General features: G+C 64.8%; 120 protein-coding genes and 2 tRNA genes (1 of these 122 cut by a window edge). 63 read left to right on the forward strand and 59 right to left on the reverse strand.

What is annotated here, in order from left to right; all coding sequences use genetic code 11:
• The 5 genes from ACTIF6_RS08740 to ACTIF6_RS08760 all read left to right on the forward strand — a co-directional run.
• On the forward strand, positions 1–515 hold the 3' end of the coding sequence (locus tag ACTIF6_RS08740) for an FAD-dependent oxidoreductase (RefSeq protein ID WP_439587581.1). It extends 865 nt beyond the left edge of the window; only the last 515 of its 1,380 coding nucleotides appear in the window; its start codon lies beyond the left edge, outside the window; it ends in the stop codon at positions 513–515.
• A 77-nt stretch (positions 516–592) separates the two neighbouring features.
• A complete protein-coding gene (locus tag ACTIF6_RS08745) occupies positions 593–1,585 on the forward strand; it encodes a Bug family tripartite tricarboxylate transporter substrate binding protein (RefSeq protein ID WP_439587582.1) in 993 nt (330 codons plus the stop codon).
• A 76-nt stretch (positions 1,586–1,661) separates the two neighbouring features.
• The gene (locus tag ACTIF6_RS08750; protein ID WP_439587583.1) at positions 1,662–2,603 is read left to right on the forward strand and encodes a bifunctional helix-turn-helix transcriptional regulator/GNAT family N-acetyltransferase; all 942 of its coding nucleotides are present in this window, start codon (positions 1,662–1,664) and stop codon (positions 2,601–2,603) included.
• Between the two features lie 41 nt (positions 2,604–2,644).
• Positions 2,645–3,262, forward strand: a complete 618-nt coding sequence (locus tag ACTIF6_RS08755; protein ID WP_439587584.1) for a chromate transporter — start codon at positions 2,645–2,647, stop codon at positions 3,260–3,262.
• Positions 3,259–3,852: a chromate transporter gene (locus tag ACTIF6_RS08760; RefSeq protein ID WP_439587585.1), complete on the forward strand. Its 594-nt coding sequence runs from the start codon at positions 3,259–3,261 to the stop codon at positions 3,850–3,852. The genes ACTIF6_RS08755 and ACTIF6_RS08760 overlap by 4 nt, the downstream gene beginning before the upstream one ends.
• 2 nt (positions 3,853–3,854) lie before the next feature.
• On the opposite strand, the gene ACTIF6_RS08765 is transcribed toward ACTIF6_RS08760, so the two are convergent.
• Genes ACTIF6_RS08765 through ACTIF6_RS08785 form a run of 5 tightly spaced genes read right to left on the reverse strand, consistent with a single transcriptional unit; the run spans position 3,855 to position 7,575 of the window.
• Positions 3,855–4,244: a nuclear transport factor 2 family protein gene (locus tag ACTIF6_RS08765; RefSeq protein ID WP_439587586.1), complete on the reverse strand. Its 390-nt coding sequence runs from the start codon at positions 4,242–4,244 to the stop codon at positions 3,855–3,857.
• A 42-nt stretch (positions 4,245–4,286) separates the two neighbouring features.
• On the reverse strand, positions 4,287–4,610 hold the full coding sequence (locus ACTIF6_RS08770) for a DMT family transporter (RefSeq protein WP_439587587.1): 324 nt from the start codon (positions 4,608–4,610) through the stop codon (positions 4,287–4,289).
• 52 nt (positions 4,611–4,662) lie between these two features.
• A complete protein-coding gene (locus ACTIF6_RS08775; protein ID WP_439587588.1) occupies positions 4,663–5,385 on the reverse strand; it encodes an SIR2 family NAD-dependent protein deacylase in 723 nt (240 codons plus the stop codon).
• Between the two features lie 4 nt (positions 5,386–5,389).
• Entirely contained in the window at positions 5,390–6,133 is a 744-nt protein-coding gene (gene rlmB, locus ACTIF6_RS08780) for a 23S rRNA (guanosine(2251)-2'-O)-methyltransferase RlmB (protein ID WP_439587589.1), read from the reverse strand.
• Between the two features lie 17 nt (positions 6,134–6,150).
• Complete coding sequence (locus tag ACTIF6_RS08785) at positions 6,151–7,575, reverse strand: PLP-dependent aminotransferase family protein (RefSeq protein ID WP_439587590.1); 1,425 nt, start codon at positions 7,573–7,575, stop codon at positions 6,151–6,153.
• Positions 7,576–7,650: 75 nt separating this feature from the next.
• Between ACTIF6_RS08785 and ACTIF6_RS08790 the strand changes: the two genes are divergently transcribed.
• From ACTIF6_RS08790 to ACTIF6_RS08800, 3 genes are read left to right on the forward strand one after another with little or no spacing between them, the layout of a single operon-like run.
• On the forward strand, positions 7,651–8,376 hold the full coding sequence (locus ACTIF6_RS08790; protein ID WP_439587591.1) for a c-type cytochrome: 726 nt from the start codon (positions 7,651–7,653) through the stop codon (positions 8,374–8,376).
• Positions 8,373–9,662, forward strand: coding sequence for a c-type cytochrome (locus ACTIF6_RS08795; RefSeq protein ID WP_439587592.1), 1,290 nt, complete (start codon positions 8,373–8,375; stop codon positions 9,660–9,662). Before ACTIF6_RS08790 ends, ACTIF6_RS08795 begins: the two co-directional genes overlap by 4 nt.
• On the forward strand, positions 9,652–9,993 hold the full coding sequence (locus ACTIF6_RS08800) for a thioredoxin family protein (RefSeq protein ID WP_439587593.1): 342 nt from the start codon (positions 9,652–9,654) through the stop codon (positions 9,991–9,993). The genes ACTIF6_RS08795 and ACTIF6_RS08800 overlap by 11 nt, the downstream gene beginning before the upstream one ends.
• An 8-nt stretch (positions 9,994–10,001) precedes the next feature.
• On the opposite strand, the gene ACTIF6_RS08805 is transcribed toward ACTIF6_RS08800, so the two are convergent.
• Complete coding sequence (locus tag ACTIF6_RS08805; RefSeq protein ID WP_439587594.1) at positions 10,002–10,685, reverse strand: ABC transporter ATP-binding protein; 684 nt, start codon at positions 10,683–10,685, stop codon at positions 10,002–10,004.
• Here ACTIF6_RS08805 and ACTIF6_RS08810 point away from each other — a divergent pair.
• Together ACTIF6_RS08810 and mnmH are read left to right on the forward strand one after the other, a co-directional pair.
• Positions 10,684–11,334: an arylesterase gene (locus ACTIF6_RS08810; RefSeq protein WP_439587595.1), complete on the forward strand. Its 651-nt coding sequence runs from the start codon at positions 10,684–10,686 to the stop codon at positions 11,332–11,334. The genes ACTIF6_RS08805 and ACTIF6_RS08810 overlap by 2 nt on opposite strands.
• A gap of 10 nt (positions 11,335–11,344) precedes the next feature.
• Positions 11,345–12,424 carry a tRNA 2-selenouridine(34) synthase MnmH gene (gene mnmH, locus ACTIF6_RS08815; protein ID WP_439587596.1) on the forward strand — a complete coding sequence of 360 codons (1,080 nt, stop codon included), beginning with the start codon at positions 11,345–11,347 and terminating at the stop codon, positions 12,422–12,424.
• 33 nt (positions 12,425–12,457) lie between these two features.
• On the opposite strand, the gene ACTIF6_RS08820 is transcribed toward mnmH, so the two are convergent.
• The 22 genes from ACTIF6_RS08820 to ACTIF6_RS08925 all read right to left on the reverse strand — a co-directional run bounded on the left by ACTIF6_RS08820 (position 12,458) and on the right by ACTIF6_RS08925 (position 33,937).
• Positions 12,458–12,655, reverse strand: coding sequence for a hypothetical protein (locus ACTIF6_RS08820; RefSeq protein WP_439587597.1), 198 nt, complete (start codon positions 12,653–12,655; stop codon positions 12,458–12,460).
• Positions 12,656–12,688: 33 nt separating this feature from the next.
• Positions 12,689–13,885, reverse strand: a complete 1,197-nt coding sequence (locus ACTIF6_RS08825) for a PLP-dependent transferase (protein ID WP_439587598.1) — start codon at positions 13,883–13,885, stop codon at positions 12,689–12,691.
• A gap of 91 nt (positions 13,886–13,976) precedes the next feature.
• Positions 13,977–14,501: a phosphoribosyltransferase gene (locus ACTIF6_RS08830; RefSeq protein ID WP_439587599.1), complete on the reverse strand. Its 525-nt coding sequence runs from the start codon at positions 14,499–14,501 to the stop codon at positions 13,977–13,979.
• A 69-nt stretch (positions 14,502–14,570) separates the two neighbouring features.
• Complete coding sequence (locus ACTIF6_RS08835) at positions 14,571–15,959, reverse strand: adenylosuccinate synthase (RefSeq protein WP_439587600.1); 1,389 nt, start codon at positions 15,957–15,959, stop codon at positions 14,571–14,573.
• Positions 15,956–17,149: an ATP phosphoribosyltransferase regulatory subunit gene (locus tag ACTIF6_RS08840; RefSeq protein WP_439587601.1), complete on the reverse strand. Its 1,194-nt coding sequence runs from the start codon at positions 17,147–17,149 to the stop codon at positions 15,956–15,958. The genes ACTIF6_RS08835 and ACTIF6_RS08840 overlap by 4 nt, the downstream gene beginning before the upstream one ends.
• A gap of 65 nt (positions 17,150–17,214) precedes the next feature.
• A complete protein-coding gene (locus ACTIF6_RS08845) occupies positions 17,215–17,400 on the reverse strand; it encodes a DUF2065 domain-containing protein (RefSeq protein WP_439587602.1) in 186 nt (61 codons plus the stop codon).
• 60 nt (positions 17,401–17,460) lie between these two features.
• Positions 17,461–18,357: a protease modulator HflC gene (hflC, locus tag ACTIF6_RS08850; protein WP_439587603.1), complete on the reverse strand. Its 897-nt coding sequence runs from the start codon at positions 18,355–18,357 to the stop codon at positions 17,461–17,463.
• A gap of 29 nt (positions 18,358–18,386) precedes the next feature.
• On the reverse strand, positions 18,387–19,706 hold the full coding sequence (gene hflK, locus ACTIF6_RS08855; protein ID WP_439587800.1) for an FtsH protease activity modulator HflK: 1,320 nt from the start codon (positions 19,704–19,706) through the stop codon (positions 18,387–18,389).
• Positions 19,707–19,845: 139 nt separating this feature from the next.
• Positions 19,846–21,030 carry a GTPase HflX gene (gene hflX, locus ACTIF6_RS08860; protein ID WP_439587604.1) on the reverse strand — a complete coding sequence of 395 codons (1,185 nt, stop codon included), beginning with the start codon at positions 21,028–21,030 and terminating at the stop codon, positions 19,846–19,848.
• A gap of 79 nt (positions 21,031–21,109) precedes the next feature.
• On the reverse strand, positions 21,110–21,358 hold the full coding sequence (gene hfq, locus ACTIF6_RS08865; protein WP_439587605.1) for an RNA chaperone Hfq: 249 nt from the start codon (positions 21,356–21,358) through the stop codon (positions 21,110–21,112).
• 83 nt (positions 21,359–21,441) lie between these two features.
• The gene (gene der / locus ACTIF6_RS08870) at positions 21,442–22,776 is read right to left on the reverse strand and encodes a ribosome biogenesis GTPase Der (protein ID WP_439587606.1); all 1,335 of its coding nucleotides are present in this window, start codon (positions 22,774–22,776) and stop codon (positions 21,442–21,444) included.
• Complete coding sequence (gene bamB / locus ACTIF6_RS08875) at positions 22,773–23,927, reverse strand: outer membrane protein assembly factor BamB (protein WP_439587607.1); 1,155 nt, start codon at positions 23,925–23,927, stop codon at positions 22,773–22,775. Before bamB ends, der begins: the two co-directional genes overlap by 4 nt.
• 5 nt (positions 23,928–23,932) lie before the next feature.
• On the reverse strand, positions 23,933–24,598 hold the full coding sequence (locus tag ACTIF6_RS08880) for a YfgM family protein (protein ID WP_439587608.1): 666 nt from the start codon (positions 24,596–24,598) through the stop codon (positions 23,933–23,935).
• A gap of 81 nt (positions 24,599–24,679) precedes the next feature.
• Positions 24,680–25,996 carry a histidine--tRNA ligase gene (gene hisS / locus ACTIF6_RS08885; RefSeq protein WP_439587609.1) on the reverse strand — a complete coding sequence of 439 codons (1,317 nt, stop codon included), beginning with the start codon at positions 25,994–25,996 and terminating at the stop codon, positions 24,680–24,682.
• 16 nt (positions 25,997–26,012) lie between these two features.
• Positions 26,013–27,293 carry a flavodoxin-dependent (E)-4-hydroxy-3-methylbut-2-enyl-diphosphate synthase gene (gene ispG / locus ACTIF6_RS08890; RefSeq protein ID WP_439587610.1) on the reverse strand — a complete coding sequence of 427 codons (1,281 nt, stop codon included), beginning with the start codon at positions 27,291–27,293 and terminating at the stop codon, positions 26,013–26,015.
• A gap of 2 nt (positions 27,294–27,295) precedes the next feature.
• On the reverse strand, positions 27,296–28,180 hold the full coding sequence (locus ACTIF6_RS08895; protein WP_439587611.1) for a helix-turn-helix domain-containing protein: 885 nt from the start codon (positions 28,178–28,180) through the stop codon (positions 27,296–27,298).
• Positions 28,173–29,024, reverse strand: coding sequence for a type IV pilus biogenesis/stability protein PilW (pilW, locus tag ACTIF6_RS08900; RefSeq protein WP_439587612.1), 852 nt, complete (start codon positions 29,022–29,024; stop codon positions 28,173–28,175). The genes ACTIF6_RS08895 and pilW overlap by 8 nt, the downstream gene beginning before the upstream one ends.
• The gene (gene rlmN / locus ACTIF6_RS08905) at positions 29,021–30,169 is read right to left on the reverse strand and encodes a 23S rRNA (adenine(2503)-C(2))-methyltransferase RlmN (RefSeq protein ID WP_439587613.1); all 1,149 of its coding nucleotides are present in this window, start codon (positions 30,167–30,169) and stop codon (positions 29,021–29,023) included. The genes pilW and rlmN overlap by 4 nt, the downstream gene beginning before the upstream one ends.
• Before the next feature lie 7 nt (positions 30,170–30,176).
• Entirely contained in the window at positions 30,177–30,602 is a 426-nt protein-coding gene (ndk, locus tag ACTIF6_RS08910; protein WP_086123506.1) for a nucleoside-diphosphate kinase, read from the reverse strand.
• Positions 30,603–30,705: 103 nt separating this feature from the next.
• Entirely contained in the window at positions 30,706–32,139 is a 1,434-nt protein-coding gene (locus ACTIF6_RS08915; RefSeq protein ID WP_439587614.1) for a pseudouridine synthase, read from the reverse strand.
• Positions 32,048–32,752, reverse strand: coding sequence for an SMC-Scp complex subunit ScpB (scpB, locus tag ACTIF6_RS08920; RefSeq protein ID WP_439587615.1), 705 nt, complete (start codon positions 32,750–32,752; stop codon positions 32,048–32,050). Before scpB ends, ACTIF6_RS08915 begins: the two co-directional genes overlap by 92 nt.
• 132 nt (positions 32,753–32,884) lie before the next feature.
• Positions 32,885–33,937 carry an RluA family pseudouridine synthase gene (locus ACTIF6_RS08925; protein WP_439587616.1) on the reverse strand — a complete coding sequence of 351 codons (1,053 nt, stop codon included), beginning with the start codon at positions 33,935–33,937 and terminating at the stop codon, positions 32,885–32,887.
• A 26-nt stretch (positions 33,938–33,963) separates the two neighbouring features.
• Here ACTIF6_RS08925 and ACTIF6_RS08930 point away from each other — a divergent pair, with 26 nt between their 5' ends.
• On the forward strand, positions 33,964–34,767 hold the full coding sequence (locus tag ACTIF6_RS08930) for an outer membrane protein assembly factor BamD (protein ID WP_439587617.1): 804 nt from the start codon (positions 33,964–33,966) through the stop codon (positions 34,765–34,767).
• Here ACTIF6_RS08930 and ACTIF6_RS08935 read toward each other — a convergent pair.
• Complete coding sequence (locus ACTIF6_RS08935) at positions 34,730–36,658, reverse strand: ATP-dependent DNA helicase (protein WP_439587618.1); 1,929 nt, start codon at positions 36,656–36,658, stop codon at positions 34,730–34,732. The genes ACTIF6_RS08930 and ACTIF6_RS08935 overlap by 38 nt on opposite strands.
• Before the next feature lie 275 nt (positions 36,659–36,933).
• Here ACTIF6_RS08935 and ACTIF6_RS08940 point away from each other — a divergent pair, with 275 nt between their 5' ends.
• On the forward strand, positions 36,934–37,692 hold the full coding sequence (locus tag ACTIF6_RS08940) for a PP2C family protein-serine/threonine phosphatase (RefSeq protein WP_439587801.1): 759 nt from the start codon (positions 36,934–36,936) through the stop codon (positions 37,690–37,692).
• Positions 37,693–37,778: 86 nt separating this feature from the next.
• Here the strand turns inward: ACTIF6_RS08940 and zapE are convergent, their stop codons facing one another.
• From zapE to ACTIF6_RS08975, 7 genes are all read right to left on the reverse strand, one after another.
• Positions 37,779–38,876: a cell division protein ZapE gene (zapE, locus tag ACTIF6_RS08945; protein WP_439587619.1), complete on the reverse strand. Its 1,098-nt coding sequence runs from the start codon at positions 38,874–38,876 to the stop codon at positions 37,779–37,781.
• Positions 38,877–38,886: 10 nt separating this feature from the next.
• Positions 38,887–40,314, reverse strand: coding sequence for a dihydrolipoyl dehydrogenase (gene lpdA, locus ACTIF6_RS08950; protein ID WP_439587620.1), 1,428 nt, complete (start codon positions 40,312–40,314; stop codon positions 38,887–38,889).
• A gap of 63 nt (positions 40,315–40,377) precedes the next feature.
• On the reverse strand, positions 40,378–41,658 hold the full coding sequence (gene odhB / locus ACTIF6_RS08955) for a 2-oxoglutarate dehydrogenase complex dihydrolipoyllysine-residue succinyltransferase (RefSeq protein WP_439587621.1): 1,281 nt from the start codon (positions 41,656–41,658) through the stop codon (positions 40,378–40,380).
• Between the two features lie 34 nt (positions 41,659–41,692).
• Positions 41,693–44,584 carry a 2-oxoglutarate dehydrogenase E1 component gene (locus ACTIF6_RS08960; protein WP_439587622.1) on the reverse strand — a complete coding sequence of 964 codons (2,892 nt, stop codon included), beginning with the start codon at positions 44,582–44,584 and terminating at the stop codon, positions 41,693–41,695.
• A 185-nt stretch (positions 44,585–44,769) separates the two neighbouring features.
• On the reverse strand, positions 44,770–45,144 hold the full coding sequence (locus tag ACTIF6_RS08965; RefSeq protein ID WP_439587623.1) for an ArsR/SmtB family transcription factor: 375 nt from the start codon (positions 45,142–45,144) through the stop codon (positions 44,770–44,772).
• A gap of 86 nt (positions 45,145–45,230) precedes the next feature.
• Entirely contained in the window at positions 45,231–47,171 is a 1,941-nt protein-coding gene (locus ACTIF6_RS08970) for a propionate--CoA ligase (RefSeq protein ID WP_439587802.1), read from the reverse strand.
• Positions 47,172–47,234: 63 nt separating this feature from the next.
• Positions 47,235–47,840 carry an isochorismatase family protein gene (locus ACTIF6_RS08975; RefSeq protein ID WP_439587624.1) on the reverse strand — a complete coding sequence of 202 codons (606 nt, stop codon included), beginning with the start codon at positions 47,838–47,840 and terminating at the stop codon, positions 47,235–47,237.
• 185 nt (positions 47,841–48,025) lie between these two features.
• Here ACTIF6_RS08975 and ACTIF6_RS08980 point away from each other — a divergent pair, with 185 nt between their 5' ends.
• A complete protein-coding gene (locus tag ACTIF6_RS08980; protein ID WP_439587803.1) occupies positions 48,026–48,577 on the forward strand; it encodes a C40 family peptidase in 552 nt (183 codons plus the stop codon).
• Positions 48,578–48,604: 27 nt separating this feature from the next.
• On the opposite strand, the gene ACTIF6_RS08985 is transcribed toward ACTIF6_RS08980, so the two are convergent.
• On the reverse strand, positions 48,605–49,576 hold the full coding sequence (locus ACTIF6_RS08985; RefSeq protein ID WP_439587625.1) for a Bug family tripartite tricarboxylate transporter substrate binding protein: 972 nt from the start codon (positions 49,574–49,576) through the stop codon (positions 48,605–48,607).
• A complete protein-coding gene (locus tag ACTIF6_RS08990) occupies positions 49,573–50,481 on the reverse strand; it encodes a LysR family transcriptional regulator (RefSeq protein ID WP_439587626.1) in 909 nt (302 codons plus the stop codon). Before ACTIF6_RS08990 ends, ACTIF6_RS08985 begins: the two co-directional genes overlap by 4 nt.
• Before the next feature lie 100 nt (positions 50,482–50,581).
• On the opposite strand from ACTIF6_RS08990, the gene ACTIF6_RS08995 reads away from it, so the two are divergent.
• Entirely contained in the window at positions 50,582–51,928 is a 1,347-nt protein-coding gene (locus ACTIF6_RS08995) for an alpha/beta hydrolase family protein (RefSeq protein ID WP_439587627.1), read from the forward strand.
• Positions 51,929–51,997: 69 nt separating this feature from the next.
• Here the strand turns inward: ACTIF6_RS08995 and lpdA (ACTIF6_RS09000) are convergent, their stop codons facing one another.
• From lpdA (ACTIF6_RS09000) to aceE, 3 genes are read right to left on the reverse strand one after another with little or no spacing between them, the layout of a single operon-like run.
• Entirely contained in the window at positions 51,998–53,821 is a 1,824-nt protein-coding gene (gene lpdA / locus ACTIF6_RS09000) for a dihydrolipoyl dehydrogenase (RefSeq protein ID WP_439587628.1), read from the reverse strand.
• 9 nt (positions 53,822–53,830) lie between these two features.
• Positions 53,831–55,471 (reverse strand): dihydrolipoyllysine-residue acetyltransferase, encoded by a 1,641-nt coding sequence (gene aceF, locus ACTIF6_RS09005; RefSeq protein WP_439587629.1) that lies wholly within the window; start codon positions 55,469–55,471, stop codon positions 53,831–53,833.
• A gap of 15 nt (positions 55,472–55,486) precedes the next feature.
• On the reverse strand, positions 55,487–58,198 hold the full coding sequence (aceE, locus tag ACTIF6_RS09010) for a pyruvate dehydrogenase (acetyl-transferring), homodimeric type (protein ID WP_439587630.1): 2,712 nt from the start codon (positions 58,196–58,198) through the stop codon (positions 55,487–55,489).
• Positions 58,199–58,369: 171 nt separating this feature from the next.
• On the opposite strand from aceE, the gene ACTIF6_RS09015 reads away from it, so the two are divergent.
• The 3 genes from ACTIF6_RS09015 to folD all read left to right on the forward strand — a co-directional run bounded on the left by ACTIF6_RS09015 (position 58,370) and on the right by folD (position 62,481).
• Positions 58,370–60,925 (forward strand): PAS domain-containing sensor histidine kinase, encoded by a 2,556-nt coding sequence (locus ACTIF6_RS09015; RefSeq protein WP_439587631.1) that lies wholly within the window; start codon positions 58,370–58,372, stop codon positions 60,923–60,925.
• Positions 60,922–61,548, forward strand: coding sequence for a response regulator transcription factor (locus tag ACTIF6_RS09020; RefSeq protein WP_086123488.1), 627 nt, complete (start codon positions 60,922–60,924; stop codon positions 61,546–61,548). Before ACTIF6_RS09015 ends, ACTIF6_RS09020 begins: the two co-directional genes overlap by 4 nt.
• 81 nt (positions 61,549–61,629) lie before the next feature.
• Positions 61,630–62,481, forward strand: coding sequence for a bifunctional methylenetetrahydrofolate dehydrogenase/methenyltetrahydrofolate cyclohydrolase FolD (folD, locus tag ACTIF6_RS09025; RefSeq protein WP_439587632.1), 852 nt, complete (start codon positions 61,630–61,632; stop codon positions 62,479–62,481).
• Between the two features lie 916 nt (positions 62,482–63,397).
• On the opposite strand, the gene ACTIF6_RS09030 is transcribed toward folD, so the two are convergent.
• From ACTIF6_RS09030 to ACTIF6_RS09045, 4 genes are all read right to left on the reverse strand, one after another.
• Complete coding sequence (locus ACTIF6_RS09030; RefSeq protein ID WP_439587633.1) at positions 63,398–64,195, reverse strand: DNA adenine methylase; 798 nt, start codon at positions 64,193–64,195, stop codon at positions 63,398–63,400.
• A complete protein-coding gene (locus tag ACTIF6_RS09035; RefSeq protein ID WP_439587634.1) occupies positions 64,128–64,358 on the reverse strand; it encodes a Com family DNA-binding transcriptional regulator in 231 nt (76 codons plus the stop codon). The genes ACTIF6_RS09030 and ACTIF6_RS09035 overlap by 68 nt, the downstream gene beginning before the upstream one ends.
• A 125-nt stretch (positions 64,359–64,483) precedes the next feature.
• Positions 64,484–65,518: a phage portal protein gene (locus ACTIF6_RS09040; protein ID WP_439587635.1), complete on the reverse strand. Its 1,035-nt coding sequence runs from the start codon at positions 65,516–65,518 to the stop codon at positions 64,484–64,486.
• Positions 65,515–67,302 carry a terminase large subunit domain-containing protein gene (locus ACTIF6_RS09045; RefSeq protein ID WP_439587636.1) on the reverse strand — a complete coding sequence of 596 codons (1,788 nt, stop codon included), beginning with the start codon at positions 67,300–67,302 and terminating at the stop codon, positions 65,515–65,517. Before ACTIF6_RS09045 ends, ACTIF6_RS09040 begins: the two co-directional genes overlap by 4 nt.
• A 159-nt stretch (positions 67,303–67,461) precedes the next feature.
• On the opposite strand from ACTIF6_RS09045, the gene ACTIF6_RS09050 reads away from it, so the two are divergent.
• The 15 genes from ACTIF6_RS09050 to ACTIF6_RS09120 all read left to right on the forward strand — a co-directional run bounded on the left by ACTIF6_RS09050 (position 67,462) and on the right by ACTIF6_RS09120 (position 76,352).
• The gene (locus tag ACTIF6_RS09050) at positions 67,462–68,316 is read left to right on the forward strand and encodes a GPO family capsid scaffolding protein (RefSeq protein WP_439587637.1); all 855 of its coding nucleotides are present in this window, start codon (positions 67,462–67,464) and stop codon (positions 68,314–68,316) included.
• 47 nt (positions 68,317–68,363) lie between these two features.
• A complete protein-coding gene (locus tag ACTIF6_RS09055; RefSeq protein ID WP_439587638.1) occupies positions 68,364–69,374 on the forward strand; it encodes a phage major capsid protein, P2 family in 1,011 nt (336 codons plus the stop codon).
• Positions 69,375–69,379: 5 nt separating this feature from the next.
• Entirely contained in the window at positions 69,380–70,087 is a 708-nt protein-coding gene (gene gpM, locus ACTIF6_RS09060) for a phage terminase small subunit (RefSeq protein WP_439587639.1), read from the forward strand.
• A 95-nt stretch (positions 70,088–70,182) separates the two neighbouring features.
• The gene (locus ACTIF6_RS09065) at positions 70,183–70,653 is read left to right on the forward strand and encodes a head completion/stabilization protein (RefSeq protein WP_439587640.1); all 471 of its coding nucleotides are present in this window, start codon (positions 70,183–70,185) and stop codon (positions 70,651–70,653) included.
• An 8-nt stretch (positions 70,654–70,661) separates the two neighbouring features.
• On the forward strand, positions 70,662–70,874 hold the full coding sequence (locus tag ACTIF6_RS09070; RefSeq protein WP_439587641.1) for a tail protein X: 213 nt from the start codon (positions 70,662–70,664) through the stop codon (positions 70,872–70,874).
• Positions 70,875–70,882: 8 nt separating this feature from the next.
• Complete coding sequence (locus tag ACTIF6_RS09075; RefSeq protein ID WP_439587642.1) at positions 70,883–71,329, forward strand: hypothetical protein; 447 nt, start codon at positions 70,883–70,885, stop codon at positions 71,327–71,329.
• A gap of 18 nt (positions 71,330–71,347) precedes the next feature.
• Complete coding sequence (locus ACTIF6_RS09080; RefSeq protein WP_439587643.1) at positions 71,348–71,764, forward strand: hypothetical protein; 417 nt, start codon at positions 71,348–71,350, stop codon at positions 71,762–71,764.
• A 5-nt stretch (positions 71,765–71,769) separates the two neighbouring features.
• The gene (locus tag ACTIF6_RS09085; protein ID WP_439587644.1) at positions 71,770–72,159 is read left to right on the forward strand and encodes a hypothetical protein; all 390 of its coding nucleotides are present in this window, start codon (positions 71,770–71,772) and stop codon (positions 72,157–72,159) included.
• A 3-nt stretch (positions 72,160–72,162) separates the two neighbouring features.
• Complete coding sequence (locus ACTIF6_RS09090) at positions 72,163–72,615, forward strand: hypothetical protein (protein ID WP_439587645.1); 453 nt, start codon at positions 72,163–72,165, stop codon at positions 72,613–72,615.
• Positions 72,616–72,624: 9 nt separating this feature from the next.
• A complete protein-coding gene (locus ACTIF6_RS09095; RefSeq protein ID WP_439587646.1) occupies positions 72,625–73,998 on the forward strand; it encodes a hypothetical protein in 1,374 nt (457 codons plus the stop codon).
• 15 nt (positions 73,999–74,013) lie between these two features.
• The gene (locus tag ACTIF6_RS09100; protein ID WP_439587647.1) at positions 74,014–74,313 is read left to right on the forward strand and encodes a phage fiber-tail adaptor protein; all 300 of its coding nucleotides are present in this window, start codon (positions 74,014–74,016) and stop codon (positions 74,311–74,313) included.
• A complete protein-coding gene (locus ACTIF6_RS09105) occupies positions 74,297–74,812 on the forward strand; it encodes a glycoside hydrolase family 24 protein (protein ID WP_439587648.1) in 516 nt (171 codons plus the stop codon). Before ACTIF6_RS09100 ends, ACTIF6_RS09105 begins: the two co-directional genes overlap by 17 nt.
• Entirely contained in the window at positions 74,809–75,366 is a 558-nt protein-coding gene (locus ACTIF6_RS09110; RefSeq protein WP_439587649.1) for a lysis system i-spanin subunit Rz, read from the forward strand. The genes ACTIF6_RS09105 and ACTIF6_RS09110 overlap by 4 nt, the downstream gene beginning before the upstream one ends.
• On the forward strand, positions 75,350–75,883 hold the full coding sequence (locus tag ACTIF6_RS09115) for a phage tail protein (RefSeq protein WP_439587650.1): 534 nt from the start codon (positions 75,350–75,352) through the stop codon (positions 75,881–75,883). Before ACTIF6_RS09110 ends, ACTIF6_RS09115 begins: the two co-directional genes overlap by 17 nt.
• 4 nt (positions 75,884–75,887) lie before the next feature.
• Complete coding sequence (locus ACTIF6_RS09120) at positions 75,888–76,352, forward strand: phage virion morphogenesis protein (protein WP_439587651.1); 465 nt, start codon at positions 75,888–75,890, stop codon at positions 76,350–76,352.
• Positions 76,353–76,388: 36 nt separating this feature from the next.
• Here ACTIF6_RS09120 and ACTIF6_RS09125 read toward each other — a convergent pair whose 3' ends face one another.
• The 4 genes from ACTIF6_RS09125 to ACTIF6_RS09140 all read right to left on the reverse strand — a co-directional run bounded on the left by ACTIF6_RS09125 (position 76,389) and on the right by ACTIF6_RS09140 (position 80,235).
• Positions 76,389–78,236: a hypothetical protein gene (locus ACTIF6_RS09125; RefSeq protein ID WP_439587652.1), complete on the reverse strand. Its 1,848-nt coding sequence runs from the start codon at positions 78,234–78,236 to the stop codon at positions 76,389–76,391.
• Between the two features lie 76 nt (positions 78,237–78,312).
• Positions 78,313–78,819 carry a RipA family octameric membrane protein gene (locus ACTIF6_RS09130; protein ID WP_439587653.1) on the reverse strand — a complete coding sequence of 169 codons (507 nt, stop codon included), beginning with the start codon at positions 78,817–78,819 and terminating at the stop codon, positions 78,313–78,315.
• Positions 78,820–78,881: 62 nt separating this feature from the next.
• Positions 78,882–79,709: a hypothetical protein gene (locus ACTIF6_RS09135; RefSeq protein WP_439587654.1), complete on the reverse strand. Its 828-nt coding sequence runs from the start codon at positions 79,707–79,709 to the stop codon at positions 78,882–78,884.
• 118 nt (positions 79,710–79,827) lie between these two features.
• Positions 79,828–80,235, reverse strand: a complete 408-nt coding sequence (locus ACTIF6_RS09140; protein ID WP_439587655.1) for a hypothetical protein — start codon at positions 80,233–80,235, stop codon at positions 79,828–79,830.
• 55 nt (positions 80,236–80,290) lie between these two features.
• Between ACTIF6_RS09140 and ACTIF6_RS09145 the strand changes: the two genes are divergently transcribed.
• From ACTIF6_RS09145 to ACTIF6_RS09245, 21 genes are all read left to right on the forward strand, one after another.
• Entirely contained in the window at positions 80,291–80,977 is a 687-nt protein-coding gene (locus ACTIF6_RS09145) for an SOS response-associated peptidase (protein ID WP_439587656.1), read from the forward strand.
• Between the two features lies 1 nt (position 80,978).
• A complete protein-coding gene (locus tag ACTIF6_RS09150) occupies positions 80,979–82,694 on the forward strand; it encodes a hypothetical protein (protein ID WP_439587657.1) in 1,716 nt (571 codons plus the stop codon).
• Positions 82,695–82,824: 130 nt separating this feature from the next.
• Positions 82,825–83,346 (forward strand): phage baseplate assembly protein V, encoded by a 522-nt coding sequence (locus ACTIF6_RS09155; RefSeq protein WP_439587658.1) that lies wholly within the window; start codon positions 82,825–82,827, stop codon positions 83,344–83,346.
• A 70-nt stretch (positions 83,347–83,416) separates the two neighbouring features.
• The gene (locus ACTIF6_RS09160) at positions 83,417–83,764 is read left to right on the forward strand and encodes a GPW/gp25 family protein (protein ID WP_439587659.1); all 348 of its coding nucleotides are present in this window, start codon (positions 83,417–83,419) and stop codon (positions 83,762–83,764) included.
• Entirely contained in the window at positions 83,761–84,645 is an 885-nt protein-coding gene (locus ACTIF6_RS09165; protein WP_439587660.1) for a baseplate assembly protein, read from the forward strand. Before ACTIF6_RS09160 ends, ACTIF6_RS09165 begins: the two co-directional genes overlap by 4 nt.
• On the forward strand, positions 84,638–85,213 hold the full coding sequence (locus ACTIF6_RS09170; RefSeq protein WP_439587661.1) for a phage tail protein I: 576 nt from the start codon (positions 84,638–84,640) through the stop codon (positions 85,211–85,213). The genes ACTIF6_RS09165 and ACTIF6_RS09170 overlap by 8 nt, the downstream gene beginning before the upstream one ends.
• Before the next feature lie 29 nt (positions 85,214–85,242).
• Positions 85,243–86,412 (forward strand): tail fiber protein, encoded by a 1,170-nt coding sequence (locus ACTIF6_RS09175; protein ID WP_439587662.1) that lies wholly within the window; start codon positions 85,243–85,245, stop codon positions 86,410–86,412.
• A gap of 8 nt (positions 86,413–86,420) precedes the next feature.
• Complete coding sequence (locus ACTIF6_RS09180) at positions 86,421–87,020, forward strand: hypothetical protein (RefSeq protein ID WP_439587663.1); 600 nt, start codon at positions 86,421–86,423, stop codon at positions 87,018–87,020.
• Entirely contained in the window at positions 87,017–87,463 is a 447-nt protein-coding gene (locus ACTIF6_RS09185) for a hypothetical protein (RefSeq protein ID WP_439587664.1), read from the forward strand. Before ACTIF6_RS09180 ends, ACTIF6_RS09185 begins: the two co-directional genes overlap by 4 nt.
• 40 nt (positions 87,464–87,503) lie before the next feature.
• The gene (locus tag ACTIF6_RS09190; protein WP_439587665.1) at positions 87,504–88,217 is read left to right on the forward strand and encodes a hypothetical protein; all 714 of its coding nucleotides are present in this window, start codon (positions 87,504–87,506) and stop codon (positions 88,215–88,217) included.
• 59 nt (positions 88,218–88,276) lie between these two features.
• Positions 88,277–88,738, forward strand: a complete 462-nt coding sequence (locus ACTIF6_RS09195) for a hypothetical protein (RefSeq protein WP_439587666.1) — start codon at positions 88,277–88,279, stop codon at positions 88,736–88,738.
• A gap of 56 nt (positions 88,739–88,794) precedes the next feature.
• On the forward strand, positions 88,795–89,247 hold the full coding sequence (locus tag ACTIF6_RS09200) for a hypothetical protein (RefSeq protein WP_439587667.1): 453 nt from the start codon (positions 88,795–88,797) through the stop codon (positions 89,245–89,247).
• A 53-nt stretch (positions 89,248–89,300) separates the two neighbouring features.
• Positions 89,301–89,837 carry a hypothetical protein gene (locus tag ACTIF6_RS09205; RefSeq protein WP_439587668.1) on the forward strand — a complete coding sequence of 179 codons (537 nt, stop codon included), beginning with the start codon at positions 89,301–89,303 and terminating at the stop codon, positions 89,835–89,837.
• A gap of 127 nt (positions 89,838–89,964) precedes the next feature.
• Entirely contained in the window at positions 89,965–91,143 is a 1,179-nt protein-coding gene (locus ACTIF6_RS09210) for a phage tail sheath protein (RefSeq protein ID WP_439587669.1), read from the forward strand.
• Between the two features lie 34 nt (positions 91,144–91,177).
• A complete protein-coding gene (locus ACTIF6_RS09215; protein WP_439587670.1) occupies positions 91,178–91,687 on the forward strand; it encodes a phage major tail tube protein in 510 nt (169 codons plus the stop codon).
• A gap of 21 nt (positions 91,688–91,708) precedes the next feature.
• A complete protein-coding gene (locus ACTIF6_RS09220) occupies positions 91,709–92,002 on the forward strand; it encodes a phage tail assembly protein (RefSeq protein ID WP_439587671.1) in 294 nt (97 codons plus the stop codon).
• Positions 92,003–92,010: 8 nt separating this feature from the next.
• Complete coding sequence (locus ACTIF6_RS09225) at positions 92,011–92,136, forward strand: GpE family phage tail protein (RefSeq protein WP_439587672.1); 126 nt, start codon at positions 92,011–92,013, stop codon at positions 92,134–92,136.
• Positions 92,137–92,193: 57 nt separating this feature from the next.
• On the forward strand, positions 92,194–92,361 hold the full coding sequence (locus tag ACTIF6_RS09230) for a hypothetical protein (RefSeq protein WP_439587673.1): 168 nt from the start codon (positions 92,194–92,196) through the stop codon (positions 92,359–92,361).
• 27 nt (positions 92,362–92,388) lie between these two features.
• Complete coding sequence (locus ACTIF6_RS09235; protein ID WP_439587674.1) at positions 92,389–94,824, forward strand: phage tail tape measure protein; 2,436 nt, start codon at positions 92,389–92,391, stop codon at positions 94,822–94,824.
• A gap of 13 nt (positions 94,825–94,837) precedes the next feature.
• The gene (locus ACTIF6_RS09240) at positions 94,838–95,245 is read left to right on the forward strand and encodes a phage tail protein (protein ID WP_439587675.1); all 408 of its coding nucleotides are present in this window, start codon (positions 94,838–94,840) and stop codon (positions 95,243–95,245) included.
• Between the two features lie 4 nt (positions 95,246–95,249).
• Positions 95,250–96,260, forward strand: a complete 1,011-nt coding sequence (locus tag ACTIF6_RS09245; protein WP_439587676.1) for a phage late control D family protein — start codon at positions 95,250–95,252, stop codon at positions 96,258–96,260.
• Positions 96,261–96,286: 26 nt separating this feature from the next.
• Here the strand turns inward: ACTIF6_RS09245 and ACTIF6_RS09250 are convergent, their stop codons facing one another.
• The 6 genes from ACTIF6_RS09250 to ACTIF6_RS09275 form a co-directional block, all read right to left on the reverse strand.
• Positions 96,287–97,141, reverse strand: coding sequence for a hypothetical protein (locus ACTIF6_RS09250; protein ID WP_439587677.1), 855 nt, complete (start codon positions 97,139–97,141; stop codon positions 96,287–96,289).
• 245 nt (positions 97,142–97,386) lie between these two features.
• Positions 97,387–97,950, reverse strand: coding sequence for a hypothetical protein (locus ACTIF6_RS09255; RefSeq protein WP_439587678.1), 564 nt, complete (start codon positions 97,948–97,950; stop codon positions 97,387–97,389).
• Between the two features lie 2 nt (positions 97,951–97,952).
• Entirely contained in the window at positions 97,953–98,444 is a 492-nt protein-coding gene (locus tag ACTIF6_RS09260; protein WP_439587679.1) for a hypothetical protein, read from the reverse strand.
• A 27-nt stretch (positions 98,445–98,471) separates the two neighbouring features.
• Complete coding sequence (locus tag ACTIF6_RS09265; RefSeq protein WP_439587680.1) at positions 98,472–99,098, reverse strand: BRCT domain-containing protein; 627 nt, start codon at positions 99,096–99,098, stop codon at positions 98,472–98,474.
• Positions 99,099–99,235: 137 nt separating this feature from the next.
• Entirely contained in the window at positions 99,236–99,436 is a 201-nt protein-coding gene (locus ACTIF6_RS09270; protein ID WP_439587681.1) for a hypothetical protein, read from the reverse strand.
• A gap of 227 nt (positions 99,437–99,663) precedes the next feature.
• Positions 99,664–100,146, reverse strand: coding sequence for a helix-turn-helix domain-containing protein (locus ACTIF6_RS09275; protein ID WP_439587682.1), 483 nt, complete (start codon positions 100,144–100,146; stop codon positions 99,664–99,666).
• A 67-nt stretch (positions 100,147–100,213) separates the two neighbouring features.
• On the opposite strand from ACTIF6_RS09275, the gene ACTIF6_RS09280 reads away from it, so the two are divergent.
• From ACTIF6_RS09280 to ACTIF6_RS09325, 10 genes are all read left to right on the forward strand, one after another.
• Complete coding sequence (locus ACTIF6_RS09280) at positions 100,214–100,411, forward strand: hypothetical protein (RefSeq protein WP_439587683.1); 198 nt, start codon at positions 100,214–100,216, stop codon at positions 100,409–100,411.
• Positions 100,408–100,737: an ogr/Delta-like zinc finger family protein gene (locus ACTIF6_RS09285; RefSeq protein ID WP_439587684.1), complete on the forward strand. Its 330-nt coding sequence runs from the start codon at positions 100,408–100,410 to the stop codon at positions 100,735–100,737. Before ACTIF6_RS09280 ends, ACTIF6_RS09285 begins: the two co-directional genes overlap by 4 nt.
• A 120-nt stretch (positions 100,738–100,857) precedes the next feature.
• Positions 100,858–101,202: a hypothetical protein gene (locus tag ACTIF6_RS09290; RefSeq protein ID WP_439587685.1), complete on the forward strand. Its 345-nt coding sequence runs from the start codon at positions 100,858–100,860 to the stop codon at positions 101,200–101,202.
• Positions 101,199–101,360, forward strand: coding sequence for a hypothetical protein (locus ACTIF6_RS09295; protein WP_439587686.1), 162 nt, complete (start codon positions 101,199–101,201; stop codon positions 101,358–101,360). The genes ACTIF6_RS09290 and ACTIF6_RS09295 overlap by 4 nt, the downstream gene beginning before the upstream one ends.
• A gap of 29 nt (positions 101,361–101,389) precedes the next feature.
• Positions 101,390–104,188 (forward strand): toprim domain-containing protein, encoded by a 2,799-nt coding sequence (locus ACTIF6_RS09300; RefSeq protein ID WP_439587687.1) that lies wholly within the window; start codon positions 101,390–101,392, stop codon positions 104,186–104,188.
• A gap of 15 nt (positions 104,189–104,203) precedes the next feature.
• On the forward strand, positions 104,204–104,413 hold the full coding sequence (locus ACTIF6_RS09305) for a hypothetical protein (RefSeq protein WP_439587688.1): 210 nt from the start codon (positions 104,204–104,206) through the stop codon (positions 104,411–104,413).
• On the forward strand, positions 104,410–104,694 hold the full coding sequence (locus ACTIF6_RS09310; RefSeq protein WP_439587689.1) for a hypothetical protein: 285 nt from the start codon (positions 104,410–104,412) through the stop codon (positions 104,692–104,694). Before ACTIF6_RS09305 ends, ACTIF6_RS09310 begins: the two co-directional genes overlap by 4 nt.
• Positions 104,695–104,731: 37 nt before the next feature.
• A complete protein-coding gene (locus ACTIF6_RS09315) occupies positions 104,732–105,364 on the forward strand; it encodes a hypothetical protein (protein WP_439587690.1) in 633 nt (210 codons plus the stop codon).
• Positions 105,357–106,310, forward strand: a complete 954-nt coding sequence (locus ACTIF6_RS09320; protein WP_439587691.1) for a DNA cytosine methyltransferase — start codon at positions 105,357–105,359, stop codon at positions 106,308–106,310. The genes ACTIF6_RS09315 and ACTIF6_RS09320 overlap by 8 nt, the downstream gene beginning before the upstream one ends.
• 63 nt (positions 106,311–106,373) lie before the next feature.
• Complete coding sequence (locus tag ACTIF6_RS09325; RefSeq protein ID WP_439587692.1) at positions 106,374–106,694, forward strand: helix-turn-helix domain-containing protein; 321 nt, start codon at positions 106,374–106,376, stop codon at positions 106,692–106,694.
• Here ACTIF6_RS09325 and ACTIF6_RS09330 read toward each other — a convergent pair.
• The 4 genes from ACTIF6_RS09330 to lon all read right to left on the reverse strand — a co-directional run bounded on the left by ACTIF6_RS09330 (position 106,653) and on the right by lon (position 110,721).
• Positions 106,653–107,804 carry a site-specific integrase gene (locus tag ACTIF6_RS09330; RefSeq protein WP_439587693.1) on the reverse strand — a complete coding sequence of 384 codons (1,152 nt, stop codon included), beginning with the start codon at positions 107,802–107,804 and terminating at the stop codon, positions 106,653–106,655. The genes ACTIF6_RS09325 and ACTIF6_RS09330 overlap by 42 nt on opposite strands.
• 163 nt (positions 107,805–107,967) lie before the next feature.
• Positions 107,968–108,041 (reverse strand) — tRNA-Cys (locus tag ACTIF6_RS09335).
• Positions 108,042–108,114: 73 nt separating this feature from the next.
• Positions 108,115–108,190: transfer RNA gene (locus ACTIF6_RS09340), tRNA-Gly, on the reverse strand.
• A 98-nt stretch (positions 108,191–108,288) separates the two neighbouring features.
• A complete protein-coding gene (gene lon, locus ACTIF6_RS09345; protein WP_439587694.1) occupies positions 108,289–110,721 on the reverse strand; it encodes an endopeptidase La in 2,433 nt (810 codons plus the stop codon).
• Positions 110,722–110,744: the final 23 nt, after the last annotated feature.

Below are 110,744 nucleotides of genomic sequence, written 5' to 3' on the forward strand. Positions count from 1 at the left end.
TCCGGGAGCGCGTGCCCGGCTTCGAGGCATCCATCCTGGGTGGCATCGCCGAACACGTGGGCGTGCGCGAGACCCGCCGCATCGTGGGCCGGCACACGCTGACCGAACAGGAAATCGTCAGCGGCACCCGCTTCAAGGACGCGGTGGCACTTGGCGCCGGCCCGATGGACCTGCACGAGCCCGGCGGCACCGGTGTGGATCTGTGGATGCCACCGGCGCCTTTCGAGATTCCCCTGTCCTGCCTGCTGCCGCAGTCCGTCGAAGGCATTGTGGTCACCGGCCGGGCCATCTCCGCCACCCGCGAAGCCAATGGTGGCGCGCGGCACATGGGCACGGCCATGTGCCTGGGCCATGCGGCCGGCGTGTACGCAGCGCTGGCATCGCGCGGTGAGGCCAGCCCGGCGCAGCCCGCAGCCGAGCGGGTGCGGGAGCTGCTGCGCAGCCAGGATGCGCTGGTTTCTTCCGATGAAGCCGTAGCGCTTGAACGCCGCAACGAACCGTTGACGACCGCGTAAGCAACCCGAAGCCGGCAGCAACGCTGCCCCCGGCCCTTCCATTTCCCATTCGGTCCCTGGACCACAGAAAGGCAACCATGTCCAAGCGTCAACGACTCCAAGCCATCTCCGCCACGTTGCTCGCGCTGTCGCTGCCAGCCCTGATGCCGCAGGCAGTGCACGCGCAGGCGGCGAGCTTTCCAAACAAACCCATCAAGCTGGTCGTTCCGTTTCCGCCCGGCGGCCCCTCCGACACCACCGCGCGCTCCATCGCCGAGGGTCTGGGCAAGGTGCTTGGACAACCCGTGGTGGTCGAAAACAAGCCCGGCGCGGGCGCCATCGTCGGCAGCGAGACCGTGCTGGCGCAGCCCTCCGATGGCCACACCCTGTTGATGGCCAGCAATGTGATCTCGACCGGCAAGTGGCTGTTCCCGCGCATGACGTTCGACCCGCTGCGCGACTTCCGGGCCGTGGCCGGTGTGTTCCGCAGCCCCCACCACGTCGTCGTGTCGCCGAGCTTTCAAGGACAGGGCATCCAGGACCTGATCACCATGGCGAAACAGCAGGAGGGGCGCATGAACTACGGCTCCGGCGGATCGGGCACCATGCCGCACCTGGGCGCCGAACGGTTCAAGCAGGTCACCGGCGTCGGACTCGTGCACATTCCGTATCGGGGTTCTGCACCGGCCAACACCGCCGTGCTCGCCAACGAAGTCCCGGTGCATTTCGACATTGGCTTTTCGGTGCAACCGCTGATGAAGGCCGGCCGTCTGCGCTCGCTCGGCGTCACCTCGCTCAAGCGCTCGCCCCAGTTTCCCGACGTGCCAACGCTTGACGAACAGGGTCTCAAGGGATTCGAGCTCTACTCCACGTTCGGCATCGTGGCCCCCACAGGCACGCCCGACGCCGTGGTCGCCAAGCTGAACCAGGCCATCAACCAGGTGATGGAAACACCAGAGTTCAAACAGCGCCTTGAGACCCTGGGCGCCGAGAAGATTGGTGGAGAGCCCGAGGTGTTCCAGCGCATGATCAACGACGACCATCAGCTCTGGGGCGAGGTCATCCGCAAGGCAAACATCCGGCTCGACTGATCTGGCGTCTGATGATTTAATTGCCGATGGCTCCTATTAAGTTGCCAAAGTCAACTTAATAGGCCAGAATTCGGGCATGACCACGCCCGACACTCTCTCGGTTGACCCGCTGCAGGTTCGCGCGCTGCGCGCCTTCAACCGCTTCTACACCCAGCGCACCGGCTTGCTCGACCCCTACCTCGGCAGCGACTTCTCGCTCACCGAGGTCCGGGTGCTCTACGAGCTGGCGCACCACGCGCCCTGCACCGCCAGCGATCTCAAGCGCCGCCTGCTGCTCGACGCGGGCTACCTCAGCCGCATCCTGCGGCGCTTCGGCTCGGCGGGCTGGGTTGCGCGCTCACGCTCCACGGTCGATGCCCGGCAACTGGCCTTGAGCCTCACACCGGAGGGTCGCGCCGTGTTCGAACCCCTGCAGCAAAGCTCACGCGAAGAAGCCGCGCGCCTGCTTGCGCCGCTGCCCGAGACCCAGCGTGAAACGCTGGTGGCAGCACTGGCGCGGGCACAGAGCCTGCTGGAATCCCAGGGCACGCCCACTTCACACACCGCCGTGCTGCGCGATCCCCGCCCGGGCGACATGGGCTGGGTGGTGCAGCAACATGGTGAGCTGTATGCGCGCGAATACGGCTGGAACAGCGAATTCGAGGCGCTGGTGGCCGAGATCGTGGCCGGCATGATCCGCCAGCACGACCCGGTGCACGAACGCGGCTGGATCGCCGAGCTCAATGGCGAGCGCGTGGGCTCCGTGTTCGTCGTGCGCAAGAGCGAGACCGAAGCGCAACTGCGCCTGCTCATCCTCACCCCCGCCGCGCGCGGCCTGGGCCTGGGCGCACGCCTCACGGACGAATGCCTGGCCTTCGCCCGCGCCAAGGGCTACCGCCGCATGGTGTTGTGGACCAACGCCAACCTGGCGGCCGCACGCGCCATCTATGCCCGGCGAGGCTTCGTGCTGGAGCACAGCGAGCCGTACCGGGGCTACGGGCACGATCTGGTGGGCGAGACCTGGGCGCTCGACCTCTGAGACAGCAGGGCCGTCGGGCCGAACCGATAATCAAGGTCACCATGCCAGAGCCCCAGCCCGCCCCCGCCCAGGAACTCCACCAACCCACCTCCAAGACCGACCTTTTCGTCTCGTTCACCTGGCTCGCGCTGCAGGGCTTCGGCGGCGTGCTGGCGGTGGTGCAACGCGAGCTGGTGGAGAAAAAACGCTGGATGACGCGCGAGCAGTTCGTGGAGGACTGGGCCGTGGCGCAGATCATGCCGGGACCGAACGTGGTCAACCTCTCCATGATGATCGGCGGGCGCTACTTCGGACTGCCGGGCGCGCTCGCCGCACTCGCCGGCATGCTGGCCGCACCCATGGTCGTGGTGCTGCTGCTGGCCGTGCTCTATGGCAACGTGGCCGACAACCCCCTTGCGCAGAACGCGCTGCGCGGCATGGGCGCTGTGGCTGCGGGCCTCATTGCCGCCACCGGCATCAAGCTCATCAGCGCGCTCGACAAGAATGCCATGGGCCTGGGCGTGTGCATCGCTCTGGCAGCCCTCACCTTCGTGGCAATTGCGCTGCTGCGCTGGCCTTTGCTGTGGGTGCTGCTCGGCATCGGGGGCTGTGCCTGCCTGTGGGCCTACCGCGTGCTGTCCGACGTGGACGCCGACCGCCAGAAAGACGCACGGCCATGATGCCACCCACCCCAGAGAACTGGCTCGACCTGTTCACCCACTTCGCCTCGCTGTCGCTGCTGGGGGTGGGCGGCGCCATCACCACGGCGCCCGACATGCACCGCTACCTCGTCTACCAGAACGGCTGGCTCAGCGAATCGCAGTTCACCTCGTCGATTGCACTCTCGCAGGCCGCGCCGGGCCCCAACGTGCTCTTCGTCGCGCTGCTGGGCTGGAACGTCGGCCTCAACGCTGGCGGTGGCCCCAGTGCCGGCTGGCTCGCATGGGCGCTGGCCTTCTTCGGTGTGCTGGTGACCATGCTGGCCATCCTGCTGCCGTCCTCGGTGCTCACCTACACCGCCACGCGCTGGGCACACCAGAACCGCGAACTGCGCGCCGTGCGCGCTTTCAAGACCGGCATGGCCCCCATCGTGATCGCCCTGCTGATTGCCACCGGCTGGCTGCTCACCGGCTCACACGATCACCCGGCGCGCGACTGGCGGCTATGGCTGCTCACCGCCGTGGCCACGGTGCTGGTGTGGCGCACGAAACTGCATTTGCTGTGGATGATCGGCGCGGGCGCCGTGCTGGGGGCGCTGGGACTGGTCTGAATCTACTGGTTGGCCTGCAGCATGGCCGCCATCTTCTGGTGGATCAGATTGATGGCCTTGAGCGGGCGGATCATCACCTTGAAGTCGACGATGCGGCCGTCATCGTTCCAGCGGATCATGTCGACACCGTTGACGGTGATGCCATCGATCTCGACTTGGAATTCCAGCACCGCGTCGCGCGGCCCCACGACCTCGCGCACGTAGCGAAAGGATGCATTGAAGAACACCTGGAAGGCCGCCGCCAGGTACTGCGTGGTCACCGCCTTCCCGGTCTGCGGCGTGTGGACCACCGGCGAATGGAACACCACGTCGTCGGCAAGCAGCTCCTGCAGGCCTCTGGCGTTGCGGGTCTGAACCAGTTCGTGCCAGAGGTCGAGCGTGGCAATGGGCATGGGTGTCTCCGTGTGGTGGGCGAGCGGCCATTGTGGCCGGACTCAATGCGCGGTGGAAGACAGGTTGACGATCACGACGCCCGCGATGATCAAGCCCATGCCGAACATCGTCGGCACGCTCAGCGTCTGCCCCATCCAGAGCCAGCCGATGAGCGAGATGAGCACGATGCCCACGCCCGACCAGATGGCGTACGCCACCCCAGTGGACATGGTGCGAAGCACCAGCGACAGAAAGTAGAAAGCGATGGCATAGCCCAGCACAGTGACAAGGCTGGGCACGAGACGACTGAAGTTCTCGGACAGTTTCAGCGCGCTGGTGGCGATGGTTTCGGCGACGATGGCAATGGCGAGGTACAGGTAGGTCATGCCCGGATTCTCCGGCATGGACCGCCCTATGCCGTCCGTCGTGCCCCAGGGCTCACGCCAGCAACGCTGGCAGGCAGACCGCTGCCGGCTCGCGCAGGCAATGTTCGGCCACCGCATCGAGCGGTGTCGGCTCGGGGTTGACGACGACCACGCGCGCGCCGCACTGGTGCGCCGTGAACGCAAGGCCTGCGGCCGGATAGACCTCGCCCGAGGTACCGACGACGAGCATGAGATCGGCATGGCGAACCGCGTCTTCGGCGCTCGCCAGCGCATCCACCGGCAGGTTTTCGCCAAACCACACCACCGCCGGGCGGCGCAGGTTGCCGCACACGCTGCAATGCGGTGGGTGGCCAGGCTCGATGTTCTCCCCTTGGCAACACGCGCGGGGTGCGTCAAGCCATTGGTCTTCGGCGATGCTGCCGTGCAGGGCCAGCGCATCGGTGTTGCCAGCGCGCTGGTGCAGGCCGTCCACGTTCTGGGTGACGAGCGTCAGGCGCCCGGGGTGTTGCTGTGCAAAGGCCGCCAGTGCCCGATGCCCGGCGTTGGGCACCACACCGGCCAGTGCCTCGCGCCGGTGGGCGTACCACTCCCAAACGCGCTGCGGGTGGGCGCGGAACGCGGCCTCGGTCGCCAGGTCTTGCGGATTGAACCTTGCCCACAGGCCGGTCTGCGCATCCCGGAAGGTGGGTACGCCGGACTCGGCGCTCATGCCCGCGCCGGTCAGCACCACGAGGTGGCGCGCATCACGGACCCAGGCGCGCACCATCTCACGCATCGTTTCAGCTGCGCTGGCGCAGCGCTTCGTAAAGGCACACGCCACTGGCCACCGACACGTTCAGGCTTTCCACCGCGCCGGCCATGGGAATGCTCACGAGTTCGTCGCAGGTCTTGCGGGTGAGCTGGCGCATGCCCGCACCTTCGGCACCCAGCACGAGCGCCACCGGGCCTTTCAGGTCGACCTGGTACAGCGTCTTCGGCGCGTCGTCGCTGGTGCCGATGACCCAGATGTTGCGTTCCTTGAGTTCCCCCAGCGTGCGCGCCAGGTTCGTCACCATGAAGTAAGGCATGGTCTCGGCCGCACCACTGGCCACCTTGGCCACGGTGGCATTGATGCCGGCCGCGTGGTCCTTGGGCGCAATCACGGCGTGCGCGCCTGCGCCATCGGCCACACGCAGGCAGGCCCCCAGGTTGTGAGGGTCGGTGATGCCGTCGAGCACCAGCAGCAGCGGCGCAGCGCCGGTGGGCTCGAGCTGTTCCAGCAGGTCGTCGAGCGAGCGCGCCTGCGCGACCGGTTCCACCCTTGCGGCCACGCCCTGGTGGCCATGGCTGCCGGCGAGCTTGGCGATGCGCAGGCCATCGGCTTCGATCAGGCGCACGTTGGCCTCGCGAACCTTGTCCAGGAACTGGCGCATGCGCGCGTCGCGTCGCGTGGGTTCGAAATAGATCTCGATGATGGATTGCGGCGCGGTCTTCAGGCGCACGCCCACGGCGTGAAAGCCGAACAGCACTTTGGGGGATGACATCCCCGGATTATCGATGCTCAGACGCCCTGTGCCAGTTCGCCCAGGCGGCGCAGAGCACCGTCGAAGCGCGCGTCGCCCGGATGTCCGACGTTCAGGCGCAAGTGGTGTGTGAATCGCCGGTCGGCAGAGAACAGCACACCCGGTGCCGTGCTGATGGCGTGTTCTCTTGCGCGGTGGTGCAAGGCAAGCGCATCCACCGGCGGGGGCAATTCCAGCCACAGGAAGTAGCCCCCGAGCGGCCGCGTGACGCGCGTGCCGGTGGGAAAATGCCGCTCGACCAAGCGCAATGCGCGCTGCTGTTGCGCGGCCAGCGCCTCGCGCAGGCCGCGCAGGTGGCGGTCGTAGCCGCCCTGCGCCAGGTACTCGGCCACCGCAAGCTGGGGAGGCAGTGCCGTGGCCAGCGAGCTCATCATCTTCAGACGCTCCACCGTCGGTGCGAAACGGCCTGCAGCCGCCCAGCCCACCCGGTAGCCCGGCGCCAGGCACTTGGAGAACGACGAGCAATGCAGCACCCAGCCATCGCGGTCGAACGCCTTGGCCGGCGGCGGGCGGCGGGCACCGGCGTGCAGCTCGCCGTAGACGTCGTCCTCGATCAGCGGCACGCGGTGATGAGCGAGCAGCTCCACCAGTGCCTGCTTGCGCGCCGGCGGCATGAGCGCACCCAGCGGGTTCTGGAAACTGGGCATGAACCAGCAAGCGGCCACCTTCTGGCGCGACAGCAGCTCACCCAGCGCATCCACATCGACACCGTCGCGCGGATCGGTTGCCACCTCCACCGCGTTCAGGTGCAGCCGCTCCAGTGCATGCAGGGCGGCGTAGAAGGTGGGCGATTCCACCACCACCAGATCGCCGGGTTTCGTCACCGCCTGCAGGCACAGGTTCAGCGCCTCCATGGCGCCGTTGGTGATGATGGGCTCGTTCTCCGCCATGGGTACGCCGTGCAGGGCGTAGCGCCGTCGCAGCGCTTGCCGCAGGCCCTCGTCGCCCGCGGTCAGCGCGCCGGTGATGCGTGTGGCAGGCAGCCTTCGCATGGCCCGCGCACCGCTGCGCGCGAGCGCATCGAAGGGAAAGAGGTGCGATGCCGGAAACGCAGACCCGAGCGGGATCACGTCGGTGTCTCGCGTGGAGTCCAGCAAGGCGTACACCAGTTCGCTCACGGCCACCGGCGTGGCTTCGTCTCGGGGTTGGGCCGCTTGCGGCACGGCGCGCGGCGCGCGTCGGCCCGCCCGCACATAGAAACCCGAGCGCGCCCGCGCCTCGACCAGCCCCCGGGATTCCAGCTGCCCATAGGCCTGGAACACCGTGGAAGGGCTCATGCCGCGCTGCACGCAGGTCTGGCGCACCGAGGGCAGGCGCTCGCCCGGTCGCAACACACCAGCCTGGATGCCTTCGGCCAGCTCTTCAGCGAGCTGCTGGTAGCGCTTGATCTGCGTGTTTTTCATATCATCTGATCCGGTAATTTTTCAATATATCTGAACATTGCGCATCAGATGGCTCTTTGCCATGATCGACGCATCATGAAATTCCGCATTCCTTCGTCCGTCTGGCAAGCACTGGCCATCGCCATGGGCTGTGCATGGACACCGCTGGCGTCCCCTGCCCCGTTCGAGGACACCATGGCGCAGCGCATGGTGGCCTGCACCGCCTGCCATGGCCCACAGGGGCGCGCTGCGCCCGACGGCTACTACCCTCGCCTGGCGGGCAAACCCGCCGGCTACCTGTACAACCAGTTGCTGAATTTCCGCGATGGTCAGCGCAACTACCGCCTCATGTCGCAGATGGTCGACCCGCTGAGCGATGCCTACCTGCTGGAAATCGCCGAACACTTCGCCGCTCAGGACGTTCCCTACCCCGCACCCTCGCCGGTGCAGGCCACACCGGCGGAGCGCGCGCGCGGTGAGCAGCTGGTGCTGCGCGGGGATGCGTCGCGCCAGTTGCCCGCCTGCGCGTCGTGCCACGGCACAGCGCTCACGGGGGTCTTGCCGGCCACACCGGGTCTGCTCGGCTTGCCGCGCGACTACCTCAATGCCCAGCTTGGCGCGTGGAGAACCGGCCTGCGCAAGGCACACGCACCAGACTGCATGGCCGAAGTCGCACGTCGCCTGGCGCCCGAGGACATTGCTGCCGTCAGCGCCTGGCTCGCCTCTCAACCCGTTCCGGCCCGGGCCCACGCCGTGCGGTTCGACGCAGCGCCATTGCCCATGCGTTGCGGCAGTGCGGTGCCCCCCGGAGCGCGCCCATGAGAAATCGCCCACGCATGTCGACCGTGGCGGTCATTGCCGGCCTGGTGTTGGCAGCGGTGGTGGCCTGGATGGCCTGGCCCGCCAAGCCCATCGTGATCGCCCCAGCCAACACCTCCGTGGCGCAGGATGCCACCACCATCGAACGCGGTCGCTACCTCGCCGTGCAAGGCAACTGCCAGGGTTGCCACACGGTGCGCGGCGGAGCCCCCTTTGCCGGCGGCCGCGCCATCGGCACGCCGTTCGGTACCGTCTTCGGCAGCAACCTCACCCCCAGCACATCGGGACTGGGCGACTGGCATGTCGACGACTTCTGGCGCGCCCTGCACCACGGCCAGTCGCGCGATGGCCGCTGGCTCAATCCGGTCTTTCCGTTCAACAACACCACCCGGATCGCCCGCGCCGACAGCGATGCGCTCTTCGCCTACCTGCGCAGCCTGCCCCCGTCCGACGCGCCGGTGCCGCCCGACGACCTGCGCTGGCCCTACAACACCCAGGGCGCGCTGAAGGTCTGGCGCGCGCTCTATTTCGTGCAGGGCGACCCGATCGCTTCCGCGAACGAGGCCAACGCGGTGGATGAAGTGCGGCGCGGCGCCTACCTCGTCAACGGCCTGGGCCATTGCAGCGCCTGCCACGTGACGCGCAACGCGCTCAGCGGCAACCCCGACATGCTCGATCTCGCGGGCGGCCTGATCCCCTTGCAGAACTGGTACGCGCCATCGCTGCTCGATCCGGCCGAGGCCGGCGTGCAGGGCTGGTCGATCGACGACATCGTGGCGTTGTTCCGCGATGGGCGTGCGGGGAATGCCACCGTGAGCGGACCCATGGCCGAGGTCGTCCAGCACAGCACGCAGCACTGGACCCCAGTGGACTTGCGCGCCATGGCCAGCTACCTGCAGCAACTGCCTCGGCTTCAGGTCGCGAGCCCGCCGCCAGCGCCGGCCCCCGACGCACGCGCGCTGCGCGTCGGCGGTGAACGCTACGAACAGCACTGCGCACAGTGCCACGGAAAACAAGGTGAAGGCGTGGCGGTCTACCCGCCCCTGGCGGGCAACCGCGCGGTGCTCATGACCTCCCCCGCCAATGCCTTGCAGACCGTGCTCAACGGCGGCTTCGGCCCGTCAACGGCCGGCCACCCGCGCCCCTTCGGCATGCCACCCTTCGTGCTGGAACTCAGCGAACAGGACATCGCCGACGTGCTGACCTACGTGCGCACCCAGTGGGGCAACCAGGCAGCACCGGTGAGCGCACTGGATGTGCGGCAACTCAGGGGCACCCTTGGACGCTGACACCTGGGCCATCGCCCTGTGCGCCGAGTGGTGCGGCACCTGCCGCGAGTGGCGCGCGGTGTTCGATCGCGCCCGTCCAGCCCATCCGCAGCTGCGATGGCGCTGGCTCGACATCGAGGACGAGGCCGAACTGCTGGACGACATGGACATCGAGACCCTGCCCTGCCTGCTGCTGGCGCGCGGCGACCAGGTCCTTTTCTTCGGCCCGATCCTGCCGCAGCCGGAGGTGCTGTCGCGTCTGGTGGAGACCTTTTCTGCGCAGGCTGAGCCGGCGTCCGCGGTCGACGGCGCCGTGGCTGCGCTGTGGCGCCGGCTGCGGAACACCGGCTGAAAGAAACCTCAGGCAATGGCCTCGGCCATCACCTGCCCCGCCTCGATGGTCACGCGGCGCTCGCAGCGCTGCGCGATGGCCCGGTCGTGCGTGACCAGCACCAGCGTGGTGCCCTGCTCGCGGTTGAGGTCGAACATCAGTTCCATGATCTTTCCGCCGGTGGCGAAGTCCAGGCTGCCCGTGGGCTCGTCGGCGAGCAGCACCGCCGGCTGCACCACGAAGGCCCGTGCCAGGGCCACGCGCTGCTGTTCACCACCCGAGAGCACCTTGGGGTAGCTGGAGAGCCGCTCGCCCAGGCCGACGCGCTGCAGCATCTGGGTGGCCGTGGCCCGCGCATCGCGCCGTCCCGCCAGTTCCAGTGGCAGCATCACGTTTTCCAGGGCGGTGAGGTTGCCCAGCAGCTGGAAACTCTGGAACACGAAACCGACCTTCTGCGACCGCAGCGCGGCGCGCTGGTCCTCGTCCATGGCGAACAGATCGACACCATCGATGTGAACCGTTCCGCTGCTGGGCGTATCCAACCCGGCAATGATCGACAGCAGGGTACTCTTGCCCGAGCCGGAGGCACCCACGATGGCGGCGGTTTCCCCTTTGTTCAGGGTGAAATCGATATCACGCAGAATCGTCAGGGAACCGGTGGAGTCGGTCACCGTCTTGAACACGTGCTGCACCGCAATCATCGAATCGGACATGGAAGGAATTCTCAAGTTGAAACGTCGTCACTTTACCGCGCTGGCCCTCGCCGGGCTGGCGGGCGCTGCGATGGCCCAGACCCAGGCACCCTTGATCCTCGTGGTGGGCGATTCCCTGAGCGCCGAGTACGGGCTCAAGCGCGGCACGGGTTGGGTGGCCCTGCTGGATGAGCGCCTGAAGAAGGAAAAAGTTCAGGCCCGTGTGGTCAACGCCAGCATCAGCGGCGACACCACTTCGGGTGGGCGATCGCGCCTCGCCGCCCTGTTGAAGCAGCACAGGCCGACGGTGGTGGTGATCGAACTCGGCGGTAACGACGCCCTGCGCGGGCTGCCGCTGAACATGACACGCGAGAACCTGGCCACCATGGCGCGCCTCTCCAGCGAGGCGGGCGCCAAGGTCTTGCTGCTGGGCATGGAAATGCCGCCCAACTACGGCGCCAGGTACGCGCAGGAGTTCCGGGACCTCTACACCACCGTGGCCAAGGCCGAGAGGACGGCGCTGGTGCCCTTCTTCCTCAAGAACGTGGCCGATACAAAAGACCCCACCGCGCTGTTCCAGTCCGACCGCATCCACCCCAACGAAAGCGCGCAGTCCCTCATGCTCGCCAACGTCTGGCCCGAGCTTCGCAAGCTGCTGCCGCGCGGATAATCGCGGCATCATGCCAGTCCACACCCTGAACGCAGAGCTGGTGCCGGACCGCCTGGCCGAGTTCGACACCGTCATCGACGCCCGGACGGAGGACGAACATGCGCTCGACCACGTGCCCGGCGCCGTCAACTGGCCCACGCTGAACAACGCTGAGCGCATTGCCATCGGCACAATGTACAAACAGGTCAGCCCCTTCGAAGCCAGGAAGCGCGGTGCGGCCATGTCGGCGCGCAACATTGCCGCACACATCGAGCGTGAAGTGCTCGACAAGCCGCGCGACTGGAAACCCCTGCTGTACTGCTGGCGCGGCGGCCACCGCAGCGGCGCCCTGGCCACCATCCTCGGCGCCATCGGTTTTCATGTCACGCTCATCGAGGGGGGCTACAAGGCGTGGCGCGCGGCGCTGGTGAATGCGCTGCCAGATGTCGCGCGAAGTCTCTCCTACCGCGTGGTGTGCGGCTCTACCGGCAGTGGCAAGACGCGCCTGCTGCACGCGCTGGCCGCGCAGGGTGCCCAGGTGCTCGACCTGGAGGCATTGGCGAGCCATCGCAGCTCGGTGCTGGGACACATTCCGGGTCGGCCGCAACCGGGCCAGAAGCGATTCGATTCGCTGATCTGGGACGCGTTGCGCGCTTTCGACCCGGCGCGCGTGGTGTACGTGGAGAGCGAAAGCCGGAAGGTGGGCAATCTGCGCGTGCCCGAATCGCTGATGAACATGATGCGCGCGAGCCCTTGCATCGACCTGCGGCTGAACGATGAAGAGCGCGTGGCCTTGTTGCTGGAGGACTACGATTTCTTCGTGAAAGAGCCCGATGCCTTTTGCGAACGCCTGCTGGCATTGACGGAACTGCGCGGGAAGGCAACGGTGTCAAGCTGGGTGGCGCAGGTGCGCAGCGGGCATTTGCCGACCGTGGTGCTCGAATTGCTGCGACAGCACTACGACCCCACGTACAGCCAGTCGATCGCACGCAACTTCAACCAGTTTGCACAAGCTCTGCCCTGCGAGCTGCGCGACCGTTCGCCGCAGGCGCTGACCGAAGCCGCCAGGGCGCTCATCGACAGCGAAACGCCCACAGCAGCACACACCTGAGGTGTGTGCACAGGACGACGATCCGGGCGGAAATCAGTCCGCGCTGCCGGTGCCCTCGCCAGCGGCGGGCGCCTCCCCGGGCACATCGGGCGAGCCAGCGTCATCCTCCTGCGGAGCATCGCTGTCATCGTGCCGACGGCCGGCGGCCTTGGCCTTGAGCTTCTCCTCTTTCTTTTTCTTCTTGGCAAGCTCGCGCTGGCGTTTTTCGTATCCGTAATTGGGAGTAGCCAAATCGATCTTTCAGGTCGGTGGTGAGGGAACGGGTCAGGCCTGCAGGACTTCCAATGCCTGCGCCAGGTCCGCGCGCAGGTCTTGCGCGGATTCCAGGCCGACGGCAAAGCGTACCAGACCCCCGGCATGGGGCCACTTGCGGCTGCGCGAGGCAGCCATGTCGTAGGGCGCACAGAGGCTGATCGGTCCGGCCCAGCTCCAGCCCAGCCGGAACAGTCGCAGGGCGTCGCAGAAGGCGTCGATGCGCGTCTGCGGGATGGCGGGATCGAACACGGCACTGAACAGGCAGGCCGCTGCGGTGGCGTCACGTTGCCAGGCATCGTGGCCGGGCGAGTTGGCCAGCGCCGGGTGCAGCACCTGCACCACGCCAGGTTGTTGCTGCATCCAGGTGGCCAGTTCGCGCGTGCTGGCGTCCTGGGCGTGGTAGCGCAGCGCGATGCTGGGCAGACCGCGCAGGACAAGCTCGACATCGTTGGCGCCCACGCCCAGGCCCAGCCGCATGCGCGTCAGCAGAATCTTGCGGTGCAAGGCCAGATCGCGGGTGATGACCGAGCCCATGAGGACATCGGCACCACCGCTGGGGTACTTGGTAAGGGCCTGCACCGACACATCCGCCCCGAGCTCGAAGGCATTGAAGGCGATACCGGCACTCCAGGTATTGTCGATCGCGGTGACGATGGCTCGTGCCGGATCCCGCGCCGCATTGGCTTCTCGCACCCGCTCGACCAGCGCAGGCAGATCCGGGAATTCCAGCGTGATCGAACCCGCCGCTTCCAGCCACACCAGCCGCGTGGCGGGCGTGATCTGACGCGCCAGGTCGTCGGGATCCATGGCGTCGTAATAGCGATGGGTGATGCCCCAGGCAGCGAGTTCGACGCCGGCGAACACCTTGCCCGGGCCGTAGGCGTTGTCGGGAATCAGAAGTTCGTCGCCGGTGCGCAGCAGAGCCATGTCCACCAGCGTCATCGCAGCCAGGCCGCTGGGTGCGAGCATGCAATGCGTTCCGCCCTCGATGGTCGCCAGCCGCTCTTCCAGCGTGAAGGTGGTGGGCGTGCCGTGCAGGCCGTAGGTGTAGCCGCTCTTGTCTTTCCAGTCGTAGGTGCGCAGGGCCTCGACGTTCGGAAACAGGACAGTGGACGCCTTGTGCACCCCCGGCGCCACGGCCTCGAAACCCTCGGGGGGCTTGTAGGGATGGTGGATCAGGCGGGTGGACAGGTCGTCGTCGTTCATGAATGTTTCGCAGCCGGGCCGCCCCAAGGCGAAAAGCGCCCCCAAGGGGGGCAGCGACCCGCGCAGCGGCGGAGCGTGGGGGCCATTTGGGCTAGAGCTTCCACTTTTCCAGCAGTTGCGCGGGCCGCATGCTGTCGTAGCCCTCGAAAGGCTGGTGGATCCAGGGATTGGTGGGCAGGAACTCCACCGAGTACTCGGGCGTGAAGGTGGAAAGCTGCTTGGTCCAGATCACGGCGCTGCGCATCTCCGTGATGGGTTTGTAGTTGTTCTTGAGCAGTTCGATCACGGCCTTGAGCGTGTGGCCGGAGTCGGCCAGGTCATCCACCAGCAGCACCTTGCCTGCGATCTCGCCCTTGGGCGTGGTGATGTAGCGCGCGATGTCCAGATTGCCCTGCTGCGTGCCGGCGGCAGCACGATAGGAACTGGTCGACATGATCGCCAGCGGCTTGTCGAAGATGCGGGAAAGGATGTCGCCGGGTCGCATGCCGCCACGTGCCAGACACAGGATGGTGTCGAACTCCCAGCCCGACTGGTAGACCTTGAGCGCGAGCTTCTCGATCAGGTTGTGGTACTCGTCGTAAGAGACGTAGAGGTGTTTGCCGTCTTCAGTCAGCATGCGGACTCCGAGTGTGGGGCGTGGGAGGGATTTTGCACGAACGCAGGGTCCACGAAGCGAGCGAAACGCTCAGCCATGGTAGGGATTGACGAGCAGGATGGTGTGGTCGCGATCGGGGCTGGTAGACACCACATGGATCGGCACGCCAGTGGTTTCCTCGATGCGCTGCAGGTAGCGTTGCGCATTCACCGGTAGATCTTCGTGGCGTGTGACGCCCACGGAAGTCTGGCTCCAGCCCGGCAGGGTTTCATAGATGGGTTCGCAGCGCGCGATGTCTTCGGCGCCCATGGGCAGGATGTCGATCACTTCGCCATCGAGCCGGTAGCCAGTGCAGAGCTTCAGTTCCTCCAGACCATCGAGCACGTCCAGCTTGGTGATGCACAGACCCGTGAGTCCATTGACCTGCGCCGAGCGCTTGAGCAACGCCGCATCGAACCAGCCGCAACGGCGGCTGCGGCCGGTGGTCACCCCCTTTTCGGCGCCCACGGTCGCCATGTGCCAGCCCGGCGTGCCTTCCTTTTCCCATTCGAGCTCGGTGGGGAAAGGGCCGCCACCAACGCGTGTGCAGTAGGCCTTGGTGATGCCCAGCACATAGTGCAGCAGGCCGGGACCCACTCCGGAACCTGCAGCGGCATTGCCAGCCACGCAGTTGCTGGAGGTGACGAAAGGGTAGGTGCCATGGTCGATGTCGAGCAGCGTTCCTTGCGCGCCTTCGAACAGCAGATTCGCACCCGCACGGTGGGCCGCGTTGAGTTCGCACGAGACATCGGCGATCATGGGCTTGAGCAGCTCGGCCTGTTGCATGGCCTCTGCGTAGACCGGTTCGAACTGGATGGCACCGTCTTTCATGTACGCTGCAATCTTCTCGTCCCAGGCCAGGTCGGCCGAATGCAGCCAGGTGGTCAACAGGTGGTTGTGCAGGTCGAGCAGTTCGCGCAGCTTGCTGGCGAAACGCTCGGGGTATTTCAGGTCCTGCACGCGCAGCGCCCGGCGGGCGATCTTGTCTTCATAGGCAGGGCCAATGCCACGGCCGGTGGTGCCGATCTTCTCGGTGCCAGCCTTGACCTTGGCGGCTTCGCGCGCGATGTCGATGGCGGCGTGAAACGGCAGGATGAGGGGGCAGCCCTCGCTGACGCGCAGGCGCGAGCGCACCTCGACCCCGGCCTTCTCTAGCCCAGTGATTTCTTCGAACAGCTTGCCCACCGAGAGCACCACGCCGTTGCCGATGTAGCACTTCACACCCGCGCGCATGATGCCGCTGGGGATGAGGTGCAGCGCGGTCTTCACGCCATTGATGACCAGCGTGTGGCCGGCGTTGTGGCCGCCCTGGAAGCGCACCACGCCCGTCGCAGATTCGGTCAGCCAGTCGACCAGCTTGCCCTTGCCCTCGTCACCCCACTGGGTACCCACCACCACCACGTTGCGCCCTGGGGTCACGGCGCTGTTGCTGTTCGTCATTTGCTGGTTTCCGTTTGAATGTGTTGCACTGTCCACTGCCCGCCCAGGCGGGCATCGGCGACCAGTTCGCGGTCGCAGTGGAATTCGTCGACTTCGTGTTCATGTCCGGGCAGCACGCACACCACCGTGTGGCCCTCGCTGCGCAGACGCGCAATGGCCTGGCGCAGACCGGCATCCATGCCCCAGGGCGCGCGGATGGCGGCCTTGAGGGGGCGCGGCGACACGGCAGCCACCAATTCCTTCAAGTCGAGACTGAAACCTACGGCGGGACGGTTGCGACCGAACACCGCACCGACTTCGTCATAGCGCCCGCCTCGGGCAAGTTCGAGCGACTGCCCTGCCCCATCCCCGGCTTCATGAGCGAACAGCGCGAAGCGCATGCCGGTGTAGTAGGCGTAGCCACGCAGATCGGCCAGGTCGATGGAGACCTGGAGACCGGCGGCGTGCGAGGCCAGCCAGCGCAGGCCTTGCAACGCGGCATGAAGCGCTTCGGAAGGTTGAAGGATGCGCTCTGCCTCGTCGAGCACAGACACGCCACCAAACAGGCGTGGCAATGCGCAGAGGTCGTGGCGCACGCGCTCGGGCAGACCGCGCGCCAGGGTTTCAAGCTCGGCCACATCCTTGGCGTTGAGTGCTGCGTGGATGCTCGCCTCCTGCGTTGCGCTGAGTGTCACTGGTGCCAGCACGGCGTCGATCACGCGCACATCGGCCATGTCGAGCTGCAGGCTCTGCACGCCCGCGCTGCGCAGGCAGGCCTGCGCCAGTTCGATCGCCTCGAGATCTGCCTCCTGCCCGGCATGGCCATAAATCTCTGCACCGAACTGCAGCGGCTCACGGCTGGCAAAAGGGCGATCGGTGCGGGTGTGCACCACCGGGCCGCAATAGCACAGGCGCGCCACACCCTGGCGGTTGAGCAGGTGGGCGTCGATGCGAGCAACCTGCGGCGTGCTGTCGGCGCGCAACCCGAGCGTGCGCCCCGAGAGCTGGTCAACCAGCTTGAAGGTCTGCAGGTCAAGGGCTTCACCGGTGCCGGTGAGCAGCGATTCCAGGTGCTCCAGCAACGGCGGCATCACCAACTCGTAGCCGTAGCCCCGTGCGGTGTCGAGCAAACTCCTGCGTAGTTCTTCGATGTGGCGTGCCTCGGAAGGCAGGACATCGGCGATGTGATCCGGGAGGACCCAGGCAGACATGGGCATTTTCAGGGGCTGTTAAAAACGCGATTTTACCGGCCCCGGTACCGGGGTCTTGCGCGGAGTCAGCCGAGCAACCACCAGAGCAACGCACCGCCGACGATGCTCATGAGACCGAAGAACCTCAGTTGTCCATCGCGCAGGCGAAGCATTTCCGTGAACATCCGGCGCCACAGACCAGGAGCCAGCAGGGGGAGCAGGCCTTCGACGATCAGCACCAGAGCCAGCACAGGCCAGAACAGTTCAGACATGAAATGCCCCGTGAAATCAAGGGTGCCGCGCAAAAGCAGCACCCAGGTACCGCCCCACCCTTAGCGGCCAGCGGGTGCGAGGTTGCTGCTGCGCAAGGCCTTGAAGAAATCGGACGAAGGGTCCACCACCAGCACGTCGCCCTTGCTGGCGAAGCTGGCCTTGTAGGCATCGAGGCTGCGATAGAACTGCGCGAAAGCAGGATCGCGGCCGAATGCATCGTTGAACGCGGAGGCTGCCTTGGCATCGCCCTCACCCTTGATGAGCTGGGCCGACCGGTAGGCTTCCGAAACGATCACTTCGCGCTGGCGATCCGCATCGGCACGAATCTTCTCGCCTTCGGCAAAACCGGTTGAGCGCAATTCGTTGGCCACGCGCTTGCGCTCTGCCTCCATGCGTTGGTATACCGATGCGGTGATGCTCTCAGCGTAGTCCACGCGGGTGATGCGCACGTCCACCACGTCCATGCCCCAGGGCTTGTCCGCACCACGCACGGCGGCCAGCACCTCGCGCTTGACGTCGGCCATGAGCTGCTCGCGCCGGGTGGAGAGCAGTTCGTTCACCGTGCGCTTGTTCACTTCCTGCTGGAAGGAGTTGCGCACCACGCGGTTGAGTTGCAGAGCGCCGGCGCGCTCGGTGATACCAACGTTGCGGATGTATTCCTGCGGCTCGCTGATGCGCCAGCGCACGTACCAGTCGATCACCACGCGCTGCTTCTCGGCGGTGAGCGTGGGCTCGGTGTCGGTGCTCTCCAGCGTCAGCAGGCGCTTGTCGATGTAGGAGACGTTCTGGAACGGTGGCGGCAGCTTGAAGTTCAGGCCCGGCTCGGTAACCACCTGCTTGATCTGGCCGAGCTGGAAAACCACACCGAACTGGCGCTGGTCGACCACAAACAGCATGGAACTGGCAATGGCCAGCGCCACGATGAGTGAAGTAAGGATGAAACCCAGTTTGTTCATATGAGTGCTCTCGGGTCGCGTGGGGCGGCTCAGCGAACGTCACGCTCACGCGAGCGTGCGGCGTTGTCGATGCTGCGGCTGGAGGACGTCGAGGCGGTTCCGGTGCTGGGCGTTGGAACGCTCGGTGCGGCCGTGGCGGCCGGGCCGGTCTGGGCCGTCATCTGCATGATCTTGTCCAGCGGCAGGTACAGCAGGTTGGAGCCCGACTTGGAGTCCACCAGCACCTTGGTCACGTTGGAGTAGATCTCCTGCATGGCGTCTGTGTACATGCGCTCTCGCGTCACCTGGGGCGCCTTCTGGTATTCCGTCAACACCGAGCGGAAGCGCTGCGAATCACCTTCAGCCTGCGCAACGATGCGAGCGCGGTAGCCTTCAGCTTCTTCGGTCAGGCGCGAGGCAGCGCCGCGAGCACGAGGCACCACGTCGTTCGCATAAGCCTGTGCCTCGTTCTTGGCCCGCTCGCGTTCCTGACCGGCCTTGAGCACGTCGTCGAACGCGGCCTGCACCTGCTCAGGGGGACGCACGCCACCCTGTTGCAGGTTGATGCCCACCACCTCAATACCGACGTTGTAACGATCGAGGATGTTCTGCATGAGTGCGCGCACGCGAGGGGCGATCTGATCCCGCTCCTCGGCCAACGCGGCATCCATCTTCATCTTGCCAACGACTTCGCGCACGGCCGTCTCGGCCACCTTGACAACCGCAGCGTCCGGGTCACGGCTCTCGAACAGGAACGCGCGCGCGTCGTTCAGGCGGTACTGCACCGCGAACTTGATCTCGACGATGTTCTCGTCCTCGGTCAGCATGGCCGATTCGCGCAGGCCGGTGGCCGGCACCACGTTGTCGCGGCCCACGTCGACCGAACGGATCTGCGTCACGAAGACGGTTTCATGGCGCTGAATGGGGTACGGCAGGCGCCAGTTGAAACCTGCGCCGACCGAGCTGTGGTACTTGCCGAACTGGGTGATGACGGCCTGCTGGCCTTCCTGCACGATGAAGAAGCCCGTGCCCAGCCAGATCAGGGCAGCCACACCAACGATCAGGCCGGCACCGATGCCGGTGGTCTTCGGACTGGGTGTAAAGCCGGGCATGCCGCCGCCCGACCCGTTACCGCCACCCATGCCCCCACCCCGGCCGCCCTTGTTGCCCAGCAGGCCACCAAGCTTGCGGTTGAAGTCACGCCAGAGTTCGTCGAGGTCGGGCGGGCCCTGGTTGGGCCCCTGGCCGCGCGGCGGACGCTGGGGAGGACGAGGGTCCTCGTCGCGCCCGGGCTCCTGCCCGTCCTTGGGCCCTTCATTCCGGGATGCGTCGTCGTCGCGGCCCCAGCGGGGATCGTTCAGGTTGAACATGCCCAGCCAGCCACGCCAGCCCCGGCGGCGGGAGGACAGCGCATTGGCCTGAGCGCCGTTTGCGGGGGATTGCAGATTCACATCCATGGGTTGCCAACTCTTTTCGGTGCAAGGAACAAAACAGTCACATTGTGCCCAATCACGAGACCGGGTTGCCTAATTCAGGTGAAGGCCCGGGGATCAGGATCCCTTGAGCCTCCTTCTGGGCCAACACGCGCTCGGCCAGCAAGGCGCGCAGGGCGGGCACGCCTTCGCTCGTGTGAGCACTGACGTGGATTCGAGGGACAGACCGACCTTCCAGTTCCATCGCATCGCTCAGAACACGCGGCACATTGGCGGGATCCACCGCATCGAGCTTGTTGAAGACCAGTATCTGCGGCACCTGATCGGCCCCGATGTCCTTGAGCACACCCATCACCGAGGCGATCTGTTCCAGGTGCGCCGGGTTGGAGGCATCGACCACGTGCAGCAGCAGATCGGCATCGGCCGCTTCCTGCAGCGTGGCGGCGAAAGCATCGACCAGGCCATGCGGCAGATCGCGAATGAATCCGACGGTGTCTGACAAGGACACCGAGCGCTCTGCCTCGCCCAGGTAAAGCTGGCGGGTGGTGGTGTCCAGCGTGGCAAAGAGTTGGTCGGCCGCATAGGCACGCGCCTTCACGAGGCTGTTGAACAGGGACGACTTGCCCGCGTTGGTGTAGCCCACGAGCGAGATGGAGAACGTGTCGCGGCGCTCGCGCTGACGACGCTGGGTGGCACGCTGCTTCTTGACCTTCTCCAGCCGATCCTTGGTTCGCTTGATGGCCTCACCGATCATGCGGCGGTCCAGTTCGATCTGTGTTTCGCCGGGCCCGCCGCGCATGCCGATGCCGCCACTCTGACGTTCCAGGTGCGACCAGCGCCGAACCAGCCGGGTGGAGAGGTACTGAAGCCGGGCGAGCTCGACCTGCAGCTTGCCTTCGTGGCTGCGAGCTCGCTGGGCGAAGATTTCCAGGATCAGCAGCGTGCGGTCGTTGACCGGCAGGCCGAGATGGCGCTCCAGGTTGCGTTGTTGTGCCGGACTCAGGGATTGGTCGAACAACACCTCGGCTGCACCGGTGGACTGGGCCAGCAACTTGATCTCGTCGGCTTTTCCCGAACCGACAAACAGCGCCGGATCGGGCGCCCGACGTTTGCAGGCCACGCGTTCGGCCACCTTGTAGCCTGCGGTTTGCGCCAGAAGCCCGAGTTCCTCGAGTCCGCCATCAAAATGTGGCACACCAAAGTCCACCCCCACCAGAATGACCGATGGCGTGGATGATGCGGATGGTACGGGCGGGTTCAAATCGTTGGGGCGGCAACGCGCAAGGCGCTGCTGATCCGGCAGCGGTACTGCACGGACTCAGGGTGACTCAGAATCCGAATCAGGGGGTGGACTCGTCCGCGCCGACTGCCGAGAACTGCACAGGGCGACCCGGGACGATGGTGGAAATGGCGTGCTTGTAGACCATCTGCGTGACCGTGTTGCGCAGAAGCACGACGTACTGGTCGAAGGATTCGATCTGACCCTGCAGCTTGATGCCATTGACCAGATAAATCGACACGGGCACATGCTCCCGGCGAAGCTGGTTCAGGAAAGGGTCTTGCAAGAGCTGGCCTTTGTTATTGCTCACGATATGCTCCGTGTTCAATGAAAGTTAATGAAGAATGGACCATACCACAGCACCGCCGGCGCACAACCGGTAACCGAAAATTCCTATTCCTTGAAGGGATTGGCTGAGGTCTTGAACTCGATCCTCAGGGGTGTACCCACCAGATCGAAGGCCTTGCGGAAACGCCCTTCGAGAAAGCGACGGTAGGCGTCGGGTACGTGTTCGAGGGAATTACCGTGAATGACGATCACCGGCGGATTCATGCCTCCCTGGTGCGCATAGCGCATCTTGGGCCGGAACATGCCACTGCGAGTGGGCGCCTGGAATGCCACGGCCTCGAGCAGCAGCCGAGTGAGCACCGGGGTGGTCATCTTTCGCATGGCCGAGGCATGCGCCTGAGCGATGGATTTCCAGACCGGCCCCAGGCCCTGGCGCTTCTTCGCTGAAATCAGGTGCATGGAAGCAAACTTGAGAAAAGCCAGCCGGGTTTCAACCTGGCGCTCGATCTGCTCACGCTGGTAGGCGTCAATCGCGTCCCATTTGTTGATGGCCAGCACCACGGCCCGGCCGCTTTCGAGAATGTAGCCAGCGATGTGCGCGTCCTGGTCGGTCACACCCTGGGTGGCGTCCAGCAGCAGAAGAACGACGTGGGCGTTCTCGATGGCCTGCAGCGTCTTGACCACTGAGAACTTCTCGATGGCTTCGAAGACCTTGCCCTTGCGGCGGATGCCGGCGGTGTCGATGAGCTCGAACTTCTGCCCACCTCGCTCGAAGGGCACGGAGATCGCATCGCGCGTGGTGCCTGGCAGGTCGAAGGCCACCAGGCGCTCCTCGCCCAGCCAGGCATTGATCAGGGTGGATTTGCCCACATTGGGGCGCCCCGCCACCGCCAGGCGGATCACGCCGGTCTCGGCTTCGGGCTCTTCCTCGTCCTCTGGCGGCAGGCCGGGGATGCGCTCGAGCGCGGTCTCCAGCATGGACCGGATGCCCTGACCGTGAGCGCTGGACGCCGGGAGCACTTCACCCAGCCCCAATTCGAAGAACTCCACCAGTTGCAGGCCCTGGGTCATGCCCTCGGCCTTGTTGGCCACCAGCACCGTGGGCTTGCCCAGGCGGCGGAGGTAGTGAGCGATGTCGTGATCCTGCGCGCTGATGCCGGCGCGCGCATCCACCACGAAAATCACCACATCGGACTCGGCCACGGCCTGGCGGGTCTGCCTGGCCATCTCCTTGTAGATGCCCTCACTGGCCTCGGGCTCGAAGCCACCGGTGTCGATGACGATGTACTCGCGACGCCCCAGCCTGCCATTGCCGTAGTGGCGATCGCGGGTGAGTCCGGCAAAGTCGGCCACGATCGCGTCGCGCGTGCCCGTCAGGCGGTTGAACAGGGTGGACTTGCCCACATTGGGCCGGCCCACCAGAGCGATGACAGGTTTCACTGGGGGCGCCAGGCGTAGACGCCGCCATTGCGCGTCTGCACCACCAGCGCATCGCCCGCCAGCACCGGGGCAGACAGAATGGGCGAGCCATCGGTCGACAGGCGAGTCATCTCGCTGCCGTCCTCGCGCGAGACCAGGTGCACCAGACCGGCACCGTCGCCCACGGCGACCACACGGCCCAGCGCCAGGGGGGCGCTCAGGTCTCGGTACTTCAGCCGGTCCACGCTCCAGGCGGGCTCGCCGGTGGCGCGCTGCCAAGCCAGGAGCTTGCCGTCGGTCTCGGTGCCGAACACCAGCCGGTCATCGCCGTGAACGCCGGTGGTCCCCTGTGCTGGCCGCGTCCAGGTCATGGTGCCCCGCGTCGTGTCGACGCACCCCACCGCTGCGGCATAAGCACGCACACAGACGCTGCCCCCGATGCGACTGGCCGGACCCACGATGTCGACCAGCCGTTCCACCTCGTTGGTACCGCGCGAGGTGGCGACCGGCGCCTCCCAGCGGACCACGCCGTTCTGCGGATTCAGGCCGACGAGCCGACCCGAGAGTCCTGCCACCAGCATGTCACCCACCGCCAGCAGCACACCGCTCTGGCTGAGCACGAGTGGCTCGGCGGGACGGGTCTGACTCCACAGGCGCGCCCCGTTCGAACCATCGAAGGCGATCACGGTGCGGTCGGCGGTGAGCACGAAGACACGTTTGCCCGCCACCAGAGGCGCGGTAAAGGCGCGCGCCGGGAGTCGCACGCGCCAGAGCTCGCGACCATCCGCGACGGCGATCAGCTCGTTTTCCCGCGTGACCACCGCAGCGGTCTGGCCATCAGAGCCCACACCCGCTGCAATGCGGGCTTTCAGGTCCAGGCGCCACACGTCCTGTCCATTGCTGGCATTGAGCGCCGCCACGGTGCCTGCTTCGCTCGCCACGAACACGCGTCCGGACACCACCTGCGGCACCAGAGACGCATGGCCGGCACCGACCTGAGCGGTCCACGCCGCACGGGTGCCCATGAGCGCGGCCACAGGCGCCAGCTCGGTCGGCTTGGGTTTATCCGGCCCCGAGGAACAGGCCGCCAGCAAGACCGTGAAGGCGAGGCCCAGCACGGCCAGCGTGCGGTGCCCATGGGGATGAGAGCGAGAGATCGGGCTGGTCTGCATGGGGTTCAAGACGCGGTAGAGGTCAGGCTGGAGACGTTCACGCCCAGAGCAGCGAGCTTCACCTCCACCAGGCGGCGGTATTCGGTGCGCTGGCCCAGTGCCTTCCAGGCATTCTGGTACTGCGTGCGGGCTTCGTCCGGCTTGCCCTGGGCCATGAAGATGTCGCCGCGGCGATCGGCCACCAGCGGTTCGAAGGACTTGGGCACCGGGGCTTCCAATGTCTTGAGCGCCTGGTCGAAGGCTTTTGCCTCCAGGTCGAGCGCAGCCAGGCGCAAGCGTGCCACTGCCTTGTAGGAAGCGTCACCCGATTTCTCCGCAGCCCAGCTCAGCGCGGCGCGCGCCTTGTCTGCCTGCCCGGCATCAAAGAGGATCTTGCTCGCCAGCAGCGCGGCCTGGCTGGCGAAGGTGGTGCTGCCAAAGTTGGCCTGCATGTCGGCCAGCGCACGCTCCATGCGCTGCGCGTCCTTGGCGACCGCAGCGCGATCGACTTCGTCGTACAGCGCAGCCGCCTTGACGGCCTGGTTGCGCTGGTACCAGTTCCAGCCGTTCCAGGCCGCGAACGAGCCGAACACCACGATCAACACCCAACTGATGAGGTTGCCGTAACGGGTCCAGAAGTGTTTGATCTGGTCGAGCTGTTCCTGCTCTTCGAGGTCGAGGTGTTTGGCCATGTTCGGTGTTGGACTGCTGGTCGTGCGCTTCTTGCGCAACAGGGGATTGTAGGCGGGCGGGTGAGCCGTCCGGTACAGGGTTCAGTGCTGGCGCAGGCCTGCGGCCCAGTCGGCCACGGAAGCCAACGGCAGCAGGCTTTGAGCCGCCTCGGGCGAAGCGCCGCCCTGCCCTTCGTTGCGCGGCCCCCGCAAAGGCTTGAGGGCCACACCGCCTTGCTGCATTTCCTGCTCGCCAAAGATGAGCGCATGTCGCGCACCGCTGGCATCGGCCTTCTTGAACTGCGACTTCATGCTGCCCATGCCGTCGGGTCCGCCAGCATGCATCTGCACGCTCACGCCCTGTCGGCGCAACTCGCGCAGAACAGGCATGACCTCGGGTATGCGGCCGGCATCGGTCACCACGGCGTACACATCGGGCACGGGTTGCGCCGGCAGCTTGTCCTGCTCCTTGAGCAACTCCAGGATGCGCTCCAGCCCCAGGGCCCAGCCCACCGCCGGCGCCGCCTTGCCGCCGATCTGCTCGAACAGGCCGTCGTAGCGCCCCCCGGCGCACACCGTGCCCTGAGAACCCAGTTGCGTGGTGACAAACTCGAACACCGAGAGGTTGTAGTAGTCCATGCCGCGCACCAGGCGCGGGTTGATGCGGTAGGCGATGCCGTGTGCGTCCAGCAGGCTGCGCAGACGGTTGAAGTGCTCCAGCGACTCGGCACCCAGGTGGTCCATGAGGCGAGGCGCTGCATTGACCAGATCCTGCATGACAGGGTTCTTGGTATCCAGGATGCGCAGCGGATTGCTGTGCAGGCGGCGCTTCGCCTCCTCGTCGAGCTGATCCGCGTGGGCTTCGAGGTAGCTGATGAGCGCCTGACGATGCGCCAGTCTCTCGGGCGGCTGGCCCAGGCTGTTGATCTCGAGCTCGATGCCCTCCAGCCCGAGTTGGGCCCAGAGGTCGCAGGCCAGCACGATGAGTTCGGCGTCCACGTCGGGACCCGCAAAACCCAGGGCTTCGGCGCCGAACTGGTGGAACTGCCGGTAGCGACCGCGCTGCGGCCGCTCATGGCGAAACATCGGGCCCATGTAGTAGAGCCGCTTGGGTCCGTCGTAGAGCATCGAATGCTCGAGAGCGGCGCGCACGACGCCGGCGGTGTTCTCGGGCCGCAGCGTGAGCTGTTCGCCGTTGAGCCGGTCTTCGAAGGAATACATCTCCTTCTCGACGATGTCGGTGACCTCACCCAGGCCCCGAACGAAAAGTGCCGTGTGCTCCACGATGGGCGTGCGCAGATTTCGGTAGCCATAGCGGCGCATGAGGCCACGCAGCGTGTCTTCGAGCCACTCCCAGTGCGCGGACGCGGGAGGGGCAATGTCGTTCATGCCTTTGACGGCGCTCAGTTTCTCTGCCATGTGCGGTGGGAACGGTTCAGGCGGGTGTGCCGAACCGCTTCTCGATGTAGTTTTCGACGATGCTCTGGAATTCCTGCGCGATGTTTGCACCGCGCAAGGTCATGGCCTTCTGGCCATCGATGAAGATCGGCGCGGCCGGGGCTTCACCGGTTCCCGGCAGGCTGATGCCGATGTCGGCGTGCTTGCTCTCGCCCGGGCCGTTGACGATGCAACCCATCACCGCCACCTTGAGGCCTTCCACGCCGGGATAGCGCGCGCGCCACACCGGCATGGACGCTCGCAGATAGTCGTCGATCTGCTTGGCCAGTTCCTGAAAGGTGGTGCTCGTGGTGCGTCCACAGCCAGGACAGGCGGTGACCGATGGCACAAAAGCGCGCATGCCCAAAGCCTGCAGGATCTCCAGGGCAATCACCACTTCCTGCGTGCGCGCCTCGCCGGGTTGCGGCGTGAGCGAGACGCGAATCGTGTCGCCAATGCCCTGCTGCAGCAGCACAGAGAGCGCAGCCGTCGAGGCCACCGCGCCTTTGGTGCCCATGCCAGCTTCGGTGAGGCCCAGATGCAAGGCGTAGTCGCAGCGCTGTGCCAGCGCCTGGTACACGGCGATGAGGTCCTGCACCGCGCTGACCTTGCAGGAAAGAAAAATGTTGTTGCCGTTCAGGCCGATGCGCTCGGCGCGTTTCGCCGAATCGACGGCCGAAGTGATCAGCGCTTCGTACATCACCTGGCGCGTGTCCCAGGGTTCGGCGCGGCCGGCGTTCTCGTCCATGAGGCGGGCAAGCAGGTCCTGGTCGAGGCTGCCCCAGTTCACGCCGATGCGAACCGCCTTGTCGTGCCGGGCGGCGATCTCCACCATCTGCGCAAACTGGCGATCGCCCTTGTCGCCACGGCCCACGTTGCCGGGGTTGATGCGGTACTTGGACAGTGTCTCGGCACAGGCCGGGTGGTCGGTCAGCAGGCGGTGGCCGTTGTAATGGAAATCGCCAACCAGGGGCACATCCACACCCATGCGGTCAAGTTGCTCGCGAATGTAGGGCACAGCCTTGGCCGCTTCATCGTTGTTCACCGTGATGCGCACCAGTTCGGAGCCTGCGAGCGCCAACTCCTTGACCTGGATTGCGGTGCCCACGGCGTCGGCCGTGTCGGTATTGGTCATGGACTGCACACGCACCGGCGCGTCGCCGCCCACCGTCACACGATGGCTGCCCCAGGCCACCACGCCCTGCCGCGTGCGTCGCGGCTGCGCGAGCGAAAGCGGAATGGGTTCGCAGGAGCTGCCGGATCGCACGACGTCGTCCATGGTCACTTCACCTCGAATCGCGCCACGTTGTTGCGAGCGATGGCGTTCACGTCGAATGGTCGACCGCGCACGGTCACCTGGGCCGACTCGGCACGGCCCAGTACCACCGTATAAGGTGGTGAACTGGAGAAGTCGACCGCATCACCGGCCTTGAGCATGCGCTGGATGACCACACTACCCGCTCCGTTCGTCACTTCCACCCACGATTCGCCCGTGGCGGCGATCGTCAGCAGGCTGCCGGTCGTCGCGGCCACGGTGGGGGCCGGCGTTGTGGCGGCATTGGGCACGGGCGATGTCGGGGCAGGCGCAGTCTCGGGTACCGGAGGTGGGGGCGTCACCAAGGACGGCACACCGGTGGTGGGCTCTGCAGCGGGTTCCACCGCCACGGTTGCCGCAACCGGCTCCTCGGCAGCCACAGGCTCTACCGGCGTGACCACGGTGTCGCCGCCTGCCGCAGCCGGGGGGTCCTGCGCGCGAGGCAGGAAAACGATGACGAGCGCGCCGAGCAACAAGACAATGGCCGCCAGCATGGCCGGGCGCGACAACCAGGACAGGGGATTGACGGGCGCGGGATCGCTGGCCGGCTTGAACGGTGCATTGATGGCGTGGCGGGAATGGCCCAACTCGGGTGCCACGCCCTGCGGAATCTGCTCCAGGATGGGTGCCGGATCGATCTTGAGGTGGCGGCAGGCGCTGGAAGCCAGTGCCCGCGCGAACGTGAGGTCAGGCAACTCGTTGTAGCGCCCTGCTTCCAGCGCCTCGAGCTTGCGCACGGGCACCTTCAGCGCCGCCGCGAGTGCGGCAATGTGGAGCCCGGCCGATTCGCGGGCAGAGCGCAGCAGCACGGGGCGGCCGGCCGTCTCGACCGCGTTCTGGACGTCACTCATCAAACGCCCCCCGCTGGTAGGAAGCCCACTCGCGCGAATCGGGGTAGCGGCGACCCAGTTGCTGCGCCAACTGGCGCATGGCTTCGGTGTTGCCGACCCTCCGTTCGACCTTGATGCCCAACCAGAGCGTCTCCGCATTGGCCAAATCCGAGTTGTTCAGGCGGCGGATGGTGAACTGCGCCTTCTCGTTCTCGCCACGCCGGAATTGCAGCGCGGCCAGGTTGTAGGCGGTGATGGGGTTGCTCGCGTCGAGTTCGTAGGAGCGCGCCAGACTGCCCTCAGCCTCGGCGAACTGGCCCGCCCGCACCTGGCACACACCTTTGGCCATCAAGGTCTTGGCCTGGCCACCATAGACGGGACTGGCCATGGCTTGCTGAAACAAATCGACAGCCTGTGCGTAGCGACCCTGCTGACAGGCGAAAAGGCCGTAGTGGTGCAACACGTCAGGGTCGCGTGGGCTGAGCTGCTGAGCACGGCGGAAACTTTCCTCGGCCAGCACAAGCTCATTCATGCGCGAATACACGAGGCCGCGAAGCATGTACGCGGATGCGTACGTTGGGTCGGCAGCCAGCGAGAGCTTGATCTCATCGAGCGCCACGTTCGTCTGCCCCTGCCCGAAGTAGCCCGCAGCGAGTTCCAGCCGAATTCGTGCCCGCTTGCGAGCCTCGGGTTCGTCGGATTCAGTGAGCGGCTCGACCGTGCGGCCCACGCTGGATCCGCCGCCGGGAGCAGCGCCCGGGTTCTGTGCGCAGCCCGCGAACAGCGCGAGCGCAGCCAGCAGGAGCAGCAGCACAAGGGGCCAGGGCTTGGAACTCGAATCAGAGATGCGGAGCGCTTGGGTCATGCCTGCCTTTCCTTGCGGACGATGCGAATCGGTCTTGCCGTGGTCTCCCGGCGCTGCGCCAGTCGACTGGCCGCGTTGGTGCGATCCAGCACGTCGCCAGCGAGCTGCCCGCAAGCGGCGTCGATGTCGTCGCCCCGGGTCTTGCGCACGGTGGTCACCACACCGCCCTCGTTGAGAATCTGCCCGAAACGCAGCACCACGGGGCGTGGCGAACAGGTCAGACCCGAATCGGGGAACGGGTTGAAGGGGATCAGGTTGATTTTGCACGGAACACCGCGCTCCCCGTGCCCTTTGAGCAGTTCCAGCAACTGCCGCGCATGTTCGGGCTGGTCATTCACGCCATCAAGCATGCAGTATTCAAAAGTGATGAAGTCGCGCGGCGCGGCGGGCAGGTAACGCAGGCAGGCGTCAAGCAACTCGGCGATGGGGTACTTTCGGTTGAGGGGCACCAGATCGTCGCGCAACGCATCGTTGGGGGCGTGCAGCGAGACCGCCAGCGCCACCGGGCAATCCAGCGCGAGGCGCTCGATCATGGGCACCACGCCAGAGGTGGACACGGTCACGCGGCGGCGTGAGAGACCGTAGCCATGGTCGTCGAGCATGACGCGCAACGCCGGGACCAGGGCACTGTAGTTCTGCAAGGGCTCACCCATGCCCATCATGACCACGTTGGTGATCACGCGTTCCCCACCCTTCTTCAGGTGGCGGCGCAGGAAATGCTCCGCGTGCCAGAGTTGCGCAACGATCTCGCCCGTGGTGAGGTTGCGCGAGAAACCCTGGTGACCGGTGGAGCAGAAGCGGCACCCCACGGCACAACCGGCCTGGGAAGAAATGCACAGCGTGCCACGGTCGTCTTCGGGTATGAACACGGTTTCCACCGCGTTGCCGTCACCGACATCGAACAGCCATTTGATGGTGCCGTCGGTGGAGTCCTGGCGGGAGAGGACAGGCAGATCGGCGATGGTGCAGACCCCGGGCAGCTTCTCGCGCAGGCTGCGGGCAAGGTCGGTCATGTCGGCGAAGTTCGCCGCGCCCTTCTGATGAATCCAGCGAAACAACTGGACCGCGCGAAAGCGCTTCTCGCCCAGCTGCTCGCAAAAGGCGGCCAAACCCTCGAGATCGAAGTCGAGCAGGTTGGCCGTCATACCATGATCAACGCGAGTAGACGTTGAGGCCGGCGAAGAAGAAGGCCACTTCGGCAGCGGCGGTCTCGGGCGCGTCGGAGCCGTGCACGGCGTTGGCGTCGATGCTGTCGGCGAAGTCGGCGCGAATGGTGCCGGCAGCCGCCTTCTTGGGGTCGGTGGCGCCCATCAGGTCGCGGTTCTTGGCGATAGCGCCTTCGCCTTCAAGCGCCTGGATCATCACCGGGCCGGAGATCATGAAGTCGACCAGATCCTTGAAGAACGGGCGCGCCTTGTGCACAGCGTAGAAAGCTTCGGCTTCGCCACGCGAGAGGTGGGCCATGCGGGCTGCCACGACCTTCAGGCCGGCGGCTTCGAAACGGGCATAAATCTGGCCGATGACGTTCTTGGCGACGGCGTCGGGCTTGATGATCGAGAGGGTGCGTTCGATGGCCATGGAAATCCTGAAGTTGTTGGGTCAATCAACCGAGGCTTTGAGACACCTCGCAAAGCCCATGATTCTACATCGTTGGGCCAATGAACCCTGCGCGGCGCAAGGGTCAACGCCCCCCGGAGCGACCACCCCCACCGCCACCTCCCCGACGTCGCCCTCCGGGAGGCGGGCCACCCCGGCCAGCGTTCTGTTCACGGCGGCGCTGCAGAGCGTCCTGGCCGATGTAGCCAAAGGAGGTTTTCATGGGATCGGGTTGGGCCTGGCCGGTTCCCGGCGCCTTGCCGCCGCCTTTGCCACCGCGCCCCTTGCCCTTGCCACCGGGGACCGAGGGTGCGCCACCCATGCCGTAGCCACCGGCACGCCGGTCATCGAAGCCGGGGCCGTCGGCCCTGCTGCCGGGCGGTTTGCCCTGGCCCCGGCCGGCCTGCCCCCGACGCATCGGCTGCTGGGTCGGATGGCGTCCGGGTGCGCGCGGTCGATTCGGTCCATTTTCGTCGCCGCCAGCCGGCATGCCGGCCGCCGCGGTCAGTCGGCCAATGTCCCGGTCGTCCAGTTCGACCCAGGCGCCGCGCTTGAGGCCGCGCGGCAGCATCATGGCGCCGTAACGGATGCGGATGAGCCGGCTGACCGCATGGCCGACAGCCTCGAACATGCGTCTCACCTCGCGGTTGCGGCCCTCGCCGATCGTGACGCGGTACCAGCAGTTGGCGCCCTCGCCCCCGCCGTCCTCGATGGAGGCGAACTGGGCCATGCCGTCATCGAGTCGCACGCCATCCAGCAGACGCTGCTTTTCCTCGTTGGACAAGGCGCCAAGCACGCGCACGGCGTATTCGCGCTGCAAACCGAAGCGAGGGTGCATCAACCGGTTCGCGAGCTCGCCCGAACTCGTGAGCAACAGCAACCCTTCGGTATTGAGGTCCAGCCTTCCAACTGATTGCCACTTGCCCTGCATGAGGCGCGGCAACCGCCGGAACACGGTGGGCCGGTTCTGGGGGTCGTCGTGCGAGACCACCTCGCCCGCCGGCTTGTGGTATGCCAGCACACGCGGCGGAGGTGGCGTCATGCGCACGCGCACCGGCTTGCCGTTGACCTTGATCGTGTCGCCGAACTGGATGCGCTGGCCGATGTGAGCCGGCTCACCATTCACCGAGATGCGCCCCTCCAGGATGAGCTGCTCCATCTCCAGACGCGACCCCATGCCGGCCTGCGCCAGCACCTTGTGCAGCTTGGGTGACTCGGGCTGGGCACTGAGCACCCGCTTGGCAGGCAGCGGAAGGTCCTGCTCCTGTTCGGCGTCGAAGGCGCCACTGACCACGTCGTCGAAGCGCAAGGCCTCGAGATCGGGGGGCTGCCGGTTGCCCCGCGCCCCGCCATCCAGTGCGACCGCATTTGGCGGCGAAGAAGCAACGGCTTCGCCGGCAGCCTCCTGCCCCGCCTTGGCGTCGGGATCAGGTGGCATTGAGGGTGGGGTCACCGGGTTCATGGGGTTCCTGTGAGGAGGTTTCCAGCGCCGGCGGGTCGCCGGCAGGAGTGAGAGCATCGGACGCGAGGTCCATCGGCTCGGGCGCGTCGGTGGATTCAGGCGGCAGACTGGCCGACAGCGAGTCGAAATCCAGGCGGTCCAGGGCGGACTCCTGCACATCGTTGCCTTCAAGGGGAGGCAATTGGTCCAGCGAGGACAAGCCAAGGTCGTCGAGAAACTGGCGGGTAGTGGCGAACAACGCCGGGCGACCCACGGTCTCGCGATGCCCGATCACTTCGATCCAGCCGCGGTCCTCGAGCTGTTTGATGATCAGGGAATTGATGGTCACGCCCCGAATATCTTCCATGTCACCCCGGGTGACGGGCTGGCGGTAGGCAATGATGGCCAGCGTTTCCATGGTTGCGCGGCTGTAGCGCGGTGGCTTCTCGGGATGCAGGCGGTCGAGGAAGGGGCGCAGTTCAGGTCGGCTCTGAAAACGCCAGCCCGTGGCCACCTTGACCAGTTCCACGCCGCGCCCGGTCCATTCGAGTTGCAGATCGGCCAGCAACGACTTGAGCGTGTCGGCGGAGACTTCGTCGTCGAACAGCGTGCCGAGTTCGCGCACCGACAGCGGCTGGGGAGCGCAGATCAAGGCCGTCTCGAGGACGCGCTTGGCATCCGTGGTGTTCATGGTGTCGGTCGGTCCTAATACCGGCTCACAGCCGGGACGGTCAGAAAGGCATCGGGCCCGCCACAACCCTGTCGGCCGCGTGGACCGTGGAAAGGCTCGAAGGGGTGCAACCGGTCGCCGTGACGGGCAACTTCAAGGGATTGGTGGGTCCAGAAAGGCGCTGGCCACACGGGCGTGATTGTAACGGAGGCCGCTTTCGGCCATGGCGGCCTGCATGTCTGCCGGCGGAGTGCTCTCGAAGTCGAGATGCTGGCCGGTGGTGGGGTGGCGAAGGCGAAGTCGGGCCGCGTGCAGGGCCTGCCGCGCCATACCCCACTGGATGCGCCCACCGTACAACGTGTCGCCCACCAGTGGGTGGCCCAACCAAGCCATGTGCACGCGAATCTGGTGTGTGCGCCCCGTGTGCAGCTTGCAGGCCACCAGGCTGGCCTGGTCTGATCCTTCGATCAAGCGCAACGTGGTCTGCGCCGATTTGCCACTGCCGCTGTCCGGGCGCACCACGGCCATGCGCAGCCGGTTGTGCACGTCGCGCCCGATCGGTTGGTCCACACCTCGTTCCATCGGGCCCTGCCAGCGACCCTGCGCCAAAGCCAGGTACTGACGGCTCACCTCGCGCGCGGCGATGGCACGCACCAGCGCCTCCATCGCCTGTCGGCTCTTGCCCACCAGCATGAGGCCCGAGGTATCCTTGTCCAGCCGGTGCACGATGCCCGCGCGCGGCAGACTGGCAGCCCCAGGGTGGTAGGCGAGGAGGCCGTTTAGCAGGGTGCCGTTCCAGTTGCCAGCTGCGGGGTGCACCACGAGGCCGGCTGGCTTGTGAATCACCAGCAGGTCGGCGTCTTCGAAAACCACATCCAGCGCCATGGGCTCGGGCACGAAAGCCTGCGCCTGCTGCGTGGGTCGCAGTTCCACCGCCAGTTGGTCGCCGGCCGCAATGCGCGCTGCCGGTTTGCGAAAAGCCATACCCCGGAGCACAACGGCGCCATCGGCCATCAGTTGCTGCAGGTACGAACGGGAGAACTCGGGAATCAACGCGGCCAGCGCGCGGTCGATGCGCCAGCCGTGCATCTCGGCAGGCACGTTGCAGATGCGGGTCTCGGCCTCGGGTGCGAGCTCGTCGACCAGCCCCGGCGTGGAACCTTCCGACACATCCCCCGTCGATATAATTTGCGATGCCAAACCCATTGTCCCGTTGTAAAGGTGCATCCTTGATGCTTAGTCTCAGATTATCGGCTGTGTCCTCCTGTGTGTTGGCAGCAGCGCTGGTGTTGACAGCCTGCAGCACCAAGCCCGTGGACGAAACGGCCGGCTGGAGCCCCAACCGCATCTACAGTGAGGCCACCGACGAGCGCTCGGCGGGAAACTTCGAGAAAGCGGTGACGCTGCTGGAAAAACTCGAAGGGCGCGCGGCGGGTACACCGCTGGCCCAGCAGGCCCAGCTCGACAAGGCATACACCCACTACAAGGCCGGTGAACAGGCTCAGGCCCTGGCTGCCATCGATCGCTTTCAGAAGCTGCACCCCGCCAGCCCGGCCATGGACTACGCGCTCTACCTCAAGGGCCTGATCAACTTCAACGACAACCTCGGCCTGTTCGGGTCGCTGGCCCGGCAGGATTTGTCCGAGCGCGACCAGAAGGCTGCCAAGGAGTCTTTCGAGGCCTTCCGGGAGCTCGTGAGCCGCTTCCCGGACTCGCGCTACAGCCCGGATGCGCGCCTGCGCATGACCTATATCGTCAATTCGCTGGCCCAGTACGAAGTGCATGTGGCGCGCTACTACCACAGCCGTGGCGCCTATGTGGCCGCCATCAACCGCGCACAGTCGGCACTGACCGATTACACCGACGCGCCCGCGCTGGAAGAAGCGCTTTTCATCATGATCCGGTCCTACGATGCGCTGGGCATGACCCAGTTGCGCGACGACGCCAGGCGCGTGATGCAGGCCAGCTACCCCCGGAGCGAATACCTGAGCAAGGGATTCAAGTCGGTGGACAGCCCCTGGTGGAAGATCTGGTAAGCACCAGCGCATCAAGTGCCTCGGCCATCTCGGCCTCGTTTTCCAGCCGACGCATGGCCGGCAAGGCCGCGAGAAGGCGGTTGCCGTAAGAACGACTGAGCAGTCGACGGTCGCCAATCACCAGCACGCCGCGATCCGACTCCGAGCGAATCAGCCGACCTGCACCTTGCTTGAGGGCCATGGCCGCCTCAGGCAGGAAACCCTCGGTGAAGGCATTCAATCCTCGTGCCTCGAATTGACGCGCACGTGCATCCATCAAGGGATCGTCAGGCGGTGGAAACGGCAGCTTGTCGATCACCAGCAATTGCAGCGTGTCACCAGGCAGGTCCACCCCTTCCCAGAAAGAGGTTGAAGCGATCAGCACCGACGCCTCGCTCGCTGCGCGAAAACGCTCCAGCAAGTTGCGCCGGGAGCCGCGCCCCTGCGCCAGCACCTGCAACGGCCTGCAGCGGTCCTGTGCCACCAGCTCGATCAGGTGCGATGCCAGGCGGTCCGCCGCGCGCAGCGTGGTGGTGAGCACGAGAGTGCGTCCACCCAGCCGAGAGGCCCAGCGCGCGACGGCTTCGGCCAGCGCAGGCGTGTGTGCCTGGTCTCCCGGATCGGGAAGGTCTTCGGGCACATACAGCGAGGCCTGTACCGCATGATCGAATGCGCTGGGCACCTGCATCGTGCGCAAGCCGGGTTGCTCGTCCAGGCCGACGCCTCGCGTGAACCAGCGCAGCGTCTCCTCGCTGCCCAGCGTGGCAGACGAAAAAATCCAGCTGCGACCGCGTGGCGCATCCGGCCCCAGCAGTGCACGGAACAGCGCCGAGCTGTCGGTTGGTGAGCGCACCACGCGCCAGGAGCGCCCCTCAATCCACTCCACCCAACGCACACCCTCACCCTCGGCCTGCCCAGTCACGAGTTCGCGCCAGAGCAGGCACATGGCCTGGACGCGCTGGAAAAGCCGCTCCAGATCGGCACTCGCTTGGGCAGTGGCGTGCAGCGCCTGCGCTGTCGCGGCGAGAGCACTCTCCAGCCCAGCCACCGCATCAGCCCATCGCGTCGCATCCACCTCATCCGGCACAGAGCCCGGCCAGCGGCTTCGTTGCAAGCCCGCACGCGGCATGGCCAGGAACGCCCTGCCCGCCTGCTCCAGACCCAGTGCAAGGTGAGCCCACGGCCGCTGCCCCCTGGCCCACTGTGGCCCCTGAACGGCCAGATCGTGTGCGAGTTCGCGCAGTGGGCCCGAACCGATGGATTGGCCCATGAAACCAATGCCCGTGTCGTTCAGCTGATGCGCTTCGTCAAGGATCACCACGCCACCGGTGGGCAGCAAGGGTGGCGCGCCCGTTTCGCGCAAGAGCTGATCGGCAAAGAACAGGTGGTGGTTGATCACCACCCAATCGGCCTCCAGGGCTTCGCCGCGTGCGCGATGGACGTGGCAAGCCGCGTGGCGCGGGCATGAGGTACCCAGACAGTTTTCGCGCGTTGAGGTGATCAGCGGTCGCAAGGGTGAACGTTCGTCCAGGCCATGGAGTTCGGCGAGATCGCCTCGCCGCGAATACCGGGCCCAACCCATCACCCGCGAGAGGCCTGCAGTCACGGCCGGGTCGCGCAGTCCTCTGGATGCAGGTCCGTGCAGGGCCTGCTCCAGTCGATGCAGACACACATAGCTGGACCGTCCCTTGAGCAGCGCGACGCGCACTGGCACACCGAGTGCACTCGCCACGGCGGGGATGTCGCGTGCAAACAGCTGGTCCTGCAAGGCCTGCGTCGCGGTGGACAGCAGTGCGCGTTGGCCGCTGAGCAGCAAGGGCACCAGGTACGCGAATGTCTTGCCCACGCCGGTGCCCGCCTCCACGGCCAGACTCTCGCCAGCCTCGATGGCGCGAGCCACGGCCAGCGCCATGTCCTGCTGGCCTGGCCGTGTGCGCAGCCCTGGCCGCGCGCGTGACAGGAGTCCGTCGGCAGAAAACGCCGCCGCGACGCCGGATTCGAGTGTGTTCAGAGTGCCTCCATCGGCGTCAGGCCTTGTCCACGGTGGACAAAGTCACAGGCGGCGCTCTGGCGCCGTCCAGCGGCGCCAGTTGCTCCGCGTTTGATGATAGGCTGGATGTGCCTTGCCCAATGCATGGCTACCATTGCATCCATCCTCACGACGCCCTCGCAAGTTTCTACGCCAACATGTCCAAAGGCTACCGCATCCAGGCATCCACCGGCATCCACCGGGGGGACCGCGACTACCAGCAAGACCAGGTCTGCCTGTTGCACCATCCTCGCCATGGCAGTTGCATGCTGGCCGTGCTGGCCGACGGGATGGGCGGGCGCAGCGGTGGGCGCAAGGCTTCGGACCAGGTGATGCTCACGGCACGGCAGTTGTTCGAACGGTACGACCCCGAGACCGACGATGCGGGCTCACTGCTGCGCCAGATCGTCGAGGAATCGCACCTGGTGATCAAGTTGACGGCGGTGTCGGCTGAGCAGGAACCGCACAGCACCATCGCGGCCTTCCTTATCAACCCGGGCGGCGACAGCCACTGGGTGCACGCAGGCGACTCGCGCATCTACCACTTCCGCAACGGCAAGATGGTCTTCCGCACGATGGACCATTCCTACGTGCAGACGCTGGTGAACCAGGGCGAGATCAGCGAGGAAGAAGCGCTGGACCACCCACACGCCAACATCCTCATGGGTTGCCTGGGCACCGAGAACGATCCACCGGTGGACATTCACGTGGTCCCCCAGTTGCACCCGGGCGATGCGCTGATGGCCTGCAGCGATGGCGTGTGGCACTACTTCACCCCGGAAGAACTCTCCAGCACGATTGCCATGCTGTCGCCGCGTGAGGCCTGCGAGTTTCTGATCCAGAAGGCGCGCACGCGCGCCAAGGGCATGGGCGACAACCTGTCGCTCACCATCGTGAAGCTGGAGCCCCTGGGCTAGGCTGTAGCCCCCACGCTCCGCCGCTGCGCGGGTCGCTGCCCCCCAAGGGGGCTGATCCGGCTTGGGGCGGCCCGGCGCCGGATCTCTCACGTCAACCCGGTGTCCACCAGCCGGTGCTCCAGCGCCAGAAACTCCGCCGACTGCATTTCGCCCAGGCGAGAAACCGTGCGCGGGAACTCGTGCGACATCGGGCCTTCCAGGTAGAGCTGTTCCGGTGGCACGGCCGCCGACATCACGAACTTGACCCGGCGGTCGTACAGCACGTCCACCAGCCAGGTGAAGCGGCGTGCCTCGGAGGCCTGGCGCACCGACATCTGCGGCACGTTGGACAGCATCAGCGTGTGGAACTGCGTGGCGATCTCCAGGTAGTCGTTCTGTGAACGCGGCCCCCCACACAAGGTACGGAAGTCGAACCAGATCACGCCACCGGCGCGGCGAAGGGCATGGATCTGGCGCGCCTCGATGTGCATCACCGGGTCCTGGTCGCCCACCTCGGCCAGTTGCGCAAAGGTGGCCTCCATGGCTGCGTCCGACTCGGGGCCCAGGGGGCAGTGGTAGAGCTGGATGTGCGTGAGGGTGCGCTGACGGTAGTCGGTTCCGTTGTCCACGCTGATGACTTCCAGCCGGTCCTTGAGCAGCGCAATCGCGGGCAGGATGCGGTCGCGGTGCAAGCCGTCGGGGTAGAGCTTGTCGGGGTGGAAGTTGGACGTCGTAACGAAGCCCACACCGGCCTTGAACAGCGCGTCCAGCAGCCGGTGCAGGATCATGGCGTCGGTCACGTCGGCGACGTGGAATTCGTCGAAGCAGATCAGCTTGTAGCGTCTGGCGATGCGCGCGCCGAGTTCGTCCAGCGGGTTCACGGTGCCCTGGAGTTCGCGCAACTCGCGGTGCACCTCGCGCATGAACTCATGAAAGTGCAGGCGCGTCTTGCGCCTGAGCGGTACCGCTTCGAAGAAACATTCCATCAGGAAGCTCTTGCCGCGTCCCACCCCGCCATGCATGTACACACCGCGCGGAATCTCCGGATTGACGAAGAGCTTCTTGAGCGAGTTGGAGCGGCGTTGCTTGTAATCCCTCCACTCGTTTGCGCAGCGTTCCAGCGCATCCACCGCGCGCTCCTGGGCCGGGTCGGACGTGTAGCCGCGCTCCTTGAGCGCGGCCTCGTAGATGCTGCGGACGCTCAAGATCGCCGGATCAGAAGTTCAGCGTGCGCTTGTCCACCGCCAGCGCGGCCTCCTTGGTGGCCTCCGAGAGCGAAGGGTGGGCATGGCAGATGCGCGCGATGTCTTCGGCGCTGGCCTTGAACTCCATGGCGACCACGGCTTCGGCGATCAGCTCGGAAGCCATGGGGCCGACGATGTGCACGCCCAGGATTTCGTCTGTGGTGGCATCGGCCAGAAACTTCACCATCCCGGTGGTGTCGCCCAGCGCGCGCGCGCGGCCATTCGCCAGAAACGGGAACGTGCCCGCCTTGTAAGCGACGCCATCGGTCTTGAGTTGCTGCTCGGTCCGGCCCACCCACGCGATCTCGGGGCTGGTGTAGATCACCCAAGGCACGGTATTGAAGTTGACGTGTCCGTGCTGGCCAGCGATGCGCTCGGCCACAGCCACGCCCTCTTCCTCGGCCTTGTGCGCCAGCATGGGGCCGCGCACCACGTCGCCTACCGCCCACACGCCCTTGAGGCTGGTGCGGCATTCCTCGTCCACCACGATGGCGCCACGTTCGTCGAGCTGCAGGCCCACCGCTTCGGCGTTGAGGCCGATGGTGTTGGGCACGCGGCCGATGGAGACGATGAGCTTGTCAGCGTCGATCGACTGTTCCTCGCCCTTGGCATTGGTGTAGGCCACGCTCACGCCCTTCTTGCCGGTCTTGACCTCGCCCACCTTCACGCCGAGCTCGATCTTCAGACCCTGCTTGTCGAACGCTTTTTTGGCTTCCTTGGCGATCTGCTGATCCACTGCGCCCAGGAACGTCGGCAGGCCTTCCAGGATGGTCACGTCCGCGCCGAGGCGCCGCCACACCGAACCCATTTCCAGGCCGATCACGCCGGAGCCGATCAACACCAGCTTCTTGGGCACGGCACCGACGCGCAGCGCACCGTCGTTAGACAACACGGTCTCTTCGTCGAACGGCACACCCGGAAGGGCCCGCGCATTGGAGCCGGTGGCCACGATGACCTGCTGACCCGTGATGAGCTCTTCGGTGGCACCTTTTACCTGGATCTCGTAGCCCGCTTCCACCGCCTTCACGAAGGAACCCCGGCCATGGAAGAACGTGACCTTGTTCTTCTTGAACAGGTAGAGGATGCCGTCGTTGTTCTGTTTGACCACCGTATCCTTGCGCGCCAGCATTTTCGCGACGTCGATCTTGACGTTGGTCGCGCTGATGCCGTGGTCGGCGAAGTGGTGGTTGGCGTGGTCGAAGTGCTCGGACGACTGCAGCAATGCCTTGCTGGGAATGCAGCCGACATTGGTGCAAGTGCCGCCCGGTGCCGGGCCGCCCGATGCGTTCTTCCACTCGTCGATGCAGGCCACCTTGAAGCCGAGCTGCGCGGCGCGGATGGCAGCGATGTAGCCGCCGGGGCCGCCACCGATGACGACGACGTCAAATGCTTGAGACATGTTGCTTTCCTGAATTCAAAGGGCCAACGCCCCTGGCGGGGCGTTGGCAAGAGAGACGACCGATCAGATGTCGAAGAGGATTCGCGCCGGGTCTTCCAGCGCTTCCTTCATGGCCACCAGACCCAGTACGGCTTCACGGCCGTCGATGATGCGGTGGTCGTAGGACATGGCCAGGTAGTTGATCGGGCGGATCACGATCTGGCCGTTTTCCACCACGGCGCGGTCTTTGGTCGCGTGCACACCCAGAATGGCGGACTGCGGCGGGTTGATGATGGGCGTGGACAGCATGGAGCCGAACGTGCCGCCGTTGGAGATGGAGAAGGTGCCACCGGTGAGGTCGTCCAGGCCGATCTTGCCGTCCTTGGCCTTCTGGCCGAATTCCGCGATCTTCTTCTCGATGTCGGCAAAGCTCATCTGGTCCGCATTGCGCAGGATGGGCACCACCAGGCCGCGCGGCGAACCCACGGCGATACCGATGTCGAAATAGCCGTGGTAGACGATGTCATTGCCATCGACCGAGGCGTTGATGATCGGGTACTTCTTGAGCGCGTGCACCGCCGCCTTGACGAAGAAGCTCATGAAGCCCAGCTTGACGCCGTGCTCCTTCTCGAACTTCTCCTGGAACTTCTTGCGCATCTCCATCACCGGGGCCATGTTCACTTCGTTGAACGTGGTCAGGATGGCGTTGGTCGATTGCGACTGCAGCAGACGCTCGGCCACGCGTGCGCGCAGGCGGGTCATGGCCACGCGTTCTTCCGGGCGATCGCCCAGGTCGGGCGCGACCACGGGCACCTGCGGCAACACCTTGGCGGGCGCACCGGTGGAAACGGCCACGGGTGCCGCCACCGGCTTGGGTGCCGGTGCGGCGGTTGCGCCACCCGCCACAGCCGAGAGCACGTCGCCCTTGGTCACACGTCCATCCTTGCCCGTGCCGGACACCGAGCCGGAGGCCAGGTTGTTGTCGGCCATGAGCTTGGCGGCCGCGGGCATGGCCACGCCGGCCTTGGACTGCGACGCTGTGGCGGCAGCTGCGGCAACCGGCGCAGCGGCGGGGGCCGCAGGCGCCGGTGCGGCAGCGCCAGGAGCGGCAACGCCCGCCACCGCCTCGGTGTCGATGCGCGCGATCAACTGCTCGGCAGCGACGGTAGCGCCGTCGGCCTGCACCAGCTCCACGAGCACGCCCGCGGCCGGTGCGGGCACTTCCAGCACCACCTTGTCGGTCTCGATCTCGATCAGGATCTCGTCGACTGCGACGGCTTCGCCGGCCTTCTTCTTCCACGTCAACAGGGTGGCCTCGGCCACCGACTCGGAGAGTTGCGGAACTTTGACTTCTACGATTGCCATTTCTTTTCCTGCGCTATGCGTTTTGCGTTGTGCGTCACTTGGTGAGGATGAAGCCCTTGAGCTTGCCGAAGGCGGCTTCGATCAATGTCTTCTGCTGCTCCTGATGCAGGTGGGCATAACCCACGGCAGGAGAGGCCGACGCCGCACGGCCGGCGTAGCCGAGCTTCTGGCCTTCGAGCATGTTCTCGTGGATGTAGTGCTGCACGAAGAACCACGCGCCCTGGTTCTGCGGCTCGTCCTGGCACCAGACCACGTCGGTGGCGTTGGGGTACTTGCGCATCTCCGCACCGAACACCTTGTGCGGGAAGGGATACAGCTGCTCCACGCGCAGGATCGCCACGTCGTCCGAGCCGCGCTCCTCGCGCTTCTTCACCAGGTCGTAGTACACCTTGCCCGAGCAGCAAATCACGCGCTTGACCTTCTCGGCCTTCTTCACGACATCGGCGTTCTGCTCCGGGATGACGGTCTGGAAACCGCCCTTGGTGAACTCGGACAGCGGTGAGGTCGCGTCCTTGTTGCGCAGCAGCGACTTGGGCGTGAAGATGATCAACGGCTTGCGCAGCCCACGGATCATCTGGCGACGCAGCACATGGAAGATCTGGCTGGCCGTGGTGGGTTGCACCACCTGCATGTTGGTGTCTGCCGCCAGCTGCATGAAGCGTTCAAGGCGAGCCGAACTGTGCTCTGGGCCTTGGCCTTCGTAACCGTGGGGCAGCATCATGGTGATGCCGTTGACGCGCCCCCACTTCACTTCGCCGGAGGCGATGAACTGGTCGATCACCACCTGCGCGCCGTTGACGAAGTCGCCGAACTGCGCTTCCCAGATCACCAGCGTGTTGGGGTCGTTCGACGCATAGCCGTATTCAAAGCCCAGCACCGCCTCCTCGGACAGGATGGAGTCGATCACCACGAACGGTGCCTGGTTGTCGGCCACGTTCTGCAGCGGCACGTACGTGCCTTCGTCGTACTTCTCGCGGTTCTGGTCATGGATCACCGCATGGCGGTGCGTGAACGTGCCACGACCGCAGTCTTCACCTGAGAGGCGCACGGGAAAACCGCTGGCCACCAGCGAGGCAAAGGCCATGTGTTCGCCCATGCCCCAGTCCACCGGGATTTCACCACGGCCCATGGCCGCGCGGTCGGCATAAACCTTCTTGACGAGCTGGTGCGGAGTGACGTTGTCGGGGATCGTGGTCAAGCGGTCCGACAGCCGCTTCCACTCCGCCATGGGGATGGCGGAATCGGCGCTGTCGGTCCATTTCTTGCCCAGATAGGGGCTCCAGTCGACCGCGAACTTGCTCTTGAAGTTGGTCAGCACCGGGTCCACCGTGTGGCGGCCGGCGTCGAGCGCAGCGCGGTAGGCCTTGACCATGTCGTCGCCCAGCGACTCACCCAGGCCCTGCGCGGCCAGCTTGTCTGCGTACAGCTTGCGGGTGCCGGGATGGGCCGCAATCTTCTTGTACATCAGCGGCTGGGTCAGGCTGGGCGTGTCCTGCTCGTTGTGACCCAGCTTGCGGAAGCACACGATGTCGACCACCACGTCCTTCTGGAAGGCCATGCGGAACTCAAGCGCCAGCTGGGTCGCGAACACCACGGCTTCGGGATCGTCACCGTTCACGTGCAGCACCGGCGCTTCGATCATCTTCACCACGTCCGAGCAGTACAGCGTGGAACGGCTGTCGCGCGGGTCGGAGGTGGTGAACCCAATCTGGTTGTTGATGACCAGATGCACCGTGCCGCCGGTGGAATAGCCACGCGTCTCGGCCAGCGCCAGGGTTTCCATCACCACACCCTGGCCGGCAAAAGCGGCATCGCCGTGCACCAGCACCGGCAGCACCTGCTTGCCCAGCGGATCGCCACGGCGGTCCATACGGGCGCGCACCGAGCCCTCCACCACCGGATTCACGATCTCGAGGTGCGAAGGATTGAACGCCAGCGAGAGATGGACCGGGCCACCGGGGGTGGTCACGTCCGAGCTGAAACCCTGGTGGTATTTCACGTCACCGGATGGCAGGTCTTCGGGCGCGGTGTGGTCGAATTCGGCAAACAGGTCCTTGGGCATCTTGCCCAGGGTGTTGACCAGCACGTTGAGGCGACCACGGTGGGCCATCCCGATCACGATTTCCTGGATACCCACCTGGCCGGCCTGGCGAATGAGCTCGTCCATCGACGCGATGAAGCTCTCTCCACCTTCAAGGGAGAAACGCTTCTGCCCCACATACTTGGTGTGCAGAAAACGCTCAAGTCCTTCGGCAGCGGTCAGGCGGTCAAGAATGTGTTTCTTCTTCTCGGCATTGAATGCCGGCTTGGTGCGGCTGGCTTCCAGACGCTCCTGCCACCAGCGTTTCTGCCCCTGATCGGTGATGTACATGTACTCGGCACCGATGGAGCCGCAGTAGGTTTCACGCAATGCATTGAGCAACTCGCGCAAGGACATGGTTTCCTTGCCGAAGAACGTGTTGCTGGTGTTGAACACGGTCTCGAGATCGGCATCGGAGAAGCCGTAGAACGACAGCTCGAGTTCGGGAATGTGGTCGCGTTCGGCGCGCTTGAGAGGATCCAGGTCGGCCCAGCGGGCACCCACGTTGCGGTACGCAGCAATGAGCTGCTGCACGGCGACCCGCTTGCGGCCCAATTCGGAATCGGCTCCCGTGGCCACCACGACTTTGGTACCACCTTGCTTGGCACGTTCCGCAAAGGCGTTGATGACGGGCTGGTGGGGCACATCGCGGGCGTCGGAGCCGTCGACTGCCGGGACGTGCTGAAGCGCGTCGAAGTAGCCGCGCCAGTTGTCGGGCACGCTGCCTGGGTTTTCGAGGTAGTTCTCGTACATCTCTTCCACGTACGGCGCATTGCCGCCGAAGAGATACGAGTTGCCCTTGTAAGCAACGTAAACGTTGCCCCCGTTCGATGGGGTATCGCTCATGAATCCGCTGACCTCCGTTTCCCTTGGGGAAACATTAGCTGGTTAAGTAAAACCTCCCGCGGCACGGCTGAACCGTTAGGCGGATGCGACAGTGACTGTGGAAGGACCTGACTGCAACCTGGGATTGTGCCACCTTGGAGCGAGTCGGTGGGCGAAGAATGCGCCTGCCGTATTTCAAATGTGCGTCAGGATGCAACGCGCGGCGACAAACGCTCGGAAGCAGGCACCGAACTGGGCTCGTCCATTTCAATGGCGATCTGGGTGCAGACCGTGCGGCAGAGGGTGACCGCCTTCTCGCTCTGCACCCGATAAATCACCTGCGTGCCGTCTTTGCGCTTGGCCAGCACGCCGGCCCGGTACAGCAGGTTCAGGTGCTGCGAGAGATTGGGCTGGGTGGTGTCGATCTCCTGCAACAGTTGCGAGACCGACTTCTCCCGATCGCACAGTGCACTCAGGATGCGCAGGCGCATGGGTGTGGCCAGCACACCGAACAGCTCGGCCGCCAGTTCGAACACACGCACCTTTTCCACCTGCCCGGGAGTCTCGATCATTTGGTCCATGGCGATCTTCGGTAGTGTCTATATAAGCATGAATCATACTTACAAAGCCCTGGAAGAGCCATCCACGGAGACCCTGCAAGCAGCCCTCAGGCCAGCAGGTCCTTGATCTGCTGCAAGGCCGCCGGGTCGTCCATGGTGGTCAGATCTCCCGGATCGCGCCCCTCGCACACCGCCTGGATCGCGCGGCGCAACAGCTTGCCGCTGCGCGTCTTGGGCAGCACGCTCACGAAACGCACGCGCGCAGGCCGGGCCACGGCACCCAGTTGCTCGTCCACCACCTTCATGATCTCGCCTTCCAGCTTGAGGCGCGCGGTATCCGTCGTCAGGGCGGCGGCGTCCTTGGCGACCACAAAGGCCATCGCCACCTGGCCCTTGAGCGGGTCGGCCACACCCACCACGGCCACTTCGGCCACGTTGGCATGGCTGGAGATGCTCTCCTCGATCTCGCGCGTGCCCAGCCGGTGGCCGGCAACGTTGATCACGTCGTCGGTGCGGCCCAGGATGTAGAAGTAACCATCCTGGTCGCGCACGCCCCAGTCGAAGGTGCTGTAGACCAGTTTGCCCGGGATGCTCTTCCAGTAGGTGTTGACGAAGCGAGCGTCGTCGCGCCAGACGGTCTGCATGAAGCCCGGAGGGGTGGGCCCCTCGATCACCACCACGCCTTTTTCGTCCGACCCGGTGAGTTCTTCGCCCGTGTTCTCGTGCAGCAACTTCACGTCGTAGCCGTACATGGCCACACCCGGGCTGCCGAACTTGCTGGGTTTGCGCTCCACGCCATTGGCGATGGTGAGGATCGGCCAGCCGCTCTCGGTCTGCCAGTAGTTGTCGATGATGGGCACGCCCAGACCGTCACTGATCCAGCGGGCCGTGGGCTCGTCCAGCGGCTCGCCGGCGAGGAAGAGCGCCTTGAGGCTGGAAAGGTCGTATTTCTTCAGGTACGCCGGGTCCTGCTTCTTCAGCACCCGCACCGCTGTGGGCGCGCTGAACATCACCGAGACCTTGTACTTCTCGATCAGGCTCCACCAGATTCCGCCGTCCGGGCGGACGGGCAGTCCCTCATACATGATGGTGGCCATGCCGGCGATGAGTGGTCCATAGACGATGTAGCTGTGGCCCACCACCCAGCCGATGTCGCTGGTGGAGAAATAGGTTTCACCGGGCTCGCCCATGAAGATGTGCTTCATGCTCGCGGCCAGCGCCACAGCGTAGCCGCCCGTGTCGCGCTGCACACCCTTGGGTTTGCCGGTGGTGCCGCTGGTGTAGATGGTGTAGCTGATGTCGGTGGCTTCAAGCCACTCGCAAGGCACTTGCACGCCGAGTCTTTGCTCACGCAGGGCAGCGTAGTCGTGGTCGCGCCCCGGTACCAGGCTCATGGCGGCCAGCCCGCGGTTCACCAGGATCACCGAAGCCGGTTTGTGGCTGGAGAGGCGGATGGCTTCGTCCAGCAGGGGCTTGTACTCCACCACCTTGCCGCCGCGCGATCCGGCGTCCGCACTGACGATGGCCACCGGCGATGCGTCTTCGATCCGGTTGGCCAGCGAGTGGCTGGCAAAGCCACCGAACACCACCGAATGGATGGCGCCCATGCGCGCGCAGGCCAGCATGGCAAAAGCCGCTTCTGGAATCATGGGCATGTAGATCAACACCCGATCGCCCCTTTTCACACCCTGATCTCGAAGCACCGCAGCCATGTGCTGCACCTCGGCATGCAGCTCCCGGAAACTGTAGGTGCGCTCGGTATCGGTCTCGGTGGAGACAAAGATCAGCGCGTTCTGGTCTGCCCGATCCTTGAGGTGCCGGTCCACCGCGTTGTGGCACAGGTTGATCAGGCCGCCCTCGAACCAGCGGGCGAAGGGCGGGTTGTCGTGGTTGCACACACGATCGAAGGGCTTCTTCCAGTCCACCAGCGCCGCCTGCTCGGTCCAGAACACGTCTCGGTCCTCTATGGAACGGCGGTAGAAGTCGGCGTACTCCTGGGGATGCTTCATAGATGTCTCCTGCTGATGAAACGAATCTGAATTCTTAATTATGAGAGTCAGTCTTTCGAGAGGCTGACGCGGCTGCACGCCGCATCTGGCGTCAAGCGTTCTTCATTTGATCAAGGCCTGTACTTCGCGAAAAGCGGGGTGTTCCGCGCTGCGAAGCCATTCGAACGCCACCATTTCGGTGGTGATCAGTTCGGCGCCCGCCCCGGCCAGGCGGTCAAAGGCCGCATCACGATTTCGTTCGGTGCGCGAGCTGCAGGCGTCGGTCACGACCCAGACATCGAACTCCTGCTCGATCAGTTCCAGGGCGGTCTGCAACAGGCAGACATGCGCCTCACAACCTGCGATCACGATCGTGGGCCGCTCGGCCGCAGGCGCGGCGGCGGGTTTCTGCAGGTGTTTGGGCAGGCTGCGCGCATTGCCCCCGCCCTGGCGAGCAGGCGGACGAAGCCAGTCGGCCAGGCCTTCGGCTGCTGCGCCGAAGCTCATCTTGGGCAAGGTCTTGCGGCAAAGTTCGCGCAACTCGGGTGGATTGAGTCCCAGCTTTTCCGGGTTCTGCTCCGTGCCGAAGGCCGGAACGTCGAGCAGTTTCGCCATGCGCGCCAGGCGCAAGGCATTGGCCACCACCTCAGGGCCCTCAAAGATGGCGGGCATCAGGCGGGCCTGGTAATCGACCAGCACCAGTTGGGATTCGGAAGCGTCCAGCAGCATCGTGTCTTTCTTTCGAGTCAGGGTTGGTGCGGCATTCTCGCAGTGCGGGCACCACCCTTCGTCGGCCATCTGAAGCCACCGGGCTGGCCGATCCCGGGGTAAATGGCCGAAATACAAGTCAAATCAAAGGCTTGCTGGAAATTCCTAACTTGACTTCGAACGCCACGCCCGCTACGCTGCGCGCCATGATCCGTTGGCTCCCCGTCCTGATCCTGAGCTGCTCGGCCGTGGCGCATGCCGCGCCGGGTGGCACCAGCTTCAATGACATCGACGGCCTGCTGGTGGAAAAGGGCCTGATGTCGCGCATGGGTGAACAGATCCAGCACACCCGCGACACGGTGAGCGAGCAGGCCTCGAGCCTGGTGATCAACGCCCTCGCCTTCCTCGACATTCCCTACCGCTACGGTGGCAACAACACCCAAACCGGTTTCGATTGCAGCGGTTTCGTGCGCGCTGTTTACGAACAATCGGTCGGCAAGGTGCTGCCCCGCCGCTCCGATGAACAGGCCGCAGCCACCCAGGAAATCGACCGCAGCGACCTCAAGCCCGGTGATCTGGTCTTCTTCAACACCATGAAGCGCGCTTTCAGCCATGTCGGTATCTACATGGGTGAAGGCAAGTTCATTCACTCGCCGCGCGCCGGCGCGCAGGTGCGGGTGGAAGACATGCGTGTGGCGTACTGGAACAAACGCTTCAACGGCGCGCGCCGCGTGCCGCTGTCGGAACAAGCGCGCTGACTCTGCGGCATCCCTGTCGCGAGAGCCCTAGTCCATCCGGATGTTCGAGTTCCTGAGCTGGCGGTTGTTGCGCCACTCGTGGGCGATGCGACGCACGAACGAAGACCGGTCTTCAAGTGCGGGCAGGTTGTCCGAAGCCAGCAGCCGCTCGCGGATCTCGGGCGCGCGCACGGCCACGTTGATCTCCGCGTTCAGCCGTTCCAGAACCGCTTCGGGCGTCCCGCTTGGCGCAAACAGACCGAACAGCGACGTGATGTTGGCGTTCGGCAGGCCGAGTTCGGTGAAGGTGGGAACCTGCCCCAGCGCATCCAGCCGATGCGGCGCACCCACCGCGAGCGGCCTGAAGCGGCCTGCCTCGATGTGACGCAACTGGGTTGGTGCGACGTTGGTCGACAGCAGCTCGAACTGCCCGCCCAGGGCGTCCGTGAGTTGCTGGCCGCCACCTTTGTAGGGAATGTGTGTCACCTCGATGCCCGCGCCGATCTGCACCTGCTCGAGCACGAGGTGCCCCGCCGTTGCCAGGCCTGAGGTGGCCCATCGCAGCGCTTTCGGCCGTGCCCGAGCCTGTGCCAGCAGGTCGGCAAAAGAGTCACCGGAGAACGCGGGGGTGCCGACCAGCAAGACCGGCGTGTACATCACGCTGGCCACTGGTTCGATGTCCCGGAACGGCTCGTAGCCGATGGCGCTCAGGTGCGGGCGCAGGGTCAGGGGGCTGACCGCAGAGAACGCCAGCGTGTGCCCGTCGGCAGTGGCCCGAGCCAGCGCCTGCATGCCAACGCTGCCACCGCCGCCGGCACGGTGCTCCACCCGCACCGGGACACCCAATTGCGCCGCGAGTCGATCGGCCAACGAGCGCGCCACACCATCGCTGAGTCCACCGGGTGGGTAAACCACGATGATGCGCAGCGGCTGCGTGGGCCAGGATGGCCCTGCCGCCATGGCACGCAGCGCGGCCCCCGCGAGCATGGCGGGAATCAACTGCCGGCGGGACAACGTCATGGTCGCGCCCGACGCGCCGTCGCGCGCGCGATCTTGAGGAAGTGCGCCACCGGCCCGGATGCGTCGCCCGCCCGGTAAACAAGCGTGAGCGGCGCATCCAGCGGCGTACCGTCGAGCAATGACAGGTACGCCACGGCATGGGGGTGCAGCCCCCTCATCGAAGCCGGCACCACCGCAACACCGGCACCGGCGGCCACCAGGTTCAGGCTGGTCACCATTCGCTCCACCTCGGCGGCGATGCGTGGGCGAAAGCCCTGGGCTTCGCACAGCGCCAGCAGGTTGGCGTAGAGCCCGGGAGCACCGGGCTGCCGCACAAGGATGAAGCCTTCCAGGCGCAAGTCAGCCAGGGTCAGCGCTCCCGGCTTGCGGCGCGCCAGCGAATGGTCGATGGGCGCGGCCACCAGCACCGGCTCGCGCAACAACACCTCGAATGTCAGCCCTTCGGGTTGGGACACCGGCACCCGGATCAACCCGCAGTGCAGGCGACCCGCCTCTACGGCCTCGGTGATACCCGCCGCGTGGTCTTCCCGAATCGAGAGTTCGATGTCCGGCCAAGCCCGCCGGCAGGCGCGCAAGGCCGCCGGGGTGAAAGCGTGTGCCGCCGCCGAACTGGTGAAACCCACGTTGAGCACACCCAGTTCGCCCCGCGCGACGCGCGCCATGCGTTGCTGCATCGCCGCGAAGTCGTCCACCAGCCGGCGCGCCTCTCGCTCGAACTGGCGGCCCGCATCCGTCAAGTCCACCCCCTTCGGATGACGCTGAAACAGCGATGTCCCCAGTTCCTTTTCCAGCGCCTTGATCTGCTGGCTCAGGGGCGGCTGCTGGATACCCAGGTGCTCCGCAGCACGCGTCATGTGACCGGCATCGGCCACGGCCAGGAAGTAACGCAGGTGGCGAAATTCCATATGCAGAAAGTATTGAAACGTGCGCTTCAGTATATTTGACACCAGGTGGTTGCGCACCTATCGTCCCCTGGCCTCGAACACAAAACCAGGAGACGACACCATGCGACCTCTTCGCTCCCTCGCGCTGCTGGCGCTGGTCGCCCTTGCCGGCACAGCCACCGCCCAGACCTCCACCGCCCCCCAACCGCGCGCATGCCCGGCCGAAGTGCCAGCCGGCGCGACTTGCCACATCGGCGAGGACGGGCTGGGCGGTTTCTACTGGATCGCCCTCCCCGCCCAATGGAAATCGCAGACCGGCGTGCTGGTGGTGCACGCGCACGGCGGCCCGGCAGACACCGGACCGGCCACGCTGGCACGCGGTGAGGAAGATCTGAAGCGCTGGGCGGTGACCGTGAAGGCCGGCTACGCGTGGGTGGGCGCCACGTACCGCCGTGGCGGTTTTGGCGTGAGCATGGCAGCCGAAGACACCGAGCGGGCACGCCGCGTCTTCGTCAAGCACTTCGGCCCGCCGCGCCGCACCATCCTTCATGGACAAAGCTACGGTGCATCGGTAGCCGCCAAAGGCGCCGAGCTGTATGCCATGGTGGATGGCCCCAACGGACCGGTCAAAGGCCCCTACGACGGCATGCTGCTCACCAGCGGCATGCTCGGCGGGGGCACACGCGCCTACGACTTCCGGATGGACCTGCGCGTGGTCTACCAATACGTGTGCAGGAACCACCCCAAACCGGACGAGCTCCAGTACCCGCTTTGGCAGGGCCTGCCCATGGACGCCAAACTCACGCGCGCCGAACTGGCCGCGCGCGTGGACGAGTGCACCGGGGTGCGAAAACCGGCCGCGCAACGCACTGAACAGCAGAAGGCCAACCTAGCCAATATCGTCAACGTGATCAAGATCCCCGAACGCTCGCTGATCGCCCACCTCAACTGGGCGACCTGGCTGTTCCGCGACCTGACGCAACTGCGCCTGGGCAACCGCAACCCTTTCAACAACGCCAGCGTGCAGTACAAGGGCTCGACCGACGACGCAGCCCTGAACGCAGGCGTGCTGCGCTACACCGCCGACCCGGTGGCCGTGGCCGAACTGGCCAGGGACAGCGACCCGCAAGGGCGGATCAACATTCCCGTGCTCTCGCTGCACGCGGTCAACGATCCCACAGCGTTCGTCGAGCTGGAGTCGGCCTACCGGGAGACGCTCGAGCGCGCAGGGAAAGGGGCGATGCTGGTGCAGACCTTCAGCGATGAGTCCGAGCACAGCTACCTGAGCGACCCCCAGTACCCCGCGCTGTTCACCGCTTTGCTCAACTGGATCGACAAGAACGACAAACCCACGCCACAGACGGTGGCCGCGCTCTGCAAGGGCTATGAAGCCGCCTATGGCGACACCTGCAAGCTGCTGCCCGACTACCGCAGCGCGCCGCTGGCGAGCCGCGTGCCCCTGCGCTGAACCGAGCGCCCATGAAAAAACCGCCAGCCCCGTAACGGCTGGCGGCTTTTTTTTCTGGCGGCCGTCGCCTTACTTGCGCTGCGGCGGCACGTCGGTGCAGGAGCCGTGCGCAATCTCCGCCGCCATGCCGATGCTCTCGCCCAGCGTCGGGTGCGGATGGATGGTCTTGCCGATGTCCACGGCGTCGGCGCCCATCTCGATGGCCAGCGCCACCTCACCGATCATGTCGCCCGCGTGCGTGCCCACCATGCCACCGCCCAGGATCTTGCCGTGGCCATGGGCTTCGGGCGAGTCGTCGAACAGCAGCTTGGTGACACCCTCGTCTCGCCCATTGGCAATGGCACGGCCAGACGCCGTCCAGGGGAACAGGCCCTTTTTCACCTTGATGCCTTGCGCCTTGGCCTGGTCCTCGGTCAGGCCCACCCATGCGACCTCGGGATCGGTATAGGCCACGCTCGGAATCACGCGGGCGTTGAATGCCGCAGACGCCAGTTCCTTGTTGCCCTGCAGCTCACCGGCAATCACCTCGGCCGCCACATGCGCCTCGTGCACCGCCTTGTGCGCCAGCATGGGCTGGCCCACGATGTCGCCGATGGCGAAGATGTGCGGCACGTTGGTGCGCATCTGGATGTCGACGTTGATGAAACCTCGGTCGGTCACTGCCACGCCGGCCTTCTCGGCGGCGATTTTCTTGCCATTCGGGCTGCGGCCCACGGCCTGGAGCACCAGGTCATAGGTCTGCGGCGCGGGCGCCGTGCCGCCTTCTTCAGCTGCCGCGAACGTCACCTCGATGCCCTCGGGCGTGGCCTTGGCCGAGACCGTCTTGGTCTTCAGCATGATGTTGTCGAAGCGCTTGGCGTTCATCTTCTGCCAGATCTTCACCAGGTCGCGGTCGGCGCCCTGCATCAGGCCATCGAGCATCTCCACCACGTCCAGGCGCGCGCCCAGCGTGCTGTAGACCGTGCCCATTTCCAGTCCGATGATGCCGCCGCCCAGGATCAGCATGCGCTTGGGCACCTCCTTGAGGGCGAGCGCGCCGGTGCTGTCGACCACGCGCGGATCGTCGGGCATGAATGGCAGGCGCACCGCCTGGCTGCCCGCCGCGATGATGGCCTTCTTGAAGGCGATCACCTGCTTCTTGCCGGTTTTTTCCTGCGCATCGCCGGTGGTTTCCTCCACCTCGAGGTGGTTGGCGCCAACGAACGAGCCATAACCACGCACCGTGGTGACCTTGCGCATCTTGGCCATGGCGGCCAGACCGCCGGTGAGCTTGCCGATGACCTTCTCCTTGTGGCCACGCAGCTTGTCGATGTCGAGCACAGGATCGCCGAAGGACACGCCGAGAGCCGACATGTGGCTGACCTCGTCCATCACGGCCGCCACGTGCAGCAAGGCCTTGGACGGGATGCAGCCCACGTTCAGGCAAACCCCGCCCAACGTGGCATAGCGTTCGACCAGCACGACCTTGAGCCCCAGGTCGGCGGCGCGGAAGGCCGCGCTGTAGCCGCCGGGGCCGCCACCGAGCACCAGCACGTCGCAGTCCAGGTCGGCGCTGCCGCCGAAGCTGGCCGCAGCGGGCACGGAGGCCTGGCTCGCATTGGCAGGCGCGGGTTGGGGTGCGGGCGCAGCCGCCGCAGGGGCGGGAGCCGCCGCCCCTGCCGCCTCCAGCGTCAACACCACACTGCCCTGCTTGACCTTGTCGCCGAGCTTGACCTTGAGTTCCTTGACCACCCCGGCTTGCGACGACGGGATCTCCATGGATGCCTTGTCGGACTCGACCGTGATGAGCGATTGCTCCGCCTTCACCGTGTCACCGGGTTTGACCAGCAATTCGATCACCGCCACTTCGTCGAAGTCGCCGATGTCGGGGACTTGAATTTCAATCAGTGCCATCGCCATTCCTTAGAGAAGAACGCGACGGAAGTCGCCGAGGATCTGGCCGAGGTACGCGTTGAAGCGCGCCGCGGCAGCCCCGTCGATCACGCGGTGGTCCCAGGTCAGCGAAAGCGGCAGCATCAGGCGCGGCTGGAACGCCTTGCCATCCCACACCGGTTCCATCTGGCTCTTGCAAACGCCCAGGATGGCCACCTCGGGCGCATTGATGATCGGTGTGAAATAGCGCCCACCGATCCCGCCCAGACTGGAGATGGTGAACGTGGCACCGCTCATTTCGGCCGGGCTCAGCTTGCCTTCCCGCGCCTTCTTGGCGAGCTCGCCCATTTCCTGGCTGATCTGCAACACACCCTTCTTGTCGGCGTCCTTGATCACCGGAACCATCAATCCGTTGGGCGTGTCGGCCGCGAAGCCAATGTGCCAGTACTGCTTGTAGATCAGCGAGTCGCCATCAATCGAGCTGTTGAACTCGGGGAATTTCTTGAGCGAGGCCACGCAGGCCTTGATCAGGAAGGCCAGCATGGTGACCTTGATACCGCTCTTCTCGTTCTCTTTGTTGGTGGAGACGCGGAAGGCTTCGAGATCGGTGATGTCGGCGTCGTCGTGGTTGGTGACCGCCGGGATCATGACCGCGTTGCGCAGCAGGTTGGCGCCGCTGATCTTCTTGATGCGGCCCATCTCCTTGCGCTCGATCGGGCCGAACTTGGCGAAGTCGACCTTCGGCCAGGGGATCAGCCCCAGGCCGGCGCCGTCACCGCCACCCGCCGGTGCCTTGGCCGCCTGGGCCCTGGTTTGCGCGGTGCCGGCCATGACGGCTTTGGTGAAGCCCTGCACATCGTCCTGTGTGATACGGCCTTTGGGGCCGCTGCCCTTGACCTCTTCCAGCGGCACGCCGAGTTCGCGTGCGAACTTGCGCACCGAAGGTGAGGCATGCGGCAGGCCGACGGGGGCCGTCGTGGGGTTGTGGGCCGGGGCGGCTACGGGCGCAGAAGCCGTCGCTGCCTGCGGCGCAGCCGCTGCAGGCGCCGCCGCAGGTGCTGCAGCAGCAGGGGCAGGCGCAGCTGCGGCCGTGCCTTCGAGCACCGCCAGCAGGTCACCGATGTTGACGGTGTCGCCGACCTTGACCTTGAGGTCCTTGAGCACGCCGGCGGCCGACGACGGAATCTCCATCGAGGCCTTGTCGGATTCCACCGTGATCAGGCTTTGCTCGACCGCAATCTTGTCGCCTGGCTTGACCAGTACCTCGATCACGGCCACATCCTTGAAGTCGCCGATGTCGGGCACGCGCACTTCGACCGGGCCGCTCGCAGCAGGCGCGGCGGCCGGAGCCGCCGGAGTGGAAGCTGCCACCGGTGCGGCGGCGGGCGCGGCAGCAGGCGCCGTCGCCGGTGCCGCCGGCGCAGCGGCTTCACCCGCCGCTTCGACCACGAGCACCACCGAGCCTTCCTTCACCTTGTCGCCCAAGGCGACCTTGAGTTCCTTCACCACGCCCGCCGTGCTCGACGGAATTTCCATCGAGGCCTTGTCGGATTCGACCGTGATCAGCGACTGCTCGGCCTTGACCGTGTCACCCACCTTCACCAGCAGCTCGATGACCGCCACCTCATCAAAATCCCCGATGTCCGGGACCTTCACTTCAATCAGTGCCATGTTCTTGTCTCCGGGTTAGGCGTAGAGCGGGTTCACTTTGTCGGCTTGAATGCCGTACTTCTTGATGGCCTCGGCCACCTTGGCCACCGGCAGCTTGCCCTCTTCGCTCAACGCCTTGAGCGCAGCCACCACGATGTAGTGGCGGTTGATCTCGAAATGCTCGCGCAGCTTGCTGCGGAAATCGCTGCGGCCGTAGCCGTCGGTGCCCAGCACCTTGTAGGTGCGATCCTTGGGGATGAAGGGACGGATCTGCTCAGCGTAGTTCTTCATGTAGTCGGTCGAGGCCACCACAGGGCCGGTGGTCGCGCTCAGCTGCTGCGCCACGAAAGGAACGCGTGGTGTCTCTGTGGGATGCAGCAGGTTCCAGCGATCGGCTTCCTGCCCATCGCGCGCCAGCTCGTTGAAGCTCGGGCAGCTCCACACGCCAGCGCTCACGCCCCAATCTTTCTCCAGCAATTCCTGCGCGGCAATGCTCTCGCGCAGGATGGTGCCGCTACCCAGCAGCTGCACGCTCGGCGCCGTCTTCTTGAGCGTGGGCGCCTGCTTGCAGTAGTACATGCCCTTGATGATCTGCTCTTCCGTGCCCGGCTGCAGGCCCGGCATCGCGTAGTTCTCGTTGAGCAGTGTGAGGTAGAAATACACGTTGTCCTGCTTCTCCACCATGCGCTTCAAGCCATGGTGCAGGATAACGCCGACCTCGTGCGCGAAGGTCGGGTCGTAGCTGATGCAGTTCGGGATGGTGCCGGCCAGGATGTGGCTGTGGCCGTCTTCGTGCTGCAAGCCTTCGCCGTTGAGCGTGGTGCGCCCTGAGGTGCCGCCGAGCAGGAAACCGCGTGCCTGCATGTCGCCCGCCGCCCAGGCCAGGTCGCCGATGCGCTGGAAACCGAACATGGAGTAGTACACATAGAACGGCACCATGATGCGGTTGCTGGTGCTGTAGCTGGTGGCCGCTGCGATCCAGCTGCTCATGCCGCCGGCTTCGTTGATGCCTTCCTGCAGGATCTGGCCGGCCTTGTCTTCCTTGTAGTACATCACCTGGTCTTTGTCGACCGGGGTGTACTGCTGGCCTGCGGGGTTGTAGATGCCGACCTGGCGGAACAGGCCTTCCATGCCGAAGGTGCGGGCCTCGTCGACCAGGATCGGCACCACGCGCGGACCCAGGGCCTGGTCACGCAGCAACTGCGTCAGAAAGCGCACGTAGGCCTGCGTGGTCGAAATCTCACGGCCTTCGGCGGTCGGCTCCAGCACCGCCTTGAAGGTGTCCAGCGACGGCACGGTGAAACTCTCATCGGCCTTCACACGGCGCTTTGGCAGGTAGCCACCCAGGGCCTGGCGGCGCTCGTGCAGGTATTTCATTTCCGGCGTGTCATCGGCCGGCTTGTAGAACGGGATCTTCGGCAACTCGCTGTCCGGAATCGGCAGGTTGAAGCGGTCGCGGAAGATCTTGATGTCCTCGTCGGTGAGTTTCTTGGTCTGGTGAACCGTGTTCTTGCCCTCGCCCGACTTGCCCATGCCGAAGCCTTTGACGGTCTTGATCAGCAGTACGGTTGGCTGGCCCTTGTGATTAACCGCCTTGTGATAGGCCGCATACACCTTCTGCGGGTCGTGGCCGCCGCGCTTGAGGTTCCAGATGTCGTTGTCACTCAGGTGGGCCACCATCTCCAGCGTCTTGGGATCGCGGCCGAAGAAATGCTTGCGCACATAGGCACCGTCGTTGGCCTTGAAAGACTGGTAGTCGCCGTCGACCGTGTCCATCATGATCTTGCGCAGCGCACCGTCCTTGTCGCGCGCCAGCAGGGGATCCCATTCGCTGCCCCACAGCAGCTTGATCACGTTCCAGCCGGAACCACGGAACTCGCCTTCGAGCTCCTGGATGATCTTGCCGTTGCCACGCACCGGACCGTCCAGGCGCTGCAGGTTGCAGTTCACCACGAAGATCAGGTTGTCGAGGTTCTCGCGCGCCGCCAGGCTGATTGCGCCCAGCGACTCCACTTCATCCATTTCGCCGTCGCCGCAGAACACCCAGACCTTGCGGTTCTCGGTGTTGGCGATGCCGCGGGCGTGCAGGTACTTCAGAAAACGGGCCTGGTAGATCGCCATCAGCGGGCCCAGGCCCATGGAAACCGTAGGGAACTGCCAGAACTCAGGCATGAGCTTCGGATGCGGGTAGCTCGACAATCCCTTGCCGTCCACTTCCTGGCGAAAGTTGAGCAGCTGCTCTTCGGTCAGGCGGCCTTCCAGATAGGCTCGGGCGTACACGCCGGGCGACACATGACCCTGAATGTAGAGACAGTCTCCACCATGGTTCTCGCTCTCCGCATGCCAGAAATGGTTGAATCCGGCGCCAAACATGTGGGCCAGCGAGGCAAAGGATCCGATGTGGCCACCGAGGTCGCCCCCGTCGTCCGGGTTGTGGCGGTTGGCCTTGACCACCATCGCCATGGCGTTCCAGCGCATGTAGGCGCGCAGGCGCTCTTCGATCTCGATGTTGCCAGGGCAACGCTCTTCCTGATTGGGTTCGATGGTGTTGACGTACCCCGTGGTCGCCGAGAACGGCAGATCGATGCTGTGCTGGCGGGCTTCCTCGAGCAGTTGCTCCAGCAGGAAGTGCGCCCGCTCCGGGCCCTCCCTCTCGATCACGGCGGCCAGGGCCTGCATCCATTCACGGGTTTCCTGGGCATCCACATCCCCGGCACCTTGGCCCTTGAGAGCGTCGTTCGCTGACATTCTTGTCTCCTGTTGGTTTCAATTGAGCTTACGGAGGTCTTTCCGCAGTGTCACGGATTTTTCCACAAAAGGTTTTCAATTTCAAGATGTGCTCAAACATTTCATATTGCAATATTTTGACCAAGATGTCGTGTGGCGTTCGAGGTGCTCTCACGTAGACTCGAACCCTCCATGATCCCGCTGCCGCCCCCGACCACTTCAACCCGGCCGCCCACGCAGGTCGCATGGTGGAAACGCTGGTGGCGTCGCCTGCCTCCCTCACGGCAAGACCGCTTCGCCACGCTCGGCCCTTTGCTGGCCGTGCTGCTGTTTCTTTCTGCCATCGTGGTTGCCATCACCTACCTGCGCTACGAGGAGCTCGAGCGCGAACAGGAAGCCGTGACCAGGGACGTGGAATACGCGCAGCAGCGGCTTCGTCTGCGTCTGCTGGAACGGCAGGAACAGCTGATGCGTCTGGCACGCGAAGTGAGCAACAGGGAAATCGAGAGCGAGGAGTTCGAATTCCAGGTCGAGTCGCTGGTCAGCCAGTTCCCCGAGATGCTCGCCATCAGCTGGGTCGACGGTCGCCGCAATGTGCAGGCCAGCTATGCCTCGCCCAGCGCGCCCATGGCGCTGACCCGCGCCGTGGGCAGCACCCTGTCCCCGGGCGAGACCGATGGCACTTTCGAGCTGGCGCGCGACCTGCGCCAACCCGTTTACTCACGGCCATTCGGGGACGACGCCCGAAATGCCACGCTGATGCTTCACGTGCCGTTGAGCGAGCAGGGCCGCTTCTCCGGCACCATCATGGGCGAGTACTCCATCGACGGCCTCATGCGCTTTGGCATCCCGCCGGAGATCATGGCGCGCTATGCCGTAGCGCTGGTGGACGACCGCGAGCGCGTGCTCGCCGGTAGTCTGCAGGCGCCTGAGTCGGTGCTGCGTCTGCTTCCCTGGTCCAACCCGCCGCTCGAGCACGAAGTGCCCGTGTCCCCGGTGGGCAACGGGCTGATCCTCAAGGCCCAGGGCTACCGCACCTCGCAGGACATCGTGGGCAGTGGCTTCTTCTGGGTGATCGGTGCCCTCAGCGCGTTGACTGTGTGGATGCTGCTCGGCACCTGGCGCCACACGCGACGGCGCGTGCAGGCTCAACAAGCCTTGATGGCCGAGACCAATTTCCGGCGCGCCATGGAAAACTCCATGCTCACCGGCATGCGCGCGCTGGACATGCAGGGCCGCATCACCTACGTGAACCCTGCCTTCTGCTCCATGACGGGGTGGACGGAAGGCGAACTGGTGGGCCGCACCGCACCATTTCCGTACTGGCCGGAAGAAGACCACGACCAACTGGCCGCGAGACTGGAAGACGAGCTTCGCGGACGCTCCACGCCCGGCGGCTTCGAAGTGCGCGTGCGCCGCCGCGACGGCAGTATCTTCGATGCGCGCATGTATGTCTCGCCGCTGATCGATCCCAAAGGTCACCAGACCGGCTGGATGACTTCCATGACCGACATCACCGAGCCCAAACGGATCCGCGAGGAACTCTCGGCGTCCTATGAGCGCTTCACCACCGTGCTGGAATCGCTGGACTCGGCCGTGTCGGTGGCACCCCTTGGCAGCGACGAAATGCTGTTTGCCAACAAGATGTACCGGCTGTGGTTCGGTACACGCGGCGTCGGCCACCGGCATCTGGTCGACCTCGCGGGCAATCAGCCATCGCCCAGCCCAGACGATGGCGACGCGGTGGACGCCTTTGCCGGCATGCCCACCGAGACACTGACCGACGCCGGGGCGGAGAACGCCGAAGTGTTCGTCGAAGAGCTCGACCGCTGGCTGGAAGTGCGCACGCGTTACCTCACCTGGGTCGACGGACGGCTGGCACAGATGGTGATCGCCAGCGACATCACGCCACGCCGCTTCGCAGAGGAACAAGCCTCGCGCCAGGCAGAACGCGCCCAGACTGCAAGCCGTCTCATCACCATGGGCGAGATGGCTTCCAGCGTGGCCCACGAGTTGAACCAGCCGCTCACCGCCATCGCCAACTACTGCAACGGCATGATCTCTCGACTGCAGGAGCAGCGCATCAGCCCCGACGAACTGCTGGGTGCACTGGAAAAGACCTCCCGCCAAGCCCAGCGCGCCGGGCAGATCATCCAGCGCATCCGCGCCTTCGTGAAGCGCAGCGAGCCCAACCCCACGCTGTCGGATGTGGCGCAGATGGTCAACAACGCCATCGAACTCGCGGACATCGAACTGCGCCGCCACCAGGTTCGCCTTTCACCCTACGTCGCAGCGCGATTGCCCAACCTCATGGTCGATCCAATCCTGATCGAACAGGTGCTGATCAACCTGCTCAAGAACGCCGGTGAAGCGATCGCGCAGGCCGGTCGTCTACCCGGCGAGCGGTACGTGGAACTTCGCGTTGGCCCCAGGCATCTGGACGATCAGGATGTGGTCGAGTTCTCGGTGCGCGATTCGGGCAACGGGGTGCCCGACGAACTGATCGAACGCATCTACGAGGCCTTCTACAGCACCAAGAGCGAAGGCATGGGCATTGGCCTCAAACTGTGCCGCAGCATCGTCGAATCGCACCATGGGAGGATGCAGGTGCAGAACATCTACAATGGTGAAGAGGTGGTGGGCTGCTGCTTCAGCTTCTGGATCCCCGTGGTCTCGCGGCTGCAGAACCACAGCGCCGCGGCTGGGCCCGCCACAGAGCCGCTGACGGACACAGAAAGAGCGAGATGAGTTTGATCCCCAAAAAAGGCAGCGTCTACGTGGTCGATGACGACGAAGCGGTGCGCGACTCACTTCAATGGCTGCTCGAGGGCAAGGATTTCCGGGTCCGATGCTTCGAATCGGCCGAAGCCTTCCTCAGCCGCTACGACGCCCGTGAGGTGGCCTGCCTGATCGCCGACATCCGCATGGGCGGCATGACCGGCATGGAGTTGCAGGACCGCCTCATCGAGCGCCAGTCCCCCCTGCCTATCGTCTTCATCACCGGCCACGGCGACGTACCCATGGCGGTGGAGTCCATGAAGAAGGGCGCGCTCGATTTCATTCAGAAACCCTTCAAGGAAGATCAGCTCGTGGCCCTGGTCGAGCGCATGCTCGAACACGCTCGCGAAGCGTTCGCCACGCATCAACAGGCCGTCAGCCGCGACGCCCTGCTCTCCAAGCTCACCAGCCGCGAAGCCCAGGTGCTGGAACGCATTGTCGCGGGTCGGCTGAACAAGCAGATCGCGGACGACCTGGGCATCAGCATCAAGACCGTGGAAGCCCATCGCGCCAACATCATGGAGAAGCTGGGCGCCAACACCGTGGCCGACCTGCTCAAGATCGCCTTGGGACAAACACCCGCCAAGGCCTGATCCGTTCACACGCTCGCTTAGCAACGCCCGCCCACTTTCCGGCGGGCGTTTCCGTTTTCAACCCTTCCTCCACTCTTCGACATGACCGCCCAACTGATCGATGGCAACGCCCTTGCAAAGAAAATCCGCGCCGACGTCGCAGGCCGAACCGCTGCGCTCAGAGCCAGGGGCATCGTGCCTGCACTGTCCATCATCCTTGTGGGAGAGGACCCGGCCAGTCAGGTCTACACGAAACACAAGGTCAACGACAGCACAGAGACGGGTTTGCAAGCCACGCTGGAGCGCTACCCAGCCAGCATGACCGAGGCCGAACTGCTCAATCGCATCGAGGCATTGAATCGCGACGCGGCCGTACACGGCATCCTCGTGCAATTGCCCCTGCCCCGGCACATGGATGCGAACAAGGTCATCGAGACCATCTCCCCGGCCAAGGATGTGGACGGTTTTCACATTTCCAGCGCTGGCGCACTGATGGTTGGCCAGCCCGGCTTCTGGCCTTGCACGCCCTATGGCTGCATGAAGATGCTCGAGGACATTGGCTACGACCTCAAGGGCAGGCACGCGGTGGTGATCGGCCGAAGCAACATCGTCGGCAAGCCCATGGCGCTGATGCTGCTGCAGAAAAATGCCACGGTGACCATCTGCCACAGCGCCACACGAGACCTCAAGGCCATGGCGCTGCAGGCCGACGTCGTGGTTGCCGCCGTGGGCAAGCGCAACGTGCTCACGGCCGACATGGTCAAGCCTGGCGCGGTGGTGATCGACGTGGGCATGAACCGCAACGACGAAGGCAGGCTTTGCGGTGACGTGGATTTCGAAGGGGTGAAAGAAGTCGCCGGCTGGATCACGCCCGTGCCCGGAGGCGTGGGGCCCATGACGCGCGCCATGCTGCTCGTCAACACCTTGCAGGCGGCGGAACGGCAATCGGCATGAGGGAGACTTTGGAGGCGCGATCCGGAGTCGAACCGGACTAACCGGATTTGCAATCAATTCGCACCCAATAATTTCCTTGCAAATCAATATGTTGCAAGTGCATTGATTTTTGCTACCCATTTTAGAGCCTGCCAGCCCTCGCTGGAGTCTGCATGAGGCATCTACGACATGGGGGAAACCGCGCCGCTTGCTCACTTCTGCAGAAATTTCCGGGAGGGTTCGGGAAAAGCCTAATATTCCTGACCAACACCAGAAAACAGGCCCGGACGCTTCTGTTTGTGCAGGTCTGTGACTACACAACAACCCTGATTTTTTCCTGACCTAAACCTAACCTTGTCAGCCTGTGAATTTCTGATCTGAAAAGTTCACAACCTCATTAGAAATCAATGACTTAGCGAATAGTCAGGGGTTGGATCTGGAGTAATCAGGTGGAGCACTGATCCCGTGAAAGCCGCTGTTTTTGCGGGGCTGTAGAGGCATTCAAGCCTCTCAAGTCAAGCATCAGGCTTTTCCCGAACCCTTCCCGGAAAGGGGTGCCGACCGGACGTGCCACCCTTGCGCTGCCATCCGCCTGAACGGGCCAGCAAATGCCGTACAAAACCGTCGGCAAATATCACCTTGCAGCGCGCCCGGAGCCCGCGCCAGTGCTGGCGTTCACAGGGGTCGGCAGTGCCGACAAAACCGCTCGATTTAGCGGTCAGGCGTGGCGGGGTGGCGACTGCGCGCCGGGGGTCGTGGGTCTGGGGGGTGCGCGAAAAAATGGAGGGGGTGCACATGGGCACCCTCCCGCTTGCACTGGACGGCCGCCAAGGCGCGCTGCGCCGGTGGGCAACGGGTCGAGGGGGCTGCTGGTCCCGCGCGCCCAGCAGGCGCAAAAAAGGCCGCCCAATGGCGGCCTGGTTCCAAGGCGGTGGATTTAGAAGTTGCTGATGATCAGCTCTCCTTTTGGCTTTCGCGCCGAGCCCACCTTACCCACCTGGTAGCTGATGTCCACGCTGCGGATCTCGAAGGCGGCAAAGGCCTGGCGCATTTCGGGGATGTCGTTCACGCTGACCACCGCTTGTCCTTTGATGGAGCCCAGCAGCTCGGCCATGACGGTGTACTGCTCGATGCCGAAGGGTGAGTCGTAGCCTTCGGTGCCCCAATACGGTGGGTCCAGGTAGAAGAGCGTGTGGGGGCGGTCGTAGCGGCGCACACACTCGGCCCAATCCATTCGCTCAATGAACACCTGGTGCAGCCGCAGGTGCACCGCGCTCAGGTCTTCTTCCAGCCGGGTGAGGTTGAGCCTAGAAGGTGTGGTGGTCGCCGTGCCGAAGGTCGGGCTTGCCACCTTGCCGCCGAAGCCTGTCTTCATCAGGTAGAAGAACCGCGCGGCGCGCTGGATCTCGGTCAGCGTCGTCGGCGGCGTGGCCCTGAACCAGCCGTAGGCTTCGCGGCTGGTGAGCATCCACCTGAACTGCCTCACCAGCTCGTCCAGGTGGTGCTGCACGACGCGGTACAGCGAGACCAGCTCGCCATGCACGTCGTTCAGCACCTCGACCTTGGCGCGGTCCTTCAGGAAGAACAGCGCCGCCGCGCCGCAGAAGGGCTCCACGTAGCAGGTATGCGCCGGGAACAGCGGCAGAATGTGCGCTGCGAGGCGGCGCTTACCGCCGATCCACGGGATCAGTGGGCGGGCCTTGGGTTGCAGGGAGAGGTCGGAGTCGTCTTTCATGGTTGGGTCCATTGCTCGACGCTCCAGGCGCTCTGGGTGGATGGGGCTCGTGGCCCTCTGTGAAGTGGTTCAGCGTGCTGCATCGCACGCACTTGATCGTCAGTCTCAAAAACACGCCCTCGGCCAGTTTCCTTTTGCACTGGCCGCATCGGATTTCATTCATGCGGCATCGCCCATAATGCCCTCGCCTAGCTAGGTGGCAGGGTCTTCGGCCAATACCGTGCTCGCTCACGGTGGAGGCGGTTGGTCCCGGTGTTGACGCACCAGAGCCAGTCGCCCTGTCTTTTTTCAACCGGCTTGCGCGCCGGTCTTCCCGCCCTCATCTTCGCCCTCGATCACATAGGCCTCAAACCGCACCACCTCTTCGCCCAACCAGTCGTTGATCGAGGAAAGGCGCTGCTGCAGCGGTCCGAGTTCATTGCGCGCGAACACCCGCGCCGCCGGCAACACTGCGCCGAAGCCACCGGTGTTGCTCGGCACGATGCCCATCAACTGCGGCGGAATGCGGTGAGCTGCCAGCACGTCATCGCGGCTCACGTTCTTGATGTTGAAGAAATCGTCCTTGGCGGCCACTTCGCTCACCGGGATCACCTGCACGCCGTCCTTCTTGCCATTCGGGCTGTAGAGGAACAGGTTGCGGAAGTTGCCCGGCCCCTTGGCGTTCTTGAGCGCCTCGCGGATGTTGTCCACGTCGGCCTGCTGCTGTTGCGCGTCGTTGATGTAGAGGATGAAGCCGGCGTGGCTCCCGTTGTTGTAATAGCGACGGCGAAACAGCGTGGCGCTTTCGTTGAGCCAGGCGCTTTGCAGCGCGCTCAGGTACTCGGGCAGGCCATACACCTCCTGATTGATGTCCGCCTCGCGCAGGTGGTGGATGCTGCCTTTGGTGAACTCGTGTTCTTCCTTCCAGCCACGCACGAAGAAGTAGGCGTCCAGGTTGTCGCCGCCGCGCCGCATGTACTTCGCCAGCGAGTGCTGCAGGCGCATCGTGCCGCCCAGCATGTTGCGCGGGCGCTCGATGTAGCCATTGCCGAACACCATGAAGTCCAGCGCCCAGGCGCCGAACGTCTCGCGGTCCATCCACTTGTGTGGAATGAAGGTGCTGGCCAGCAGGTTGCGCTTGAAGAACAGGGATGAGCTGTGGTGCGTACTCGACCGGAACGCCTTCGCCAGGCCATCCACGCTCACCGGAGGCTCGTACCACTTCCCGTTCATCCAGCACTCGATGTAGTCCATGATCTCGCGCCGGTCCATCACCGGCGTCGGATCGCCAAAGGTGAACGCCTCCCCGCGCGACGGCACTGCAGCGCCCGCAACATCTGTCATTCGTAGATCTCCATGATCGATTGATTGGTACTGGTCTGCCCCTCCAGCGGCTCATTCGCCAGCGCATGCATGCACGCCCACGCCAGATCAGCGTGTCCCGTCTCTTCATTCCTTCCGGCCGTGTACGTCACCGAATTGCCACTCGCCGTCAGCGTCTTCTTGATCGCCAGAAAGCTGCGCGCAAAGTCCACCCAGCTCGCATCGAACTGCAACCGCCCCTTGCCGATCACGCTGCGCGCCTTGAGCACCAGCGCGGTCTTCACCTCCAGCGAGTAGTGAAAGGCGCGCGCGGCCGGAAAGAACTTGCTCACGAGCTGATAGACGCCCTGGCCGATGCCGGTGGTGTCGATGCCGATGTAGGCCACGTTGAAACGCTGCGTCACCTTGCGGATCGACTCCGCCTGCGCCTCGAAGTCCATGCCCTTGAACTGGTGCCGCTCCAGCACGCGGAACGGCCCGCCCGGGTGCAAGGGCGGCGCCAGCACCACCATGCCGGCCGAGTCACCTGTGTGGCTCGGGTCGTACCCCACCCACACCGGCAGGAAGCCATACGGCCGCATCGCGAACGGTTTGACATCGTCCCAGGCCTCCCAGGTGTCCACCATGCAGCGCTGCAACTCGCCCAGCGGGAACAGGCTGTGGCTGTCATCGATGAACCCGCACATCAGCAGGTTCTCGAACTCCTCCGGGTTGTATTCCAGCCGCAACTCTTCGAGGTCGAACAGATCACACCCACCGCGCGTGGCGTCGATGATGTTGACGATGTTGCGCCAGACCTTGTCTTCACCGGTGAAGCCACCGGAGCCCAGCCGGTCGTGGCTCAGATCGATCTGGATGCGCTCATCCTTAGCACGCCGCTTGTTGAAACGGTCCCCGCTCCAGTGCGCATAGGCCTCGTGCTGGATGCTGCTCGGCGTGGAGAAGTAGGTCTTCCGCCACATCTTGTGCATCGCCATGCCGCTGGCCACCTTGTTCAACTCGGTGAAGCGGTGCGTCCAGAAGAACTCGTCGAAATAGAAGTTGCCGTGGTAGCCCTGTGCGGTGCGGGCGTTCGTGCCCAGGAAGTAGATGTGCGCCCCGTTGGACAGCACGATGGGATCGCCCGCCAGCTCGACGCCGCAGCTCTCCGCTGCGAACTGCAGGATGTACTGCTTGAAGATGTGCGCCTGGGCCTTGCTGGCCGACAGGAAAATCTGGTTGCGCCCGGTGGTGATGGCGTCGATCAGCGCCTCGCGCGCGAAGTACCAGGTCGCACCGATCTGGCGCGACTTCAGAATCATCCGCGTGCGCTCGTGCCCATTGCGGAACCAGACCCTCTGGTATTCGAAGAGCGAGTCGCGGAACGCGCTCTCCACCTTCTCCACCGCGTCTTCGTCGAAATGGTTCTTGTCCGAAGACGATGAACGCTTCGACCCCGCATTGCGCCGCTCGATCGCGGGATTGAGCTCCTTCTCCTTGCCCGTCTTTTCGTAGTTGCGCACCCGCGCGAGGCGCTCCACCTGCCGGCCCAGCAGGTCGATTTCCTTGAAGTCCCCGCCGGTCTTCTGATCCTTGGCGATCAGTTGCACCAGGCGCGATTCCAGCGCGCCTTCCACGCGCTGAATCGGCTGCGCCGCGTCCCACTTTTCCGCGACCTTCCAGCCGTGCACCGTCGATCGCGGTTCGCCGATGTGCTCCGCGATCGAAGAGATGCGCCAGCCCTGCCAGTACAGATCGCGCGCGCGCCTGCGCTTGTCCGCAGCAGCAACTTGCGCAGGGGTTTCAACGGTGGCGGACTCGGACATGGTCCGAGTATTCGCGCGCTTTCGCATCACCTGAACACCTGCCACTTGTGTGCATCTCCCGCACAAGTTCAAGTGATTGAGCGTCGCGCGACCTTCCGCCACGATGACGGCAACTCACCTCACCACGCAACCTCCACCCCCGCAACGCAGGCAACACCAATGGCAAAGATCTCCAAATTCTTCCGCGTCGCCGTCGAAGGCGCCACCACCGATGGCCGCACCATCGACCGCGCCCAGATCGAGCAGATGGGTCGCAACTACAACCGCCAGAAGTACGGCGCACGTGTGTGGCTGGAGCACTACCGAGGCGTTCACCCGGAGAGCACCTTCCGCGCCTACGGCGACGTGCTCGCCACCAAGGCCGAAGAGATCGAGATCGACGGCAAGAAGAAGCTGGCCCTCTTCGCACAGATCGAACCGCTGGAAGACCTGGTCGCCATGACCAACAAGGCCAGGCAGAAGATTTTCACCAGCATCGAGATCACGCCCAAGTTCGCCGACTCCGGCGAGGCGTACCTCACCGGCCTGGGCGTCACGGACAGCCCGGCCAGCCTCGGCACCGAGGTGCTGCAGTTCGCCCAGCAGAAACCCGACGCCAGCCCGTTCGCCTCGCGCAAGAGCAACGCCGACGCACTCTTCAGCGAGGCCGTGGAGGTGGAACTGGTGTTTGAGGATGCCGCCCCCACTGAAGACCCGGCCGTGCGGAAGTTCAGCGACCGCCTCAAGGCCATCGTGAACACGTTCACCGGCAAAGCCAAGACCGACGACGCGCGCTTCGCCCAACTGCTCGAAGGCTTCGAGGCGATGGGCGAAGCGATGCAGGAACAGGTGCAGCAGCAGGCCCGGCTCCACGCTGCCACCGAGAAGGCCAACAACACCTTGCGGACTGAGTTCGATTCGCTCAACACGCGGTTCAACGACCTCGTGAAGAAGCTCGAATGCACGCCCGGCCACCAGCACCAGCAGCGCCCCCACGCCACCGGCGCCACCGGCATCGAACTCACCGACTGCTGACCACCGCCGCCCCACACCCAACACCACCACCCGAGAGCACCCCCACCATGCGCAACGACACCCGCGTCCTCTTCAACCAGTACCTGGACCGCCAGGCACAGCTCAATGGCGTGGGCAGCGCCGTCGAGAAATTCACCGTCGAGCCCAGCGTGCAGCAGACGCTGGAAACCAAGATCCAGGAATCCAGCGAATTCCTTGGCAAGGTCAACATCATCGGCGTCGACGAACTCAAGGGCGACAAGCTCGGCCTGGGCGTCACCGGCCCCATCGCCAGCCGCACCAACACCGAAACCACCGACCGCGCCACCAAAGACGTGCTCACGCTCGACACCAAGGGCTACGAGTGCAAGAAGACCGACTACGACACCCACATCAAGTACCGCACCATCGACGTCTGGGCCAAGTTCAAAGACTTCCAGACCCGCCTGCGCAACGCCATCATCGCCCGCTGCGCGCTCGATCGCATGCTCATCGGCTTCCGTGGCACCAGCGCCGCCGCCACCACCAACATCGGCACCAACCCCCTCCTGCAGGACGTCAACATCGGCTGGCTGCAGCAGATCCGCGCCAACGCCGCCGCCCGCGTCATGGACGAAGGCGCCGAAGAAGGCGTCGTGAGCATCGGCGAAGGCGGCGACTACAAGAACCTCGACGCCCTCGTCTACGACGCCCACAAGACCCTGCTCGACCCCTGGTACCGAGACGACCCGGGCCTCGTCGCCATCGTCGGCCGCAACCTCATGCACGACAAGCTGTTCCCGCTCGTCAGCAACCCCGAGGCCCCCACCGAAATGCTCGCCGCCGACATCGTGCGCAGCCAGCGCCGCCTGGGCGGCCTGCCCGGTGCCACCGTGCCCTACTTCCCCGACAACACCATCCTCATCACCCGCTTCGACAACCTCTCCATCTACTACCAGAACGGCGCCCGCCGCCGCGCCGTCATCGACAACCCCAAGCGCGACCGCATCGAGCACTACGAGAGCAGCAACGACGCCTACGTCATCGAAGACTACGGCCTGTGCACCCTCATCGAAAACGTGCAACCCGTCGAAGCCTGACCCCCATGCGCCCCACCCCCGCCCAGAAGCACCTGCAGCGCAAGCTCGCCGGCCAGGGCTCGGCACCCGGCACCGCCCCCAGCGGCGCCGTCACCGAAGACTCCGTCCACGAGCTGCTGCAAGCCCAGCTCTACGAACACCGCCGCACCTTGAAGGCCGTGCAATCCATCGAACGCAAGATCGAGCTCAAGCGCGATTTCCTGCCCCTGTACCACCCCTGGGTCCAGGGCACGCTCGAAGCCGACCACGGCACACCCGACACCATCCTCACCACCGTCTTCGTCTGGTGCATGGACGTGGGCGATTTCGAACGCGCCCTGGCCATCGGCGCCTACATCCTGCGCCACCGCCTCCAGCTGCCCGACCAGTACAACCGCGATCCCGCCACCACCCTCATCGACGAAATCGCCGATGCCGCCCTCAAAGGCAAGGTGCCCGAATCGCTGACCGTGCTGCAGCAGGTGCACCAGCTCACCGAGTCGCACGACGTACCCGACCAGGCCCGCGCCAAGCTCTTCAAGGCCATCGCCTACGCCATCGTCGGCCGCACCGCCCAGAGCGAGGTCGACTACAAGCAGCTCCCCGTCGAGCAGGCCACCGCCGCCCTCCCCCATCTGCACCGCGCGCTGGAACTCTTCTCCGGCGTCGGCGTGAAGAAAGACATCGAGCGCCTGGAGCGCCGCGTCAAAGACGCGGAGGCCCCACCGCCCTGATCCCGAGTGCCACACGCACCCGGGCGGCTCAGACATGACCGCGCGGCCCACCAGCCACCAGGCCATGCCTGACCACCGCCCACCCCCACACCACCATGAGCTTCCTCGCCAACCAGTCCCCACCGCCGGCCGATGAAGAGCCCACCGTCGCCAACGACGGCTGGTTCCCCGATCTCAAGCCAGCCCGCATCCGCGCCCAGGCCCGGCTGGACGGCACCGTCACGCCCCTGCGCTTGCGCAGTGCCATTGCCACCGCCATGGCCGAGGTCAACGCCGAACTGGTCGCCTTCAAGGCCCGCCACCTGGCCGCCGGTGCGTGCGATCTGGAAAGCGTCCCCGGCCCCGAAGTGGCCGACGAAGTCATCTGGGCCCTGCACTACCGCAACGCCATCACCAGCCACATCCTGGCCGCGCTGTCAGAGAGCTACCGCCACGTCGACACCACCGCCGAAGGCGAACGCAAGGCCGAAGAACTCGAAGCCACCACCGCCGGCCACCGCCGCAACCTGCACTGGTCCATCGCTGCCCTGTGCGGCCGCCCGCGCACCACCGTGGAACTCATCTGAGCCCCGCCATGCAAGTGCGCACCCTTCAAGGCGACACGGTCGATCTCTTGTGCCACCGCCACCTCGGCATCACCACCGGCGGCGTGGTCGAAAGCACCCTCGCCCTCAACCCCGGCCTGGCCGATGCAGGCCCCATCCTGCCCGCCGGCCACCTGGTCACCCTCGCCGCCGCCAGCTACATCACCGCCACCAACTCCACCACCGTGAACCTATGGGACTGAGCCACCACATGACCGAACCCGTCTCCACCACCGCCGGCACCGTCGGCGGCTACAAGCTCGCCCTGCTCGGCCTGCCCGTGCTTGCCTCCCTCGTCGCCTTCTGGCTCGGCCTGCGCTATGTGCCCCTGCGCGAAGGCAACGAACGGCAAGACCTCATCAACCGCATCATGGCCTGCCTCGTCTGCAGCCTGGTGGTGGGCGTGTGCCTGCTCGTGCTCGCCATGCAGCACTCCCCGTGGATCTTCGAAGCCGGCACCCGCCTGGCGCACGCCGCCAGCCTGCCAGGCGAAGCCGGTTTCTTCGTCATCACCGCGTGCGTGTTCATCGCCTGCGGCATCCCCGGCCCGTGGATCGTCGCCGCCGTCTACCTCTGGTTCGAACGCCGACGCGGCAAAGACATCGCCGAACTCGCGCAGGACGCCGCCGCCGGCCTGCGCAACAACAAGCAACCCTGATCCCCACGGAGCCACACCATGTCCCACCATTTCGCCCACCCCGACGTGCTCGACAACGGCCCCGCCCACATCAAGGCCCGCTGCACCAGGATCGCCCTCATCTCGGCGTACACCATCGGCCACCCCTACGCCACCGTGGTCGCCAACATCCTGGCCGAAGTCACCACCGACAGCGACGACTTCACCCTCTCCGACGGCGCCGACGGCTCGCGCAAGCTCACCAGCGCCGCTGGCCTCACCGCCGCCAGCGCCGAAGCCACCGCACCCGCCAGCGCCACCAAACACTTCGCCTTCCTCAACGTCGCCGACAACAAGGTCCTCTGGGTCACGCCCGAGGCCAGCGGCCAGGCCATCACCGCCGGCAACCCCGTCCTCTTCCCCGCGCTGGAATACCACGCCTTCCAGCCCGTCGAGCTTGAAGAAGAAGAAGCCTGATCGCCATGACCCTGCTCGAGGAAATCCACGCCCGGTGCGCGCCCGAACTCATCGCCGCGCGCGAGCACGGCCAGATCGCGGCCATCGTCTCCCAGGGGCGCACGCGCCCCTCCACCCTCACCATCGGCAACGGCACCGTGCTCGAAGTGCTCGGCCTCGAAGCGGGCAACGCCTTCCTGGACGTGATCCACGCCAACCCCGCGTTCCGCCACGTCAAGCCCTTGCTCGATCAAGGCCGCCTCATCGTGGGCGCGCAGATCGTGCGCACCGCCATCCTGGGCATGGTGCCCGCAGGCGTCCTCACGCAAACCCAGGCAGACCAGCTGCTCGCGCTCGGCGTCGAGCCCGACCCCGTCAGCGTGCAGGCCGTCGTCGCCGCCATGGAAGGCCTCTGACCCATGTCCACCATCCACGCCACACCGGGCGCGCGAACCGCCCTCACCACCACCGCGCTCAACGCGCTCGCCTCCGCCGCCTACGTCAGCGCCGGCACCATCGACGTCTCCGCCCAGGAGCCGCTCGACCTCATCATCGAAGTCGAAGCCACCCCCGGCACCGTCGCCGGCAACCGGCAGCTCATGGTGTTCGCCCGCATCAGCATGGACGGCACCCACTTCAGCACCGGCCCCGTCAGCGGCTCCTCCACCAACGAAGAGCCCAACCTGCGCTTCCTCGGCGTCCTGCCCCTGCCCACCAGCGCGGTCCTGCAGCGCGCCATGTTCAGCGTGGCAGCCGCGCTGGGCTTCGTGCCCCCGCACATCCAGATCGTCATCAAGAACGATTCCGGCGCCGCCCTCGCCGCCAGCGGCCACGCCGTCCACCACACCAGCTACGTCGGCACCACCGCGTAAGGCCGCGCCATGCTCTTCCTGCCCCCGCGCCGCGTCGCGCAGCCGCAAGAGGGCACCGAGCCCGCGTGGGCCAACCCCATCGCCCGCAACCTGCAGTTCCTGTGGGTGCCTGGAACAGACCGCGACCTAGTCAAAGGCACGCGGTCGCAAACCTCCGGGGGCAGTCTCCCCTTGCGCCACAGCGCCCACGGCCTGGCCGCCCAGGGTGTCAACGACGGCCTCTACTACTTCTTCGGTCGGCAAGACATCGCCCCGGCGGGCACCAACCAGTTCTCCATGATGGTGGTGGCCAACCTGGCCGACGTCGCCAGCGCCTTCGGCCACTTCATCGGCCGCGTCTGGTCCAACTTCGTTTTCTACGCCTTCGTCGATGGCGTCTCCGACTCCCGGTTCTGGGTCGGCATGGCCGGCAACCAGACCATCTGCTACCCCGCCACCCACGTGGCAGGCCAGCTCGATCCCATCAACGGCAAAGACGTCGTCCTCATCGCCACGTGGGACGGCGCCACCGTCACCCTCACCGTGCGCGAGCTCGGTGGCCCCTGGGGCGGCACCCGGTCGGTCCCGAAGTCGGGCACCTTCCCCGCCGACGCCACCGCCTCCATCCGCGTCCTCGATCGCGGCGACGGCCACCAGAAGCTCAACAACGCGGGCGTGCTCGCCGCCAGCGCGTGGCATCGCCCCCTGCGCCCCGCCGAGGTGGAAAGCCTGGTGCAGAACCCCTGGCAGTTGTTCGCCCCACGGCAGCGCCGCGTGTGGGTTCCCCCGTCCCATTCACTGGTCGCCCGCCACAGCGCGCAGCGCGCCAGCGCCACCAGCGGTGCCGCAGGGCATGCCCATCACCTCAGCCCGGTCCACGTGGCCCAGGCCATCCATTCGCCATCGCGCGCCGCACTGCAGGTGCACCAGCTCGCCGGCCCGCCCGCTCAGCAGCGAGCCCGCAGCACCCTGCGCCCCTTCGCGCAAGCCCACACCCTGCAGGGTCAGGCAGCGGCCCAGCTCGGTGCCAGCAGCACCCGTGCCGTGCAGGTCCTGCTCGCCCTCACCCCACGCCACAGCGCGCACACGCCCGCCAGCAGCCTGGCGGCGGTGGCCCAGCGGCACACGCCCGGCCCCCGCCACACAGCCCAGCAGCCAGGCTCACGCAGCGCTGCCGTGGCTCACACGCACCTTCTTCAGGGCACCCCATCGCGCCTGCGCGCCGCCGTCAGCCGTGCCCCAGCCCAACCCTTCCACGCGCCCCGCGCACGCCGCAGCGCCACCCATCACCGCTGTCCCGTCGGCACCGTGCCCGGCTTCAGCGCCAGCCCCTCGCGCTACCTGGTGCACGTCCCCGTGCTGCCCAACCGCGTCGAAGCCCCCGACCACATCGAGATCGATTGACCACCGCCACACGCCATGACCAACGTCCTCGACACCTTCCCCCAGCACACCACCGAACGGCAGGACTACGACATCAGCTTCCAGCGCTACCTCGCCAGGCACAACGACACCATCGAAACCGCCCAGGTCACCAGCAACTGCGAAACCCTCCAGCTCGCCTACGCCTTCGCCAGCGGCGTCATCAAGGTCTTCGTGCAAGGCCCGCCCGGCAAGCACATCGTCGTCGCCCGCATCACCACCACCGGCGGCCGCACAAGGCGCGGCGCCATCGCCATCCGCATCAAAGGAGACACCCCCTGTGCCCCCGCCCCCTGACCACGCCATGCACCACCCCAACGTCCTCGCCTTCCTGCAGACCATCGCCCACGCCGAAGGCACCGCCACCGCGCCCGATCCCTACCGCATCTGTTTCGGCTACCGCCACACCATCCGGGATCTGCGCGACCACCCCGCCATCACCGGCGAATGGCGCGGCGAAAAACTCCCCGACCACCAGTGCAAGGCCGCTGGCCACAAGGCGGGCTGCGTGAGCACCGCCGCCGGCAAATACCAGAACATCCGCCCCACTTGGCTCGGCCTCAAAACCCGCCTCAAGCTGCCCGACTTCGGCCCTGCCTCGCAAGACGCCGCCGCCATCCAGCTCCTGCAAGACCGCGGGGCCTACGCGCACCTGCTGCACGGCGACCTCGTCAAGGCCGTCGCCGCTGCCCGTAAGGAATGGGCCAGCCTGCCCGGCGCTGGCTACCAGCAACCCGAGCGCAGCTTCACCTGGCTGCAGGCCATCTACACCCGCGCAGGCGGCACCTTCGCATGAAAGCCATGCGCGCCCTCCTGCCCTGGCTCGCCATCGCGCTCGCCTTCGCTGGCGTCGCCGCCGGCATCCACGCCGCGTTCACCAGCACCTACCAGCGCGGCCACGCCGCAGGCGCCGACAGCGTGCACAGGCAATGGAGCGATCACCGCGCCGCCAGCGCTTTGAAAGAGGCCGAGCTGCAGGCCTACCACCGCGCCCGCGAGCAAACGCTGGTCCTGCGACTGGACCAGCTCGACCAGTCCAACCATGAGGAACTCCAACGTGTTGAAAACGAGAAAGCTGCTTTCATTGCTGGCGTGCGCGCTGGCCGTATCCGCCTGTCAATCCCCGTTGCCCATGCCGCCGCCTGCAACGCCCACCACAGTGCAGCCAGCGCAGATCCCGCCGCTGCCGCCGAACCTGCAGAAACGCGAGCAGAACTTGCGCCAGCGGCTGCTCAATCTCTTGTCGCCATCGCCGACGACGGAGACACCGCCATCCGCGATCTCAACACCTGCATCGACCGCTACAACACCGTGCGCACCACCCTCAATCACGATGTACAAAGCCCATAGCCTGCGCCGCCACCTCGCCCAGGCCGTGCCCGAACTCGCGCGAGATCCCGACAAGGTCAGCATCCTCGTGCGCAACGGCCGCGTGCACGCCGCAGGCGAAGCCACCCTCTCGTTCGAATACGCCGCCACCGTGCAGATCATCGTGCTCGACTACGCCGGCCAGCCCGACACCATCGTCCTCCCCCTGCTCGTCTGGCTGCGCACCCACCAGCCCGAGTACTTCGACAACATCGCACAGCGCGAGCAGGCCTTCCGCTTCGAAGCCGAATACAACAACGCCACCACCATCGACCTCTCCATCGAGCTGGACTTGACGGAGCGCGTACAGGTCCAGCCGGCCGACATGAACGACCCCACCGCCCCCGGCCGCTTCAACGTCCAGCACATCGGCGAGCCACCCCACCCCGGCCACATCACCACGCAGGAACACTGGTCCTTCTGGCTGCGCGAAGAGCTGCTCGCCGAGTGGGACCACAGCCCCATGGACCACAACCACGCGCCAACACTGAGCGGCTGAAGCCATGACGGATCCGCTCCAGCAACTCGAAGACTGGGCCGGCCCCCTGCTGCGCCAGCTGGATGCAAAGGCCCAGCGAGACCTCGCCCGCCGCATCGCCCAGGAACTGCGCCGCAGCCAGGCACAACGCATCGCTCAGCAGCGCAACCCGGATGGATCCACATTCGAACCGCGCAAGAAGTCGCCAGCGCGCACCAGCAAGGCGCGGGGTCGCAATGGCAGCATCAAGGCTATGTTTGCCAAGTTGCGCACAGCCACGCACCTGAAGCTGCTGCATGAAGCACAGGGCGCGGCGATCGGGATCACGGGTCGGGCGGCGCGCATTGCGCGGGTGCATCAGTACGGGCTGCATGACCGTGTGCAGCCTGGGGGGCCGGTGGTTCAGTATGAGAGGCGGGAAGTGCTTGGTTTCACTGAGACAGAAATCCAACTCATAGGCAATCTCATCTTGTCGACTGCGACCCGTTGAGTAGGCTTGGACGATCGTCCACGGCCAGCTTCAAGCTCAGCGAAGGGCAATGCGCGGTAACGCGTAGTCGGTGCCAAGCCCAACAGGTACGCGGGTTCCATTGGGCTCCAGACGGTAGCCATCCACGAGTTCGCGGTTCTCCCATTTGCCCGTCCTGCTCAGGCCATTCGGGCTTTTCACGGTTCCGATCGTTGAGCCGGTCCAATTGCCCTTTCGAAACTGCCCTTCATAGACTTCGCCATTGCTCCAAGTGCGGCGGCGCACGTCAACCTCTGCATCGATCCAGTAGAGATACTCGTCGATCCAACCGACTTTTCCATCGCCAGATGGCTCGTAGCGAATCCAGGCGGAGACATCCTCTTTCGCATCCTTCCGATCGAAGAACACTGTGTAGCCACCGTTTTGCTCAACCTGCTTGTACGGGATACTGCAACTTACATAACGATGCCCTTCCAACACTGCGCTTGGGCAATACTGAGTAGTTCCATCTGGCCGCCTGACGGTGGCGTTCTCTACAACCTGCCGCGTGCCTTCAACTCTCCCAAATCGACCCTGGACGACCGAAGACCGATTTGGAAGGGAAAATATTCCCACCCCTCGTGGCCGCACCAGATCATCACCATCGGCCTTTTGCAGTTCACCTTCGTATCTGGCGTTGGATCGAAAGGTGATGCGACCAGTCACGATCGGCTTTTCATCGTCAAATAAGGAGTCTGGACCGTCATACTGCATAGCACCATTTTTGTCTCGGTCCTTAAAGAGAAGGGACCCTCGCACTTTGTCACCTTGCCAATCCCCCGCCATGGTGACCACCCTACCGTCCGGCGCGACGTGTTCATAGGTACCGAAACCTTCAGTGCGGCCTGAAACAAACACACCGGTGTGGGTAGCGCGTGCACCTCCCGCGAGCGACTGAGTGAAGACACCCAGTCCGTGCGGTCGACCATCTGGATCGGTTTGCCCATCGTAGCTTCCCACCGGGTCTTTAAAGTCAGCAACTCGCGCCTCTGCTACCAGTCTCCTTCCAAGCGCCGCCTTGACCGCCTCTACTCGAGGTGTGCTTCCGATGATTTTGTCCACATCACGGTCCAAATTGGACATTTGCTCGGCCACCACTCGAACCTGGTTGTTGAGCTGGTCGAACGCCATATCCTGGAAGACCTTGATCGCAGGGTGTGTGTTTAAGCGATCCCGAGCTTTGTCAAAAAGCTCCCATCCCCTCGCGTTGTTTGCTTCGATTTGCTGGGTCACATTGTTGGTCTGACCCGTACCCAGCTCCTTCTCCACGCGAGAACTGAAGAGTTTGCTGAGCAACATCCCGGCGAGTGCGCCCACTGCTTCAGCTTGCTGTTGTTGCAAACCGGAATTGTTGTGATTGGGGATCACCGTGGTGCGCTGGGGCTGCTCGATTGGCTGCACTGGAATCGATGTGATCCTTTGGCTCTGTAGCTGCTGCTGCAACGCCCTTTGGTTCTGATCGTTCTGAGCTGCAATCCGAGCATGATGCTCATCACGCGCCCTGTTTTGCTTCACCGCATTGAGGCAGGCTCGATGCACCTCTGAGATGTTAGAGGACCGCCTCCTTAAATTCTCGCCCCATTGCTCCATGCACCCCTTGTGGGCCTGGTAATTCCCGATCAATGGTCGGCAATTCGCAAGTTGAGCCTTTTCCTCGGCGCTCAGGGTGCGTCGCGCCGCGTCTTCCCAAGAAGCGCAATCTTGAACTGTCCTCGGATCGGCTGGCGGCTGTTGCGCAATGGCGGTGTCGACGGATCCAACTGAAAAGAAGACGACAAACAATGCTCGAAGCAGTACGGGCATAAGCACCTCAGCGCAGATTCCAATCTGCTCAATATCGTAAGAGGCCACCTCCGAAATGTCCATGGAGCCGAAGCCACAACTGAAGAACATTCATAAATCCATCTTTGAAGATCTGGGCTTCACTCCATCGGGCATCAAGTCAAGGCAAGATGGGCTTGCAGAACACGTAGATCCACGCCACCGCAAAGCCCAAGATAAAGATGTAGTTCAACATCGTGGCAGACCACCCGCTCGCCTGGATTTTTGGAACCAGTGGCTCGCCTGCAGTCGTGACCGACTCCGAGGGTGAGTTGTTTCCCAGCGAGTGCTGAAAAATCGCCCTGATGGCCTGATCGTCTTGGGCAAGGCGCTTGGCATCGGCAAGGTAAACGTGGTTCATTCGACGCCCGACCTTGTTGAACAGGCCCCAGATCAGCGTGAGAAACAGTCCCGCCGAAGCAATCAGAGGCCTGATCGCGTTAGCGGCCTCGGCCTTGACGTCACTGTCCAGATAGAACTTCAAGAACACGGTGCCGATGAACGCTGTGTTCGCCAGAAACATGAAGTTGTTTCGTTGCCAGAACAACTGCGCCTCGACGTGACTGCGCTCCAGCAGGAACTTCACCGCGTCATAGGCTGAAGGTGCTTCAGAGACAGGAGAACTCATGACAGTACCTTCCGCGTTGGATGGAGTTGGTCGGTGAAGAACGGCGTTCGTCCGAGACTACCCTACCGCTTCCTGACCCGATCCCGGAGGGGAACACGGGTCGACGGCGCTTTCGGTTTCTTGTTCCTCCACCACACCCAAATTCCAGCCACCGCCGGAAGCACCAGCGTTGAAGCGAACCACTGCCAGTTCTGCTGAACAAGACCCGCCCAGCCCACGGCCACATCCACTGTCTGATCGTAGTGATAGAAGTCGCGCGCTGCGTCCTTCCCGTCTACGAGCAGCACGCCGGCCAGTCGGAACTGCAGGGTCAGCACGCCCCAGCGTTCCGGTTCAACCTGGAACACCCAGGTGGTCGGCTCGGTGCTGCTCACGGCTTGAACGTAGCCATCCTTGGGGACCACTGAAAAACCTGCACCGCTGACCATTCCCGTCATCCTCGGGAGAAGCTTCACACCTTCCTTGCCCACGCTGGTCCGGTCCCCTGGCACAGCTTCTCGCAGCTTTTTCAAAACTTCATCCAGGTCAGTGGGCGCCACGCGCAAATACGCGGTGAACGCCTCGCCACGCTTCGCTGATTTTGGGACGTTGACAGCTGCGCTACCAGAGAGCGCGTTCCGTACTAAAGATTCCACGACCCAAACGGGTGGTTGGTCTGGCCCAACGGTGACCGGCGCAACGCCGCTCGGCGGAGGTGGGATCCCGCCCAGCGGAGGTGGGACCTTCCCACTATTAAGCACAATATTTCTCGGATCAATGACAAGAGAATCTTCTTCGGTGAAATTGAACCAGTACGCAAACGCCCCGGCGCCTACGACGGAGATCAGAAAGAGAAGAATCCGGCTGACCCGAGTCGCAGGCCAGGGACCCGGAGATTCAAGCTTGTCCATTTCCACCCCAAATGTGATTCCTGCCAGTCCATAGGCTGGAGTGCAGGGAAGGGCTTGAGCTAAGGCAGGCAACCATTTGACCGCGAATTGGCACTTCCCTCGCCACACATCTTGACCATCAAAACCTGGTCGAACTCCCAAACTTTTGCATCGCCTTCCGCTCCGCCAACTCATCCAGCGGATCCTCCCCATCCAGCGGATCCTCCCCGTCCAGCTCGTCGATCGCGTGGCGCGTCCACACCATCACCCACCAGGTCTGCGGATGCTGGTTGCTCGTGGATTTCGGGCTGGCACTGCGCGCAATCGTCTCCGTGCCGCGTATCACCATTCCGTGCAGTGCGATCCGGTGCACCGTGGCCTGGTGCAGGGGCGGCAGCTTGTCGCTGGCCCCGTCGGTCACCTGCGCGCGCAGCCAGGTTCTATCCCCCTGAGAAAACGTCCCCAGCACCAGCTCACCAAAGGTCGGAGAGTCCGGCCTGGGCAGCCGAACGCCGTTCTTTCTGAGTCGATAAACCGAAGCGTACATATACTGTAACTATATACAGCATCCGGCCAAGCGCGAGCGCGGCTATGCTTTTCCCATGTGCAACCTGTACACCACCCTTGACGGCGCAGACATCGTCCAGTACTTCCGGCGCGACTCACCGCAGTGGGATTTCAAGCCCACAGTGGGGCCGCTGGGCACTGCGCCCTTCATCACCGCCGAGCGTGCGCAGGCAGGCCAGTGGGGCATGATCCCGCCCGCCTCACACACCCGCACGCCCATGCTCAGCAACGGCCGGCGCATGAGCACCAACAACGCCAGGCGCGAAACGATGGCCACCGCGGCCACCTACCGAGGCGCATGGCGCGCCGGCCAGCGCTGCCTCATCCCCGCGTGGACCTACGACGAGCCCTACTGGGGCACCGGCAAGAACATCTGGTGGCGCTTCGCCCGCGCCGGCGGCACCCCCTGGGCACTCGCCGGCCTGTGGTCCGAATGGAAAGACTTCACCACCGGCGAGATCGTCCCCAACTTCACCATGATCACGCAGAACTGCGACACGCATCCCTTGCTGAAGCTCATGCACAAGCCGGACCCGAAGCTGCCTGCCGATCAGCAGGACAAGCGCGCGGTGGTGCCCATCGAGCCGGCGGATTGGGAGACCTGGTTGAAGGGGTCAGTGGAAGAGGCGGAAGCCCTGATCCGCGTGCCGGGGATGGAGGTGTTTCGGCATGGGGCTGCGGATCCGGCGAAGCTGGTGTCACTGTCCGTTCAACAGGATTGATATGACCCTCGCTCAGTGCAAATCCACCATCTCGTCACTAATTGCCGACCCCCAGAACAAAGTAGTCGCCCTCTCCGGAAATTGGGGAACAGGCAAGAGTCACCTTTGGCGTGAGGTGAGGAATGAATCGTCGGACCAGAGGATAAAGGAATCACTTCACCTGTCGCTCTTTGGTGTAGGCAGCATCCGCGATTTGAAGCTGAAACTCCTGCGTGGTCTCTTGCCTGAAGGAACCTCGAACGGTGGGTTGGCTGCTTGGCTATACAAGACTGCGCCGGGCCTTTCCAGCGTCCTCAAAGGCTTCCATCCAAGCTTTGCGGCACTGGACGACTTAGCATTTCTCGCCCTGCCCGAGTTGCTCAAGGAACGATTCATAGCGATCGACGACATAGAGCGAATGCAAGCGGGCCTTTCAATCGAGGAGCTACTGGGCTTCATAGACGACGGAGTCCAAAACCTCAACTGTCGATTCCTCCTGATTCTCAATGACGACAAGATCGCTACGGAGCCAGCCAAGGCACTCTGGCAACAGTTCCATGAGAAGGTCATTGACCATGAAGTGAGGCTGGACACCAGTTCAACAGAAGCCTTCAGCATCGCGCGCGGACCACGCTGTGATGAATGGCTAGCGCAAGTGCAAGAAGCGGTCGAAGTCTGTCAGATCTCCAACATCCGCGTAATCAGAAAAATCATCCGCTTGGTGCATCGGCTTTTGGACGGCCGAGGACAATTGCCGGCAAGTGTGCTGCAGAGAGTCATCGCGCCAACGACACTACTTGGCGCGATCCATTTTCAAGCGATTGACGATGGTCCCAGCATTGAAGACGTACTCGAAAACAAGTTAGATAGTCGCCTGAGTGAGGATGGGCCGATCAAATGGCGAGATCGAGTATGGAAGGAACGGATTGCTCGGCTCAACCTAGGAACCTCTGGCGGATTCGAGCGGGAAGCTTACAAGTACCTCAAATCCGGAATGATTGACGATTCATCCGTACAGGAACTCATTGACCGCTTTGCGAAAAACCACCGTCAGCTCACTGTGCAGGCTCAGGTTCAAAGCTTCATCCGATCCTGCGAATGGGATATTCACACTTCCGACCAGGACCGCCTTGCCACTGCCCGTACTTTCCTTCCCGATGTTGGTGTCCTGAATGTGCTCGATGCGTCGATGTTGATAGCGCAAGTCGAAGATCTGCCAGAAGGGAAAGCTCTTGCTGACGAACTTGTTGAGGATTGGCTCCTTTGGTTAAGAGGTGAACAGGATCCCTCAAAACTTTCAGGGCTTGTGTCTGACTCCCTGTGGGACGAGCGACACGCCATCCACCCGCGATTCCGCGAAGAAGCGCGCGAGATCCGGTCGCGGATTCAGTCGACAGGCACGCTACTGAACATCATCCTCAAGATGAATGAGAAAAAGGTCCTCGACGCAGACGAGACGTCATTGCTAGCGTCTGTGACTTCGCAAGAGTTTGAGAAGGCCTTCTTCTCTGCGTCTGAGAACGAACTGCGAATCCTGCTGAACAGGGGGCTCGCATTGGTTGTACAGCGTGAGAATGCCAAGGAGCCATACGCCCACGCCGCGAACTGCTTTCTCGACGCATGCAGAACAACGGTCTCAAGCAACCAGAACCCTCGCCTTACCAAACTCATTCGGGCTCTGTTTCGCAGTGCTCAGGAGCCCAAGCTACTGATGGGCGATCCGCCCAACACGTCATAGAAAGTGATGCTCGACCAAGCTCTCAAGAAAGGGCAACCGGATACCTAGATGCCAGCGCGTCAGGTGTAGGAAACTCTTCTACAAGAGCATTCACTCGCCTCGCGCGACCCCCAGCGGGACACTGCCCAACGTGTCCCAAACCCCCTCCCCCGCCACCCCCGTCGAGCTGCTCCGCCGCCTCGAAAACCTCCTGCGCCCCGGCACCATCCACGCCGTGAATCACGCCACCGCCCGCGTGCGCGTGGCGTCCGGCGGCCTGGTCACCGACTGGTTGCCGTGGTTCGAACGCCGCGCCGGCAACGTGCGCACCTGGTCGCCGCCTTCGGTGGGCGAGCAATGCCTGGTGCTGAGCCCGGGCGGTGATCCGGCCAATGGCTTTGTGCTGGTGGGAGTAGCGAGCGACGCGCACCCATCGCCCAGCGCCAGCCCGCACGTGGACCGCACGCAGTACCCGGACGGCACCACCATCGACTACGACCACGCGGCGCATGTGCTGCGCGTGGATGCGCCCTTGGTGCAGATCACCGGTGAGGCCATCATTCAAGGGCCGGTCACGGTGGCCACCGATGTCATCGCCGCTGGCATCAGCCTGGTGCACCACGTGCACGGCGGCATCGTGCCGGGTGGCAGCAACACGAGCACACCAGTATGAGCGCAGCGCAGGGCCGCCCCAAGCAAGCTCGCGCCGCAGTGCACCGCACGGAGGCTTCCAGTTGACCGGCATGAGCCGCACCACCGGCCAGCCACTGCATGGCATGGCCCACCTGCAGCAGAGCATTGCCGACATCCTGCGCACGCCCATCGGCACGCGCCTCATGCGCCGCAGCTACGGCAGCCTGCTCCCGCAGCTCATCGACCAGCCAGACAACCCCGCCACCCGCGTGCGCGTGTACGCTGCCACGGCCGGCGCCCTCATGCGGTGGGAACCACGCCTGCGCCTCTCGCGCGTGCGCTGGCAGGCCTCCACGCGGCCGGGGCAGGTGCTGCTGCAGATCGAGGGCGTCTACACGCCGCAGGGCCGTGCTGCGCAGCCGGTGAACCTGCCCATTGAACTGGGGGCCACGGCATGATCGACATGACGCTGCTGCCCGCCCCGCAGGTCATCGAGCCGCTGGACTTCGAGGCCATCTACCAGCAGCGCCTGGCGCGCATGCTGGAGCTGCACCCCGAGTTCACCGAGGTGCTCGAATCCGATCCGGCCATCAAGCTCCTGCAGGTCATGGCATTCCAGGAACTGCTCCTGCGCCAGCGCATCAACGACGCTGCCCGTGCCTGCATGCTGGCCTACGCCACCGGCACCGATCTGGACCAGCTCGCCGCCAACTTCCAGGTGCAGCGCCTGGTGCTCGACCCCGGCAACCCCACCGCCACGCCGCCAGTGCCGCCCACCTTCGAGACAGATGCACGCCTGCGCGAGCGCACGCAGGCCGCGCTTGAAGGCATCAGCACCGCCGGCAGCCGCGAGAGCTACCGCTGGCACGCCATGAGCAGCAGCGCGCAGGTGGCCGACGTGGGCGTGGACAGCCCGGACCCGGGCGTGGTGCGCCTCACCGTGCTGGCCGCCACCGAGAGCGGCATCCCCACCACCGGGCTGCTCGACACCGTGGCCGCCGCCGTCAACGCCGAGCACGTGCGCCCGCTGTGCGATGCCGTGCAGGTGCAGGCGCCCGCGATGCTGGAGACCGCCATCACCGCCACCCTGCACACACTGCCCGGCCCCGCTGGCGAAGTGGGCGCGCAGGCTGCAGAGGCCGCGCTCACCGCCTGGCTCGCGCAGCAGCGCCGCCTGGGTGCCGGCCTGCCCCGCTCGGGCATCTTCGCCGCACTGCACCAGCCCGGCGTAGCCCGCGTGGTGCTCACCGAGCCCGCCGCCGATGTGCTGGCCGATGTCACCGAATGCGTGCAGGTCACCGCCATCACACTCACCACCGAGGTGGTCTCGGATGACTGAAGGCACCGGTCACCAGTTGCTGCCGCCCCAGCGCAGCGCGCTGGAAGAGGCCCTGGCCCAGGTGGCTGAGCTGCCGCTGGACACCACCGCCCTGCGCAGCCTCTGGAGCGCGCAGCACTGCCCCGCGCCGCTGCTGCCCTGGCTGTCGTGGACGCTCTCCGTGGAGTCCTGGCACGAAGCCACCAGCGCCGACGCGCGGCGCAACCTCATCCTGGCCAGCATCGAGATCCACCGTCGCAAGGGCACACGCTGGGCCATTCGTGCCCTGCTGCGCGCGCTGGGCTTTGGCGAGGTGGTGTTCAGCGAACGCATCGGCGGCCTGCCGCGCAATGGCACCTGGCACCGCGATGGCGAATACACACGCGCCTCGCTGGAGGAAACCTGGGCCACCTACCGCATCGTGTTCTCACGGCGCATCACCAATTCGCAGGCCGACCGCATCCGCGCCCTGCTCCCCTCCGTCGCGCCCGCGCGCTGCCACCTGCTCGGCCTGGTCTACACCGCCGTGGGCCACAGCCACAACGGCGAGCTCATGCGCGACGGCTCCTACAACCGTGGCACCGCGTAGCCACGCTCACCCCCCATAGAGATCCACGCATGGCATTCCTCATTGAAACGCCCACCTGGGAAGAAGGCATTTACCAGTGGGAAGAAGACGACCCGGTGGTCGGCGGCGAAGGCGGTATCGACAACGTGCCCACCCGCCAGCTTGCCAATCGCACGAAATGGCTCAAGGCGCAGGTCGCAGCGTTGGCCGATGCCTCCCAGCCGCTGAGCCCACGGCTCTCCGCACTGGCAGCGCTCACGCTAGCCGCGAACCAGACCATCTACGCCACTGGCAGCGCGAGCTTCGCTGCCACCGCCATCACCGAGTTCGCCCGCTCGCTCATCTCGGCGGCCAGCGCGTCGTCTGCGCGCGAGCTGCTGGGCGCGGCACCGCTGCTGTCCCCCGCAATGACGGGCATCCCCACAGCGCCCACGGCCAGCGGCGGCACCAACACCACCCAGCTCGCCACCACCGCGTTCGTGCAAGCCGCCGTGTCTGCATTGGTCAACAGCTCGCCTGGCGCGCTGGACACGCTCAACGAACTGGCCGCCGCCTTGGGCAACGACCCGAACTTCGCCACCACCATCACTACGGCGCTGGCCGGCAAGGCACCGCTTGTGTCGCCGGAATTCAGCGGCACACCCACGGCGCCCACGGCCACCGCCGGGACCAGCAACACGCAAATCGCCACCACAGCGTTTGTTCAGGGGGCCGTCAGCACCAGCGGCACCGTCGGCATGCTTGGGCTCTTCCGGCGCACCACCGCGCCACCTGGGTGGCTCAAGGCCAACGGCGCCGCCGTGTCGCGCACCACCTATGCCGCACTCTTCGCCGAGATCGGGACCAGCGAGGGGCCCGGCAATGGCAGCACCACGTTCAACCTGCCAGACTGGCGTGGTCTGTTCCCGCGAGGCTGGGACGACTCTCGTGGCCTGGACTTGGGCCGCGCTTTGGGCAGTGCGCAGGAATCGCAGAACGCCGCCCACACCCACAGCGGCACCACCAGCACAGACGGTTCGCACACCCACACGCCTCCCGCCGGGCACTTCAGCATCAACTCGAACGCCTCCTACTCGTATGGCGGCGGTGGGGCATCGCTCGGCACAGCGTCCAGCACAGCAGCCGCCGGATCGCACAACCACACCTTCTCCACCAGCAGCTCAGGCGGCAGCGAGGCACGACCTGTCAACGTCGCGCTGCTCGCCTGCATCAAGTACTGAGGACACCCATGCGCACCGTTTCCCAGCTCGACCACCACGGCTACTTCATCGGACCCGTCACCGCCGACGAATCGCCACTTGAACCGGGCGTGTACCTCCTGCCAGGCGGCGCGGTGGATGTCCCCCCGCCCGAAGCGCCGCCCGGTCACAGCGCGCAATGGGTAGACGGCGCCTGGGTGTTCGCCCCAGCCGTGCACCCGGCGCCACGGATGGAGCCAGCTCCCCCCACCCCCGAGCAGCTCGAAGCCCAGGCCCTGAAGCGCATCGACCGCGACACCGACGACATCTACCGCGACGTCATCGGATTCCGCGCACCCGAATACGAAACCGCCGAGCGCGAGGCCCAGGCCTTCCAGGCCGCGAACTTCGAAGGCGAGCCACCGCCCACCGTAGCGTCATGGATGCGGGCCAGCGGCATGAACGCCCAGGACGCCACGCTCGACATCCTCGCCCAGTCCGCCACCTGGCGCAGCGCCGTGCTGCACATCCGCAGCCACCGCCTGCAGGCCAAGGCCAGCGTGCGCACCGGCCAGGCAGACGCAGCCCTGGCCACCTGGTCCAACTTCGTCACGCAGATCCGCGCTGACCTCGGCCTGGTCACAGCATGAAGCTCGCCATCATCTTCAACCGCCGCAAGTTCTCCGGCTGGCTCACCCGCCTGTTCACCGGCTGCTACGCCTACCACTGCGCCTGGGTGGACGAAGAAGCCGGCCACATGTACGACATGCACCTCATCCGCCGTCGCAGGGTGTGGCCGTACTACGACGAAGGCCAGGTCCTGCTGTTCGACGTGCCACAAGTCACTCGCGACTACCTGGAGCACCAGCTCACCACCGACACCAACACCTACGGCGTGTGGGACTACCTGCTGTTCGGCGTGCGGGGCCTGTACCACCTGATGGGGCGCAGCACGCGCAACGCTGGGGGTGTCATCTGCAGTGAGATGGTGAACATGGATCTGCACATTTGCGGGGCCGCGACGCCTTGGAGCGCAGCGGATCCCCCGCCGAGCCCTTGCGATCTATATCGTTGGCTGGGAGTGAGTCTCTAAGCGATACCATGGCATTCCGTATTCACACTTATCGAATGCCATGCAAGTTCACGCAACGGGGGATTTTCAGGGCGCCATCGTCATTGAGAGCGATTCAATGTCAAGGCTTTGGCGTTGCGTCGAAGAGTTCGCGTCAAATGCTACGGCAACTGTTTCGTGCTCCGATGGAATCGAGCGTAAGTTCGAACGCTTGGAGGACTTGCTCGCCTATGACAATCCTATTCGGGCAGCCATAAGAACCATCGAACTCTATGGCGTCGTCGCTGGCGAAGACAAGAGTATCTCCGTCACGCTGGGTGGGTTCTATGGTGCAAGGGCGAAGCTTTCAATACGGGGAGACGAGCACGAAGCCACGGTGGCAAGAACCCGGATTCTTGATTCGTTTGCGGGGATGAAGTCGTGGTACTCACCTTTCGCAAAAGTCGATCTCTGGTTTTTCTTAATACTCGCCTTCATTGTGGGCATGCTGCTCCTCTATTTCATGACACCGAGTGAGCCCCCGAGTCGTCCTGCGCGCAGCTTCCTCGAGGCCATCAGAGTGATGGGAAATGCAGTCATGTTTCTCGCACCGGTTATTGGCTTTGGCTACCTTATTCTCAGACTGAAGTCGCGGTTCTTTCCGATGGTTTGCTTCGCAATTGGTCAGGGCATCCGTCGACACAGAACTGACGAGCAGGTTCGCTGGGTGGTTATTGTTGGCGTGCTTGTGTCCCTCGTCGCATCCGCCGTTTACTCCCAGATTGGCGGCAGCTAGCACGCCCATTTTTGTTGGCACCTCGGGATACCTTGAGGAAGACAGTACAGGAGAATCACTTGTCAAAGAACGCGCTGATCGGCATTGCCGGTGTTCACCACGTGGTTTCAGAACTCTCACGCCGGGGTTTCGTCGCACTTCCTACGACCAAGAATCTGGCTGCCTTCGACATATTGGCTTCCAATCTCGATGGCACTCGACACTTCAACATCCAGGTCAAGGCTTCATTGAAGAGCGTCTCTTTTTTCCCCATGCCGCCGGCCAGCAAAGTGCGCGCTGGGAAGGACGACATCTACATCGTTGTCCGATGGATCGAGAAGGAAAAACGGTTTGAAGGTTTCCTCCTTACCGGCAAGCAGGCGAAGAAGGCGGTGGAGGATTCTTGCCAACGTCAGGCCCCCAGCATTGCGCGCGGTTCGCGTGCCAAGGAGTTTCCGACGATTCATGTGGGTCCTAGTCAACCGACCCCCGAGGCCAAGCGGTGGCAGAAAGCCTGGGAAGATTGGAAGTTAAACGTCTGAGGTATTCCTACCGGTTGGTCGCCACAGCCTTGCATCAATCCAAAGGAGAATGTTCAATGTCGTCAGGAGGCCATGCAGTCTTTCCCGCATTGAAAATGCATCAGCCAACCGCTGCCGAAGGTTTTCTCGTCGCTGCGAGAAACATGCTCGCGGGCGCTCAACATCTTGAGCATGTGCCCAAACTCTCTCCGTTTGCCATCACGCTGCTCTGTGGTCACGCTTGCGAGTCTGCATTGAAGGCTTTGCTGGCCCAAAGTGGCATTGAGGCTTCTATGCTGAGCAAGAGTCCGTATGGTCACAACCTCGAAAAGCTGTGGGAGTCTGCGAAAGTCCACGTCTCGCTGCCTAATCCGCAGCCAGCGTGGGTGGAGCAATTGAACCGTGTGTGCGACAGGCCGTTCTCACTTCGATATCCACTGGGATTCCACGGTATCGTATTGCCAAACACCACCGAGATGCTGCGAGGCACCGAGCTTCTCGTGTCGGTGGCGGAGTCGTTTGTGAATTGATTCGATTTATTCACAGGCATCCACTCCAGACTCAAACCCGACCGATGCTACCTATGACCACAACTGTTGACGTAGTCACCGCTGGCGCAGCATTTGTAAGCGCAATAGGCGGCGCGATCGCCGCGTGGGCTGCTTTCAAGTCGGCTCGATCGGCCCAAAAGTCCCAGGAATCTGGAGACGCATTGGCGCAGAAGTTTGCCTTGCGTGACGTGGCCTTGGCGGCGGGAGAAGTGCGCGTGGAATCCAATCGTGTCCTGCATAGAGCCCAGCAGCTAAAGCTCTCCTACCGCGACCTCTTCATCATGTCTGGCTCCGCGGTCCATTCATCAGAACAGCTTTGCATGGCTGAGATCGAAAAGAAGGTGCTGCGTGTATCTGCACTGGCAGCGGACGCTGCGAATTTCTCCGACGGCGCAGACAACTTGAAGCGATCCACGATAGACGACATATTTCGGGTTGAGACGAGACTGACGAGTTCGATCAAGGAGGTTCGAGCAATTCGCGAAGATCTCGACCGCGAAAACGATCAAATTGATGCTCAGTGCGCGGAGCGCCGAAAAAGGATGGAAAACCTCAGATTCGCTCGGTGAGCCCGATTCGAACTTCGACTTGACAGCCATGTCAAGGCTGTAAACACCGTCCATACAACCGCCATCGCTGGCCCTTCGCGCGAGACACGCACAAACTGCGTGCCATCTCCCGCCACAGGACCAGACCATGTCGCTCGACCAGTACCACCACGGCGTTCGCGTCGTTGAAATCACCGAGGGCACGCGCCCGATTCGCACCGTCGCCACGGCCATCATCGGGCTGATTGCCACCGCGCCCGATGCCAATGCCGACGTGTTCCCGCTCAACGTGCCGGTGCTCGTCACCAACGTCTACAGCGCGCTGGCCGCCGCTGGCGAAAACGGCACGCTCTCCCGCGCCCTCAACGCCATTGCTCAGCAGGCCCGCCCGCTGTGCGTGGTGGTGCGCGTGGACACCGGCGAGAACGAAGCAGCCACCACCAGCAACGTGATCGGCACGGTTCTGCCCTCCGGCCAGAAAACCGGCGCGCAGGCGCTGCTGGCCGCGCAGGCGAAGCTGGGGGTGAAACCGCGCATCCTGGGTGCGCCTGGCCTGGACACGCAGGCCGTGGCCACGGCGCTGGCCAGCGTGGCGCAGAAGCTGCGCGCCATGGCCTACGTGAGCGCGTGGGACTGCGACACCGTGGTGGAGGCCACCGCCTACCGCGAGAACTTCGGCGCGCGCGAGCTGATGGTGATCCACCCGGACTTCATGAGCTGGGACGTGGCCGAGGAAGCCAACGCCGTCACACCGGCCGTGGCCTACGCGCTGGGCCTGCGCGCCAGGATCGACTTCGAGACCGGCTGGCACAAGACCATCAGCAACGTGGCGGTGAACGGGGTGACGGGCATCAGCAAGGACATCTTCTGGGACTTGCAGAGCAGCGCCACGGATGCGGGTGTGCTCAACGCGGCCGGCGTGACCACGCTCATCAACGCCAGCGGCTTCAAGTTCTGGGGTTCGCGCACCTGCAGCGAGGAACCGCTGTTCTCGTTCGAGAGCGCCACGCGCACCGCGCAGGTGCTGGCCGACAGCATTGCCGATGCGCACCTGTGGGCGAGCGACAAGCCGCTGCACCCCAGCATCGTGAAGGACATCCTGGAGGGCGTGAACGCCAAGATGCGCGAGCTGAAAACCCTGGGCTACATCCTCGACGGCTCCGCCTGGTACGACGAGGAGATCAACATGGCCGAGCGGCTGAAGGAAGGCAAGCTGGTCATCGACTACGACTACACGCCCATCCCGCCACTGGAAGACCTGGCCTTCCGCCAGCGCATCACCGACCGCTACTACGCCGACTTCGCCGACCGCGTGGCTCAGGCCTGAAGCGTTCCACCACTGACCCCCGAGGCCACCCACCATGTCCCTGCCCCGCAAGCTCAAGAACTTCAACCTCTTCGTCAACGGCGTCAGCTTCGCCGGCCTGGTGCCGGAGATCACCCTGCCCAAGCTCGCCCGCAAGACCGAGGAATACCAGGCCGGCGGCATGCGCGGCCCGGTGGACTCGGCCCTCGGCCTGGAAAAGCTCGAGCTGCAATGGACGGTGGCCGGCTACCTGCGCGAAATGCTGGCGCAGTGGGGCACCACCACCAGCAGCGGCGTGCTGCTGCGATTTGCCGGTGCGCTGCAGAGCGACGACGACGCGGGCATCACCAGCCTGGAGGTGGTGGTGCGCGGCTACCACAAGGAGATCGACCCCGGCACCGCCAAGCCGGGCGAGAAGACCGAGATCAAGGTCACCAGCGCGCTGAGCTACTACCGCCTGAGCCTGAATGGCGTGGTGGTGATCGAGATCGACATGGTGAACATGATCGAGGTGATCGACGGTGTGGACCTGGCCGCCGCCGAGCGCCTGGCCATCGGCCTGTAACCCCTGCCCGGAACGCCCACCATGAACGCCGACCACACCGTCACCCTCGACCAACCCATCCAGCGCGAGGGCCAGTCCATCGCCGCCCTCACGCTGCGCAAGCCCGCCTCCGGCGAGCTGCGTGGGCTCTCGCTCATCAACCTGCTGCAGATGGATGTGGAGTCGCTCGCCACGCTGCTGCCGCGCATCAGCTCGCCGACCGTGCACCGTGCCGAGGTGCTTGCCATGGACCCGGCCGACACGCTGGCCGCTGGCATTGTGGTGGCGGGTTTTTTGCAGCAGAAGGGCGAGCGGGCCGCATTCCCGAACGCGTAGAGGACGCCATGGCCGACCTGGCCATGGTCTTCCACTGGGCACCGCGCGACATGGATGCCATGAGCATTGCCGAGCTGATGGACTGGCGCGAGCAGGCCCGCAGCCGCCACCAGGGTGAAGAACAGAGCGAGTGAGCATGGCACGCATACCCCGACCCCTATGGACTCCCGCCCCGTCCTATCATGCGGCGCATGTGGTCCGACCTCCTTGTCTACGCGCTCATCGGCCTGATGCTGCTGGTGGCGTTGGGCATGGCGCTGTTGCCGCTGGCACTGTGGTCGGGCCTGTGGGCGCACATGCAAGGCACCGAGCAACGCGCGCACGCCGCCGGCATCAAGCGGCTGCTCAACCGCCGCTGAACCACCGCCCCGCCCCGGGAGCATCCCGTGGCGAATGACCTTCGCCTCTCCGTCATCATGCAACTGGCCGACCGGGCCGGTGCACCGCTGCGCAACATCAGCAAGGGCAGCAAGGACGCCGCCCAGGCGCTGAAGGCCGCGCGCGATCAGCTCAAGCAGCTCGACGGGCAGCAGAAGGCCATTGGCCAGTTTCGCGAGGTGCGCCAGGGCCTTCAGGGCACCAGCGCGCAACTGAAGGCCGCGCAGAACCGCACACGCGCCCTGGCGCAGCAGATGCAGCAGGCCACCGCACCCAGCAAGGCACTGACCCGCGAGTTCAACGCAGCGAAGCGCGAGGCCGCCCAGTTGGGCGAGCGCCTGCAGCGCCAGAGCACGCAGGCCCAGCACCTGCGCGACCGGCTGGGCGCGGCCGGCATCAGCACGCGCACCCTGGGCACGCACGAGCGCAGCCTGCGCGCGCAGGTGGCGAGCACCACCGCTGAGGTGGCGCGCCGCACCGCCGCGCTGAAGCAGCAGGAAGCCGCCCAGCAGCGGCTGCAGCAGCTCAATGCACGGCACGCCAGGCACATGCTGCACACCGGCATGATGGGCGGCACCGGGCTGGGCGCCATGGCGGCCGGGCGCGCGGGTGCCGGGGCCATTGGCGGCTTCCTGGGCGAAGGGGTGGACTTCGAGGCCACCATGTCGCGCGTGCAGGCGCTCACGCGTCTGCAAAAGGACAGCGCGGATCTGGCGGCGCTGCGCGGCCAGGCGCGGCAGCTGGGCGCGGCCACCATGTTCAGCGCCACCGAGGCCGCGCAGGGCCAGGCGTTTCTGGCCATGGCGGGCTTCACACCCAACGCCATCCGCGCGGCCATGCCGGGCCTGCTGGACATGGCCAAGGCCGGCGACATCGATCTGGGCCGGGGCGCGGACATCTCGTCCAACATCCTGAGCGCCTTCGGCATTGACCCCAAGAACATGGGCATGGTGGCCGACGTGCTCACGAAGACCTTCACCACCAGCAACGTGAACCTGGAGATGCTGGGCGACACCATGAGCTACGTGGGGCCGGTGGCTCGCGCGGCCGGCGTGGATCTGCACACCGTGAGCGCCATGGCCGGGCTGCTGGGCAACGTGGGCATACAGGGCCAGAAAGGCGGCACCGCACTGCGGGCCATGCTGCTGCGCCTCTCGGCCCCCACGGCGCGCGCGGCCAGCACCATCGAAGAGCTGGGCGTGAAAACCGCCGACGCCCACGGCAACGTGCGCCCGGTGGTGGACCTGCTGCAGGAGATCGCCGCTGCCACCGAGAAGCTGGGGTCCGGCAAGCGGCTGGAGGTGCTCAAGGACATCTTCGGCGAGGAACCCGCCGCCGCCATGGCCGAACTCATCAGCCAGGCGGGTGCTGGCGGTATCACGAAGTACCTGGCGCAGGTGCGCGACAGCCAGGGCGCGGCGGCTCGCACCGCCGGTGTGATGGCCGACAACATGCGCGGCAACCTGGACGAACTCTCCAGCGCCTGGAGCGACGTGCGCATTGCCGTGAACGAGGCCAACAGCGGCTGGCTGCGCGCTGCGGTGGACAGCCTCACGGGTGTGACCAACGCGGTGGGCCGCTGGGCGCAGGAGAACCCGGGCCTGGTGAAGGCGCTGTCGATGGTGGCTATCGGGCTGGCTGCGGCCATGGTGGTGGGCGGTGGCCTGCTGGTGGTGGTGGCGGCCATCGCCGCCAAGTTCCTGCTGCTGCGCTTCCTGCTGTTGCAGGTGGGCATCCGCACGGGGCTCTTCAGCCTGCTGCTGCGCGGCGGTGCGGTGGCGCTGCGCCTGGTGGGCACGGTGCTGCTGTGGCTGGGGCGGGTGCTGCTCATGAACCCCATCGGCCTGGCCATCACCGGCATCGCCACGGCCGCGTTCCTCATCTACCGCTACTGGGGGCCGATCAAGGCGTTCTTCAGCGGCATGTGGAGCAGCATCGTGCTGGGCGCGCAGACGCTGTGGCAGGCCTTCACGGGCCTGGGCCGGCAGATCATGGACGGGCTCATCGGCGGCATCAGCAGCCGCCTGGCTGCGGTGCGCGACGCCATCACCGGCGTGGCGAGCGCGGCCATTGGGTGGTTCCGCGAGAAGCTGGGCATCCAGAGCCCCAGTCGCGTGTTCATGGCCGCAGGCGAGCACATCGGCCAGGGCGCGGCCATGGGCATCGGGCGCAGTTCGGCGCTGGTGCGCACCGCCGCCACGGGCCTCACAGCCGCCGCACTCACGCCGCTGGCCAGCGGCATGGCGGCCATGGACCAACGCGCGCCGCTCGGTGCCGGCGCGCGTGCGCCCATCGTGGTGCAGGGCGACACCATCACGCTGCACATCACCGCCGCGCCGGGCATGGATCCACAGCAGATCGCCCAGACCGTGCGCGCCGAACTGGACAGGCGCGAGCAGGCCAAGCTGGCCCGGGCGCGCGCCTCGCTGAGCGACATCCACTGAGGGCACCACCACCATGATGATGTGCCTGGGTCAGTTCGTGTTCTCGCTGCACACCCTTGCCTTCCAGGAACTGCAGCGGCAGACGGAATGGCGGCACGCCAGCAACGCCCGTGTGGGCGCGCGGCCCGCCAGCCAGTTCCTGGGGGTGGGGGACGACACCATGACGCTGCAGGGCGTGATCCTTCCGGAGTTTGGCGCGCGCGCCTGGCTGGACGACCTGCACGAGATGGCCGACACCGGCGCGGCCTGGCCGCTGGTGGACGGCACCGGGCGCGTGTACGGCCAGTGGGTCATCAACGCCAAGCAGGAGACTGGCACCCTCTTCACCCGCACCGGCCAGCCCACGCGCATGGACTTCACCGTGACGCTGCGCCGCGTGGACGACAACATCGTCGAGAAGATCACCGAGCGGAGCGCCTGAGGGCATGGCCACGCGCACACCCAGCTACCGCCTGGTGGTGGACGGCACCGACATCACGCCCACGGTGAACGCGCGCCTGGTGGACCTGCAGCTGGAGGAAACGCGCGGCGAAGAGGCGGACCAGCTCAGCCTGACGCTCAGCGACCACGACGGCGCGCTGCAGATCCCGCGCAAGGGCGTGAGCATTGCGCTGGCGCTGGGCTACCGCGAGAGCGGCCTGGTGGACAAGGGCACCTTCACCGTGGACGAAGCCGAGCACAGCGGCACGCCGGACGTGATCACCATCCGCGCCCGCAGCGCCGACCTGAGCCAGAGCCTGCGCAACCGCCGCGAACAGAGCTGGCACGGCACCATCCTGGGCACCCTGCTGCAGACCATGGCCCTGCGCAACGGCCTGCGCCTGCGCGTGGCCACCACGCTGGCGCAGCGCGCCGTGCCCCACATGGACCAGTCCAACGAGAGCGACCTGAACTTCCTCACGCGCCTGGGCCGTCTGCACGACGCCGTGGCCACCATCAAGGCAGGCCACCTGCTTTTCCTGCCCATCGGCCAGGCCACCAACAGCCAGGGCCAGGGCCTGCCCACCTTCACCATCACCCGCGCCGACGGCGACAGGCACCGCTACAGCCAGGCCGACCGCGACCAGTACACGGGCGTGCGCGCGTACTGGCACAGCGCCCACATGGGCAACCGCCGCAGCGTGCTGGTGGGCAGCGCCGTGAATGCCCGAGTGCTGAAAGACACCCACCCCAACGAAGCCACCGCTCTGCAGGCCGCCCAGGGCGAATGGAACCGCATCCAGCGTGGTTCAGCGACGCTGAGCCTGACGCTGGCGCACGGCGAGCCGCTGGTGACACCGGAGACGCCGGTGGTGGTGCGCGGGTTCAAGGCGCAGATCGACGGCACTGGCTGGCTGGTGAGCCGGGCGGTGCATGGGATGGATGGGTCTGGGGGGTACTTGACGGAGGTGGAGCTGGAAGTGAGTCTCGACCACTCAATAGTAAGCAACCAGTAGGTGAACGAGAGGGGATTGGCGTCGTTCTAATCTGCCTCGTTCCAACGATCAACGTCGTTGAAGATGATGCCTGATTGGACGATTTCACCCTCTGAAACCTGTCTAAGCTCAGTGTTTGGGCCAGTTGACACACAGAAACGCGTTTCCCTCTTCTTTCCAAACATGTCCTCATACAGAACTTTGCCGGCCAAGTACACACGGACAGTTCCCTCATTCAATATTTCGTTTACTGTGGCTCGATCTATCGGCGACCCGGACGCGCAAGCAACGTGCCGCCCGGCGGTTGGCGCAAGCGAAAAAGTACCCTTGATTGGGTCTTCAATCTTTCCCATGTCAAAGTCATCAGGCAGTGGAAAAGGCCAGACCTGTATCTTGGCGAAGCAACGGACGTTTGACGCTGGCGTTTGCCCGTGATTCTTCACTTCAAAAACGATCTCGACCTTTTCGTCTGGAGAGAACCGCGACAGGGCCGTAACGGTGGCCGCCACATAGGCGCGGAGCTGGATCTCCGAGCTGATACGAGTGGCCCGCAAAGTGCGATACAGGAGCCAAGCTGCAAACACGCTCGCGATAGCGCCGGCTCCGGAAGACCAAAACATCCACTCGGCCCAGTACGCCATTTCCTGCTGAGCGGCGAGATCGAGCGCTTCTCGCTCCAACTTGGTTGTATCTGCATCTTCCCTTTGCAGCGTCGCACTCTGTCCAACAGAAGTTTGCCCAACCACTAACTGGGGAGCTTGAGATCGTTTCGTTCCATCAGATTGATCTTGCCGTTTGCCAGCCTGAAGTGCAGGGCTAACTGAACTCGAGGCAGGGCTTTGCTGGCCCATGGAAGTGATGGGGGAAAGAGCGAGGGCCAGGACGAAAAGCAGTCTGTTCAATTGCGCCTCTCAGAGTCGGTCCCACCAGTGGTGAGCGCCATTTAACAAATGCATTTCTGGCTAGAGGAGCAGTTCCTACGCCTCGCGCTCGACTGAGTGCTTTTCGTTCGAGTCTTCCGCCATCATGACCCGCGGTGGCATCCTACGCACTGGGCTGAAAGGTCCCGCCGCTTCTCCTCCCTAGCGGCGCACCGCAAGGTGTTGGCCCCGCCTTGTGGCGGGGTCTCTTTTCTCGAGGCAACCTCCTATGCTTCGCTGGTATCAACTCCCGAAGTGTCTTCGAGAATTTTTTTCGCGCTGGCTACGTACGAAGCTCGCGTATTTTTCTTCCTGTTCCAGATACTGGTCAAAGTCCTTATATTCCCATCGGCATCTTCACCCAAGTCCTTGGCCAACTTCTCCTTGTCCAACAGTTTGTTGAGTGCTTGAATCTGGATGTCTTCGGCTGCAATCAGGACGGTGTAGGCGTTCAATGCAACCAATTGCTGTGAGCTACGTGCTTGGGCGGCAAGTGTTTGCCGAGTTTCGAACAGCTCTTCACGCGTGGCGTCCAAAGTAGCCTTCTGGATGTGAATTGACCACGCGAGCAGGGCTAGGGCAGCAAGCGCCACGACCGGATTAAGCAGACCGCCAAAATAGTCGCCGAAGGTCCCCCACGCATTCGCGTCAGCTGCCAGGCAACTACCCGGCGCCCCCCACCCAACTTTGGCAGCGTACAGCACCCCTACAAACACCATGATCGCGAACACGCAGGCCACCACCACCGCCGGGCCATAGGTGGCATTGGATTTCGACTTGGTCTGATCCATGATCAACAAGCTCCTGCGCAAATGGGACTGAAGCCAATGGCGGCAGCAAACACGCCGGCTACAAACGCCAAAAGAGCGCCCCAGCCGAGCACCCAAGGCACTCGCTTCCAACGGGCGACCAACGCCACATCTCTATCGATCAGCGCTGACCACTTCATCTTGTTTTGATAGTAGAGATCGGTTCCCTCAACCCAACTGTCGGTCAGTCTCTGGACCTTGTGCGCAAGAAACGCATGGGCAACACCTACAAGAATCAGACCGAGAACGAAAACCCCGAGCACTACATAGGGCCACGGCTTGACTGCCAAGTCTGGCTTCGCTCCTATGAATGCGAGCATGCCAGCAGCAGCCCCGCCGTTTACCGCCAGGAGGTACGACCAAACCGACCCCGTAACGGTATTGAGCAGCGTGTTCAGTTGGTCGAAGCGGTCGTCCAAGTGTTTGGCGCGGATCGGCGACAGCCACTGCGGTTCATCCCTGCGAAGTTCACTCAATGCTCGTCTCCTTGAAGAGGCTGCACGTTAACCGCCGACGACGGCAAGCCATTTGCGCTCGGTGATGATTCCAAGAGGATGGCCCCCATCGCGCATCTCCGCTGCCTTTTGCAGCTTGCGCCCGAACGATGTGTGGATCCAGTTCGGTGACACCTGGCTGCCCACCACGAGGTACGCGGTGCGTCCGGTCACAGCGCTCTGGGGCAGGCCACCAGCGAGCTCAGTGAGTCGCTCGCACGCCGCACGCGTCCCGTAGAGAAACACGCCCGTGTGACAAACGCCGGCATCCCTGATTCGCACATCGATGTGGTCTGTGACGGGGAGCGCGGTTACCTCAGGAGATGATGAACCCGTCTCGGCAAAGTTGGTGGTTGCCAGGGACAGCAGCACTGACTGGAGGTGGTCCCGCTCTGCCTCTGTGATCACGCCATCGGTCATCACTTCTTTCACCTTGCGCGCGATGACAGATGCGGGCCACCGGTCGATGAGAGCGGCGTTTTCCTCCAGCCAGGTGCTCAGCAGCTTGATCTCAAGATCATGCAGGTGCGCGTCTGCGACCATCGCAGTCACCATGCCCATGAGCATTTCCATGGACCGGTTCAACTGACGCTGGCGGACAGCCGCAATCGCTGCTGCGTTGGTGTCGTCGATCATGTTTTCCTCCTGACCATTGTTGTGAGCGGAATGTATGAGGGCGAGCTGGGGCCCGCAATGCAGGAATCCCTGCCTTCTCCCGATGAGGTGACAAATTTCATGGGCATATGCCCGCATCTGTCCTCGACTGGCAACGCTCAGGCGAGATGGAGGAGCAGGAAGCCAACGGCTGCAGGCCACGGAGGCAGCAGCCATGCGGCGAGAGCAAACATCCACCGCGGGGCGGCATCGGCCTGTGCGCCATTGCTGAATGCCTGAGGGCGAAGCATGCCCACCATCCCTGTGATGAAGATGGCGCCCGCCAGGATGATGAGAAGCCACCCGGCAAACTGAAGCATCACGCCGCCCTCCGCTGAATCCCCAACACCCGCGCCGGCACCCGCTGCCCACACCGCGGCCGCAGGGTCACCGTGAGGTTCACGGTGAGCTGGCCGATGGCGATGGAATTGATGCTGCCTTCTACGGTGGCCTGGATGGATTGAATGAGGCGGTTGGCCGCCCTCGACTGACTGTTGCTGTCTCTCTCTTCTGTGCGCACTGTGCGCCCTCCTTCGGGATTGAAAAATCAGTCGCCCTTCTTCTTGTTGACGACGCTGCCCACCGCCACGCTGGCGATGGATTTGCTGACCCTGGCTTTGGTGACAGTCGTGGCCGGAGTCGATGCGCTGGGTGATGGGGATGCCGGCGACAGGCCGGCGGCGAGGAGTGCCATGTACTGAACGGCTTCCACCTGCCGTTGTGGCGAGCAGCGGTCGAAGTTGTCGAGCACGGCGCGGCGCATCGGGTCGAGCGCGACGGTCTCGGAGAGCCGTTGGCCGGTGAGCAGGTAAAGCACGTCCACGCCCACGTCCTTCATGGCGACGAGCTGATCGGCATCCGGGCTGCGTTCGTTGCGCTCGTAGTTGCCGATGGCGCGCTTGGACATGCCTGTGGCGCTGGCGAGCCCGTCCTGACTCAAACCAAGCCGGACGCGCTCTTGGGACAGTCGCTCACCAAAACTACTACTTTGTGCCACAGAAGCATTGACAGTGGCACGTTTGTGCCACATAATGACCTAAGTTGTGTATTTTCCTGTTACTCAATCCTAACCGAGTGATGGGCTTTTGTGATCGACCATGTCCACGTCCACTGCAAATCAGCCTCGCAAGCGCGTCCCAAATGGCGTGGACAGCGCCCGACCCATTGCTCTGCGGCTGAAGCCTTCCGAGCTCGAGCTGGTGAAGCAGCGGGCGCAGAAGGAACACCGGTCGATGGCTAGCGTGTGCCGCCTGGCGGTGCTGCGTGGCCTGGGCAACGACGAGGCCACGCCATGAGGTTCCCCTGCCCCCATTGCAACGCCTGGGGCCGCGTGCGCACGTCCGAGCGCATGTCGCCCACTGTCTCCTGGCTGTACCTGCAGTGCACGGACCTGGAGTGCGGCCATTCGTGGCGTGTGGATGCGGAGGCCACGGTGACGCTCTCGCCTTCGGCCAAGCCTTGCAGCACGGTGACCATGCCGCTTTCGCCGCATGTGCGGCGCGGCGTGCTCGCGCGCATGCTGGACCTGCTGCCCAACGGCAACCACACGAGCCCGCAGCCGCGCAACGCGGATCTGTTTGACGACGACGCCACCGCAGGCGTGCCGCGCCCGAGCGGATAACGCGCCCCGGCGGCCCTGCACCGGCCGCTGAACCCCAACCCCCAAGCAACCCGCCACAGAGCCCCAACCGGGCGCTGAGGGCATTGCCACGCCTTTTTTCAACCCGACTGGAGGATCTGCATGACCGACACCACCCAACCCGCGCAGCCCCGGCTGCACTTCGACGCCGCCGGCAACCACCTGCAGGAGCACGGTACGCCGGTGCACCCGGACTACCTGAGCGTGGCGCGCAAGCTGGGCGCGCCGCCCTGCCTGCAGGTGCTGACGCGCCTGGTGGCGCGCCGCGCGGATCCGCCGGTGGTGGTGCTCTACAGCTGCGACCTGCCCTTTATGCTGGACTGGCGGCTTTCTTCCGCCACGGCGCGGGATCTGGCAGCGAGCCTGCTGGCGGCAGCGGACACCTGCGACCGCCTTGCGCAGAAGCGCAAGAGCTTGCCGACGGACCTGCACGACATGAAGGCATGACCGCCTGGCGCACCACCCACGTGGACGCGCAGCGCCAGCGCCACGTGCTCCACCACGTGGCGCCCAGCGCGCAAGCCGCGCAGGAACAGGCCGAGGCGCTCTATGGCCTGGCCCTGTACTGCGCCTGCATCTGCATCGGCCGCTGCGCCGCTGCCTGACCCCTTCGCTCGCCCTCCTCCGGTTCTTCATGTCAGACCTCCTGCACGACATCGCCGCGCGCCTGCAAGCCGACTACGCCCTCAAGCCCAAGGGCAAGCACCTGCGCCACGGCGTGTGCCCCAGTTGCCACCAGAAGTGCCTGTGGACGTGGGCGGAAACGCCCTGGGTGGTGAAGTGCGAGCGGTTGAACAACTGCGGCTACGAGGCGCACGCGAAGGAGCTGTTTCCCGAGCTGTTCGAGAGCTGGACCGAGCGCTTTCAGAAGCCGGAAGCGGCCAAGCCCGAGGGGCAGCGCAACCCGAACGCCGCAGCCGATGCCTACCTGCGCCTGGCGCGAGGTTTTCGCCTGGAGCTGATCGCCGGGACCTACACGCAGGAGCACTACTTCGACCAGGACGCCGACGGCGGGCGCGGTGCCGGAACGTCTACCGTGCGGTTCCCATGGGCGAACACCTGGTGGGAGCGGCTGATTGACCGGCCGGCGCGCTTTGGCAAGAAGAAGGCGCGCTTCAAGTGGGATGCCACTTACCAGGGGCTGTGGTGGACGCTGCCGGGCCTTTCGTTTGTGGACGCTGGTGCCGATGCACCTGCGGATGCACCGAAGCCGCCCCGAGAGTTGTGGCTGGTGGAGGGCATCTTTGATGCGATCGCGCTGGCGCACCACGGCGTGGCGGCTGCGGCGCTGCTGAGCTGCAACAACTACCCGGAACACGCCCTGGCCGAACTGCGCGAGCAGCTCAAGCGCCAGGGCGGCACGGTGCCCGAGCCGGTGCTGGTGTGGGCGCTGGACGCGGACAAGGCGGGCCGGGACTTCACGCGCAAACACGTGCGGCGGGCGCGCGAAGACGGCTGGGTGTGCAAGGCCGCGCAGATTCCGCAGCGCGGCAAGGGCAAGGTGGACTGGAACGACCTGCACCAGCGCGACCTGCTGCAGGCGCAGCACCTGAAGGACTACCTGTACCACGGCGCGCTGCTGATTGCGGCGACCGCGCAGGACAAGGCGCTGCTGATCTACAACCACACGGGCCGCGCTGACTTCGACCTGGACCACGGCAACAAGCTCTACTGGTTCAAGCTGGACATGGAGCGCTACCGCAAGGTGGTGCTGCAGCTCGAAGAGGACATTGCCGACGGCCACAAGCCGCACATGACGGAGGAAGAGAAGCGCACGACCGCGCTCATCGAGAGCGGCACGCTGCAGCCCATTGCGAACTGCAAGCCGCAAGCGCTGTACTACCAGCGCAACGAAGTAACGCAGGAGGCCTGGTACTACTTCCGCGTGTCGTTCCCGCACGATGGCGGGGATGTGAAGGGCACCTTCACGGCCGGGCAGCTGACGGCGGCGAGCGAGTTCAAGAAGCAGCTGCTGCACATGGCGCCGGGGGCGATGTTCAGCGGATCCAGCCACCAGCTGGAGCGGATCATGCAGCGGCAGCTCGAGAACCCGAAGATCGTGCAGACGGTCGACTTCATCGGGTACAGCGCGCCGCACCACACGTACATCCTGGGCAAGGTGGCGGTGCACAAGGGGGCCATCCACGAGGCGAACGCCGAGGACTACTTCGACATCGAGCGGCTGTCGATCAAGACGCTGCAGAAGTCGATACGGCTGGACGTGAACACCAACCGGGACGAACACGACCGGAGCTGGGTGCAGCACCTGTGGCACGCCTTCGGGGCCAAGGGCGTGGTGGCGCTGGCGTACTGGTTTGGCAGCCTGTTTGCTGAGCAGATCCGCGCGGACCAGCAGAGCTACCCGTTCCTGGAGATCGTGGGCGAGCCGGGTGCGGGCAAGACCACGCTGATTCAGTTTCTGTGGAAGCTGCTGGGGCGGGACTATGAGGGTTTCGACCCGAGCAAGTCCACCGCGGCCGGGCGGCTGCGCACGTTCACGCAGGTGAGCAACATGCCGATCGTGCTGATCGAGAGCGATCGGGAGACGAAGACCGGCAACCAGGCGCACGTGAAGAGCTTCGACTGGGATGAGCTGAAGGACGCCTACAACGGCAACAGCATCCGCACCACGGGTGTGAAGACGGGCGGCAACGAAACCTACGACCCGCCGTTTCGCGCCTCGATCGTGATCAGCCAGAACAACCAGGTGCAGGCCTCGCAGGCCATCATGGAGCGCATCTGCCACATGACCTTCGACACGAAGGGCTTCACGCCAGCCAGCTACGAGAGCGCCAAGGCGCTGGAGAAGGTGGACATTCCGCAGGTGAGCGGCTTCCTGCTGGCTGCGCTCAAGCGCGAGGCCGAGGCACTGGCCACCATCACCACCGAGACGGACGGCCTCATCCACTGGCTGCTGGGGCAGGACGGGATCCACAAGCCGCGCATTGCGAAGAACCACGCGCAGATCCTGGCGTGTGCGATGGCGCTGCGCCGGGTGGTGCGCTTGAGCGATGAGCAGTTCGACCAGGTGCGCGCGCAGATCGTGACCATGGCCCGCGAGCGGCAGCAGGCCATCAACGCCGACCACCCGCTGGTGCAGGAGTTCTGGGAAGCGTTCGACTACCTGGACAGCCTGGGCACGCACACGGCGAGCGGACTGGATGCACGGCCGACGCTGAACCACAGCCGCGACAACGAGCTGCTGGCGGTGAACCTGAACGAGTTCGTGGAGAAGGCCGCGCTGCACCGCCAGCAGGTGCCGCTGCTGGCCGAGCTGAAGAAGGTGCTGCGCACCAGCAAGACCCGGCGCTTCGTGGACATCAAGTCCGTGAACAGCGCCATCAAGACCCGCATGGACGCCGGCATCGAGGCCGCGAAGACCGTCCATTGCTGGGTGTTCGAACGGCCGGCCGCGCGCCGCGCCAGGCACTGACCCCAGGAGGAAACCATGCCCATCAAACGCACCGAGCCCACCTTGGGCCTGCAGCACCCGAACTTCCGGTACCGGCCGGCGGCGGAGAGCGACATCCGCAAGACCTTCGCCCGAATCAAGCGGGAGCAAAAGGTGGCCAGCCAGGCGGACGACAGCGGCCAGCAGACCCTGGACCTGACCTCCGTGGTGCCGCTGCCGGCCAGGGCGGTGCGGAGCGCGGCGTGACCTCGCCCGACGCGACCGTTTTGCGCGAGGCGTGGGAGGCCATGCGCAGCCGCCACTGCCTGCACCACTGGCCGCAGGACTTCGATGCCGTGATGGCCGACCCGGTGCGCAGCCGCCTGGTGCGCATGGAGGCCTGCGCACGCGCCAGGCCGCGCGTTCAACCGAAGCCGCACCCAGCGCCCTGCCCCCGACCCGAAACGCGCCCACGGCCCGTTCTGGCGGGCCAGGCGGCGCTGTTCGACCGCAAGCGCGCCGCTGCCGGCGAGCGCCTCGACGACTGATTCAACCCAACCCACTCACCACAGGAAGGACCTTCGAGTGCCCCGCAACTTCACCATCGCCCTCACGGGCCTGCCCGACGTGGGCAAGGACACCGTGGCCAGCCTCATCTCGCCCCAGCTCGGCTTTGCCCGCGTCGCCTTCGCCGACGCCCTGCGCCGCGAGGTGAGCGAAGCCTGGCGCATCGACCAGCGCATGCTGACCAACCGCGAAATCAAGGAACTGCCAATCCCGGCACTGGCCGCCGGCATGTGCAGTGCAACCGGCTTCCTGAGGTGGATCGCCGACGGTGGCGAGAGCCTGGTGGATCCACGCAGCCCGCGCTGGATCCTGCAGCAGTGGGCCACCTACCAGCGCCGCTACGACGACGGCCACTACACCGCCATCGCCAAACGCACGATCGGCCGCCTGACAGGCACCGGCTGGAACCGCGTGGTGGTGACCGACCTGCGTCACCCCGTGGAGGCCGACATGCTGCGCAAGCTGGGCGCCAAGGTGGTGCGCGTGCAGCGCCCGGACGCGCGGCCGCTGCCGGCGGAGACAGCCAGCCACAGCAGTGAGAAGCACCACAACATCAAGGCCGATGCGGTGATCGTGAACGACGGGTCGCTGCAGGCGCTGGCGGAGGTGACGGTGCAGTGTCTGGCGGATCTTGGCGTCAACCATGCGTGACGCGTTCGCCTACTACAACGAGATCGATCCGCATGCAGCTCAGTGGCTCAGAAAGCTCATCCGCGCAGGCCATATCGCACCTGGGTACGTCGACGAGCGAAGCATCGAGGACGTGTGCCCCAGTGACCTTGACGGCTTCACGCAGTGCCATTTTTTCTCGGGCATCGGTGTGTGGAGCCTTGCCCTTCGGCGGGCGGGCTGGCGCGACGACCGACCTGTTTGGACCGGTTCCTGCCCCTGCCAACCTTTCTCCTCGGCAGGCAAAGGCGCTGGGTTTGATGACCAGCGGCACCTGTGGCCAGCCTTCCACCACCTCATCGAGAAGCGCCACCCTCCAGTCGTCCTTGGAGAGCAGGTTGCAAGCAAGGACGCGGACCCTTGGATCGACCTTGTATGCGCTGACCTGGAAGCCCTGGGTTACGCCTTCGGGGCGGTCCCGTTCCCGTCTGCGGGCATCGGTGCGCCGCACATCCGAGACCGCGTGTATTGGGTGGCCTACACCTCAGGCGCGCGATCACAAAGGCGCGGACACGGCCGGAGTGCACGATCGTGGCGGCAAGGGGGCGCCACTGAACGAGGTGGCTCGCTTGGCGGGCTGGGGCACTCCAACGGCATCAGAGCCGGGTGGAACAGGAGATCAGTACGTGGCACGCTCGATCGCGTCCACGGGCAACTCGGCTCCGACCATGCTGACGCACCAGGTGGCGCTATGCGAATGGCCGACTGCAACGCTGAACGGTCCGGCCCGGTTAACGGCTTGTGGCGAGATGCTGACTGGCTGCTGTGCAGGGATGGCCACTGGCGGCCAGTTGAACCCGGCACATTCCCGCTGGCTCATGGGGCTCCCGCCCGAGTGGGACGCCTGCGCGCCTACGGCAACGCGATCAACGCCGAAGCGGCGCGCGCGTTCGTTGAATGCGTGATGCAAATCAAGGAAAACCCATGACTCTCAAAGACACCACAGAGCCTGCCAGTGGTGCGACTACCGCATGCCGCACGTGTTTCACGTATGACTGACACCCCACCCATTCTCAACGCCGCCCAGTTAGCCACCCTGCTCCGGTGCAGCGAGCGCACTGTGGAGGACTATGCACGCACCGGCAGAATTCCCGGCACCAAATTCGGTGACAGCTGGGTGTTCGTCTATGAGCTGGTGATCGAGGCCGTGAAGCGCATCAGCCTGGAAGAGGCTGCCAAGCGGAGCACGCCGTCGAAGCCCGACGCGCCTGCGGCAGTGATCGTCTCGCCGAAGTCACGCAAGCGGCGCGAGCCGCCAGGCCTTCGGCTGTTACCCCAGCATGCGGTCAGCCAGATCCTCACCCCGCAGTGAGGCATAGCGAAGGAACATTTTGGGATCGCTCCATCCCATGATTTTGCAGACCTCGATCTCGCTCCACATCCAGCGGCCGGACTTATCGCGCATCGTGATCCACCGGCACGTCGCTTCGTGGCGCAGGTCGTGTTCGGTGAATCCATCGACCTTGGCATAGGCGAATAGCACGGCGAAGCGTGCAGACAGCCGGTTGGATGCCCGCTTGATGTCATCCTCGGCGCCGGACCAGAACGGGAACACCAGGCCCACGCGGTCCTTGCACCACTGCGCCAGGATCAACCGCAGTGCCGGCACCAGGGGCACCACCCTCGGCTTGATCCGCCCACGCTCCCCCTTGGAGCCTTCCACGCGCAGCACGCCCCGCGCATGGTCAACCTGATCCACCCGCAGCTTGAACGCTTCCGACAGCCGCAGGCCCGTGTTCACCACCAGGTCGAACAGCAGCACGAAGGCATCATCGACTTGCAGCCCACGCTCTCTGTCGTCGCGCTTCACGCCGGCCAACGCAGCCCTGATGCGGGCCTCTTCATCGGCATCAAGACGCCTGTCTCGCGCGTTGTCGTTCTTGGGCCGCTTGTTGACCTTGGCCAGCTCCGCAGCCTCGGCTGGGGTGTACTGGCTATAGCCGCGCGGCATCATGCGCAAAGGATTGGCGGGCTGCAAGTCGCCGTCCTTCAAGGTAGCGCGTATGTGCCAGTCCATCACCCTTGCCAGCGCGCCCACACGCTTGCGCACCGTGCCAGGAGCAAGGTGCTGCCTGACCTTCATGGTGCGCACCCATTCATCCGCCCAGCGCGCACTGATGTTGGACGTGCGAGACGCGCCGACTTCACGCTCAAGCAGCGCCAGGGTCTCGTGATCTGAGGGAGCCACAGACACGCTCTTTCGATAGGCGTCGACCAGGTCATCCAGACGCCTGCCAATGCGACGCCGTGAGTCTTCGAGCAGCTCGGCCGGCACGATGCCACGATCGAGCAGCTGCTCGATGTGGTCTGCATATGTAGTGGCCGCAGCCTCGCTATCGAGCGTCACAAACAGCGGCTTTGGCAGCAGCTTGTGTTTGATGCGAACCTGGTACTTGTCCCCGCGCTTTTGAATGGATGCCATGCGCGAATGCTAACTTGACTCGTCGGACAAATGAGTCCGGACAACGGTAGCAATGCTACGAATTTTGGTAGCACAAACACGCTTCCTGGCGCAGTCCCAGCGCAGCCAGAAACAAAAAAGCCGCGGTGTTCGCGGCTAAGTGTTTGAAGTACCTAGAAATTTTTGGAGGCGCGATCCGGAGTCGAACCGGACTAACCGGATTTGCAATCCGGGGCATAACCGCTTTGCTATCGCGCCATCAGAATCAGTGCCCAAAACACCAATCTGAAACCCTGACAAAAAAGGGAAGCAGAGCTTCCCTTTTTGAATCTGGAGCGGGAAACGAGACTCGAACTCGCGACCTCAACCTTGGCAAGGTTGCGCTCTACCAACTGAGCTATTCCCGCATGTTTTCATGCTTGCGCAGAATCAATTCTGTGCTCGCCGAAAACCAAAATTATAGCGCAAAAAAAACCGGCTCTTTCAAGCCGGTTTCATTTTTTGATCAGTGCTTCACGGCGTCCGGTGGCGGAGCTGGCGTGCGCACTGAAGCGGCCGCGATCTGCGCCGCCACCTCTTCATCGGTCAGGGGAACGGGTTGGCGCTCCAACGCAATCGAGAGCACCTTGTCGATCCATTTCACCGGCACGATCTCCAGGCCCTGCTTCACGTTGTCGGGGATATCAGCCAGGTCTTTGACGTTCTCTTCAGGAATGATCACGGTCTTGATGCCGCCGCGCAGAGCCGCCAGCATCTTCTCCTTCAACCCCCCGATGGCCGTGACCTCTCCACGCAACGTGATCTCGCCCGTCATGGCCACGTCGGCGCGCACGGGAATGCCGGTAATGGCCGACACCAGAGCGGTGGTCATGGCTGCGCCAGCACTTGGGCCATCCTTGGGCGTGGCGCCGTCCGGCACGTGGATGTGGATGTCGCGCTTGTCGAACTGCTCGTCCTTGATACCCAGCATGTGCGCACGACTGCGAACCACGGTGCGGGCCGCCTCCACCGATTCCTTCATCACATCGCCCAGCGAGCCGGTGCGCGTGATGACACCCTTGCCCGGCATCGTGGCAACCTCGATGGTCAGCAGGTCGCCGCCCACTTCGGTCCAGGCCAGGCCAACCACCTGACCCACCTGGTTCTGCGCCTCGGCGCGTCCGTAGTTGTACTTGCGCACACCCAGGAACTCGCTGAGGTTGTCGGCCGTCACCACCACGGTGGGGGTGTACTTCTTGAGCAACAGGCCCTTGACGACCTTGCGGCAGATCTTGGAGAGATCGCGTTCCAGCGAACGGACGCCGGCCTCACGCGTGTAATAACGAACGATGTCGCGCACGGCTTCCTCGCGCACCTCGAGCTCGCCCTCTTTCAGGCCGTTGTTCTTGAGCTGCTTGGGCAGCAGATAACGCATGGCGATGTTGACCTTCTCGTCCTCGGTGTACCCCGAGAGGCGGATCACTTCCATGCGGTCCAGCAACGCTGGCGGAATGTTCATCGAGTTCGAGGTCGCAACGAACATCACATCGGAGAGGTCGAAGTCGACCTCGACGTAGTGATCGCCGAAGGTGTGGTTCTGTTCCGGGTCCAGCACCTCGAGCAGCGCGCTCGAAGGATCACCCCGGAAGTCGGTGCCGAGCTTGTCGATTTCGTCGAGCAGGAACAGCGGGTTGCGGGTGCCGACCTTGGACAGGCTCTGCAGGACCTTGCCAGGCATCGCGCCGATGTAGGTGCGGCGGTGCCCGCGGATCTCTGCCTCGTCTCGCATGCCCCCCAGCGCCATGCGCACGTACTTGCGCCCCGTGGCCTTGGCCACCGACTGACCCAGCGAGGTCTTGCCCACACCAGGCGGGCCGACCAGGCACAGGATCGGCGCCTTGACCTTGTCCACGCGCTGCTGGACCGCGAGGTATTCCAGGATGCGGTCCTTCACCTTTTCCAGGCCGTAGTGGTCTTCGTTCAGCACCGCCTCGGCATGCGCCAGGTCGTGCTTGATCTTGGTCTTCTTGCTCCAGGGCAGCGCCACGAGTGCGTCGATGTAGTTGCGCACCACGGTGGCCTCGGCCGACATGGGCGACATCAGCTTGAGCTTCTTGAATTCGGCATCGGCCTTCTTGCGCGCCTCGGCGGGCATCTTGGCGGCCTTGATCTTCTTTTCGATCTCTTCGATGTCGGCACCCTCTTCGCCTTCACCCAGTTCCTTCTGGATGGCCTTGACCTGCTCGTTGAGGTAGAAGTCGCGCTGGTTCTTTTCCATCTGGCGCTTCACGCGCCCGCGGATCTTCTTGTCGACGTTGAGGATGTCGACCTCGCGCTCGAGTTGTTCGAACAGGTTCTCCAGCCGCTTGTTCACCGGGTCGAGATCGAGCACGACCTGCTTGGACTCGAGCTTGAGGGGCAGATGGGCGGCGATCGTGTCGGCCAGACGACCCGGATCGTCGATGCTGGAGATGGACGTGAGGATCTCGGAGGGGATCTTCTTGTTGAGCTTGACGTACTGGTCGAACTGCTGCATCACGGCGCGACGCAGGGCTTCGAGCTCGTTGGACGGGGTGTCGGCCTTTTCGACGCCCGGATCGACCGGGCTGACGCTGGCGACGAAATGGGTCTCACCGTCGCGGATATCGAGCACCTTGGCGCGCTGCACGCCCTCGACCAGCACTTTCACCGTGCCGTCGGGCAGCTTGAGCATCTGCAGGATGGTGGCCACGCAGCCCATCTCGAACATGTCGTCGGTGGACGGTTCGTCCTTGGCGGCGGCCTTCTGCGCCACCAGCATGATGCGGCGCTCGGATTCCATCGCGGCTTCAAGCGCCTTGATGCTCTTGGGGCGACCCACGAACAGTGGGATCACCATGTGCGGGAACACGACCACGTCGCGCAAAGGCAGCAACGGGAGTTCAACCGGCGAACTGGGTAAAGGAGTTTGTCCGGACATGTCAACCTCGACTAAAACGGGTA

It is taken from the genome of Hydrogenophaga sp. (genome assembly GCF_051860785.1).
Taxonomy (GTDB): Bacteria; Pseudomonadota; Gammaproteobacteria; order Burkholderiales; family Burkholderiaceae_C; genus Hydrogenophaga.

Coding starts and splice junctions, on each gene's coding strand:
- ACTIF6_RS08775 (WP_439587588.1), bottom strand. CDS start 5,385: ATGCGTGAGATGGTGCGCGCCTGGGTCCGTGATGCGCGCCACCTCGTG.
- ACTIF6_RS08895 (WP_439587611.1), bottom strand. CDS start 28,180: ATGAGTGACGTCCAGAACGCGGTCGAGACGGCCGGCCGCCCCGTGCTG.
- ACTIF6_RS09300 (WP_439587687.1), top strand. CDS start 101,390: ATGTCAGACCTCCTGCACGACATCGCCGCGCGCCTGCAAGCCGACTAC.
- ACTIF6_RS09280 (WP_439587683.1), top strand. CDS start 100,214: ATGTCCACGTCCACTGCAAATCAGCCTCGCAAGCGCGTCCCAAATGGC.
- ACTIF6_RS09095 (WP_439587646.1), top strand. CDS start 72,625: ATGCTCTTCCTGCCCCCGCGCCGCGTCGCGCAGCCGCAAGAGGGCACC.
- lon (WP_439587694.1), bottom strand. CDS start 110,721: ATGTCCGGACAAACTCCTTTACCCAGTTCGCCGGTTGAACTCCCGTTG.
- rlmB (WP_439587589.1), bottom strand. CDS start 6,133: ATGTCATCCCCCAAAGTGCTGTTCGGCTTTCACGCCGTGGGCGTGCGC.
- ACTIF6_RS08940 (WP_439587801.1), top strand. CDS start 36,934: ATGTCCAAAGGCTACCGCATCCAGGCATCCACCGGCATCCACCGGGGG.
- ispG (WP_439587610.1), bottom strand. CDS start 27,293: ATGGACGACGTCGTGCGATCCGGCAGCTCCTGCGAACCCATTCCGCTT.
- odhB (WP_439587621.1), bottom strand. CDS start 41,658: ATGGCAATCGTAGAAGTCAAAGTTCCGCAACTCTCCGAGTCGGTGGCC.
- ACTIF6_RS09120 (WP_439587651.1), top strand. CDS start 75,888: ATGACGGATCCGCTCCAGCAACTCGAAGACTGGGCCGGCCCCCTGCTG.
- ACTIF6_RS09220 (WP_439587671.1), top strand. CDS start 91,709: ATGAACGCCGACCACACCGTCACCCTCGACCAACCCATCCAGCGCGAG.
- ACTIF6_RS08995 (WP_439587627.1), top strand. CDS start 50,582: ATGCGACCTCTTCGCTCCCTCGCGCTGCTGGCGCTGGTCGCCCTTGCC.
- ACTIF6_RS09205 (WP_439587668.1), top strand. CDS start 89,301: ATGACCACAACTGTTGACGTAGTCACCGCTGGCGCAGCATTTGTAAGC.
- ACTIF6_RS09245 (WP_439587676.1), top strand. CDS start 95,250: ATGGCCACGCGCACACCCAGCTACCGCCTGGTGGTGGACGGCACCGAC.
- ACTIF6_RS09135 (WP_439587654.1), bottom strand. CDS start 79,709: ATGGACAAGCTTGAATCTCCGGGTCCCTGGCCTGCGACTCGGGTCAGC.
- ACTIF6_RS09145 (WP_439587656.1), top strand. CDS start 80,291: ATGTGCAACCTGTACACCACCCTTGACGGCGCAGACATCGTCCAGTAC.
- ACTIF6_RS09270 (WP_439587681.1), bottom strand. CDS start 99,436: ATGCTTCAGTTTGCCGGGTGGCTTCTCATCATCCTGGCGGGCGCCATC.
- ndk (WP_086123506.1), bottom strand. CDS start 30,602: ATGGCCATCGAACGCACCCTCTCGATCATCAAGCCCGACGCCGTCGCC.
- ACTIF6_RS08840 (WP_439587601.1), bottom strand. CDS start 17,149: ATGTCTGCCTGGGTCCTCCCGGATCACATCGCCGATGTCCTGCCTTCC.
- ACTIF6_RS09110 (WP_439587649.1), top strand. CDS start 74,809: ATGAAAGCCATGCGCGCCCTCCTGCCCTGGCTCGCCATCGCGCTCGCC.
- ACTIF6_RS09100 (WP_439587647.1), top strand. CDS start 74,014: ATGACCAACGTCCTCGACACCTTCCCCCAGCACACCACCGAACGGCAG.
- ACTIF6_RS08790 (WP_439587591.1), top strand. CDS start 7,651: ATGAAATTCCGCATTCCTTCGTCCGTCTGGCAAGCACTGGCCATCGCC.
- ACTIF6_RS09305 (WP_439587688.1), top strand. CDS start 104,204: ATGCCCATCAAACGCACCGAGCCCACCTTGGGCCTGCAGCACCCGAAC.
- ACTIF6_RS08745 (WP_439587582.1), top strand. CDS start 593: ATGTCCAAGCGTCAACGACTCCAAGCCATCTCCGCCACGTTGCTCGCG.
- ACTIF6_RS09115 (WP_439587650.1), top strand. CDS start 75,350: ATGTACAAAGCCCATAGCCTGCGCCGCCACCTCGCCCAGGCCGTGCCC.
- ACTIF6_RS09295 (WP_439587686.1), top strand. CDS start 101,199: ATGACCGCCTGGCGCACCACCCACGTGGACGCGCAGCGCCAGCGCCAC.
- ACTIF6_RS09125 (WP_439587652.1), bottom strand. CDS start 78,236: ATGGACATTTCGGAGGTGGCCTCTTACGATATTGAGCAGATTGGAATC.
- aceE (WP_439587630.1), bottom strand. CDS start 58,198: ATGTCAGCGAACGACGCTCTCAAGGGCCAAGGTGCCGGGGATGTGGAT.
- ACTIF6_RS09275 (WP_439587682.1), bottom strand. CDS start 100,146: ATGTGGCACAAACGTGCCACTGTCAATGCTTCTGTGGCACAAAGTAGT.
- ACTIF6_RS09065 (WP_439587640.1), top strand. CDS start 70,183: ATGAGCTTCCTCGCCAACCAGTCCCCACCGCCGGCCGATGAAGAGCCC.
- ACTIF6_RS08845 (WP_439587602.1), bottom strand. CDS start 17,400: ATGTCTGAACTGTTCTGGCCTGTGCTGGCTCTGGTGCTGATCGTCGAA.
- rlmN (WP_439587613.1), bottom strand. CDS start 30,169: ATGACGGCCAACCTGCTCGACTTCGATCTCGAGGGTTTGGCCGCCTTT.
- ACTIF6_RS09085 (WP_439587644.1), top strand. CDS start 71,770: ATGACCCTGCTCGAGGAAATCCACGCCCGGTGCGCGCCCGAACTCATC.
- ACTIF6_RS09210 (WP_439587669.1), top strand. CDS start 89,965: ATGTCGCTCGACCAGTACCACCACGGCGTTCGCGTCGTTGAAATCACC.
- mnmH (WP_439587596.1), top strand. CDS start 11,345: ATGCCAGTCCACACCCTGAACGCAGAGCTGGTGCCGGACCGCCTGGCC.
- ACTIF6_RS08825 (WP_439587598.1), bottom strand. CDS start 13,885: ATGAACGACGACGACCTGTCCACCCGCCTGATCCACCATCCCTACAAG.
- ACTIF6_RS09325 (WP_439587692.1), top strand. CDS start 106,374: ATGACTGACACCCCACCCATTCTCAACGCCGCCCAGTTAGCCACCCTG.
- hflK (WP_439587800.1), bottom strand. CDS start 19,706: ATGTTCAACCTGAACGATCCCCGCTGGGGCCGCGACGACGACGCATCC.
- ACTIF6_RS09215 (WP_439587670.1), top strand. CDS start 91,178: ATGTCCCTGCCCCGCAAGCTCAAGAACTTCAACCTCTTCGTCAACGGC.
- ACTIF6_RS08760 (WP_439587585.1), top strand. CDS start 3,259: ATGATGCCACCCACCCCAGAGAACTGGCTCGACCTGTTCACCCACTTC.
- ACTIF6_RS08990 (WP_439587626.1), bottom strand. CDS start 50,481: ATGGAATTTCGCCACCTGCGTTACTTCCTGGCCGTGGCCGATGCCGGT.
- ACTIF6_RS08795 (WP_439587592.1), top strand. CDS start 8,373: ATGAGAAATCGCCCACGCATGTCGACCGTGGCGGTCATTGCCGGCCTG.
- ACTIF6_RS09030 (WP_439587633.1), bottom strand. CDS start 64,195: ATGAAAGACGACTCCGACCTCTCCCTGCAACCCAAGGCCCGCCCACTG.
- ACTIF6_RS08965 (WP_439587623.1), bottom strand. CDS start 45,144: ATGGACCAAATGATCGAGACTCCCGGGCAGGTGGAAAAGGTGCGTGTG.
- ACTIF6_RS08830 (WP_439587599.1), bottom strand. CDS start 14,501: ATGCTGACTGAAGACGGCAAACACCTCTACGTCTCTTACGACGAGTAC.
- ACTIF6_RS09040 (WP_439587635.1), bottom strand. CDS start 65,518: ATGACAGATGTTGCGGGCGCTGCAGTGCCGTCGCGCGGGGAGGCGTTC.
- ACTIF6_RS09075 (WP_439587642.1), top strand. CDS start 70,883: ATGACCGAACCCGTCTCCACCACCGCCGGCACCGTCGGCGGCTACAAG.
- ACTIF6_RS08935 (WP_439587618.1), bottom strand. CDS start 36,658: ATGGCGCTGGCCGTGGCTCGCGCCATCGAGGCTGGCGAGAGTCTGGCC.
- folD (WP_439587632.1), top strand. CDS start 61,630: ATGACCGCCCAACTGATCGATGGCAACGCCCTTGCAAAGAAAATCCGC.
- hisS (WP_439587609.1), bottom strand. CDS start 25,996: ATGGCAGAGAAACTGAGCGCCGTCAAAGGCATGAACGACATTGCCCCT.
- gpM (WP_439587639.1), top strand. CDS start 69,380: ATGCGCCCCACCCCCGCCCAGAAGCACCTGCAGCGCAAGCTCGCCGGC.
- ACTIF6_RS09170 (WP_439587661.1), top strand. CDS start 84,638: ATGACTGAAGGCACCGGTCACCAGTTGCTGCCGCCCCAGCGCAGCGCG.
- ACTIF6_RS09320 (WP_439587691.1), top strand. CDS start 105,357: ATGCGTGACGCGTTCGCCTACTACAACGAGATCGATCCGCATGCAGCT.
- ACTIF6_RS09230 (WP_439587673.1), top strand. CDS start 92,194: ATGTGGTCCGACCTCCTTGTCTACGCGCTCATCGGCCTGATGCTGCTG.
- ACTIF6_RS09015 (WP_439587631.1), top strand. CDS start 58,370: ATGATCCCGCTGCCGCCCCCGACCACTTCAACCCGGCCGCCCACGCAG.
- lpdA (WP_439587628.1), bottom strand. CDS start 53,821: ATGGCACTGATTGAAATTCAAGTCCCCGACATCGGCGACTTCGACGAA.
- pilW (WP_439587612.1), bottom strand. CDS start 29,024: ATGACCCAAGCGCTCCGCATCTCTGATTCGAGTTCCAAGCCCTGGCCC.
- ACTIF6_RS08880 (WP_439587608.1), bottom strand. CDS start 24,598: ATGGCCAAACACCTCGACCTCGAAGAGCAGGAACAGCTCGACCAGATC.
- ACTIF6_RS08805 (WP_439587594.1), bottom strand. CDS start 10,685: ATGTCCGATTCGATGATTGCGGTGCAGCACGTGTTCAAGACGGTGACC.
- bamB (WP_439587607.1), bottom strand. CDS start 23,927: ATGCAGACCAGCCCGATCTCTCGCTCTCATCCCCATGGGCACCGCACG.
- ACTIF6_RS09080 (WP_439587643.1), top strand. CDS start 71,348: ATGTCCCACCATTTCGCCCACCCCGACGTGCTCGACAACGGCCCCGCC.
- ACTIF6_RS09190 (WP_439587665.1), top strand. CDS start 87,504: ATGCAAGTTCACGCAACGGGGGATTTTCAGGGCGCCATCGTCATTGAG.
- ACTIF6_RS08785 (WP_439587590.1), bottom strand. CDS start 7,575: ATGAAAAACACGCAGATCAAGCGCTACCAGCAGCTCGCTGAAGAGCTG.
- ACTIF6_RS09255 (WP_439587678.1), bottom strand. CDS start 97,950: ATGGATCAGACCAAGTCGAAATCCAATGCCACCTATGGCCCGGCGGTG.
- ACTIF6_RS08925 (WP_439587616.1), bottom strand. CDS start 33,937: ATGGGTTTGGCATCGCAAATTATATCGACGGGGGATGTGTCGGAAGGT.
- ACTIF6_RS09140 (WP_439587655.1), bottom strand. CDS start 80,235: ATGTACGCTTCGGTTTATCGACTCAGAAAGAACGGCGTTCGGCTGCCC.
- lpdA (WP_439587620.1), bottom strand. CDS start 40,314: ATGTCTCAAGCATTTGACGTCGTCGTCATCGGTGGCGGCCCCGGCGGC.
- ACTIF6_RS09285 (WP_439587684.1), top strand. CDS start 100,408: ATGAGGTTCCCCTGCCCCCATTGCAACGCCTGGGGCCGCGTGCGCACG.
- ACTIF6_RS08770 (WP_439587587.1), bottom strand. CDS start 4,610: ATGACCTACCTGTACCTCGCCATTGCCATCGTCGCCGAAACCATCGCC.
- ACTIF6_RS08755 (WP_439587584.1), top strand. CDS start 2,645: ATGCCAGAGCCCCAGCCCGCCCCCGCCCAGGAACTCCACCAACCCACC.
- ACTIF6_RS09240 (WP_439587675.1), top strand. CDS start 94,838: ATGATGATGTGCCTGGGTCAGTTCGTGTTCTCGCTGCACACCCTTGCC.
- ACTIF6_RS08975 (WP_439587624.1), bottom strand. CDS start 47,840: ATGCTGCTGGACGCTTCCGAATCCCAACTGGTGCTGGTCGATTACCAG.
- ACTIF6_RS09150 (WP_439587657.1), top strand. CDS start 80,979: ATGACCCTCGCTCAGTGCAAATCCACCATCTCGTCACTAATTGCCGAC.
- ACTIF6_RS09290 (WP_439587685.1), top strand. CDS start 100,858: ATGACCGACACCACCCAACCCGCGCAGCCCCGGCTGCACTTCGACGCC.
- ACTIF6_RS09265 (WP_439587680.1), bottom strand. CDS start 99,098: ATGATCGACGACACCAACGCAGCAGCGATTGCGGCTGTCCGCCAGCGT.
- ACTIF6_RS09045 (WP_439587636.1), bottom strand. CDS start 67,302: ATGTCCGAGTCCGCCACCGTTGAAACCCCTGCGCAAGTTGCTGCTGCG.
- ACTIF6_RS08980 (WP_439587803.1), top strand. CDS start 48,026: ATGATCCGTTGGCTCCCCGTCCTGATCCTGAGCTGCTCGGCCGTGGCG.
- ACTIF6_RS09330 (WP_439587693.1), bottom strand. CDS start 107,804: ATGGCATCCATTCAAAAGCGCGGGGACAAGTACCAGGTTCGCATCAAA.
- ACTIF6_RS09225 (WP_439587672.1), top strand. CDS start 92,011: ATGGCCGACCTGGCCATGGTCTTCCACTGGGCACCGCGCGACATGGAT.
- ACTIF6_RS09165 (WP_439587660.1), top strand. CDS start 83,761: ATGATCGACATGACGCTGCTGCCCGCCCCGCAGGTCATCGAGCCGCTG.
- ACTIF6_RS08930 (WP_439587617.1), top strand. CDS start 33,964: ATGCTTAGTCTCAGATTATCGGCTGTGTCCTCCTGTGTGTTGGCAGCA.
- ACTIF6_RS09180 (WP_439587663.1), top strand. CDS start 86,421: ATGCGCACCGTTTCCCAGCTCGACCACCACGGCTACTTCATCGGACCC.
- ACTIF6_RS09020 (WP_086123488.1), top strand. CDS start 60,922: ATGAGTTTGATCCCCAAAAAAGGCAGCGTCTACGTGGTCGATGACGAC.
- ACTIF6_RS08915 (WP_439587614.1), bottom strand. CDS start 32,139: ATGCTCTCACTCCTGCCGGCGACCCGCCGGCGCTGGAAACCTCCTCAC.
- ACTIF6_RS08750 (WP_439587583.1), top strand. CDS start 1,662: ATGACCACGCCCGACACTCTCTCGGTTGACCCGCTGCAGGTTCGCGCG.
- ACTIF6_RS09200 (WP_439587667.1), top strand. CDS start 88,795: ATGTCGTCAGGAGGCCATGCAGTCTTTCCCGCATTGAAAATGCATCAG.
- aceF (WP_439587629.1), bottom strand. CDS start 55,471: ATGGCACTGATTGAAGTGAAGGTCCCGGACATCGGGGATTTTGATGAG.
- ACTIF6_RS08765 (WP_439587586.1), bottom strand. CDS start 4,244: ATGCCCATTGCCACGCTCGACCTCTGGCACGAACTGGTTCAGACCCGC.
- ACTIF6_RS09090 (WP_439587645.1), top strand. CDS start 72,163: ATGTCCACCATCCACGCCACACCGGGCGCGCGAACCGCCCTCACCACC.
- ACTIF6_RS09055 (WP_439587638.1), top strand. CDS start 68,364: ATGCGCAACGACACCCGCGTCCTCTTCAACCAGTACCTGGACCGCCAG.
- hflC (WP_439587603.1), bottom strand. CDS start 18,357: ATGAACAAACTGGGTTTCATCCTTACTTCACTCATCGTGGCGCTGGCC.
- scpB (WP_439587615.1), bottom strand. CDS start 32,752: ATGAACACCACGGATGCCAAGCGCGTCCTCGAGACGGCCTTGATCTGC.
- ACTIF6_RS08810 (WP_439587595.1), top strand. CDS start 10,684: ATGGAAGGAATTCTCAAGTTGAAACGTCGTCACTTTACCGCGCTGGCC.
- ACTIF6_RS09050 (WP_439587637.1), top strand. CDS start 67,462: ATGGCAAAGATCTCCAAATTCTTCCGCGTCGCCGTCGAAGGCGCCACC.
- ACTIF6_RS09070 (WP_439587641.1), top strand. CDS start 70,662: ATGCAAGTGCGCACCCTTCAAGGCGACACGGTCGATCTCTTGTGCCAC.
- ACTIF6_RS08985 (WP_439587625.1), bottom strand. CDS start 49,576: ATGACGTTGTCCCGCCGGCAGTTGATTCCCGCCATGCTCGCGGGGGCC.
- ACTIF6_RS09160 (WP_439587659.1), top strand. CDS start 83,417: ATGAGCCGCACCACCGGCCAGCCACTGCATGGCATGGCCCACCTGCAG.
- ACTIF6_RS08960 (WP_439587622.1), bottom strand. CDS start 44,584: ATGAGCGATACCCCATCGAACGGGGGCAACGTTTACGTTGCTTACAAG.
- ACTIF6_RS09035 (WP_439587634.1), bottom strand. CDS start 64,358: ATGAATGAAATCCGATGCGGCCAGTGCAAAAGGAAACTGGCCGAGGGC.
- ACTIF6_RS09175 (WP_439587662.1), top strand. CDS start 85,243: ATGGCATTCCTCATTGAAACGCCCACCTGGGAAGAAGGCATTTACCAG.
- ACTIF6_RS08835 (WP_439587600.1), bottom strand. CDS start 15,959: ATGACGAACAGCAACAGCGCCGTGACCCCAGGGCGCAACGTGGTGGTG.
- ACTIF6_RS09185 (WP_439587664.1), top strand. CDS start 87,017: ATGAAGCTCGCCATCATCTTCAACCGCCGCAAGTTCTCCGGCTGGCTC.
- ACTIF6_RS09130 (WP_439587653.1), bottom strand. CDS start 78,819: ATGAGTTCTCCTGTCTCTGAAGCACCTTCAGCCTATGACGCGGTGAAG.